Here is a 115,343-nt window from a genome sequence, read left to right on the forward strand (position 1 = left end):
AGTGGAAAGATTGGGAAAATTTAAAAAAGAATTAAAAGCGGGTATACATTTTATAATTCCATTTTTTGATAGGATGATAAAGGTAGATTTAAGGGAACACGTAATTGATGTACCACCCCAAGAGGTTATTACAAAGGATAATGTGGTTGTAACGGTAGATGCGGTTATATATTACGAAATTACCGATGCATACAAGGCAGTTTATAACGTAAGTAATTTTGAATTTGCGACTATAAAACTTGCGCAAACTAATTTAAGAAACGTTATTGGTGAGTTAGAATTGGATCAGACTTTAACTTCAAGAGAACGAATTAACACAAAACTTCGTACAGTACTTGATGAGGCAACAGATAAATGGGGAATTCGTATTACAAGAGTAGAAATAAAGAAAATAGATCCACCAAAAGATATTATGGAAGCAATGAGCAAACAAATGAAAGCTGAAAGGACTAAGAGGGCTGCAATTCTTGAAGCAGAAGGAATAAGACAGTCTGAAATTTTAAAAGCAGAAGGTCAAAAACAAGCGGCAATTTTAAAATCAGAAGGTGAGGCAGAAGCTATTAAGAAGGTAGCAGAAGCGAATAAATATAAATTAATTGCTGAAGCACAAGGGCAAGGAGAAGCTATAATGTACATTTTTAAATCTATACATGAAGGAAAACCAACAAATGATGTTATAGCAATTAGATATCTTGAAACGTTAAAAGAAGTTGCAAATGGTAATGCTACTAAAATATTCTTACCAGTAGAAGTTTCGGGAATTTTGGGAAGTATAGGTACTATTTCTGAAATGTTCAAAAATGGCGGTGAAGATAATAATGATTAATGCCTTTTTAATTTCTTTGATCTCAGGAGCCTTGGGGCTCCTGATTTCTGTTTTGACTGTGTTTTTTATAGTTATTTCGAATTCATTTTTTAAATATAACACATTTAGATTTTTTAATGAGATAATGGTTCTTGGATTTGGAATCCTTGGATGGTATTTTATACCATCTGGAATATTGTGCTTTTTGTTTTTTTTACTTATTTCTACTTTATATCAAATATATAGAATTATACGTGAAATTTACTCTATTGATGTTAGGTTTAGAATATTAGTACTTGCACTTGGAAAAGACAGATTTGAATATTCGCTTTTTTCCATTAAAAGAGTCCGTAAAAGGATTATAGGGAGCTTTTTTAAGCTTTTGGTGATTTTAATAGCTTCATATGCCATTTCTCAGTCCTTGCATGCTATGTTGGTAGGTGTTATATCTTTATTAGTTGGAGTGATTTTGATTTTTCTAAAATTGGACTGAGAAAGGGGATAATTGTGAAAAAAATTAGGGCAGAAGCTTTAGTTTTTTTAGGAATTTTAATATTACTCTTTATATTTGTAAACTCCTACATGGGAGTTTCTAATTTTTTTAAAACGTTAATGCTCACTGCACATGATTTGTTAATAAATACTGTCTTTTTTATAATGTCAATTGCTGTAATAACGGGGGCTTTTTCCGGGCTTTTGTTTGAATTTGGAGTTGCAGATTTAATTGATGTACTTTTAAAGCCTTTTATAAAACCTCTTTATAATCTTCCTGGAGTTGCTGCAATGGGTATTTTAACAACTTACTTTTCAGATAATCCTGCTATTATAGCTCTTGCTAAAGATAAAAGATTTATGAAAAATTTTGAGAAATGGCAACAGCCTCTTTTGTGTAACCTTGGCACATCGTTTGGGATGGGATTAATTGTTTCAACTTTTATGGTAGCTCAGGGTGTACGTATGGGAATTAATCTTTTTCCTGCAGTCTTAATTGGAAATATAGGTGCTTTAGTTGGGAGTGTTACAAGTGTAAGGATATTTTCTTTTTATACAAAGAGGGAATTGGGTAATTCCTCAAATGAAAAATTTGTTTCTGAAAAATACTATAGTAGCTCAAGGCATGGTAGTATTATGGAAAGATTTTTGGAAGCACTCCTTGATGGGGGGAAAAGTGGTGTAGATATAGGAATTGGAATTATACCTGGAGTACTTGTGATAAGTACTTTTGTTATGATTATAACCTTTGGTCCAAAAGATCCAAGCATAGGGTACCAGGGTCTTGCATATGAAGGAATACCCATTTTACCTTATATTGGTAAGAAGATATTTGTTATCTTGAAATGGCTTTTTGGTTTTTCAAGTCCAGAATTAATTGCCTTTCCATTAACATCTCTTGGTTCTACAGGAGCAGCGTTGGCACTTATACCTAAGTTTATTGATATGAATATTGTAACACCAAATGATATTGCCGTTTTTACCGCTATGGGAATGACTTGGAGTGGATATCTAAGTACACATATTGCTATGATGGATGAATTGGGATACAGGCACCTTACTGGAAAAGCTATTCTTTCGCATACTGTTGGGGGATTAGTTGCTGGGATAGTAGCACATTTAATGTATTTGTTCATGTAACCTCACTCCTGAATTGTAACCTTTTGTAGTGAAATGTTAAAATAATAAACGTTTTAATGTAGCATTAATTGTTTTATTATTTATTTAGATTTTAACAGGAAGGGAGTGGGGTAAGTGACTAAAGAATTGATTAATAAAAAGTTAAAAAAACTTGCAAAAAACTTTGGAACACCTGTTTTAGTAATGGATCTAGATGTGATTAAGGAAAATTACGAAAAATTAGTTAAAAATGTTAAAAACTCTAGAATTTACTATGCTGTTAAAGCCAACTCCCATGTAGAAATTCTAAAGCTTTTAAGAGATTTAGGTAGCTATTTTGATGTGGCGTCTAAACCTGAGATAGAAAAATTACTGTCTTTAGGTGTGGAACCACATAGAATGAGTTTTGGAAATACTATTAAAAAAGCATCAGATATTGTTTTTGCATATGAAAATGGAATAAGAATGTTTGCGGTAGATAGTGAAATGGAACTTGAAAAAATAGCAAGTAATGCGCCAAGTTCAGATATATACGTTAGAATAAGTACTAATGGTATGGAAGATGATGCAGATTGGCCACTTACAAGAAAGTTTGGAACAAGCGTTGATCATGCAATAAAGTTAGTAAAATATGCAAGTAAGTTAGGGTTAAATCCCATTGGAGTTAGTTTTCACGTGGGTTCCCAAAACTATAGACCTGATAATTGGCAAGTGGCTATTAGAGAAGTATCCGTAATATTTGAAGAGGCAAAAAGAATGGGAATAGATATGTATATGGTAAACACCGGTGGGGGAATGCCGGTGAAGTATTCAAAAGAAATACCGCAAATTGAAGAAATTTGTGACGTTATAAATAAATCAATTGTTGAATATATAGGGGAAGACACCTTAGTAGTTTTAGAACCGGGACGTTCTATGGTCGGGAATGCTGGAGCAATGGTAACTAGTGTGATACTTAGGAGTAAAAAAGGAGACGAAAATTGGGTTTATACGGATGCAGGAGTTTTTCATGGTTTAACTGAAACAATTCAAAATATAAAGTATGAAGTTGAAGTTATAGGAAAGGAAAGAGAGAGTAAATGTTCTTTTGTCCTTGCAGGACCTACTTGCGACAGTGTAGATGTAATGTACTATGATATAGAACTTCCTGAAAGTACTACTATGGATGATTTGTTAGTATTGTACAATACAGGGGCATATACAACAGAATACAGCACAAATTTCAATGGAATACAATCGCCGAAAATAATTTTTGAAAAGTTGTTTGTTAAAGAAGAAATGGTAGAAGAAGTGTGATATAATAATATGTGGTTGAGCCGAGGTGGCGGAATTGGCAGACGCGCATGACTCAGGATCATGTGGGTTCTCCCGTGCGGGTTCAAATCCCGCCCTCGGCACCAGTCCCGGGTTTCCGGGATTTTTTGTATTTGAAAAAATAGAAAGGTGGAAGATGTGGAAGTAGTGAATTTTTCACAATTGAAATTAACTATTGGAAAGGAAGAAGAAGTAAGAAAAAAAATAGTAAAAAGTATAAATGACGGTCAGAAGACTTTTGTTGTTACTTTGAATGCCTCTATACTTTTGCGTACATTAAAGGATAGTTATTATAGAAAAATAGTCGAAAAAGCAAATTATATTATACCAGATGGTTCTGGAATAGTATGGGCATTAAAGAGAAATAGAAATATCTTAACGGATAGAATTACCGGTATAGATACAATGTTGTATTTGTGTAGAAAAGCAAAAGAGTACAATTGGAAAGTATATTTGCTTGGTTCGAGAACAAAGGTTGTGGAAGAAGCGGCAAAAAGACTAAGAGAGGAAGGAGTAAATATCGTTGGGTATTATCATGGATATTTTTCCGAAAATGATTTTACACCGCTAGAAGAGATAGAAGCTTTAAAGCCAGAACTTTTGTTTGTAGGAATGGGTGTGCCAAAGCAGGAGGAGTGGATATATAATAATTTTTTTCTTCCTTTCAAGTTGGCCATGGGTGTTGGTGGAAGTTTTGATGTTATTTCTGGAACAAAAAAGAGAGCCCCCAGTTTTTTTCAAAAGATGAAATTGGAATGGTTTTATAGATGGTTACAATCACCTATAAAAAAACGACATATTCCTATTGAGATTATAAAATACACATTTTTAGTATTAAGAGGAAAGATAAGATGAAAGAAAATGTTATAAGAGAATACATTAAAAGAATTGTTAATGCGCCGTTTAATCTTACTGCGATAAAGGATGAAAATCTTGCCTATTACCTGCTTGCGCTAGATAGTTTAATTCCTTTAGAGAAAATTAAATTAGAAGGGAATTTTTTAGATGTTGGGACTGGTGGGGGAGTTCCAGGAGTTTTTATTGGTATTGCATTTAAACACATGAAAGGACTATTAGTTGATGCTTCTAGGAAAAAGGTTGATTATATCAGAAATACCTGTAGAATGCTTGGGATAAATAATTTGGAATTTTTACATGGAAGAATTGAAGAACAAAAAAATTTGAAAGGAACTTTTGATAACGTTTTTTCAAGAGCAGTTGCGGAGTTGAGGGTTATTTTAGAACTTACCGTACCATTTGCGAAAGTTGGCGGAAGAGTTTTTTTGTATAAAGGTAGAGAATATCTTAAAGAATTAGAGAATGCAAAGAATGCAATTGAGGTTTTAAAGGTAGAATTGACTGAAATTGTTGAATATAACATTTTGAATAAAAATAGGGTTTTACTTATTTTTGAAAAGAAGGAAAGTGTAGACAAGTTTCCAAGAAGGTATAATAAAATTTTAAAGAGTCCTTTGTAGGGAGGATTGTATATGTACGATACAATTTCGGCAATTTCATCACCTTATGGAACGGGGGCTATATCTGTTATAAGAATAGATGGCCCAAAAAGTTATGAAATTATAAAAAAACTTACGAATTTAGATGAAATAAAACATAGAATGGTTTACAGTACCTACATATATTTTGAAAATGAAATTATTGATCAAGTTAATGTTGTATTTTTCAAATCACCAAAAAGTTATACGGGAAATGATTTAGTTGAAATATATGCCCACGGTGGAGTTATTGTTACTCGTAAAATATTGGAAACTGTTTTGTCGAGTGGAGCACGCCTTGCAGAACGTGGAGAGTTCACAAAGAGGGCATTTTTGAATGGAAAAATTTCGCTTGTTCAAGCAGAAGCCATATATCAAATAATAGAAGCAAAAAGCGAGATTTCATTAAAAATGTCTTTGCAAAATTTAAAGGGAGGGCTTAATGAAGAGATAGAATACTATCGTAGGGAGATTTTGAATATTTTATCTGAAATAGAAGTAACAGTTGATTATCCAGATGACATAGAAATTGATACGAAAAACATAGTAAAAGAGATTTTTAGAATAAAAAATGAAATAGATAACAAGGTAACAAATAGCAAAAAAGCTCTAATGTTAAACGATGGAATTGTTATGACGATTATTGGAAAACCAAATTCTGGAAAGTCCACTTTATTAAATAGGTTGCTCTTAGAGGATAGGGCGATTGTTACCGATATCCCAGGAACTACACGAGATGTGATAAAAGGTGAAATCGATATTAATGGTGTGAGATTTATCATTGTAGATACAGCTGGTATTAGAGAGACAGAAGATATCGTGGAAAAAATTGGAATTGATAGAAGTCTAAGGGAAATGAAAAAAGCTGATATAGTACTTTTCGTATTAGATGCTAGTACCGGATTTACGAAAGAAGATGAGTTCATATTAAAAGAGATAGAAAATAATAATTTTATTCCTATTTGGAATAAATGTGATAGTAGTTTGAAAATTAACAAGAAATTTGAAGACGAAGTGAAAATAAGTGCTCTTACTGGAGAGGGATTAAGAAATCTTGAAAATAAAATAATGTCAAAAGTAAAAGATATAGTGAAAAGTGGTACTTCATCGCATATAACAACTCAAAGACAAGTAGAAATATTGGAAAGAGTTAATTTATATCTGGAACGTGCGGTTAAAAGTTTAGAAGAAGGTTTTGAATTGGATATTATATCTTTTGATTTAAGAAAGGCTTTAGAAGAACTTGATACATTACTAGGAAAAAGGTTTACGGATGATTTGTTGGATAATATTTTTTCAAATTTCTGTGTTGGAAAATAAAAAAACACGGGCCTTTTTTTGGCCCGCTCAAAGCTGTGGGGGGTGTATCTCAAGGGGGATAGGGGGTTTCTCTAATTAAAATAATACACGAGTTATGTTACAAAGTTAGTCAGACCAAAGTTTCTATTATGAACCATTTGTGTTAATAATTAATTAAAACTTTTGCTTTTAATAATATTTAAATGTTTTTTCCCGCTTTTGCATATATTTTGACTTAGTTTGTGTAATTTTGGTTCGTAATTAATTATGAATTTATCTACTTCCCGTATCTTTTGGTGCGATACTTTTTATCCATTTTACGTAATCTGGATAATTTCTGGTTTGTATATATACATTACCAGGGCCTTCAAAATCGACTACTAGTCCTTCTCCACCAAAGATTGTGGATTTGATTCCACCAAAAGTTCTAACAGAGTATTTTACAGTTTCATCAAATGCAACAACATGTCCAGTATCAACGGTTAGTTTTTCTACTGGTTGAAGTGTGATTTTAAATATAGCACCAAAAGAAGAAATTGCCACTTTACCAATGCCAGATAATTTTAATAAAAAGAACCCTTCACCTGAAAAAAATGTTTTAAATCCTCCAAATTTTGTATCTAAATCGATATTTTCTTCTGATGCTAAATATGAAGTTGATTGTAAAAACACTGTTCCATTTAGATCAATTACATCAATATCTCCAGGGAGTCTAGGAGCAAATAATATAGTACTTTTATTTTTCGCAGTATATTTGTTCAAAAATATATGTTCTCCTCCTAGGAAAGCCCTTTTTAAGGCTTTGAAAACTCCACCTGTTGTCGTCTTTATGTCCACATTTCCGGAAATAGAAACCATTGCACCTGATTCCCCTATAACTGTTTCTCCTGGATCTAAATGCGCGAAAAGTATAGCATAGGATCCTTTAAATTCGACCTTAAATTCCATTTTAACCCTCCTTTAATTTAAAATCAAATATTTTATGTTAATATTTATTGCGAGGTGAGAGTATGAAAAAACTATTTTTTTCGATTATAATTATATCATTTTTGGTATTTGATTTTTTTGTTATTTATTCAGAATTTAATTATTTCCCGTTATTTGAGAAAGAAATAGAGGTAAGTTTTGAAAGTTGGAAAGATTTAAAAAATTTTTTTGATGAAATAGGATATACTTCTTTGAAAAATTCTCCAAGAGTTTATTTAAAATCATTCCCAAAAGATTTAAAAGATGCACCGGTAGATGTACGAAAAGAGCTTTTTGTAAAAATAATGTTGCCGATAATAAGAAAGGTAAATAGTGAAATTCTGGCTGAAAGAGAGAAAATCATTATTTTGAAAAAAAAAGGGGACTTGGGTAAATTGAGAAAATTTATGAAAAAGTACTATGCAAAATCATATGATGAATTATTGATAAAGGTGGATAAAATTCCCGAGGATTTGGCAATTGCTCAGGCAGCTATTGAATCTGCGTGGGGAACGAGTAAATTTGCCGTTTACGCAAATAATATTTTTGGCGAATGGACATACGAACCTGGTACTGGAATAGTACCAGACGAAAGGCCAGATGGTGAAATATATGAGATAGAATATTTTAGAACTTTAGAAGATTCTGTGAGAAGTTATGCTTTAAATTTGAACAGATTACCGTATTATAAAAAATTCAGACTAATACGTGCGGGAATAGAAAAAGGCCATCCTGCAGATGGCCTAGTGTATTATTCTCAAATGAGGGAAAAATACGTAGAAATAGTAAAAACTGTGATAAAGCATCTTCCAAAATTATAAAACAAATATATTTTCACTTCTAAAGTTTTTGAGTATATTTTTTGTGTCAAATACAAACGGGACATTCTCAATAATTAGGTTATAGTCTACTCCTAAAGTATGTCCGGTAGTAACTATAGCACCGTCAAAGTTTTTTAAATTATCTTTGGTGAGTTTAATTGATTTATATTTTTTACCATTTAATTCAAATTCAGGTATAAATGGGTCGAAATAGGAAATATTTGTCTTTTTTCTTTCAAGTATTTCAATTACTTTTAGGGCAGGACTTTCTCTCATGTCGTCTATATTTCCCTTGTAAGCAACTCCAAGTACTAAAATATTACTACCGTTAAATGGTTTTTTGAATTCATTTAAAATATCTCCAAGTCTTTGTACAACGTAATATGGCATTTCATCTGCGATTTGTCCCGCTTGTTCAACCAGCATTAGGTGTAAATCATATTCTCTTGCTTTATAGGATAAATAAAATGGATCAATTGGAATACAGTGACCACCTATTCCGGGGCCGGGGTAAAATGGCATATATCCGAAAGGTTTTGTGGCAGCTGCATTTATTACTTCCCAAATATTTACATCCATTTTTTCGGCAACTTTTGTCATTTCTTGTACAAGTGCAATATTTACCAATCTAAATGTGTTTTCCAAAATTTTTGCCATTTCAGCTGTTTTGGGCGAACTTACCGGAAATACAGGAGCATCTAAGACATTTTCATACAATGCTTTTGCATGTTTTGTACATTCTTTTGTGATGCCTCCAACTACTTTTGGAGTATTTCTTGTTTTATACCTAATATTTCCTGGATCTACCCTTTCAGGGCTAAATGCTAGATAAAAATCATTTCCAATTTTTAAGCCTGTTTCTAGTAAAATAGGTAAAACTACTTCTTCCGTTGTTCCAGGATAGGTGGTGCTTTCAAGTATTATAAGCTGTTCTTTGTGAAGCCTTTTTGCGATATCTTTAGAAGTTTGAATAATGTATGAAAGATCAGGTTGCTTAAATTTATCTAAAGGAGTAGGCACACAAATACTCACAACGTCACATTTTGAAAGTTCATCAAAATTTGTTGTTGCACTGAGTATCTTTTTTGAAACTAATTCTTTTAGTTCTTCATCTTGAACATCACCTATATAATTTTGTCCTGAATTTACCATATCTACTCTTTTTTGTTGTATGTCAAAACCAATAACTTTGTAACCTGCTCTTGCTTTTTCAACTGCGAGTGGTAGTCCAACGTATCCTAAGCCCATTACACCAATTAATGCTTTTTTTTCTATTATCTTGCTATATAATTTACTCATAGTTACACCTCCGTATATTCGTTCATTGAGTGAATACACATACATTATATTATCTTATTTTGAGAATGTCAAGTGAATAGATGGTCATGATAGAAAGCGATACAATACTTGAAGAATTTTAGAACTTAGAATGGTTTTATCAATAACTTACTAAAACTACAGATTATGATTATGTGTGTAATTTTTTGAAAATTAAAAGTAAAAAGGTATGTTGTGTAATTTGATTTTTGGTATAATATAGATATGAAAAAAATTATATTGATAATAATTATTATTTCTACATTTATTTTTTCATTTTCTTTGGATGAAGTTCTAGTAGATGTTGAATCTGTAAATTATCGACTAGAGAATATTTTTTTATTTTCTGGAACTTTTTTATTAGATGGTTATGTAAATAGTTTAGATTTATCAATGTTTAACAATGTTATTATTGAGAAAATAAACAGTATGGGCGAATTGGATTTTTTGACGTTTTTGGGAATTACATCTTTTTTAGTTTGTTTTGATGATCCATATACTTCGTTTACAATGGTTGAAAGTGTTGGATTCACAAGTGTGATAACATATTCCTTAAAAATGATTATTGGTAGAGGAAGACCTAATAGTTATGAAAAACCATTTGTTTTTAATTTTTTTTCCTTCGAAGGTAAAAATCATTCATTTCCTTCGGGACATAGCGCATTTGCATGGGCACTTTTTACGCCAATTGCTGAAAGATATGGTGACTTTTTTTATTTAGTACCCTTTTTGTTTTCTTTTTCACGGTTAGTTGGAAATTATCATTGGTTAAGTGATGTTGTTTTTGGGGCTTTAATAGGATATTCGATTGGTAAATCATTTTATATAACTTCCAGGTGAGAACCTGGAAGTTTTTTTATTTTAAGGTATAATTAGTTTGTAAAGCTAAATATAAGGAGAGATTATATGGCTATTGCGAATAGAATTATATTTTTTACTTTGATTAATGGGATTTCAAGAAATATTTATCAGGTGTTGTTTAATTTGTACTTAAAAAATTTAGGATATCAAAACGACATTATAGGAACCATAATGTCTGTTAATCTTTGGGGTAGTGCCATTTTGGGTTTAATAATAGGAATTTTATCGGATAAATACGGTAGAAAAAAGATGTTATTTGTTGTTCAACCATTGGTTTCTCTTTTTGCTATATTACGTTTGAATCCTTCAAATTTAATGTTGCTTTATGTTTTTTCATTTTTATTTGGAGGTTTTAACGCTTCTATTAGACTTTTAACTGATGTATTTTTGGTTGAAAATACGCATCATAAGAACAGAGCAAAGTATTTTGGATTGAATTTTGGGGTTAATATGTTTACGGGTGTTTTAGGAAATGGAATAGGCGGATTTTTAGGTGATTTGTTAGGGTTTAGATTTACAATGATACTTGCTATGGTTTTAAGGGTTTTTTCGATTTTGCCAGTGATGAATATAATTGAAAATAAGGTGAAAGTTGAAAATGTTAAATTAAATGAGTTTCAAAAGAAAATATTTGCATTTTATATCTTTTCAACTGCGAGCGTAGGGTTTGGTGCAGGATTATTCATACATTTTGGAAATGTGATTTTTTACGATTTATTTTCTTTGACTGCTACTTTTATAGGTTTTATACTTGCATTGGCACAGCTAGGTACAAGTATTGGTTCAACTTTTTCGCATAAACTGGGTAAAAAATTTGGAGCTGCAAAGGTTTTAATGTTATCAAATATGGTTGTTCCTATTTTAATTTTATTATTAGCTTTTATAAGGGAACCAATAACGTTTACAACAATTTATATAGGCAGATTTACTATTATGAATATGGTTAATCCTATTTTCAACACACTCGTATTATCTTATCTTCCATCCAATATTTTAGCATCTAGTACTGGTATAAGGAATTTCGCAAATAACGTTAGTCGTGCATTTGCAGCAATATTGTTCTCTGTTTTAGCATTGTCAAGTAAAGGGTATATGATTATATTTTTAATAAGTTCAGTTTTTTATTTTATTAATGGTTTTTTGATGATTATTTTTTATAAAAATATGGTGGGAAAGGATAAAAGATTTTACGACTAAATTTTGGTATAATATAGTAAATGATTAATATAAAAGCTTGGTTCAAATTTTTGGTATATTTGTCTTTGTTTGTAATCTCATTTTTTAACTTTACAATTGCAATATTTATATTTTTTATATTACAAATACCAATTGTAAAAAGGTCTGTGTTGGGGAAACTACCTTTTAATTTAGATAGAAAAAGCTGGTTAAAAAAAGAAACTTATAAATATAAAGAAAATTTATGGTTAGATTTATATTATCCGAAAATTGAAACAAATAATGTGGTTTTATTTGCTCATGGCGGAGGATGGATAAGTGGCTATAGAAGACAACCTAACAACGTTTCATGGTATAGATATTTGGTATCAAAAGGTTTTATCGTTGCAACAATTGATTATAGATATGGTTATTTAAATGAAATAGACGTATTGGTTGAGGATATTTTTGATGCTTATAGATTTATAAAAAAGATGTTTCCGTTGTCAAAAGTGAGTTTAATGGGATTATCTGCAGGTGGTCATCTTGCACTGTATTTTGGATTGAAATATAAACCTAGTGTGGAAAATATTGTTAGTTATTATACCCCATGTGATCTTTTAGATATTTGGAAAAGTTCGTCTTTGTTTGCAAGATTTGCCGTGTCAACTACGTTAAAGAGATTACCAGTAAAGTCTAAAGATGTGTATATAAAGTATTCCCCTATTACATATGTTAATAAAGATGCTCCTCCTATTTTACTTGTTCATGGTTTAAAAGATTCCGTTGTTCCATATTTTTCTTCTGTGAAAATGTATAAAAAGTTGAGAGAAAAAGGTAATAATGCCAAGCTATTATTACATCCATTTGGCGATCATGGCTTTGAATTTGTACTTAAAGATGAAAAAACTAAGGATATATTGGAAGAAACGATAAAATTTTTGAGGGGAGATTTGAAATGATAAATTTTGATTTTGACTTTAAAATGCCTGAGTATACATCTGGTTATATATTAAAGTCAAAAAGATTTAGAGTTTCGTATATTAAATTTCCTTCATTTTATAAAAATAGTGAAAAGGGGACTGAAATAGTTGAGACGTATCTTTTTGAACCAAAAAAAGATATAGGTGGAAGTTTAATGATTTTACATGGGCTTGGAACTAGTAATATTCCATTTTTGTTGTGGATGGGTACACATCTTGCAAATGCAGGGCTTAGAACTATTATTCCAATTTTACCTGGAAATTTCACAAGGGTCCCACATAACTCGGTTAGTGGAAAAGGGTATTTTTCAACTGATGTGGAAAAAGCGACAAAGTTTTGGGAACATGCTGTAATTGATATATTAAGTGTTTTAAAATTTTTTAAAACTTTGAATATGTGGCATGAAAATAACTGTTTATTGGGATTTTGTCTTGGAGGAATGATAAGTGTAATTTTGAATTCAGTTACAGATGATTTTAAAAAGACAATATTAATGACTACCGGTGGAGATGTTGGAACTTTAATATGGTATTCCCCAACGCTAGCCTTTATGAGAAGGGATATAAAAAAGGGATTAGGTGGAGATATTAGGGAAAAGGAAAGGTTTTTAAATAGATTTAAAAATGATATTGAAAAATTGAGTAAGTTTAAAACTGTAAAGGAAATGCAAAACAGTGATATTCATCCGTTTTTAAAAGTTGATCCAATTGCATATGCTAAATTTGTGAAAAAAGAAAGAGTTATATTTATTGAAGCATTATTTGATAAAGCACTTCCAAAACAAAGCAGAAGAATACTTTGGGAAATGCTTGGAAAACCAAGGCGACATGTTATTTTATCCGGACATGTAACTTGGCTTCCTTTTCAATATTTTCTTGCAAGATTTATATTAAAAGAAATGGATGTAAATGAATTTAGAAGGCAAGCAAGGCTAATGGAGAAGATAAAATATGAGGAAAAATAACAAAGGAGGTACAGTAATGAAGATATTAGGACATAGAGGATATGCAGAAAAATTCACTGAAAATACGTTGGAATCTTTTGCTAAAGCTATTAAATATGGTGCTGATGGAATAGAATTAGATGTTTATTATACAAAAGATGGAGAAGTTGTTGTTACACATGATGAAGATTTAAAAAGGGTTTTTAATATAAATTTAAATGTAAAAAAATGCAACATAAAATCAATTAAAGAAAAAGCAGATGTCCCAACTTTAAATGAAGTTTTTGAAATTATACCTGAAGATAAGGTAATAAATGTAGAGATAAAGGACTTTGAAAATGCAGAGGATATAGTTAAATATGTCATAAAAGAAAACAGAAAGCAAGAGATAATTTTTAGTTCATTTGAACATGAAGTTATAAAAGAACTTTCAAGCATATATAAGTCTGAAAAGTTTGGACTTTTATTTGATGAAAGACATAAAGATTTAACATTTGATGATATAAAAAAGTTATTTACAGAAACCAATATATACAGTGCACATATTCCCATAGATCTCTATTACATAGACAAGGAAAAATTTCTTTATTTAACTAATTTTTTAAGAAGTATTGAGAAAAAAGTAGTTATTTGGACAGTTAATAAAATTGAGGAAATTGAGTTTTTACGCAAGTTGGCGGATTATGTTATAACTGATTGTGTAGAAACAATTGTGAACTATTTAAAAAAGTAAAAGCTGGCCTGTACAGGCCAGTTTGTTTATATTACATTGAGTTTTTTACCAACTTTTTCAAATTTTTCAAGTGCAAAATCTAAATCTTCTTTTGTGTGTACGGCGCTTATCATAACTCTTATTCGTGCTTTACCTTTTGGGACAGTGGGGTAACCAATTGATTGTGCAAAAATTCCCTCTTCAAAAAGCTCCTTACTAAATTGTGTGGAAAGTTTTGCATCGTACAACATGACAGGAGTTATTGGAGTTTCACTTTCTCCGGTATCAAAACCCAATTTTTTCATTTCTTCTTTAAAATATTTTGCATTATCCCACAATCTTTTGACCCTTTCATCTGATTCTTGGAGTATTTTAGTTGCTTCTAATGCTGCCGCGGTATCAGCTGGAGAAAGTGGACTGCTAAATAGGAAAGGTCTAGCTTTTTGTTTTAAATATTCAATTAATTCTTTTTTTCCGGCAACATAGCCGCCTAATACACCAAATGCTTTAGATAGTGTCCCAATTTCAATGTCAACCCTTCCATGTAATCCAAAGTGATCAACAATTCCCCTTCCATGACTGCCTAATACGCCCTCTCCATGTGCGTCATCTACCATAACCATGGCATTGTATTTTTCTGCAAGTTCAACTATTTCCGATAGTGGTGCCAAGTCACCATCCATACTGAATACACCATCCGTTATAATTAGTCTTCTTCTTGCATTTTTGGCTTCTTTTAATTTTTCTTCTAAATCTTTTATATCGCGATGTTTCCATACGAATCTTTTTGCTTTTGAAAGTCTTACACCATCAATTATACTAGCGTGATTTAATTCATCAGAAAGGATTGCATCTTCTCCGCTGGTGATTGCAGGTATTACAGCTTGGTTTGCTACAAATCCAGATTGTAAGAAAATGGTTGCATCAACTTTTTTAAATTTTGCTAATGTATCCTCAAGTTCGTTGTGGAGTGAAAATGTACCAGCTATAGTTCTTACTGCACCTGGACCTACACCCCATTTTTCTATCGCATTTATTGCCGCTTTTTTCAATCTTTCTTCATTTGCAAATCCAAGATAATTATTTGAGCAAAGATTTAAAACTTTTTTTCCGTTTATGGTTAACCAAGCACCTTGTGGAGATTCAAGAGTTTTTATGTATGTGTATAGCCCTTGCTCTTTTAAATTTTCAAGTTCTTTTGCAAAAATACTGTAATCAAACATAATTTTACACCCCCTAATCAAGATTTAAAACTACTTTTCCGCATTTTTTATTCAACATAAGTTCAAATCCTTTTTCCCATTCATCAAAAGGAATAACATGTGTAACAACTTTCGAAAGATCAACTTTTTTGCTTTTAAGTAATTCATCGGCAACTTTCCATGTATCAAACATACGTCTTCCCGTAATTCCATATACGGTAATTCCTCTCATAATTACAAGAGAATCAAGGTTGATATCTATGCTACCACCGAATATACCTAATAATGATGCTTCACCACCCATAGTGACACATTTTAAACCGTCTTCTAGTGCTTTCTTGTTACCGCTCATTTCAAGTAGAATATCTACACCATCTTCTGTTATAGTGTACACACTTTTTATTAAATCCTGTTTTGTTGGATCTATGACTATATCTGCACCATTTTCCTTTGCCATTTTAATTCTTAAAGGATCAACTTCGGAGGTAATTACCAAACTTGCACCAGCAGCTTTAGCAACTTGAATAGCCATTAATCCTATAGGACCTGCTCCTGTGATAAGTACTTTTTTCCCCGTTAAATCTGTTACCAAAGCGGTATGAATTGCATTTCCAAATGGTTCCATAACAGATGCAAAGTCTAAAGGAATTTCTTTTGAAAATTTCCACAGCACTGTTTCTGGAATAACAGCATATTCGGTAAAGACACCATTCCTATCCACACCTAATATTTCTAAATTCTTACAAACGTGCATTCTTCCAGTTTTACATTGATAACAATGTTCACATGGAATGTGCGTTTCAGCTGAAACTAAATCTCCCACTTTTACCTGTGTTACTGCTTCTCCTACTTCTACAACTTCCCCTGCCATTTCATGACCCACAATTAACGGCGGTTTGATCCTAGATTGAGACCATTCATCCCATTTGTAAATGTGGACATCTGTTCCACAAATAGAGGCACGACGTATCTTAACTAAGACGTCTCTTGGCCCTAATTTTTGAGGTTTATCAACTTCTTTCATTATAAATCCTGGACCTGCATTTTCTTTTAATATAGCTTTCATATTTATCCTCCTTCCATCTTAATCCATATTAAATTATATTACTTTACCAAAGATAAGTAAAAGAAAATAAGGGATTATTATGTGAAAATATTCTTTTTAAAATAACTTAAAGTTGTAATTACTTAGTCTTTTTTATATATCCCAAAAAGAATAGGGAAAACGTATAAAACCAATTTGTTAGCATATAAAATTATATCACGGTTTAAGTTTAATTAGATAAAGTTTGATAACATTTGATTAAAATGTTATTATTAAATTTGAAATACGAAACATGGAGGTTAATATGTCTGCAAAAGATTTATTCTATGGAAGTATTTTAAAGCAGATTATAGTAATGGGACTCCCAACGGCTATTGGTTTTTCATTTCAAATGTTTTACGATTTAGTTGATCTTTACTGGATTGGTAAAATTTCAACGAGTGCGATTGCTGGGGTTGGAATTTTTTCCACTATTTTTTGGGTTGTAGAAGCTTTAAATGAAATAATAGGTGTTAGTTCTATTTCGTTGATTTCACAAAGTTATGGTAAAAGGAATTTTGAGAGAACAAATTCAGTTATTGAACAAACTATTGCTTTTAAATTTTTAGTTGCAATTGTAGGTAGTGTTATTTTACTTTTGTTTTTAAAACCTATATTTTGTTTGTTTACTAATGAAGGAAATGTTTTGGAATTGGGACTAAAGTATGGATATCTAAGAATATTTTTTCTACCAATAATGTTTTCGTCGTTTTCAATAAACACGGCATTTAGAAGTATTGGAGATTCAAAAACTCCAATGATTATAATGATAATATCCAGTATCTTAAATATTATTTTAGATCCCATTTTAATGTTTGATAAAGTATTTATCTTTAGAGGATTTAATTTAGGCGTATCAGGCGCTGCCATTGCCACGATTATCTCACAAGTCTTTTCTTTTGTAGTTGGTTTTTATATATTGTTTAGTGGAGTTGAGGGAGTAAAACCTAGTATTAGTGAGTTGTTTAAATTAGATTTTGGGATTGACAAGAAATTAATTACTATAGGTCTTCCAAATGGTTTTGAAGTACTTATGAGAAATTTATCTGGAGTTATGATTTTATATTTTGTTTCAAAATATGGCAAAGAAGTTATATCTGCTTATACTATTGGAAATAGGATCTTTGGCTTTGTGTTTATGCCATTGTTTGGTATTTTAATGGGAAGTTCTGCAATAGTTGGACAAAGTTTAGGAGCAGAGAAGGTTGAAAGGGCAGAAAAAGTGTCAAAAATAGCGGGATGGTTAACTACAATTGTGTCGTTGATTTTTGTTTGTATAATAGTTATCTTTTCAGAGGAATTTATTAATTTATTTTCGAATGATTATGAAGTGATTAGAAATGGTGTTTTATTTTTAAGGTACAGTGTATGGGGATTGTTATTTCTTGCATATGGTTTGGGAATTAGTATTGCTTTTACAGGTTCTGGTTATAATATTCCATTTCTGTTTATGAGTTTAATTTCTAGATGGATAGTTCAGATTCCTTTGATGTATTTTGTGGTAATGGTATTTAAATTGCCGGTGATTTGGCTTTGGATTAGTTTTGTATTTGGAGATTTTATGGAATACATAGTTTCCATTTACTTTTTCAATAAGGGAAAATGGAAAGTAGTGAGAGTATAAGGAGGTGTAATTTATGATTTTAAACGACGGTAAAGTTGTGAAGTTATCACTTTTAGTTGAAATAGTCCATCCCATTGCGCGAATTCCTGTTTTAAACAATGATGGAAAGCCATATTATTTTCCCGGAGTTGGCGGTATTTCATATAACTTTGGGCTTGGTGATAATGTTTTTGAAATTTTTGGAGATCATGTTGAACCAGATGTTTCGACTAAAAATAAAGATAAAGTATTTAATGATACGTGTATGAATCTTGCGTGTATAGGGAATAAGGCTGTAGTAGTATCAGGTGAAGCAAAAGGGATGGAAGGGTACGTGATTGGAAAACATGGTGGAGTGGATAATATTTTGATATATTTTCCACAAAAAGATAAATTAGTCATTGGAGATAAGATTCAGATATGTGGATTTGGCCAAGGATTAGAGATAATAGATTATCCAGACTTGAAAGTTTTTAATATTGATCCTAATTTATTGAAAAAAATATCAATTATTGAAAAAAATGGGAAATTAATTTTTCCGGTTAAAGCTATTGTTCCTTCTTATCTTATGGGATCAGGTGTGGGGGCATCAAATCCAACTGGAACGGATTATGATATAAATACACATGATATGGACGAGATAAAGCGCCTTGGATTGGACAAACTAAAAATAGGGGATTTTGTTGCGATAAAAGATCATTATAATGGTTATGGTGTAGGTGGTTTTAGAAAGGGAGCAATTTCAATAGGTGTAGTTGTACATTCTAATTGTATAAAAACAGGCCATGGGCCTGGAATTGTAGTAGTAATGACTGCAAATGACAACAATAAACTTGATATTGAATTAAAAGATGAAGTGAACTTAAAAATGTTTTTAGAATAATCTTATTTTTTCTGTTCCATTTAAATATCCAACTACTATTTCGTTTAATTTTGGATATCTACCGATGTTTTCATCTGTTTTTACTAGTAAGTTTTTTCCTACAAGACCAATTATCGTGCCGGTTTTTGTTTCGTATTGTGCTTCTATTATTCTGTGTTTTTCTTTTGATGCATCGATATAGTCGTGAAAAATTACTTCACCATCTTTTATTATTGCAATTTTATCTGCGTATTCTTCTATCTCATATATTTCATGTGATGAAACGATAATGTATTTTCCAAGATCGGCATATTCTCTCATAATTTCCATTATTTCAACCCTTATTGTAGGATCTAAATGTTGTGTTGGCTCATCTAACAATAATATTTCTGCATTTGTGGATACGGCTAAGGCAACTAAGAATAGTGTTTTTAACCCTTGTGAGTATTTTGAAACATTTTGGGAAAGATCCAAATGGTATTTTATGGCCATTTTTTCAAATAAGTTATTATTCCACAATGGATAAATAGAACTCCATATTTTTTGATAATCATACCCAGTAAAGTTTTGAAAAACACATCTGTCTTCTGGAACATAGGATAATTTGTATTTCATTTTTTCCGTTAATTCTTCATCTTCAAAGGTTATAGTTCCATAATCTTTTCTTAGTACATGTGATATACAATTTAGGGTTGTTGTCTTGCCAACACCATTTGGACCAATTAGTGCCAAAACTTCTCCTTTCTCTAATTCAAAAGATATATTAGTCAAAACTGGTTTATTTTTGAAAGCCTTTTTTAATTGTTTAATTTTTAACATAACTTTCACCTCCAACGTAAACTCTGTAGGCTAAAAATAAAAGTAAAGCGGAAAAAAGTGCAGAATATAGTATATTTCCTTGATAAGTAGGACTAATTAAAAGATATGGATTAAAATTTATATCTAGTTGAAGACTGCCGATTTTTGTGAGTATAGAGTCTACAATTAAAAATATTATGGTAATTGCAAGATTGTCTATACCAAATGATGCGGCAATGGTTGCTAGTGAAAAGATAAATGTTGAAAATATTAGAAAATAGATCGCTTGGGAGTGTTCGATAAGTATTGTGACAGAACAAATGAGTAACATTAAAAATGTGTATAGATAAAGGAATACTTCTTTTTTTGTAAATGGAAGATAATAGAAAAGTTTGTCTTTTTTTGATTTTATTTTTGAACCTAAAACGAGGTTTGAGAGGAAAAATACTGAAAAAATATTCGTGTAAGGTATAAATAAAAGCAAAAACCAAAAGAACCAACTTCCACTCTTTTCTTTTATTATTATTTCAAATAGAGCTTCAACCTTTTTCATTTTTCCACACCTCCTCAAATATTATAAAAATAGTTTGTATATCTATGTTTAACTTTTTAAGTTTTTTGACCACTTTTTTAATTTCCTCTATGGTATCATCGTTAATTTTAATATCTTTATTTATGAAGTATCCAATTCCTTGTTCTGAGGAAATAATTCCTTCAATTTTTAACTTTTCCAACGCTTTAAGTACGGTATTTATATTAACTTGGAATATTTCTTTAAGTTCTCTAACGGGCGGCAGTTGATCTCCTGGTGTGAATTTTCCAAGAATAATTTCAGATTTTATCATGTTTATTATCTGGATATATGCGGGGATACCACTATGTTTGTCTACTTGTTTTAACATATCATCACTCCTGTTCAAAAGTGAGCCTTGGGCCTTTGATATCTAAAACCGCTTTTTTGTAATTTTTAATTTTTATGTTCCCCGATGTACAGAGTATTTTAATTTGTGCTGGATTGTTTGAAATATCAATGCTTCCTATAATGGTAGTTGCATTAATTCTTGTATAGGTATTTTTTCTGCCTAATTTTATATCTACATTCATTCCTGTTCCATCAATTCTTATTTCTTCATAGTTTATCTTTGAGTCTATATTTATACCTGTACCATTTAAATTAAAATTTTTTCCACTAATGTACCCGTCGATGTTTATACCTGTTCCATCTATCTCAAAAAATTTTGAATTTATTTTTCCATCTATATTGATACCAGTTCCATTTAGTTTTAAATTTTCACATTCTATGTCCAAAGAATTAAAACTTATGGCAGTGGCATTTATTTTTAGTTCATTTAACGTGGCTTTTCCAGATAATTTAACATTATTTGCGTTTATTTTCAGATATTTTAGGCTTTCAGTACCTATTTTAAGATAAAAAGAGTAATTATTTCCTTTATTAGTACTTATTTTGATAGTTTTTCCTTGTTCTATCTTTAATTTACTAGAATAACTTATATTATTTCCATCTGTAAATTCCAATATTAAATTTGAATTTCCCATATCTATTAATACTTCATCGGTAAAAAGTTCAGTATTGGTATCTGGATATATTATATTTTTTTGATAGTTTTGTAAACGTCTTTGTGAGAAATTTTCAATAAAATTGTTTAAAAAAAAAGGTCTAAGTTTTATGGTAAGTGTGGTTGGCAAGGAAAAAATTAAAACTAGAATAATAAATGCTATAGCTCCCCTTTTTATGATTGTTGAAAACACGAATACTCCTGCAAGAAAAATTATTATTTTAATACTCCATAGTGGGATTATAACACTTAAAATTCCCAGTAATAGCATTATCAATAGTTTAGAAAATATAGGGTATTTTTTGAGAAAATCCATAATGTCACCTCCATATTTATCTAGTGTTCTATATTAGTATAACACATATGTTCAAAAAAACAAAAAAAATATTTAAAAATTTAAAATCCCAATTTTGTTAAGTTTTTGGGGTCTATTTTTTCTAGAATGTTTTTTTTAGGTATATTGAATTTTTTTGAAAGTATTTCAATAGCTTTAAAGAAGTTATAATTTGCTTTTTTTATTGCATTTGCTACTTCTTCATAGCCAAATAAATTTATTAAAGGTGTTAAATTTGAAATGGATTTTTCCAAATTTTCTTTACATTTTTTCTCATTTGCCTCTATTTTAGAAATATATTTTGAAAGAGATATGCATGCATTTTTCAAAAGTTTTAAGGATTTTAATGTATAGTGAATAATTATTGGTGAAAATTGATTTAATTCTAGATTTCCTAATGAGGCAGCGTGGTTGATTAAACTATCATGTGAAAAGACAATTAGAGATATTTGCATAACGTATTCTGGAATAACGGGGTTTATCTTTCCAGGCATTATAGAGCTTCCAATTTGTACCTTTGGAAGTATTAACTCACCAATAGCGGTATTTGGTCCAGAACCAAGTAATCTTATATCGTTGGATATTTTATACAAGTTTACCGCAAGTGCTTTTAATAGTCCGTGTATTTCAGAGAAGACGTCCATGTTTTGGGTAGTATCTATTAAATTTTCTGCTTTTGCAATTTTAACACAGCACGTTTCTCTCAAAGTATTTACTATTTTTAATATATATTCCTTTGGAGCACCAATACCAGTGCCAATAGCTGTTCCGCCTATATTTACATTTCTAATTCTTTCTTCTACTTTGTTTAGTCTCCATCTATCCCTTGCAAGTGCGTCGGCAAAGGCGCCAAATTCTTGTCCCAACATTATTGGAGGGCCATCCATTAATTGTGTTCTTCCAACTTTTCTAATACTATAATACTCTTTTTCTTTTTGCTGTATGATGTTTTGAAGGTTTATTATCTTATCTATTAATTCTCTTAAACGTACTATTATTGCTATTTTTCCTGCGGTTACGAATGTATCATTGGTTGATTGATGCATATTTACATGTTCTAGGGGGTTTACAAATCCAAATTCTTTTCCCAAGATAATAGAAGCTTTATTTGCAATTACTTCATTAATATTCATATTAACTGAGGTGCCTGCTCCGCCTGATAATGGATCTACAATTATATGTGGTAATAATTCTTCCCACTTGTCACATGCTTTCTCAATGGCATTTCCTATTTCTTTTTCAAGGTAACCAAGTTCTGTATTTAATTTTGCAGCGGCCTTTTTTATCATAAAATAGGCCCAAAGAAATTTTTTGTCAAATTTTTCATTTGTATTTGGAAATATTTGAGTTGCTCTTTTTGATGAGATGCCGTACAGTGCATTGTCTTCGATTTCGATTTCACCCAAGTAGTCTCTTTCTTTCCTCATTTTTTCACCTCATTAATGGCTTAATAGCTCTATCAAGCACACCGTGTAAATAAGATATTATAACTCCGTAATTTGTCATGGGAATGTCCAAACGCTTGAACATACGAACCCTTCTCATCATGTTATTTCTGTTCATTACACAACCACCACAGTGAATAACCAATTTTGCGTCTTCAATTTCAGAAAGTTCTGGAAGGTCCACCCCTGCCCATACTTTAAAGTTTAATGCTGCTCCTGTGTGATTGGTTAACCACCTTGGAATTTTAACTCGTCCTATGTCTTCAGTAAGTGGCCTGTGGGTACAACCTTCCATTATGATAACGGTATCTCCGTCTGATAGATTTTCAATTGCTTTTACGCTTTCAACAAAATATTCTAAATCACCTCTATACCTTGATTCAAGTATGGAAAAAGTAGTTAGATCTACATCATCAGGCACATCTGAAACGACTTTCATTACACTTTGAGAATCTGTAACAACTAGTCTAGGTTTTATTCCTATATTTTCAATTGCATATCTTAATTCCCTTTCTTTTACCACTAATACTAACGATTCTCTGTCTAACCCCTCTCTTATTGCATGTACTTGTGGCATTATTAACCTACCTTTTGGTGCACCTAAATCGATTGGGACAACTAATATTACTAGATCTCCACCGTCTATTAAATCCGAAAGATAAGGTATTTCATCATCTTTTGGTAATAGTGAATTTATTTTTTCTCCAATGTCCTCAAAGCCACTTTTTTTTAAAGCGGAAACCTTTATAATTGGGACATTATACTTTTTGTATGCTTTTTCTATTTTTTCTGGGTCTATTTTGTCTATTTTATTTATTACTATTAAATATGGAATTTCAAGTTCTTTAAAGAGGTTTATAATCTGTTCTTCAAAATCACCAGGTTTATTATCAACTATTAAGATTCCGCAATCTGCTCTATACAAAGTTTTTTTTGCCTTTTTTATACGTTTTATTCCTAATTCTCCAATGTCATCAAGACCAGGAGTATCAATTAGTGTAACAGGTCCAACAGGTGAAAGCTCCATACTTTTGAATACGGGATCTGTAGTAGTTCCTGCCACATTACTTACTATTGATACTTCTTGGCCAATTAGTGCGTTCATAAACGAAGATTTTCCAACATTTCTCTTTCCGGTAATTGCAATATATTTTCTGAATCCTCCACTTGCTATCATGCTTACACCTCTTTTGTAAAATATTTCACTAATATTATATCAAAAAAATGTTGTTGAGTAAATTAGATTATACTAAGTTATAGTATATGTGATATAATTATAAGCGGTAGAGTTCATCAGTTTAGGAGGTTTATCATGGAACGTGAAGAGTTAATAAAAAGAATAATAGATGAAAAGGGGAAGGAAGCTGTCGATGACTTAATTAAGCTATTAGATGATGAGGATAGTCAAGTAAGAGAGATAGCTTCAGAGGCATTGTTTAAATTGCAAGAATATTCAAGAGAAAAGTTATTAGAGGAGTTTAAAAGTAGAGTTTTAGAAGCTAAAAAGAATGATATAACACTACTTTATGTAATAGATATTTTAGCTGATATTGGAGAAAAAAGTATCAAAAAGGACTTGTACAACGTTTTGTCACTTTATAGCTTTGAAGAAGCGGAATTGATAATTTATGAAGCGATAGCCAAACTAGGTTACGGTGATGAAATTTACGATATACTTAAGTATTTTTTATTAGGAGATGCGGAAAGAAAAAAATTTGGTGCACAAGCTGCAATGGCCCTTTCATATGTGGATAGACCACAAGTTGTGAAGGATTTAGTAAGTGCAATTAACAGTGGAGATTTTGACGGAGAAGATTTGGAAATAATTAAAAAGGCTTTATCAAATATTGTGATGAAAAATTCTATGTACTATGATATATTAAAAAAACTAGTTGGTGAAGATGTTGAAAAGTACATGGGGGAATAATATGGATTTTGAAGTGTTTAGGAACGTTCATATTAAATATATAGAAAAAAATATAGAAGAAGTTATAGACGAAAACAAATTAACAAATTCACAAGATTATCTTGTTGATGAATTAAAATTGTTTTGTTTAAGGTCTGGGAAGAGAATAAGGCCATTGTTATTTTTGTTAGGTGCAGAGAGTTTTGGGGCGAAAATTGATGAAAGGATTTATAAAGTTTCGGCGGTAATTGAAGTAATGCATTCTTTTTTATTAATACACGATGATATTATGGATCAATCTGATAAAAGAAGAGGACTACCTTCTATGCATAGTCTTTTGTATGAAAAGTTTAAAGATTTGAATTTTAATCCAAGAATTGGAGAAAATTTAGCGTTAGTGTTGGGAGATGTGTTGTTTTTTATAGCTTTAAGGGCTTTGAGTAAATTAGAATTGCCAAATGGTTTTTTAAAAGATTTTTCAGAATGTTACATAAATACTGGATATGGTCAAATCTTGGACGTTATTTATTCTATGAACAAAAAATATAAGGAGATTTTTGAAGAAAAGAAAATTTCTTTGGAAATTTCTAAATTAAAAACGGCTTATTATACCTTTTTTTATCCTTTTTATCTTGGAGCACTTTTTGGAAAAAGAAATGTTCCAAGGAGGGATTTGGAGGGTGTATTAATTCCTGCGGGGATAGCTTTTCAGATAAGAGATGATATATTAAGTACATTTGATGAAAATTCTGGAAAATCTAATCTTTCCGATATTTTGGAAGGAAAAGTAACGGCATTAATAGATTTTGGAAAATATGATGATAATTTTTTTGAGATGTATTTTAAACCTCGAAAAACGGACAAAGAAATAGGGTTTATAATTGATGCGATAAGAAAAAGTGGAGCTGTAGAAAGTGCTAAAATCGTGATGAACGAGTTGTTTGAGCTTTCGCTAAAGAATTTAGAAAAAATAGATATAAAGAACAAAGAGGTGCTAATGGATTTAATATTGAGATTAAGGAGAGATTAAGATGCCAAATTTTGATTCTCATATAAGGGTTGGAATGTTTTTTTACCCAATTGTTTTGGGTGTTTATCTTTTTATTTTACATCTTTTAAATATGGGATATCCAGACGAGAAAGTTATAGCTTTTGGTTTTTTCCTTTTTGTTTTGTCATCTGATATGCCAGATATTGATCACAACCATTCTTTTTTACATAAATTTATAAGGTTACTTGTTATATCCTTTGTTATTTATTTCGAGTTTACAAAGAAAATTATTATATCTTTTTTTGATTTAAATGTTGGATTGTATTTGAGATTTTTGATAGCGTTTTTGACGGGATTATTTTTTGGGATTTTGTTTGAGATTATTATTCCTAAACATAGAGGGCCATTGCATACTTTTTGGGCTGCATTAATTTATGGTGGAATAATGTTTTCAGGTGCGTATTATTTGGGATTTAAGGCTGAAAATTCAGCTTTTCTTGGTATAATATCTACGATAGGATATCTTGTTCATATAATAATGGATATTTCTTTTGTTGAAAAAAATGGAAAATTAATTAAAAGGTGATAGTATGTTTGTTATTGGAATTGGTGGTGGCACAGGTTCTGGAAAAACTACGGTTGCGCAAAAGATCCATGAAATAATAGGCAAAGAAAATAGCGTAATTTTGCCTATGGACAATTATTATAAAGATATGAGTCATATACCACTTGAGGAAAGAAAAAAGTATAACTATGACCATCCTGATATGATAGAGTCATCTTTGTTGGTGATGCATTTAAATAAGTTGTTATCTTCAAAGAGTATAAAGTTACCGGAATATGATTTTAAGATTTATTCTAGGACAGAAAAGTTTACTATTTTAGAACCAAAACCTGTTATTATAGTAGAAGGAATTTTTGCACTTTATTATGAGGATTTGAGAAAGGTTTACGATTTATCAATTTTTGTCGATGCTGAAAGTGATGTGAGGTTTATAAGGAGACTTGAAAGGGATATTAAAGAGAGAGGGCGGACTCTTGAAAGCGTTGTAGAGCAGTATTTGAATATGGTGAAACCTATGCATGATGCGTATGTGGAGCCTTCAAAAAAATATGCTGATTTGATTATACCCAAAGGTGGTTTTAATGAAAAAGCAATAGATGTTGTTGTGGAATTTATTTTTAAAAAGATGACTAATTTATGAAAAGAGGTGTCTTTATGTACCATAAAGTTTCAAGAGATCCCATTCATGCAGAAATTTTTATGTATCCTTTGGAAATCTTGGCATCTGATACTAAGGCAATGCAAAGATTAAGATATTTGTCACAATTAGTAGGTTCAGAATATGTATATCCTTGTGCAACTCATACTAGATTTGCACATTCGTTAGGAGTAATGCATATATCTGGTATGTATGCAAAGCATCTTTTTGAAGATAAAGCTAAAGTAAGAATTTTAAGATTAGCTGGATTATTACATGATATAGGTCATGGGCCATTTAGTCATCAATTCGATGAAGTGGTTTACAAGAATATGGGGTTAGATGATGGCCATGATGAATATAGAAATAAAATTTTAACAGAGTATATGCCAAATGCCATGTTAAAGGTTTACGAAAGGGCTCCTGAAAAGTTACAAAAGGCAGTTTTAGAAGATGTTGAATTTGTTTTAGGAGGTATTTCAGATCTTTTAGATGATTTTAGGAAGATAATGCAAATGGTGATAGATGTTTATGAGGGAGAAGAGTATGGAACAATAGAATTTGCAGTTATTCAAGGTCCCTTAGGAGCAGATAGAATGGACTTTGTCCTTAGAGATTCATACTTTGCAGGTACTAGAGGATTTGGGACTGGGTCTTTGGATAGACTTGTGAGAAATTCCATGATAATTGAAAAAGATGGAAAAAAACATTTGGCTTATAACATTAAGGTTATAGATGAGATTTATACTACGTTATTTGGCAGATTTATGATGTACAAAAATGTTTATTTCCATAAGACTTCACGTGCCGCAGATTTAATGATCCAAGAGCTTTTAGAGTTAAGTTATAAACCTTTGAAGTTAAAAGAACGTGTTGAAAATTTAGGAACTTTCATGGAATTAACCGATCAAAGAATTATAAATGAAATAGAAATTTACTTTAAGCAAATAGTTGAAGAGTACAATATTAGTTCATTTAAAGAGACAAAAGAAAAGATTTTAAATTATGAAATTGACCTACAACCTTTGGAATTGGATATTGTAATGGCATATGAGATAGTGGAGAGATTAAAAAATAGAGATTTTTGGAAGACTATATTGGAAACGCCATTTTCCGTTGAGGGTATAGATCCTTCTGTTGCAAGTCAAGGATTTGCAATGGATGTTTTGAAAAAAATTAAGCTAAGATTGAAAAAGGCTATTGAAGGTGCAGATGAAGAGGATAAAAATGGACTTGCAGAGATACTTTCAAATTTTGATAATATATTTAAAGTAGATACGCCTTATAAACTTTCCTTAGTGCATCCGGAAGAATTTTTAAAAAGTAATATATATATTTACGATTTTTGGAAAAAACAAGTTTTGTCCTTTGATGAGTATGTAAAAGAATATCCCGCGTATAGACTCATGAGCAGTAATTTAATACAAATAGTGAGGTTTTATGTTACAAAAGATATAAGGAGTTTATTGGAAAAGTATAATGTAATACCAAAAGTGGACATGCAACTTACTACGAGGTGGTAAGATGAAACTTCTTTTTGACGTAGGAAATACTCATACAACTATTGCACTTACGGATAATGGGAAGAAATTTAATATAAAGCGCATATCGACGTATTCATTGCAAACAGAAGATGAATTATACGTTTATCTTAAAATGTTATTTAGTGAAAACTATGATCAAATAATAGTTTCTTCAGTTGTTCCTAATATTAACCATATTTTTGAGTTTTTTTCTAAAAAATATATAGGTAAAGATGCTGTGTTTTTAAATGCAAAATTATACAAGAATATAAAGTGGGATGTTAGAGTTCCTTCTGATATTGGTGCAGATAGAGTGGCAAATGTGATTGCAGCTGAAAAGGATTACGGTAATAACGCGATAATAGTAGATTTTGGTACGGCGATAACTATTGATGTTTTGAAAAATGGAATATATGAAGGAGGAGTTATAATTCCTGGATTTGGGATGATGGTTAATGCCTTGTTTAAAGGAACTGCAAAACTTCCAAAGGTGGAGTTAAAGCCATCAGATGTTTTTATTGGAAAAGATACAGAATCTAATATAAGAATAGGTGTGATTAATACAGTACTTGAAGGGATAATAAAAGTTGTTGAGAAAATAAAAAGTGAAACAGAAATTACCTCTGTTATATTCACAGGAGGACAATCAAAGATAATAATGGATTATAAAAAAGATGTTATTTACGATTTAGAATTAGGTCTTAGGGGGATTTATTACTTTTATGAAAGCACTATTAGTTAATCCTTGGATTGAAGATTTTGCAGCATATGATTTTTGGCTTAAACCGTTAGGCCTGTTATATGTGGCATCTTATTTAGATAAATTAGGGTTTGAAGTCTATCTTGTTGATTTAATGAATAGACACGATATTGATTTAAAAAGATTCGTAAATGTTCCTAGGGATAAGTTTTATGGCACAGGAAAATTTCCATTTGTTGAAGTAAAAAAACCAGATGTGTTAAAATTTATTCCGAGAAAATACAAAAGATACGGAGCACCCAAAGAGTTTTTTTATTACAAATTAAAAGATATAGGAAAAGTTGATATAATTTTTGTTACTTCTACGTTGACTTATTGGTATCCAGGTTATTGGGATACTATTTCTTTTTTAAAGAGTTATTATGGAAATAACGTACCTATTGTATTTGGTGGCTTTTATGTTAGAAATATACCGTCTCATGCGAGAAAGACTGGAGTACATATCTTTCCGAGTAATGATTTAAATAGATTGCCAAAGTTTTTAGAACAAGTAACAGGAAAAGAAATTAAATCTAAAAATATAGATTGGTTTATGCTTCCACCCATGTATGAGCTTTACAATAATTTGGGATATTTAGTTTTTTTAACTACTTTAGGATGTCCTTATAAGTGTTCGTATTGTATTGCTCATAGGATATGGGATGGAATAAAATTTAAACCTCCGGAAGTTGTGGTTTTTGAAATTGAAAAATACGTTGAAACATTTAACGTAAAAGATATAGTATTTTTTGATGATGCAATTTTGGTAAATTCCAAAAAGCATTTTAAAGTAATTTTAAAGAAGTTGTTGGAAAAAGGGTATTCAAAGTATAGGTTTCACCTTCCAAATGGAATACATGCTAGACTGATAGACGAAGAAATAGCGGAATTGATGAAGGAATTAAATTTTAAAACTATAAAACTTGGGTATGAAACTTCTGGAGAACTCCAGTTAAAAACGGGAGGTAAGGTCGTAGATAAAGATTTGGTAAGAGCTGCGCGTATTTTTAGAAAAAAAGGTTTTACCGAAAGAGAAGTTTCAGCGTATATTATGGTAAATATCCCTGGGCAAAGTGTTGAAGATGTAAAAAATGCTATTAATTTTTGTAAAACTGAAGGTATAGGATTTTCTATTAATGAATTTACTCCAATAATAGGTACAGATGATTGGATAAATTTGGTAAATGAAGGAAAATTAACTGGATTAGAGGATCCTTTGTTGCTCAATAATACCGTTTTACCTTTTTGGTGGAAATTTGGAATGAGTGAAAATGTGGTACAATATTTAAAGATGTATGCAAGAAAGGTAAAAGAAGGTGAAAATTACGATTGATCTGATACAATATTTAGTAACTGGATTTTTTGCTGTAATTTTAGTTATTTTTCCGCGTGAGGTTATAAAAGCTTACTTGATAGTTTTATCAGGGGATAATACGCCCAAGAAATTGAAGAGAACATCATTAAATCCATTTGTTCATCTGGATCCCATTGGGACGGTTGCATTTATTTTGTTTGATTTTGGTTGGGCAAGACCTGTTCCAGTTTTTCCACTGAAAAATAAAAATGTTAGAAAAATTCTGATTTTTTCATCGATGATTGGTCCAATTTTGGGAGGGTTTTTTTTTATTCTATACGGTTTGTTGGCAAAAAGTTTTTTTGAATATAAAATAATGTATGAAGTTTTTTATAAGGCGTGCAAATGGAGTCTTACATATGCAATATTTTCACTCTTACCAGTTCCACCACTTGATGGTTCAAGGCTTCTTGGTGCCTTTTTGCCAGATGATTATTGGGATTGGTATATAAAATATGAAATATATGGTATACTATTTTTGTTGGGAATTTTACTGCTTTGGATATTACCGCTTATAATGGAACCTTTTGTTATATTGATAAATAATCTGACAAATTTTATAATACTAGGAAAAGGGGGATAACATGGAAGAAAAAATAAGAGAACTTGAACAACTTTTTGATGATTTGATTAAGAAATACGAAGAACTTAAGAAAGAAAATAAAGAACTTTGGAAGGAATTAAATGCTGCTATTGAAAGGGCTAATCAGCTTGAGCAAGAAAACAATGCATTAAAAGAGCAAATTTATGGAACATTTGAAAAATTATTGGGAAAAATAAAAAATGTTGTTGAGACATCAGCGGAGATAAATGGTGAAGAAAACGCTTGAGTTTAATGGTAAAAAATTTATTGTTGAATCTGATGTTGAAGAAGAGATATTAAATTATATCGAACAAAGATTAGTTAAATTAAACAAAAAGTATGATAATCTTTCATCGTTAGATGAAAGATTTCTTGCAATGTTGTGTGATGTGATTGAAAATGAATTTAAATGTTTGGATGAAATTTCAAAATTAAGTGAAAAGTTAAAAAATATGGAGGAACCTAACGTTGAAAATAGGTCTATTTGATTCAGGGATTGGGGGAATTTCTGTTTTAAAAAAGCTTGCATATGTAAATGGAGCACATTATATTTATATTGCGGATACCGAAAGGGCTCCATATGGATTAAGGACTCCGGAAGTCCTTGAGTCTTTTGTTTGGGAATTTGTAGAGTTTTTTCATAAGAAGAGAGTTAATGAGATTTTTGCAGCTTGTAATACTACAGATTCAATTATATTGGAAAGAAATTTGGATTTAGGGATAAAATATAATAGTATAATTAAAGCCGGTATAAATGCGATAAAAGCCGATAGGATTGGAGTTATAGGCACAAATGTTACTATAAAAAATGGTAGTTATAAACGTTATTTGGAAATGATGGGTAAAGAGGTTTATCAAAAATCTACACAATTATTTGTTTCTATAGTTGAAGAAGGGGTTTTTTACGGCAGAATGGTTGAAGCTATTGCAAATTATTATTTGCTTTCTTTAAGAAAGGAGAATATTAGAGAATTGATATTGGGTTGTACACATTTTCCTTTCTTAAAGGGAATAATTTCAAGGGTTTTACCTAAGGTTAGAATAATTGACCCAGCCGAAGAGCTGTCAAAATTAGTACCAAAAGATAATTCGAAAAAACCGTTTGTTGAGTTTTATGTAACAGGAGATCCGGTAATTTTTGAAAGAAAATTAAAAAGAATAAATTTTAGAGTTCCGTATACTGTTAATAAGTTTAGAGTTAGAAAGGTGATATCCATTGAAAAATTTAGTGATTTTAACGGGATTATCGGGAGCAGGTAAATCTACAGCACTTGGATTATTAGAAGATATGGGATTTTATTGTATAGATAATTTGCCTGTAAATTTAATTGAGCAGATAATACCCATAATATCTATTAATGTAGAAAATTTGGCCTTGGTTATAGATTCAAGAAGTGGGAATCTGGAAGATATGTATTTAGTTATTGAAAATTTAAAGAAGAAGTATTTAAAGGAAATTAAAATAATATTTTTGAATGCAAAGGATAGTGTGTTAATAAATAGATTTGCACACACTCGAAGAAATCACCCTTTGCTTAAGGTTTCTAATTCGTTGGAAAAAGCAATTGAAAATGAAAGAAATTCGTTTACAAAAATTTTGGAGATATCAGATATAGTTATTGATACTTCTAATCTAAATCCACATCAATTGAGGGAAAGATTAGTAGAAATATTGACAAGTGTAGAGAAGAAATTTTTATTGCGTATTCTAAGTTTTGGATTTAAATATGGAGTGCCATTAGATGTTGATTTTGTGTTTGATGTTCGTTTTTTTCCTAACCCATTTTATGTAGTGGGTTTAAGAAATAAAACTGGAAAAGACAAAGAGGTTAAAGAATTTTTATACAATACACAGGGTGTAAGTGATTTTATTGATATGTTGAAACAAGTTATTGATTTTGCGATTTCAAGATATGAAAATGAGGGAAGAATGGAGTTAAGTGTTGGAATTGGGTGTACTGGTGGTCAACACCGCTCTGTATTCTTTGCTGAAGAGCTTGCAAAATTTTATCTGGAAGCTTGCAAAGTTTTATTGGAGCATAGGGACGTGAAGTAATGAATTTTGTAGTAGTTGGAGGCGGAACAGGAGTTTCAACTTTGTTAAGAGGTCTGAAATACTTTAAGGGTATTGATTTAAAAGCTATTATTACCGTTACAGATGAAGGAGGAAGTTCTGGAGTTTTAAGAAGAGAATACAATATTATACCTCCGGGAGATATTAGAAACAATTTAGTTGCACTTGCAAAAGATGAGGAGATACTGGGGAAGTTATTTTCGTATAGATTTTCAAATGGTTTTTTGTTGGGACATACAGTTGGGAACATAATTTTAACCGCACTTACAAAAATGTTAGGTAGTTTTACAAAAGCAGTAGAGTATATTTCAGAGGTATTAGCTATAAATGGTAAGGTAATTCCAGTATCTGAAGATTTAGTAAGACTTGTTGCATTTTACGAAGATGGAACTGTTGCTCATGGTGAAAGTGAAATAATGAAAGTTGTAAAAAAGAAAATTATTAAAATATCTTTAGATAAAGAAACTTATATTAACAAAGAAGCAGATTGTGCAATTAAAAATGCCGATGTTATTATACTTGGCCCCGGGAGCATTTATACAAGTATTATACCTAATTTACTAGTAAATGGATTTTACGAGAGTTTAAACAAATCAAAGGCAAAAGTTGTATATGTTTCCAATTTAATGACTCAACCATCAGAGTCATATAATTTTACTCTTAGTGACCATGTGACAACAATTGAAAGATATTTAAAAAGAAAAGTTGATTATATTATTGTATCTTATTCTAATATTTGTGAAAGTGTTTTGAGACGGTATTTAGAAAATGGTTCAGTTCCAGTTGAAGTAGATATGAATGATGAAAGAATTATAATAGATGATTTAATTGAAATGAAAGATAATGATGGGAGAATAAGGCATAATCCTTTGAGACTTGCGAGTTTAATTATTGATTTGATCAGGTGATAAAATGCTTTATACTTTTTCAGAAGATGTTAAGGGGGAGCTTTGTCATTTAAAAATAAATAGCGCGGAAGAAGCAAGGTCAGAACTTTCAGGATTCTTAAAATCAAAAGGAGTTCTTATTAAAACACACGTAGATTTGTTTGTGAAATTAGAGGTTGGCTTTATCCCTGCTGCACGTAGAATAATGAATTTGATGAATCAAGTGGAAGTTGATAAAAAAAAGTTAACTTTGATAAAAAATAAATTGAAGAAAAAGAGAGTACAAATTTTTATACCTTTTTCTATAATGGAAAAGCTTGAGATAGATGTTCTGGAAATACCAAGTTATATTTTTGAAGATTTGAGTTATTTTTCTGCATTTTTAAGAGGACTTTTTATTGCAAGTGGTTCGGTTACTGATCCTGTGAAAAGTTATCATTTTGAAATAATTTCGCACAATGAAAGTTTACTAAATATTATAAAAAATTTTCTTGTAAAAAATTTGGGTGTTGAAGGAAAGATTTCAAAGTTTAATAATAATTTTAGGTATTATGTGAAAAAATCACGCGAAATTGTTGAATTGCTTAATTTTTTAGGAGCACAAAGAAATGCAGATAAGATGGAAAAGATAGTTAATTCAAGGGAAATAAAAAGTGATTTTAATCGTTCTTTGAATTTTTTAAGTGCGAATGCAAAAAGGGTAGGAGAGAGTAATGCAAAACAAATAAAAATCATAAGAAATTTAATTGAAAAGTATGGGTATGAAGTTTTATCAGAAGAATTAAAAAAATTAGCAATCTTGCGACTGGAAAATGAAGATTTAAGCTTATCGGATTTGGGAAAACTTTTTGAACCACCGTTGAGTAAAAGCATGGTTTACAATAGAGTAAGAAAGATTTTTAAAATTTATGAGAATTTGGAAGGTAAAAAAGTGGAGTGATATTTATGAAATGTCCATATTGTGGATATGAAGATACGAAAGTATTGGATTCTCGTGTGGATTCATCTGGTTTAACGGTAAGAAGAAGGAGAGAATGTATAAAGTGCAAGGGAAGGTTTACGACGTATGAAAGATATGAAGTTGGTCCTGTATTTGTCGTTAAAAGAGATGGAAAGAGGGAAAAGTTTGATAGGAATAAGATTTTGAATGGGATAATGAAAGCATGTGAAAAGACAAATGTTACGTTAGATGAAATGGAAAAATTAGTGGATGATGTGGTAAACGAAATACAAAAATCTGGAAATTTGGAGGTATCAACATTAAAAATAGGAAGATTGGTCATGGAAAAGCTGAAAAAATTAAATGGGGTAGCTTATGTAAGATTTGCATCGGTTTATAAAGATTTTAGAGAAGTTGAGCAATTTTTAGAAGTTGTGGAAGAATTGAAAAAAGAAAAATAGTATTGGAGGTGTATTAATGAAAAAAGAGGTTATTTATTTAACCAAAGAAGGATACGAAAAATTAAAAGCCGAGCTCGATCAATTAAAGCAAAAGCTTATGTTTGAAATTGCTGAAAGGATTAAAGAGGCAAGAGAGTTGGGTGATTTGTCTGAGAATTCTGAATATCAAGAGGCGAAAAACGAACAAGGTAGAATTGCCGCAAGAATTAACGAACTTGAAAATATGCTTTCAAAGGCAGAAGTTATTGAAGGGTTAGATACTAACGTAATCAACATTGGAAATTGGGTTATTATTAAAAATATTGAAACTGGTGAAGAAAAGACTATACAAATTGTAACTCCACATGAAGCAGATGTTTTCAGCAATAAGATAAGTATTGAATCTCCTGTGGGAAGAATTCTGGTTGGAAAAAAGGTAGGCGAAATAGTTAAAATTAAATCACCAAAAGGTGTTTTTAAATATCAGATTTTGGGAATAAAAGTTTAGGAGGGATTGAAGTTGTTAAAGGAATTTAGAGAACAAAGAATAAAGGAAATAAATCAATTAAGAACTGAAGGGGTCAATCCATATCCAAATAAGTTTGACAAAACACATACTAGTGAAATGATAAAAAAAGAATTTGGAGATTTAAAACCAGGAGAGGTAAAAGAAAATGCATTTGTATCTACTGCTGGAAGGATAATGTCTTTAAGAAAACATGGAAAAAGTGCGTTTTTCCATATTAAAGATTTTTATGGAAGAATACAAGCATATATTAGAAAAGACATTGTTGGAGACAAATTATATAACTTCTTTACAGAGTATATTTCAATTGGTGATATTGTAGGTGTTAAAGGAAGTGTGTTTAAAAGTAAAACAGGTGAAATTACAATTCTTGTAAAGGAAATAGAGCTTTTGAATAAACCTTTAAGGCCTATGCCTGAAAAGTGGCATGGTATTAAGGATAAAGAGTTATTGTATAGACAAAGATATGTTGATATGATTGCAAATGATGAAACGTTGAATAGATTTAGGATTAGGTTTGAAGTAATAAAATTAATTAGAGAATTTTTGAATTCAAAAGGATTTATTGAAGTTGAAACACCAATTTTGGAATATGTGACTGGTGGTGCATCAGCAAGACCTTTTGTGACACATTTGAATGTTTTTGATATTGATATGTATATGAGAATTGCAACGGAATTGTATTTAAAAAGATTTATTGTAGGTGGATTTGAAAGGATATATGAAATTGGTAAAAATTTTCGTAATGAAGGGTTATCGTATAAACATCATCCTGAGTTTACTTCAATTGAAGTTTATCAGGCTTATGCTGATTATGAAGATATGATGAATCTTACAGAGGAATTATTTGTTTTTATAGTTGAAAGGATATTTGGAACCACAAAGATAAGATATCAAGATATTGAGCTTGATTTTTCCAGACCTTGGAGAAGGGTGAAGATGAGAGATTTTATTAGAGAACATTTAAACGTAGATATATTAGAAGATTCTACAGATAAAATGATTGAAGTTTTAAAAGCACGTGAAGTAGAAGTGGAAATAAAAGACAGGGGACATATAATAGAGAAACTTTGGGATCTTGTCGAAGATAAAGTTGTTCAACCTACATTTTTATTGGAACATCCAGTTGAAATTTCACCACTTGCAAAAAAGCATAGAGAAGATCCACGTGTTACAGAAAGGTTTGAGTTAATAATCTTTGGAAGGGAAATGGCAAATGCATTTAGTGAGTTGAACGATCCAGTTGATCAATATGAAAGATTTTTAAAGCAAGTTGAGTTAAGAGAAGCAGGAGACGAAGAAGCTCAAATGATGGATAAAGATTTTGTAAGGGCACTTGAGTATGGAATGCCACCTACTGGTGGATTGGGAATAGGAATAGACAGACTTGTAATGTTGTTGACTAATTCACCTACAATTAGAGATGTTATAGCTTTCCCACTTGTTAGACCAAAATCTTTTGAAGAAGAAGAGCTAGATATAGAAGGGGGTTCGCAAGAATGAGAAAATGGTTTGAAAAGGCACACGGTGTAATTATTTGGACTATTGCTATTGCTTTTGTGGCTGGTATAGTAATTTGGTCTTTAACCTCTTATTTTTCTGCAAGGAAAAGTAAAATTGAATATTCTTTGAGTGATTCAGTAGCATTTTTAACAAAAGATGGAACAGCTTTAAATTCGGATTATTGGATTTTTCCATGGGATTTAGAAAAGTCATATAGTCAAGCATTATCTTACTACAAATTGACTGATGTTGATCCAGTTTTTGAAGAACCAATGTTAAAAACATCACTTTTGAATGACTTAATAGATACAAAAGTGGTGCTTTATTATGCGGAAATTAGCAATATTAGACCAAGTAAAAGCGAAATTAAAGATGAACTTGAAAAACAAGTAAGTAAGATAAAGGAAAATGAAAACCTTTTGAAATATGTTGAACAAAATTTTGGTGGTTTGGAAAATTACAAAAAATCTATAGAAGCTGATATTATTAAGTATTTAACTATTTCAAAAGTTAAAAATAAAATTGCCAAAATTGATGAGAAACAAATGGAAGAATACTATGAAAGTCACAAAGAGGAATTAATGAATAAGTATGATTCTGCAAATGTTGATTTTGTAAGTTTTTCAACCCAAGCTAGTGCAAATAATTTTATTACAAAAGCACTTATAGATGGTTTTGAAAAAGCTGCAACAGATCTGAATGTTTCTATTCAAAAGTATCCAAACCTTAAGAGGGGAATTTTGGACAAAAAATTTGAAGAAACGATTTTTTCTACACCAAATACTGTAGTAGGTCCAGTTCCTTTGGGGAGTAATTTTTTTGTATTTTATGTAAATGATTTAACTAATGTAGATACATTTGAAAAATTTTCGCTTTCGCAAGGTTATCAAGATGTTTTAAATCAGCTTCAGGGTGAAAAGTTTAGAAATGAGATTGAAAAGTTCAAAAAGGATAATAACGTTGGGGTTGTTATAAATAACGAAGTTTATAGGGTATGGAACGAAGTTTTAACAAAATCAGGAACTGATTTATTGAATGTGTATAAGAATTTGAATGGTATGGTATTTGATTTTAATTCAAACATGGTAAAAGAAGATGTTCCTGTTGAGATAAAAGCTGCATTTGTGACTTTGGTTGATAAGATGATAAAAGATGCGTCATTTACTAATAGTGAAATTATTGATGATGCTAAAAAAGAGTCAGATATTGTTTTGAAGAGTGTTTATAAAGATTATCCTGAATCATTTATTGCAACAAAAAAGATGAAAGAACAATATCCAGATAGAAAAGATGTATTGTTTAATTATTATACAAAGTTGTATTCTAAGATTAAACCGTATATAGAATATGGAATGCTTCAAAATGTTATGAATGATTTTATTGATTTATACGGTGGTTTGACAACTTTATCTGAAGCAACGGATATTTCATTAAATCAGAAAGCAGAAGTTCTTTATAATTTGTATGAAATAAATAAGATGCTTAAGGATGCGACAACTGCTAAGCAGTATCTTGAAAAATTAAAAGAAGCAACACCTACATATATGGATTTTGATGCGGCATTTAACGAACTTAATTTTATGAAAAACGCAACAAGCACTAATTAAGTAAAAAGAAATAAAAATCAAGTTCAAGCCCATTAATGGGCTTGAATTTTTTAGCACAACGAACTATTTATGGTATAATTTTTCAAGGGGTGATATTTTGCGGTTAGATAAATTTTTAAAGGAAACACGTATAATTAAAAGACGAACAATAGCACAGCAGCTTGCAAAAAATGGAAAGATTATTAGAAATAATATAGCATTAAAACCGGCCTCTGAGATAAGAAGTGGTGATGAACTTGAACTTTTTCTAAGGAGTAGGTTTTTAAAAATTAAAGTCTTAAGTGAGAAAGAATATGAAGTAATTGAAGAAAAAAAGATTTGGGGGGATGAAATATGAGAAATATTGTAGAAAATCACGTAGAAGAAATGCTTGAGTTTTTAAGGTATGATAAGTCTCAATGGGGAAATATATGGGAAAAATTAAAATCCAAATTTTCAATTCTAGGAGAAATTGAAAAGAGTTTAGGTACTCCAAATTTTGATAAATTAGAAAGGAGAAATTTTGATAAATTTTTGTATGATTATAGAGAACTGGTGGGGAAGGATTCAATTGCAAAAAGAATCAGGCAACACTCAAAAGAATTAGATTTAAAAAGAGAAGATTTTATAACATTTTTGGGAGTTTTTCCAAAAAGTGTGGATTGGATTGTTGTAGAAGAAAATGAAAAAAAAGTTGTATTTGAAAATTTGTATTCATTATGGGAAAAAGGAGAACTTAATAAAGTTTCCGAAGCTGTGTTTCAATCTATTGTACATTTTAGAAAAGGAGAGTTAATGGGAAATTTTTACAATAAAGAGAAAATTTTTGAAGAAATAAATGAATTTTTGGCAAAAAAAGAAAAAGATAAGAGTTTTATGAAGTGCATTTGCGAAATTTTATATGAAAAAGTTCCATATTATGATTGGGTGGGATTTTATATGATAAATGATGAGGGGGTTTTAGAGTTAGGTGATTTTGTAGGTGAACCTACAGAACATGTAAAAATAAAAATTGGAGAGGGAATATGTGGTCAGGCAGCCGATTTGAAAAAAACATTTATAGTTCAGAATGTTTTAAAAGAGACAAATTATTTGTCATGTAGTCCAAAGGTGAAAAGCGAAATTGTAGTTCCTATATTTAAAAATAAAGAGGTTATTGGTGAGATAGATATAGATAGTCATTATGTTTCACCGTTTGATGAAAGGGATAAAAAATTTTTAGAGGGAATATGTAGTATGGTTTCAGATTATCTTGATAAATAATGGAGGAGAAAATATATGAAGCAGCTTTTAAGGCTCCTAAAATATGCAAAGCCATACATGGCTTTATTTATAATAGCTATTTTGGTTGTTATTTCTCTCACCTTTGTTACTTTGTTACCTCCACAAATTGTAAGAAGTGCTGTAAACAACTACATTACAAATGATGGCTTACCTACATCAGAAAGGTTTTCTGGTATTTTTAAAATGGCAGTGTATTTTATTATTTCTACATCTTTAATATTTGTTTTTGAATATATTTCAATTTTGATTACCACTTACCTTGGCGGAAAAATAGTTTATGACATAAGACGAGATTTGTTTCGTCATGTTTTAAAACTTCCTATGTCTTTTTTTGACAAACATCCAAGTGGTCAGATTACGACACGAATAGCAAATGATACTCAAAATGTTATGGAATTTTTTACATCTGTGGTTACAAGTGTATTTAATGATTTATTTTTGCTAACAGGAGTAATTATAATGATGTTAAGTGTAAGTAAGAATTTATTTTTAAATATTTCTTTCGTTTTTCCTGTCTTGATAGTTGCAATGCTTTTATTTAGATATTTTGATTTAAAGGCGTATAGAACTGTTAGAACGAGTATATCCAAAGTTAATGCTTATTTGGCAGAACATATTGCTGGGATGCCAGTTGTCAAATTATTTAATGCTGAAGATTTTGAAAGAAAAGAATTTGATAAGGTTAATAAGGATTTGTACAATGCTAGGATAAAACAGATGTATGTTTTTGCTATTTTTAGACCTACCGTTAGTACTTTATATAGGTTGGCAATTGCTGCGATAATTTGGATGGGAGCAAAGTATATTATTTTAAGAACTTTAAATTTTGGCGATTTATACGCGTTTATTGCTTATTTAGAATTGTTTATGAAACCACTTGAAGATTTATCCGAAAAGTACGATATTATTCAAAATACGGTAGCAAGTGCTGAAAAGATATTTACGTTGATGGATGAAGAGGAAGAACATTTTGGCGCTGAGAATGGTAAAAGGGAAATTGAAAAAGGTGTAGTTGAATTTAAAAATGTTTGGTTTAGATACAATGAAGAAAGGTGGATACTAAAAGATATAAATTTAAAATTTGAACCTGGAAAATTAATAGCTGTAGTTGGAGAAACTGGTGCGGGAAAAACTTCAATAATGAACTTAGTTAATGGGATGTATAGACTGCAAAAAGGTAAAATATTAATTGATAATTTAGAACTTGAAAAGTATAATATTCATTATTTACGTAAGAATATTTCTGCGGTTCCACAGGATGTAGTATTGTTTTCGGGGAGTTTACTTGATAATGTGAGACTTTTTCATAAAGAAATATCTGAGGAAGAAGTTATTGAAGCTTTAAAAAAGGTGTATGTCTGGGATTTAATAGAAAGATTACCCAAGGGATTAAAAACAGAAATAATTGAAAGAGGAAAAGGAATTTCTGCGGGTGAAAGACAACTAATTGCACTAGCACGTTCTGTATTGTTTGATGCTAAAATATTTATACTTGATGAAGCAACAAGCAATATTGATGTGCAAACTGAAGAAAGGATACAAAAAGCTGTTAGAAAATTATCGAAAGAAAAAACAGTCGTTATGATCGCGCATAGGCTTGCGACAGTTGTAAGTGCAGATGTTATATTCGTAATACATGATGGTAAAGTAGTGGAAAAAGGAACTCATAAAGAATTGATGAAAAAGAAGGGAATGTATTATAAACTTTATGAAGTGCAATTCAAAAAATAAAAGGTGCCGTGCACCCCTGCTTCGATTCTCTGAGACCTGAGCGTATCTCCACATCAGACTCAGGTCGAGTACCCCCACGGCACACACTTGCCTGCTTAGGGCTGCTTCCTTCCGGACCTGACCCGGTTCACAGGTAGTTGTTGCGTGGGACTCGGCCTTCAACGTCTTAGTGAAAACCGTTTTCAGACCTCAGATACCTCAGCAGGGGAATTAAGCCCCGCTAGGTGGATTTCGGGTTCAGGGGACCACCAACCCCCCGCTTAGCACGGCACCACATGATATTTTAACACTATTATTTATAATTGTCAAAGATTCATCTTTAAGAATATTGATGAAAGTTGAAAAAAAATAATAATGTGGTATTCTAAATATTTGTAAAAAAAGTGATAAATGGAGGGGAAAATATTAGGAGAAATTGGAATGTAATCTTTATAGTGCTTTTGATAGCTGTTTTTGCATTCTTTTTTAATTTTAATTCAGCAAAAAAGATATATATAAAAGGTGATAAATATTATGTATCAAAATTTCTAGATTTTTTGAATAAAAATGGTTTAAAATATACTTTGGTAGACGAGGAAAATGCAGGCTTTATTATTGATTTAGATAACCTGGAAGTGGTTAATAACGATGGATTGGAATTTAACATAAGGTATAGTGATGAATTAATCAATAAAGTTTTGAAAAAGCTGTTTGAAGATGATTGTAAATATTTAATTTTGAATAACAACTTTTACCATGAAAATGCGTATTTTTACAAACACTTTACATTTGAAACAACTTGTGGTATAACTGTAATGGTGTTACCAGTGGAGTATGGGAGTTTGGAAATGTTTGTATTCCGAACTATTTTGAACATTATAAACAGAAATTATGTTTCATTTGAAAATGGGTATCTTGTTACAAGTATGAATTTATATAAAGTCAGTAGAGAAAGGAAGCTAATTGGTATATATGATCCGATTTTGGATACTATGGAAATAATAGCCGATGAAAAAAACTAGTTAAGAGAGGTGAAAACTTTTGGAACCTATATTATCCGTTAGAAACCTAAGTACATGGTTTTATATGGAAGAGGGTGTTGTTAAAGCTGTTAACGATGTTTCGTTTGATTTACATGAGGATGAGGTTGTTGGAATTGTTGGAGAAACAGGTTCGGGAAAGAGTGTTACAGTAAAATCTATTATGAGGCTTATCCATAAGCCAGGGAAAATTGTTGGTGGTGAAATTATTTATAGAGGTAGGGGGAAAGAAGAAGATATTTTAAAGTTGTCTGTAGAAGAGATGTCCAAAATTAGAGGAAAAGAGATTAGTATGGTTTTCCAAGATCCACTTACCTCGTTAAATCCTCTATATACAATAGGTGATCAATTAACAGAAACGATAATTAGGCACCAAAATGTTGACAGAAGGACTGCGTGGGAAATCGGAATTGAAATGCTTAAAAAAGTTCAAATTCCCGAAGCAGAGAAGAGAATGGTTGCATATCCATTTGAATTTAGTGGTGGTATGAGGCAACGTGCAATTATTGCTATTGCACTTTCGTGTAATCCAAAAGTTTTAATTGCAGATGAGCCAACAACTGCTTTAGATGTTACAATTCAAGCACAGATTCTTGATTTGATGAAAGATTTGCAAAAGGAATTTAAAACAGGACTGCTGTTTATAACGCATGATTTGGGAGTTATTGCTTCTATGGCTGATAGAATAATTGTTATGTATGGAAGTAGGCAAATGGAAATAGCTTCTGCAGAAGATATATTCTACAAGCCAACACATCCATATACGCATATGTTGTTGCGTGCTATTCCAAGGCTTGATATGAAACAGGATAGATTAGAAGCAATTCCGGGGCAACCTCCGAGAATGATAGATGTACCTAATGTTTGTCCATTTGCACCAAGGTGTCCAAGGCGTTTGGATAAATGTTCTAAAGAACTTCCAGAGCTTACAGAAATTGAACCAGGACACTTTGTGAGATGTTTCAATCCCGTTCTAGATAGGAAAGAATCGGAGGCGATGAGGAATGAATGAAGTAATAAAAAATGACCCCATAATAAAAGTGGAGAATTTGAAAAAATATTTCCCCATTTCAAAAGGTTTCTTGGTAAAGAAACACGTGGGAGATGTGAAAGCGGTTGATGATGTTTCGTTTGAAGTGAAAAAGAAGGAAACATTTGCGTTAGTGGGAGAATCAGGTTGTGGTAAGACAACTACCGCAAGGACAATGCTTAGATTGATTAATCCAACGGGTGGAAAAATAAAGGTGTTTGGAAAAGATATTTCAAATCTTAGCAGAAAAGAGTTGCTTCCATTTAGAAGAAAAATGCAAATAGTTTTTCAAAACCCAATAGGTTCACTAAATCCAAGAATGACAATAGGACAAATTTTGACGGAACCCTTATTATTTCACAAGATAGTATCTGATAAAAAAGAAGCCTATGATAGAGCTGTGGAAATCTTAAGAATGGTGGGATTAAAGCCATATCATATGGATAGGTATCCTCACCAGTTTAGTGGAGGACAAAAACAAAGAATAGCTATTGCAAGGGCTTTATCAGTTGATCCGGAAATTATATTTTTAGATGAGCCAACTTCTGCATTAGATGTTTCAGTTCAAGCACAGATAATTAATTTGTTTTTGAAATTCCAGGAAGAGCTTAATCTTACTTATGTTTTTATTTCTCATGATTTATCACTTGTAAGATTTATAAGCGATAAGGTTGCCGTTATGTATTTGGGGAAAATTGTTGAAATGGGTGATGTTGATGAAGTATTCGAAAATCCAATTCACCCATATACAAAGGCTTTATTATCTGCATCTCCGATACCTGATCCAAAGGTTGAGAAAAATAGAAAAAGGATAATTTTAAGTGGAAATGTCCCAAGTCCGATTGCAAGACCGAGTGGATGTTTCTTCCATCCGAGATGTCCATATAAAACGGAAAAATGTGAAAAAGAATATCCAAATATGTATAAAATTTCTGAAAATCACCAGGTATCATGTTACCTGGTAGAAAACGAGGGGGTGTGAGTTTATGAAGAAGCTCGCAGTATTTTTGGTGGTATTGGCAGTGGTGTTTTCATTTGCTGCTCAACTTCCTTATATAGGTGCTGATGCAAACGGTAAGCCAGGTGGACAGTTTGTCTTGGGAACACTGAGTGGGCCAAAGACCGTTAATGATGTTACCGCAAAAGAAACAAGTTCTACAGATGTTATTGAGATGTTTATGAGTTATGGTGGAACACTTATTGAAAGACATGGTGTAGATATGAAATTTTATCCTGCAATTGCTGAAAGTTGGGAAGGACCCAGGTTGACAGCAGATGGTGGTATGGAAGTTATTTGGCATATTAGAAAAGGGGTAAAATTTAGCGATGGTCAACCACTTACAGCTGATGATATTGTCTTTACATTAAACGAAATTTATACAAATCCTGATATTCCAAGTTCAATGCAAGATGTTTTGAAAAGTACAAATGGTTATTTGCCAAAAGCAGAAAAAATTGATGATTATACTGTAAGAATGTACTACCCTGAACCATTTAGGCTTGCATTTAGATACTTAGGTGGAATGTATATTTTCCCAAAACACATTGCAGAAGAATATGTAAAAAATGGAAACTTCCAAGAATTTTGGACAGTTGATTCAATTAACAAAGGGGAAGTTGTAGGGCTTGGTCCATATATTCCCGTGGAATATGTTCCCGATCAATACATAAAGTTTGTAAAAAATCCATATTACTGGAAAAAGGATGCTAATGGAAATCCTCTTCCGTACTTTGATGAGGTAATTTATAAGATAATTTCCAACCAAGATGCAATGAGACTTGCGTTTGAAAATGGTGAAATAGATGTTTATGGACCCAGAGGAACAGAATTTGCAGAATTAAAGGAAAAAGAAAAAGAGCTTAACATAGTAGTGACAACAGCAGGACCAGCATTTGGAACATTGTTTATTACATTTAATTGGAATACACCAGATCCAATCAAGAGAAAATGGTTTAGAAACGAGTACTTCAGAAAAGCAGTAGCATATGCAATAGATAAGGAATCTATAATTGATACTCTTTACAACGGACTTGCTATTCCACAATGGTCACCTGTATCCATGAGTTCTCCATATTACAACGAAGATGTTGTAACAAAATACGAATTTGATCTTGATCTTGCAAGGGCTATGCTTGAAATGGGTGGATTTACATGGGATGAAAATGGTCAACTTATCGACGAAAACGGAAATCCTGTGAAGTTTTTACTCACAACTAATGCAGGAAATAGAGTTAGAGAAGGAGCGGCAAATATAATTCAAGATGCATTGAAAAAATTAGGTATGGATGTTACATTTACACCAATTGATTTCAATACATTGGTACAAAAATTATTAAATACAGGTGATTGGGAGTCAATAATTATAGGATTAACAGGTAATGACGAACCGCAAGGTGGTGCAAATGTATGGAAAGTAGATGCAGGATTGCATTTCTGGAATTACTCACCAGATACTGCAGAATATGTAGATAAAAATGATTATTATTTACCAGATTGGGAACTTGAAATTGATAAGATTTTCAAAGAAAATGTGGCAATTTTGGATGAAAATATTGTAAAGGATTACTTTGCAAGATTCCAACAATTGGTATCCGAGCATTTACCATTGATTTATACTGTAAACCAATTAAGGATGTACGCATATAGAGCAAACTTGAGAAATGTTAAGATAGGACCACTTGGTGGAACAACCTGGAATATTTATGAAGAATGGAGAGAACAATAATATTTTATAGCAGCAGGCGCGTCCTGCGCCTGCTTTCTTATTAAAATTCAAAGAGAGGTGACTGAGATTGCTAAGGTATATAGCACGTAGATTAATTATATTGATTCCAGAACTTTTTATAATTTCTTTGTTGGTTTTTTTGATAATGCAAGCAGCACCTGGGGATTTTTTAGATCAATACAGGCTTGATCCATCTGTGTCTAAAGAATTTATTAAATCTCTCGAGGAACAGTATGGTCTTAATAAGCCTATTTTGACTCAATATTTTTTGTGGTTGAAAGGATTATTTAAAGGAGATTTTGGATATTCATTTTATTATAGAAGACCTGTTATGGATTTGATTGGAGAAAGGGTTTTAGCCACGTTGATATTGTCGTTATATTCTTTTGTTATTTCGTGGATTGTGGGTATTATATTGGGAATTGTTTCAGCTTTAAAGAAATACTCTTTTTGGGATAAGTTTTTGACAATAATAGCATTTACTGGAATTGCGATACCTGGTTTCTTTTTAGCGCTTTTGTTGCTTTATATGGCAGCAAAGACTGGGTGGTTCCCAGTAGCAGGTATGTACGATGTTAATCATGGGAAAATGACTGTTTGGGAAGGTTTTAAAGATATTTTCTGGCATATGCAGCTTCCAGCGTTTACCTTAACATTTGGTGGTTTCGCAGGATTAATGAGGTATATGAGGGGTAGTTTACTTGATGTTTTAAACGAAGATTATGTTGAATTTGCAAGGGCGAAAGGTATGCCTGAACGCGTAGTTATCTTTAAACACGCAGTTAGGAATGCAATAAATCCTTTGATAACGATGTTTGGTTTTAGTTTATCTGGACTCCTTGGAGGAGCCGTAATTACGGAAACGATCTTTTCGTGGCCAGGACTTGGAAGATTAGTTTATCAAGCATTGCAACAACAAGATATGTACGTTGTTATGGCAAGTACGGTAATAAGTGTTATTATGTTGATCATAGGTAATTTGGTTGGTGATATTTTATTAGCAGCAGTTGATCCAAGAATTAGGTTGGAATAGGAGGTAGTAGTTAATGGCGAAAAAAGAAGAAATAAAGAAGAAAAATAATAATGAAAATATAGATTTTGAGGAAGTGTATCTTACAAGAGGTCAATTAATGTGGCGAGCTTTTAAAAAGAACAAACTTGCGATGGTAGGATTATGGACATTAATTGTTTTATATGTTATGATGTTTGCAGCTGATTTCTTGTCACCGTATAATCCTTTTGAGCAAAGTCTGAAACATTCATATGCACCTCCAACAGATGTTTCTTCTGTGTATAAAGTGGGAGATTTTGAGAAAAAAGTGGGTTTATATGTTTTACCATATATAAGTTATGTTGATAAATTGGATTATACGAGAAAGACTAGAGAATTGATTTTTCCAAGTAGGATAACATTTGAGTATAAAGGCGAATTAATCACGTTGGTGTTAAATAATGCAAAATATTTGCCAAGGGATAACTTTGGAGGTAAAGTTATAAAGGTTAATGATCTAGAATTTACTTTAAAAAGAGAAGAGTATGCGTTTGTAAATGGCGAATGGAAAAAGGTTGCATCCTCAAGTGAAAAAACTGATTATTTTGTAAGAGGTATTAACGATGATGTGTTATTAAAAGGTGAAGCGTTTTTAGAGAACAATAGTTCAACAGCAAAGAGTGTTTTATTTGGAAAATATGGTTTTAAATTAGGTGTTTTAAATGAAAAAGAAATTGACAAGGTAGGATTAAAGTACACGATTAATTATATTAAATACGAGGATGAAAATGGAAAAAAACATATATTGTTTGGAAAAAATTTAAAAATAAAAGATTATGATTATAAATATTATCCTGTAAAGTGGTTTGTAAAAAGTTGGGGACCGAAGAGAAAAGACTATGGAAGAGTTGGTTATGTCTTTTGGATAATACCGCTGAAATATCATTTATATGGCGTAGATAATTATGATAATAATGAATTTGTAAGATTATATATAATGGGTTCTGATGAATTTGGAAGAGATGTTTGGTCAAGGTTAATTTTTGCATCGAGAATATCGCTTTCAATAGGTTTTATAGGATTAGCTATTACGTTGACATTATCCTTATTCTTTGGCGGAATCGCAGGTTATTATGGTGGGGTTGCCGATGAGTTATTGATGAGATTTACAGAGATTATAATGGCAATTCCAGGATTTTATTTATTGATTTTGCTAAGGTCATTGTTGCCAATGGATATCCCATCTTCTCAAGTTTACATTTTGCTTGTATTTATTTTGTCGTTTATTGGATGGGCGGGACGTGCAAGGATTATTAGAGGAATGGTATTATCGATAAAGAGAAATGAATTTGTTGAAGCAGCCTATGCACTTGGGTATCCCGATTCAAAGATTTTGTGGAAGCATGTTATCCCCAATACAATGACGTATATGATAGTGACTTCGACTCTTGCAATTCCAGGTTATATCTTGGGTGAAGCAGGATTGTCATTCCTTGGACTTGGAATTAGGGAACCGTCTGCATCGTGGGGATTGATGATGGCAAGAGCACAAGATATATACGTATTACAAAATGCCCCATGGCTTTTGATACCAGGTATATTTATATTTGTGACTGTTTTAGCTTTCAATTTCGTTGGTGATGGATTAAGAGATGCGTTTGATCCAAGGGCACTAGGATAAAAAGTTTTTCTTAGTTTTTTAAATAAGAAACACCCCCGAAGTGATAAAGTAAACCAACACTAGGGGGTGTTTCTTTTTGGAAAAAGAAATGGTGAAAAATGGTGAAAGCTTGATAAAAATAGTGTTTATAAATATTATCGCATTTAAAAGCAAATAATGTGGTATTAGAGGTAAAATCACCTCAATATAATAAAAGCAGGGAATTTCCCTGCTTTTTATGGCGGAGGCGGTGGGACTCGAACCCACACGGGGGTGTAACCCCCACCGGTTTTCAAGACCGGCCCCTTAGCCAATTCGGAACACGCCTCCACTGAACATTATAACATATGTTTGGAAAAATTCAAGAGTATTTTTTCGAATTTTCTGAGAATTTTTGTTACAAAAAATTCGTGGTTTGTATCTATTGGATTTACTTTTATTAAATATGCTTTTATAAAAAGGCCAAATAACATATCGGTAAATATTTGATCACCAATCATTGCAAATTTAAAATTATTTTTCTTTCCATAATTGCTTACTATATATTTTTTAAATTTAAATGGCAAAGGTTTTTTTGCAAGCCATATGGTTTCTATATCGTAATTTATGGGTCTAGGTTTTCCGTTGGATAAGATTAAGATTTTGGCATTTTTCTTTTTCAAAAATTCAAATATTTCAATAATTTTGTTGGGAATCTCTTTTTCTTTCCAAGTGTTTATTGTGTTATCAAAATCGAATATAAAAAAATTAAATCCTTTATCAAGAAGTTTGTTAAAATCTATGTCGGTAACCTTTTTTAAAATTTCCATTTTAAACCTCCATTAGAAATGTTCTGAAAGACCCAAACCTACAAAAAGCTTTTGTTTAGCGTAGTTAAAAATTATAAATAGATCATCTTTCCACTTTTTTCTTGGATCGGGTGGTGGAACAATATATTTGAATGAAATGTAAAGTGAATTTTCAAGAAAATAGCTATTAGAATTAAAAGGATATGTTAATAATAAAGATATAAGATATCTATTTTGGTTAAGTGAAGCTTTTATTCCTCCTTCAATTAAAGGAAAATCAATACTTTTTGTATTATAAATGAATAAAGTAGGTGAAATTGAAAAGTTATTAATGTTTAAAAATAAGGCATCAAGATAAATTTTGTGTACAAAATTTCCTAGAGGATTAAAAATCCAAGTTATGTTAAAAAAATCCTCAGAATATCCGAGCAACATTTGATAGGAATCACCAAAACTCCAGCCAAGTCCGAAATCTATTGAAGTTGATAAAATAAATATTGATAGAAGTATAAAAAGAAAAGTTGAAATTTTTTTCATTTATAATCCCCCTTCAAAATTTCAAATTTTTCAAATTTTACTGATATACTTTCAGTACTTTTATCAGTAGTAAAAAGTATTTCTTTTAATTTATTGTTGTTGAATTTAACTAATATTTTTGTTGGTTCAAGACCCAAACGTTTTAAAAAAGTATAACCTGCAGGTATCAAGGATAAATTATCTCCTTTTTCAAATATAGTAAAAAGTGATGAAGACAAGAAACTTGAAGTAGTCATGATAATTTCGTATACAAGGTTTATATCGAAGTCAGAAATATTGGAAATTGTATAATTTTTGTATTTATAGTATGTTGCTGAATTTAATGTGTTTGCTTCAATATTTATATCTTTTAAGAACTCAGGAGACTTTATAAGGATATCAAAATGTTCGAGATTGAGTATTGTTGCTTCAAATGATATGTTATTCTTAAAATTTGTTCCATTTTTGTCTATTACATCAAAATTTACAGAAACATCCACAAAAAAATCTCTAAATCCCGATGTGTTTTCAACAAATTCAAAAATTCCAGAAAAAGATATTGAAATCAAAAAGAAAGTTATTAAAATAGTAATTTTTTTTATATAAATCACCTCATTTCTTCGTGTGATAACATAAGGTCTTTTAGTGATTTTGAAATAATTTTTAAATCAAATTCGTCAAATTCTTCCTTCTCATCAAGTAATTTTAAACTTTCATCCGACGAAAGTGTAGAAAATTCTTCAAGTCTTTCAATAGGAATTTCATCGGTGGTATTTTCAAATTTCATACTATTTAACTGTTCAATAAGAGAATTCTCAACTATATCTTTGTCTTCATTTGAGTTTGAGACGATTTCTTCGATTTCATCTATTTCTTCGAGTATCTCATTTATCTCTTCTTCAGAGGATTTTTCTTTTTCTTCTTCTTCTTTTACAACTTGTATATAGTCTTCTAATGTCTCATTATTTATTTCATCTTTTTCTTCTTTAATGTTGTTAGATTTTTCAACTTTGTTAATTGTGTCTTTTGATTCTGTTGATTTTTCAACAAGGGTATTTTCAACTGGTTTTTCTGGTTCTTTATCTAATTCTTGTTTGGATGTATCATCGAAGAATTCAGATAAGAATGAAAGATCTTTATTAATCAAATCTTCAAAATTAATTGTAGCCTTTGTGTTTTCAGGGAAAAGTTCTTCAGTATTTTCGACAATTATACTTGGAGTCTTTATAGGTTCAGGTTTTATTTCTTCTACAGCTACAGGATAAGTTTTTTTGGCTTTCCATACCCTAATTTCCATAAACAAAAGTATTGCAAAAGATAAAGAGAAAGTTATTAAGAAAAGAATAAGTTTGAAATTACTTTTATTATTTGTAGTATTTGTGGAAACTGGTACTTCTGTTGGATGGTATTTTTTTATCCAGTTACTCCACTCAGAAGTTTCAGTAGATTCTTTTTGTATCGAGCTTAGGAATTTACCTACAACAGGGTTATCTTTATAGTTTGAAAGATATGCCTTTGCTTTATCATAGTTTCCAATCATAAATGCACTGATTCCCGCCTTAAATTTCAAAGAATTATCGTATCCTTCTATTGAAGGATCAAGAACAAGAGCTTTTTCAAAGTACTCTAGTGCTTTTTTGTAGTTATCTTGCTGATAGGCATTTAACCCTGCTTGATAATATTCAATTGCTTCTTTTTGAAAACCAAAAATGGTCAATGCAAAAAATAAAATGAAAATTGCAGAGATTTTCTTCATTTTAACTCCCCTTTTGAGAATCTATTAAAGCAAGGAAGTCATCGTTTGATTTTGTTTCTTTTAGTTTATTGAGTATTAACTTTAACCCTTCTTCTTCATTCATAGAAGAAAGCATTTTTCTTAAAAGCCATATTTTTTTTATTTGTTCCATTGAGAGCAACAATTCTTCTTTTCTAGTACCAGATAATGTAATGTTTATTGCTGGAAAAATCCGTTTGTTAGCAAGTTGTCTTGAGAGTACAAGTTCCATATTTCCCGTTCCTTTGAATTCTTCAAATATTACTTCATCCATTTTAGACCCAGTTTCTATTAAAGAAGTTGCAATTATTGTCAAACTTCCTCCTTCTTTTATATTCCTGGCAGCACCAAAGAAGTGTTTAGGTTTGTATAGTGCAGCAGGGTCAACACCTCCACTTAATAGTTTCCCACTTGGTGGAACGTTAATATTATAAACTCTTGCAAGTCTTGTTAGACTGTCAAGTAATATTACAACATCGTGACCGTATTCAACAAGTCTTTTAGCCATTTCAAGTGTTAATTCTGCTTTTTTGATTTGTTTATCAGGTGGCATGTCAAAGGGTGCAGCAATAACTTTTGCGTTTACCGATTCCTTAATATCTGTTACTTCTTCAGGCCGTTCATCAATAAGCAGAACTATTCTAATGGTATCTGGATAATTTCTAGCAATCCCATTTGCGATTTCTTTTAAAATAGTTGTTTTACCAGCTTTAGGTGGTGCTACAATCATTCCCCTTTGACCTTTCCCAATAGGTGAAAAGAGATCAATTATTCTCGTTGAAAGTGTATCTTTATCTGTTTCCAGGATGTATTGGGTATCCGGGTAAGAAGGTGTTAGGTTTTCAAAATTAACTCTTTCATTTGCAAGTTCTGGATCTTTATAATTGATTGCTTCAATTTTAATCATAGCGAAAAATCTTTCATTTTCTTTTGGAGGACGAATAACTCCAGAAATTATATCTCCTGTGTTTAAATTGAATTTTCTTATTTGTGAATTAGAAATATATATATCTTTTGAACTTGGAAGCATACTTTCCATACTCCTTAAAAATCCAAAACCATCAGGGTGTACTTCCAGTACTCCTTCTCCAAAAAAGTAACCTTCAGATTGGGCTCTTGCTTCCAAAATGGCAAATATCAAATCTTGTTTGCGCATTGAGGTATATCTTGCAATATCGTATTCTTTTGCTAACTTATATAATTCTTTAATTGTCATCTTTTCCAAATCTTTTATGTTGAAGGTTTCAACATTCAATTATATCCCTCCTATTTTGTTCTAAAGAGTCTATCTCCTGCGTCGCCAAGTCCTGGGAGTATATAACCTTTAGAATTTAGCTTTTGGTCTAAAGAAGCAGTATATATAATGACATCTGGATGTTCCTTATTTATTTTTTCAGTACCTTCTGGTGAGGCAATTAATGTGACAAGTATAATGTTTTTGGCGCCGTTTTTCTTTAATATATCTAATGCTTTTACAGAAGATACACCTGTTGCAAGCATTGGATCAAGTACAAAGACGATAGAATTTTCAGTTATTTTTGGAAATTTTGCGTAATATTCCACGGCCTCTAAGGTTTTTGGATCCCTATATATCCCAATGTGGCCTACTGAAGCATTGGGTAGTAGTTGTAGTATACCATCAGACATACCCAAGCCTGCCCTTAAAATAGGTATTATTACCACATCTTTATCATTAATAAAATATCCTTTAGTTTTTTCAAGTGGTGTTTCTATTTCTGTTTCAAATATTTCTATATGTCTAGTGGCTTCATATGCTATTAGAAGTGTGATTTCTTTTAGAAGTTCTCTAAATTCTTTTGGGCCAGTATCTTTCCTTCTCATGAGAGTTAATTTATGTTTAATTAATGGATGTTCTACTACGTTAATTTTCATTTTGATTTCCTCCTTTTATTATATTTTCAATTTGTTCTAACATATCTACTCTCATTAGACGTGTTATAAAATCATCTAAATCTCCATCTAGCACTCCTTGTAAATTATAGGATGTATAATTTATCCTATGATCAGTTACCCTATTTTGTGGAAAATTATACGTTCTAATTTTTTCACTTCTTTCTCCTGAACCGATTTGTGATTTTCTATTTGAACTTATCTTTCTTGATTGTTCTTCTAGTTTTAATTTATAAAGCCTAGCCCTTAGAATGTTCATTGCTTGTTCTTTATTTTGGAGTTGAGAACGTTCTGATTGGCAAGTTACCACGATGCCGGTAGGTATATGTGTAATTCTTACAGCGGATTCAGTTTTGTTTACATATTGTCCCCCTGCCCCCGATGCCCTATAGGTGTCAATTCTTAAGTCGGTGGGATTTATCTCTATTTCTACATTTGAGACTTCTGGAAGAACGGCAACTGTAGCAGTAGAAGTATGTATCCTTCCGCCTGATTCTGTGGAAGGGACCCTTTGAACTCTATGTACACCACTTTCGTATTTTAATAAATTTCCAACATTTTTTCCTTTTATTTTAACAATGACCTCTTTATATCCACCTAAATCTGTTTGGTTTTCATCAATTATTTCCGCTTTAAATCCCTTTTTTTCAACGTACCTTAGATACATTCTAAGTAAATCAGCCGCAAAAAGTGCAGCTTCATCTCCACCAGTTCCAGCTCTAATTTCTAAAAATACATTTTTACCTGTGTATTCATTTTTTGGAAGTACTAATGTTATTAATTCTTGCATTATTTTTTCTTGGTCTTTGTCTAATTTTGCAATCTCAAGATCATACCCTTCAGGCATTTCTTCTTTCCATAGTTCTTTTTCTTCTTCAAACTCTATATATTTTTTTGAAAGTTCGACAATTTCTTTCATTTTAGAATATTTTTCCGAATACTCTTTGATTTCTTCCGGTGAAAGTTGTGAACTTAGTTTTTCTTCAAGATTTTTGAGTGTTTTCGTGCTCCATTCATTAATTTGTTTTACTATCTCAATGTTCTCCATCCTAGCTTTTTAGACACCTCCTCAACATTACGAGCATTTTCAAAAACAGTTTCTTTTGTAATTAATCCTTTTAAGAAAGCTTGAATAAGTGCATCGTCAAATAAAATATTACCTTGTTTTTGGCTTGTTTGCATTATACCTTCGATTTGATGGAGTTTGTTTTCCCTGATAAGATTTTTGATGGCTGGTGTTGCAATCATTATTTCATCAATAGCAACTACTCCAAAGTCTTTTTTTGGAACAAGCCTTTGAAATACAGTTGCGATTAGTGTGTTTGCAAGTTGAAGCGCAATTTGTTTTTGCTGATGCGCTGGAAAAACATCTATTATTCTTTCTGGAGCTGCGGCAGCTGAATTTGTGTGTATAGTTGCAAAGACAAGATGGCCTGTTTCTGCGGCTGTGAGTGCTAGTGAAATGGTTTCTAAATCTCTCATTTCTCCAACTAGTATTACATCAGGATCTTGTCGCAGTGCGTATTTTAAACCATTTGTAAAACTTTCTGTGTCCGTTCCCACTTCCCTTTGATGTATTAATGATCTTTTTGATTCGAAAACATATTCTACAGGATCTTCTATTGTGATTATGTGATAAGCATATCTTGTGTTTATATGTTCCACCATAGCAGCTAGTGTTGTTGATTTTCCACTTCCTGTTGGTCCAGCGACAAGAACAAGTCCGTGGTCCTTTTCAGAAAAATCCTTTAGGATTTCTGGCAATCCAAGTTCGTCAATTGTCCTTATTTTTTTTGTAATGAGTCTCAATGCAAGAGTTGGATTTTTTCTTTCAAAATAAAAGTTTGCTCTAATCCTTAAATCATGCATTGAAAAAGAAAAATCTATTTCTTTTTTATTTATTTTTATTCCCAAGTCTAAAAAAATGTTATCGACTGTGTTTTTGATTTCTTCTGCGGTTGGAATGGGAAATGTTTTTAAGGAAATTAATTTTCCATCTACCCTTGTCATGATGGGCAGTCCAGAAGTTATGTGTACATCAGATGCTCTTAATTCTTTTGCTTTTAGAATTACTTCATCTAAGTTTAACCCCAGCATGTTAATCCCCCTCTATTTTGTAGTTTTTTCCAAATAAAAATGATAACTTTTTTAGAGTTTCGTCCTCGGTAGAATTTGACAGAATTACCTCAATTTCCTTAGTTATACCAAATTTTCTTTTAATATATTGTTCAAGGAAGCTTTTTTTGTCTTTAATTAGCTCAAAATGTAGTTTTTTGCTGTAAGGAAATATCAGTTTTATTTTGTCTGATCCTTCTTGGATTTTTGCAAATGAAAGCCCAATATACAACGAAAGATCACCATTTATCTTAAGGTCTTCTAGAACTTCATCAAATTTGGGTATGTCTTTTTCCATAACTTCAGTTTTTTCTGATTCGATATTTTCTTCTATTTTTTCACTTTCTTTTTTGATATTTTCTAATACTTTGTTTGTAGTTTTGTTGTTGTTTTCTTTAAAATTTATAAGATTTAAAAACCCGAGTTTTACAAGAATAATCTTTTCTTCAGAATATTTTATGTCTTTTAAGATATCGGATAAAGGTTTTAGAAGATTAATAAATTCAGTGTTGTTATTTTCTTCAATTAACAATAGTATTTTTTCAATTGTTTGAAATAAGAACGTTTCAAAATCTCTTCCGCTATAGTATACTTCGTCTATTATTTTTAAAATATTAATAATATTACCTTCTTTGATGTTTTTTAATAAATTATCTATAAGTTCTTCTGAAACTAAACCTAATGTATTTCTTACATCATTTATGTCAATATTATTTTTCGACGATTTAGCTACTTGTTCTAAAATTGTGAGTGCATCTCTGAGTCCACCGTTTGCGCGTTTTGCTATCTCTATAAGGGCATCTTTTGTGGCATTGAATTTTTCTTTTTGGCATACAAATTCCAATCTATCTACTATATCTTTTAATGGTATATTTTTGAAATCTATAACTTGACATCTCGAAATAATTGTTTGTGGTATTTTTTCAGGATTTGTCGTTGCAAGTATGAAAACAACATTTGATGGAGGTTCTTCCAGGGTCTTTAGAAGGGCGTTAAATGCCTCCCTTGTGAGCATGTGTGCCTCATCTATGATATATACTTTATATTTTCCTTGAGCAGTGTGATATCCTACTGTTTCTCTTATTTTTCTAATTTCATCTATTCCTCTATTTGAAGCCGCATCAATTTCAAGAACATCCATAAAATTTCCTTTATCTATTGAAATGCAAGAGTTACATACATTACAAGGTTCTGCATCTTTTCTATTTTCACAATTTAAAGATTTTGATAAAATTCTTGCGATAGTTGTTTTACCAGTGCCTCGTGGGCCTGCAAATATATATGCATGTGAAACATTGTTATTTTTTATGGAATTAATAAATAGTGTTTTAACGTGTTTTTGGCCAACTATTTCCGAAAATCTTTTTGGTCTGTATTTTCTGTAAAGAGTTTCCATATTTACACCTCGTTTATGAATTTTTCTATTTTTTCTAGTGCTTCTTTTCTCGAAAGCTCGGATAGATTTATCCACAGGGCATTTTTATATCGTCTCAACCATATTATTTGTCTTCTGGCAAAATGTCTAGTGTTTCTTTTAATCAAATGTATAGCGGTTTTAATATCGTATTTTTTTTCAAAGAAATTTATTAGTTCTTTGTACCCAATTGTTTGAAAGGCATTAATATCTTTGGAGTATTTTTCGGTTAACATTTTTACTTCGTCGATTAATCCATTTTTTATCATTAAATCAACTCTATAGTTTATTCTTTCATATAATTCATCTCTGTTTCTTGTTAATATTAGTATTTTGTAATCATTTGAAATTTTATCTTGTTTGTGCAAATCCGAGATTTTCTTTCCTGTTTTAAAAAAAACCTCAAGTGCTCTAATGGTACGTTTCAAATCACAAGGATGAATTTTTGCTGCATATTCAGGATCGTATTTTAGAAGCATTGTCCTCAAAATACCGGGTTCATTTTTTTCAAGTTCATTTAATTTTTTTCTTATATTTTCATCTCTTGGTGCTCCTTCAAAGAATCCCTTTACTAATGCGTCGATATATAATCCTGTGCCACCTACAAATAATGGCAGAATACCTTTTTCTTCTAATTTATTTTTGATTTCCAGAGCTTCCTGTCTAAAATAAAATGCATTATAATATTCATCTGGATAGATATGGTCTATTAAATGGTGTTTTACTTTTTGCTGTTCTTCTTTAGAAGGTTTTGCTGTTCCGATATCCATTAATTTGTAGATTTGTCTAGAATCAAGGGAAATAATGTGGGCACCTAATTTTGTGGAAATTTCGATTAACAAATCTGTTTTTCCAACAGCGGTTGGACCTGTAATTATACTATATTTCATATCTCACTCCACCAATATCTCAATTTTAACATCTTCACCTTTCATGTTATTTGTTTCTGTAAATATCACAACTTTTTTTGCTAAAAGTTTTATTTTCTTTTTATTGTCTTTTAAATCAACATTTTCTTCCAGAGTAATTTCACCTTTAGTTCTATTATAGTAGAACTTAAAAGCTTTTGCAACAATACTACCTTTACTGATGAATATTTTATCGTTTTTTCCTGTTCCACGGAAATCTTTTTCTTTAAGATTAAATTCAAGGTTTTCACATTTTATTGAAATGGTTTCCGTACTTTTAGAATCGTGGATTGTTAATGAAGCATCTTTAAGTGTTCCAACTTGTGTTTCAACATTATAATTCAAATTTGTTCCTTCGATTATTCCATTTTCAAATTCTATCTTTACGTTATTTTCTGCGACTAATGTGCTCCACTTGTTGTTTATTTTTTTTATAGCCATCTTTTGAGTTAAGAGTTTGAGATTATCTTCATCAATTCTTAATAAAATACTTCCTTTATATTTTATTAAGTTGTCAGTTGGTTCAATATAATCGGAAGAAACGTGTATAGTTTTTGTAAAAAAGATGAGTGAAACTATTAAAAAAAAGAATATTGCAATTTTTTTCATGAAAAGTACCTCCTTAAATATTCCTGTGACATTTTAAAAATCTCTGTGGAAATTTCAAATGGATTTAACGAATTAGTCTGATATATAATTTTGTGAGGAGCCTTTTCTAATCGATTATTTGTAATTTTATTTGTTCTTGATATTGTTGAAAAAATCATATAGTCAACAGCATTTTTTAAATTAGTTTGAAAGTTCGAGCTTATATAAAACAAAAAATCGGCTTCTGGTATTCCGTATACCCAACTCCCAGAAATATAATTTTCAAAAGGTTTAAATTCTATTGGGAAAGTTAATGTTTTTATCATTGCCTCCCGAATGGAGCCTTTTAATATTTCATCGTTAAAAGTATTCAAATTGAAGGCATGTATCTTCATCTTGCCTGGAATTTCCTCATCAGGAAAGTGTTTTTTTACAAAGTTTATTAATGTTTTTTGAGATTTGAATCCATCTATTCCTTTAGAAGCTTTATAAAGTGTTCTTAGTTGTTCAACAATTCCAAAAAGTGATAGACCATATAAAAAATGGAATGTTTTTTTTATTTCGGGGAATAGTTTCTTGGTCTTAAGGTATGATATGTTATATGAACCTGTTTTAAGATAAAAATACACAGGTATACAGGAAAAACCTGTACAATGTATTTCATTAAACAAGTCATATTTTTCAGATACGTTAAAGAATGCCGGAATAGATAGGTATAATACTGAATCACCACCAAAAGCGAGGGTCAAATTCTTTTCTCCTTTCATATATAAATTTTAAAGAATGTTCGTATATCTCTTTGTAGAGGTTGAATTGATACCAGAAATAAGGAATCCTATAATATATTACCACATTTGCTTTTTCTAAATCAACATACTCAAGTTCTATCTCTTTCCATGTGTCTATGTAGTACATAAGTTCCATTTGATCTTTCGGAAAATCATTCGGTTTTCTTTCAAAAGTGCTTGCAACTACAAAATCAGCCCCCATTTCTATTGCTTCACTTACTGGAGTAGGAGATAAAACACCACCATCTGTATTTTGTGTTCCAGCTATCCATAGTGGTGAAAAAACACCTGGTACGGAGGAACTAGCCATTACGGCATCTACTAAGAATCCTTCTGTAATAAGCAGAGATTTTCCTTCTAATGTATCAAACGTTATTATTCCAATTTTATATTTTAGATCACTAAATTTTTTTCTTTCAAAAAGATATCTAAAAAATTTGTAATATTGATCAATAGGTACTAATGCTCTTTGGAAGATTGACCAAATGCTTGATTTTTCAAGTTTTTCGGTATATGTTTTGAAATCTGGCAAAAACTTTTCTATACCTTCGGAAAATTTTTCGTACACAATTTGACTATTACCGTATAGACCATATAATGCTGCGATAATTGCACCAGCAGAAGCTCCCGTTATTATATCAGGTTTTACATTATATTCCTCTAAAAATTTAAGTGTCGCAATATGTGAAAACCCCTTTACACCACCTGCGGCAAGAGAGAGTCCTATATTCATTGTTTCACTCCTATTATTTTAAATACTTCTTTAATATCATTTTTATGTATTTCATTATCTCCAGGGGTTTCCAAAATCCATGGTATGTTTTGAATTATTTTGTTTTCTAGAAAGATTTTGAGTCCTTCTTTACCGATTTTTCCCTTTCCAATATTTTCATGTCTATCTTTGTTAGAGCCAAGTTCATTTTTTGAGTCGTTTAAATGTATAAACTTTAGTTTTTCAATTGAAAATAACTTATCTATTTTTTTTAAGAACTTTTCCAATTCTTCCTTGTTTGCTATGTTATATCCTGCGTCCCACGCATGGCATGTATCTATTGTTATTCCAACTCTTTCAGGATGTTTAACTTTTTCGATTATACTATTTAACTCCTCCAAAGTTGAACCAATATTTCCCCCTTTTTTAGTTACATTTTCCAATAGTATGAAAGTTTCACTTTCCTCATCCATTGCAATATTAAGAGCTTCTACTATTTTAATTATTCCACTTTCTATACCACTTTTTAAATGGCTTCCTGGGTGTATGTTTAGGTATTTTACCCCCAGAGTCTTACATATATGCATTTCAAGGATTAGAAGTTCTAGCGATTTTTTCCAAGTTTCTTCGTTTGGGCTTGCAATGTTAATGAGATAACCACTATGACATAGCATAGATTCTATTTCGATATTGTACATTTTTATGCGTTCTTTAAAGATTTTTATATCCTCTTCATTTGGTAATTTGGCTCGCCATTGGCGTGGATTATGTGGGAATATTTGAAAAGCATTTGCACCAATTTCATAAGTTTCTTTTGGAACCCTCTTAAATCCACCACCTATTGGCATATGTGCACCTATCATGATCATTTTTGTCCATCTCCTTTAATTATAACTAGTTTCTTGTTATCGATTCAGATTAGAGCAGTTGAAATGTTTATTATTTTATTACGAAAAATTAGAACAATATTTCTACCATTCTTTGTATTGATTTGTAATTGGCATACGTCTGTCTTTTCCAAAGGATCTCTCCGTTACCTTAACGCCAATTACACCTTGCCTTCTTTTATATTCGTTTTTATCTACTAATTTTGCAACGTATTTTACTGTGTTTAAGTCGTATTTTTCCGATATTTCCTCAACTGATAGTTCTTTTTCAATATATAATTTTAATATTTCGTCTAATATTTCATAAGGTGGTAATGTATCTTGATCCTTTTGATCAGGTCTTAATTCTGCACTTGGTGGTTTTATGAAGACATTGTGTGGTATTATTTCTTTTCCCTTGTATTCATTATACCATTTTGCAATTTTATATACTTCTGTTTTGTATACGTCTTTAATTGGCGAAAAACCTCCAACCATATCACCGTAGAGTGTAGAATATCCTGTTGCTATTTCACTTTTGTTTCCTGTTGCAAGCACTATGTATCCAAATTTGTTTGATAAGGCCATTAAAAGTGTTCCACGAATTCTTGCTTGTATATTTTCTTCTGTTATGTCTTCGGGATGATCTTTAAAGATGTCTTTTAACTCACTCATGAAAGAATAGTATATATCTGTTATCTTTAATGTATGATATTTAATCCCAAGATTTTCCGCTAAAGCAATGGCATCTTTTATGCTGTGTTCGCTACTATACATTGATGGCATTAAAATACCTACAACATTTTCTTTTCCAAAGGCTTCCGTTGCAATTGCCGCAACAAGTGATGAATCCATTCCACCACTAAGTCCAATTACTACTTTTTTAAATCCATTTTTCTTGATATAGTCCTTTAGACCTAATGTGATTGCCTTGAATATTTCATTTTCTTTATTGAGATTATAGGTAATTTTTGAAAGTTTTAGTTTTTTTCTTTTGGGTTGTATATTTGAGATTTTAATTATTTTGACATCTTTTTTTTCGAGTTCTATATATCTTCTTCTAGGATCTTGTAGATTTGTTCTTAAGTTTTCTTCTATAGGAATGTCAATCGTTATAATTTCTTCATCAAAAGGTTTGCATTCGTATAATATATCCCCCTTAGATGTTGTTACTATACTGCCTCCATCGAAAACTACTTCATCCTGTCCACCTATCAAGTTACAGTACACTATAGGGCAATGGTAATCATATGATTTGGTTGAAAGATACTGTTTTCGTAAAGTGCGCTTTCCATAGTAATAAGGAGAAGCAGATGCATTTAAGATTAGTTGAGCACCGTTTAATACTTGATAGTGTAATGGGCCAATAGGGCTCCAGATATCTTCGCATATGTTTAGACCAACTTTGATGCTGTTATATTCTATAATAACAGTTTCTTTACCTGGTTTAAAATACCTGTGTTCGTCAAAGACACTGTAATTTGGTAGTAATTGTTTACGATATTTTCCCAAAAATTTTCCATGATGAATTATGGATACAGAATTGTAAGCATCTTCTTCCACGTCTATGTATCCGAGTAAAATTACAACATTTTTATTTTTAGAGTATGAAATAACTTTTTCCAAATATTTAATATTTTTCTTTAAAAAAGAAGTTCTTAAGATTAAGTCTTCTGGTGGATAACCTGTAAGAAATAATTCAGGAAATATTACAAAATCTGCTTTGTTTTTTTCTGCGATATCTACTGCTTTATATATTTTTTTTAAGTTTTCATCAAAATTTCCTAAATGAGAATTTAATTGTGCAATAGTTACCCTTATGTACACTTTAATCCCTCCTGTTTTTCTTTATTTAATTATACATTATTTTGAGATAAATAGAACTATTTATGTGATATAATTTTTTTGGAGGGGATAAAATGGTAAAAATAGATGCATTAAAATTTTTTCAACCTACACCTGAATATAGAAAGTTGTTGATTTTGGAGTCAATAAATAAAGATAGTGAAATATCACAAAAGAATCTTTCAAGTTTAGTCGGTATTGTTCCATCGTTAGTTAATAAGTACTTAAATGAGTTAAGGGAAAGAGGATTAATTAAAGTGGAAAATTTGGGGAAAAAATTGAGATATTTTTTAACTGAAGAAGGGATTTCTGAGCTTTATTATTTAAAGTTAGCATTTTTCAATGACATAGTTTCACTTTCTATGAAAATTGAATCACATCTTGAAAATATATTTCTAAAGTTAAAATCTAAAAATTTTATTGGTATTTATGGGGCAGGTTTAGTAGGAAGAACTTTAGCACAACTTTTGTTGAATAGGGGCTTTAATGTGGTAGTATTTTTTGATGATAATACACAGAAAATTGGAAATAGATATTTTGGCATACCGGTTATAAGCATTAAAGATAAAGCAGAAATTGATGCTATAATTGTAGCGTCAATAAAAAATTCCAAGATTATGGTTAGTAAAGCAAAAAAGTATCAACATAGTGATATTTATGTTTTCAATACAGAGGAGTTTAAAATAAAATGGCATGGTTAAAAATTGCATCATTATTTTTCTTATTTATAATACTTTTTATGTTTTTATTTAATTACAGTAATTATAGTGTTGATTTCAGTAAGTTAGGGTATGTAGATAATTTTGTTGCAGAAATTTACTTGAAAAATAGGTTGTATGATACAGTATTTGAGGTGTTGGTGTTTTCTTTAGCAGCGTTAGGTATTTTTTTGTTTAACTATTCGGAGGAGAAAAAGAATCTTTTTTTACACGAGAACCATATTAGAATTTTTTTAAGATTTTTGAGCTATTTTGTAATTTTGCTGTCTTTTTATCTTGCATATTTTGGGCATAAAAGTCCTGGAGGAGGTTTTTCGGCAGGAGTTGCAGGTGGAACAGGTTTGCTTTTGTATGCGTTAAGTACTACGATTAATGAATTTGAATATCTATTCAGCAAGTACAAGGTAAAGATTGTTGAAAAATGGATTTTGCTTTTAATATATGTATTCTCAGTAGTTTCGTTAATGGGGGAAAACAATATTGTATTGTTAAATATCTTAATTTATTTTAAGGTTATGTTTGGTACGTGGATAATACTGTATAGTTTTATAAAACACAGAGGTATAATATAGGAGGCGATTATGTATTTTGAAAATCTTTTAAAAGGGGTTTCAAAAGATTTGGCAAAAGAAGTTGTTAGTGCGAAGATAGCATTGGAGAAAAATTTTAATGATTCAACTATTAAAAGGAATTTTATTGGAATTGTATGGAAATTGTATGAGTATCTTTGTAGGAATATAACAGAAGACTATGAAATTGAAAAAAGATTATTTTTAAGATTTGGATTACTAGAACCAAAATATTTAAGTACAAGTGATGTTCAGAAAATTAGAAAAATACCATTTGTTGAAGAAGTGGAAAATGTGTTTTATGTTGATGAATGGTTACTAGCTGTGAAAAATGGTAAAATTAATCCAAGTAGTTATCTTGAAACTATAGAACAGCCCAGGGTTTTAACGAGTAATGTTTCTTCTTTTACGAAAGCATTTGAAGAAAAAATTTCGGAAAGAAAAAAGTATGAAAAAGAAGTTCTAGAGATTGTAAAGAATATATCTTTCGAAGATAAACCATATAATAAAGCGGTTTTATCGTTGATAGATCAAGCAATTGAAAGGTTAAAAAAATTAAAACAGTTGAATAGAGAGGTTGAGATACTTTATAATCAAATAGAGGATTTAGAAAAAAAACAATTATCTGATGAAAAAATTGAGAATAAAAAAGAGTTTACAGAATACATGGTTATAAAACAAATGTTGAATAAATCTGTCGGAAGGCTTGGAAACAGGTTTTTGGTATTATCTTCTATATTTTTGACAAATGCTTTTATGTTAACGAAAGAGGTTTTGAAAAATAAGATTGAAGAAGTTGAAAAAATAGATTATAAAATTTTTCAAAGGAGTATTAAGGGGGTAAATATAAGGTTTTTGCCATACTTTATAATTGTTCCAGGGTATGGTGATTATGGATTTTGTTGGGAACCTTTTGAGGGATTGAATTTTTTAAGTGGAAGAGGAAGAGTTGTTATTCCTATGTTTCCAAAAAATTTAGATATAGCTATTTTACGTGCTTTAGGAGATTACAGATGGAAAGTTTCTAAAGAGCTTTCATTTGGACATTGGATGGAGGAAGGATTAACAGGTGAATTTTATAACTACATGTTGGACAATAAGATAAAAGAGAGACCTGATGAGTATTTCTTGAAAAATTATATACTTTGGATTTTAAAAGAATCAAAGGGTGTGCAAAAATTGGAAAAAGAAGTGAGAGAAATTTTTTGGAGATATTTGGAATTTCCAGAGGATATAAAAATAAAATTATCAAATTTGAGTTATGTTTACAAAAATCTTTATGAAAAAGACAAGAGGAGGAAGAGACGTTGAAGAAGTTTTTAATCTTTATCGTAAGTGTTTTAGTTGTAATATTTCTCTTTTGGTTTTTGAGTAATGTTTTTTCTGGGAAAATTTTACTTAAGAGATATATATTTAAAATAGGAATGTTTGAACTACGTTGGTATAGTTTTTTGATAGTTTTAGGTATTGTTATTTCTTATTATTTGGTTAAAAGAAGGCTTGGGATTTTTGGGATTGAGCCTGAACATTTTGATGAAGCAGTATTTTGGGGAATAATTTTTTCAATAATTGGCGCAAGGGTTTATTACGTAATTTTTATGTGGGATGAATTTTATTCAAAATATCCAGATGAAATTGTAAAAATTTGGCATGGAGGGCTTGCAATACATGGAGCAATAATTGGTGCTATTTTGTCAACATATATTTATACGAAGGTGAAAAAAAATTGTTCTTTTAGTTTTTTGCAGGGAACTGATCTTTTGACAAGTGTTTTGCCTTTAGGACAAGCCCTTGGACGTTGGGGAAACTTTTTTAATTATGAGGCTTATGGAGGACCTACAAACTTACCGTGGAAGATGTATGTTCCACCTTCAAATAGGATGCCGGGTTTTGAAAAATTTTCATATTTTCATCCTACATTTTTGTATGAAAGTATTATCGATTTCTTAATATTTTTGTTCCTATACAATTATGATTTAAAGAAGAATAAACACGGAGAAACTACAGCATTATATTTTATTTTGTATTCAATTAATAGGTTTTGGATTGAATCATTAAGAACGGATAGTCTGTATTTTGGGAAAATAAGGGTTGCTCAACTTGTGAGCTTATTACTGATAGTTTTTGGTATTTTTATGTTTATTTATATTAGAAAACATTCGGAGGTGGTAAAATGATTGATAGACAAAGAGTTATTGGTGATTTAATTACGCCTAACAACTCTAAAATTATATTATTAGTTATGGATGGTATTGGAGATATTCCAGGAGATAAAGGTTTAACACCATTGCAAGAAGCTAACACTCCAAATTTAGATTCTTTGGCCCAAAAAAGTGATCTAGGTCAAACCATCCCTGTTTTACCTGGTATAACCCCTGGAAGTGGGCCTGGACATCTTGGAATTTTTGGTTATGATCCTTTGAAATATCAGATTGGAAGAGGAATTTTAGAAGCACTTGGTATTGATGTAGAAGTAGGAGAAAAAGATTTGGTTGCAAGGGGAAATTTTGCAACTTTAGATGATGATATAATTGTTGATAGAAGAGCGGGAAGGCCTTCATCGGAGGAAAGCGCAAAAATAGTGGAGATTTTAAACGAGAACATCAAGCAAATAGAAGATGTAGAAGTTAGATTTTATCCTGGAAAAGAGCATAGATTTGTAGTAAAGTTAACGGGAGAAGGATTACATGATAAATTAGAGGATGCCGATCCACAAAAAGAAGGGAAACCTATAAAATATACAAAAGCATTAGATGAAGCTTCAAAAAAGTCAGAGAAAATTATTAATATGTTGATTGATAAAATAAAAGAAGTATTAAAGGATCAACCAAAAATGAATTTTGCACTTTTAAGGGGATTTTCAAAGTATCCAAATCTTCCACAATTTGGAGAAGTGTATAAATTAAAACCAGCTGCTGTTGCAGTTTATCCAATGTATAAAGGACTTGCAAAGTTAGTAGGTATGGAAATTTTGAAAGCAGGTCAAACAATTGAAGACGAATTTAACACTGTTAAAGAAACTTGGGAGAAATACGATTTCTTTTACGTTCATATTAAAAAGACGGATTCATATGGAGAAGACGGTAACTTTGATTCAAAGGTTAAAGTAATTGAAGAAGTAGATAAAAACCTTCCAATATTATTGGATTTAAATCCAGATGTATTAGTTGTAATAGGTGATCACTCTACCCCTTGTGCAATGAAAGGTCATTCATTTCACCCTGTACCATTGATGGTTTATTCCAAATTTACTAGAAAAGGATTATCGAAATTGTATAATGAATTCGAATGTGCACGTGGAACTTTGGGAACTATTTACGCCGTTGATGTTATGCCACTTGCATTAGGGTATGCTGGAAGGTTAGAAAAGTACGGTGCGTAAAGATGTTTTTAATTTTATTTTTTGTAGGATTAATAGGGGCATTACTTGCTCCTATTTTTTCTGTGCCAAAACTTTTTTTATTTATTCCATTTTTGTTTTGGAAAAATAAAAAAATATTTTTTATACTCTTTGTGTTTTTAATAATTAATTTTTATGGCGGATTAAAAGTTTTTGGAACGTTTGAATATGTTGGACGGGTTATTCAAACTAATGATAATTATTCTCTTGTTTTTGGAAAAATTTTTTTTGAAAATAAATGGATAAGTTTAAGAATGTTAGTAGGGATTAACGAAGAATTACCACTGGGGGATATTGTTTATTATTACGGGGATATGGAGGTGGATAATTTTTCATATCCCAAAGTAAAATTAGATAAAAATAGGGTGATTTCATCACCCTATTTTTCGATTTTTAGGAATATTTACATGATTTCAGAGAATTTTAGAAAAAAACTTCTAAAATTTAGCGAGATCTATTATGGATTGTTTGGTGGAAAGGTAAAAAGAGATTATATAAAAAAAAGTGGTATGTATCATTTTTTTAGCATATCCGGTATGCATATATCGATAATTTATGCATTTTTTCTTTTCCTTTTTTCAAAGTTTGAGTTGAAAGAATACCTTTCTTTGGCTTTTAGTTTTCTGTTTCTTATTGCAACAGGTATTAATTTACCAGCGCTAAGGGCATTTTTACTTATATTCTTTTCTACCATTTTTGAAGGAAAAATGTTTAATAAAATTGATATACTTTGTGTTATTGGATTATTGTTTTTGTTTATTGAGCCTGCTTTGGCATTTTCTCTTTCTTTTTATATGAGTTTTTTTAGTACATTTGGAATATTATTTGTTGAGAACAAATATTTAAAAATGGTGTCTGCTTTCTTAGGTAGTGCACCATTTTTGGCGCTGTTTACAAATATTAATCTTTTTTCAATTATAGGGACTTTCATTTTAGTGATTCCATTTCAGATATTGCTTTTTGTTTTATTAATTGCTTTTGTTTTTGAATTATTTTCTTTAAGCATAATATCAGAGTTTCTTTTAAAATTATTTCTTTCTCTTACAAATATTATTGAATCAACATTAAAGATTTTTGCAACCTTTCCTAAAGTACCCGGTGGTATCTATACTTATTTATTATTTGAACTTTTTTTCTTTGTTTTTTTACTACATTTTGGGCATATCCCATATATTTTGAAATCGAAATCTTCAAATTGAAATCCTTGTTCAAGAAGTTCTTTTTTTATTATATTAAGGTGTTTTTCTTCGATCTCGTATATTTTACCACAGACATTACAAATAAAATGATGATGCATTTTTTCTTTTTTTGCAAGTTCATATCGATAGATACCATCACCAAAATCGATTTTTCTCAAAAGTCCAAAGTTCACTAAAAGTTCAATGGTTCTATAAACTGTGGCTTTACTTACTGTGTGTTTGTTGGAAAATAAAATTCTATACACATCTTCTGCACCAAGGTGTTTTGATTCATTATCTATAAAGACTTTTAAAACCAATTCTCTTTGTGGTGTCATTCTGTATTTTTTGTTTTTTAGTTCTTTTTTTAGTGTTTCTATATACATGGTTAGCCTCCTTTTATACATTCATAAGTGGTTTGATGTCTATTTTCCAACCTGTTAATTTAGCTGCAAGTCTAGCGTTTTGGCCACCTTTTCCTATTGCAAGTGAAAGTTGATTTGGTGGTACTATAACTCTTGAAGCTTTATTTTCAAGATCAAGTATTTCGACTTCAACAACATTTGCCGGTTGTAAAGCACTTGCAATTAATTCTTTTGGATCTTCTGCCCATTTTATTATATCCAACTTCTCACCTTTTAATTCTTTGAGAATAGCAGCTATTCTGATTCCTTCTTCACCAATACATGCACCTACAGGGTCAACTTTCGGATTATTTGATTTTACTGCAACTTTAGTTCTTATTCCAGGTTCTCTGACCAATTTTACAATTTCAACAACTTTTGATTCAATTTCGGGTACTTCAAGTTCAAGTAAACCTTTGACAAATTCTTCATTTGTTCTTGTGACAAGTATTTTAGGTCCTTTTTTGTCTTTTTTTACATCTTTAACGTATACTTTAATGAGTGATGAAGGTTCAATGTTTTCACCTGGAATCCATTCCTTTTTTGGAAGCCTTGTTTCCAGTTTTCCTATTCTAATGTCTGCCCAATCTTTGGTTACTCTAATTACCTCTGCGGTTGTAATTTTGCTTGCAAGTTCTGAATACTTTTCAAATTGCTTTTCTTTTTCGATTTCTCTTATTTTTTGAATTAACACCTGTTTGGCCGTTTGTGCGGCAATTCTTCCAAATTTCTTTACATTAATTCTTTTTTTTATGATATCACCAATTTGTGCGTTTGATTTAATCTTTAATGCTTCTTCTAGAGAAATTTGGGTTGTTTCTTTTTCTACATTGTCTACTACTTCTAAGAGTTGAGAAGCTTCAATTTCACCAGTTTGTCTGTTGATGATTATTTCAACGTTTTTTTCGCCACCAAAGTTTTTTTTGTATGCACTTATCAAAGCTTTTTCAATTATTGGGATGATTTCGTCAACTTTTATTCCTTTTTCTTCCTCAAGTTGTTCTAGAGCTTGTAAAAAATCCAAATTCATATCTTTCACCTCCTAAAAATCTATTTCTAAATTTGCATTTTTAATTTCTTCAAATTTTATTTCAATTTTTTTTCCGTTTACATCTATTGCTATAATATTGTTTTTAATGTTTTTTATGTAGCCAATATATGAATTTGTTTGAGTTTTTATTTTGACTTTGTGATTTATAAATCTTTCAAAATCATTAATATTTCTAAGTGGTCTGTCTAGTCCTGGGGATGAAACAGTTAAATAATATTTACTTGGAATTATGTCTATTTTGTCTAATTCATATTCAAGAGCCCTTGAAACTTTTTCACAATCTTTAGTACTTACATAATCATACGGATTATCAATTATCACTTCTAAAAACCATCTACCAGATTTATTGTAGTATTTTACATCGAACAATTCTAATTGTAATTCTTTGCAAATTTTTTCAGATATCTTTTTTACTTGAGAGACTATATCTCTCATTTTTTCACCTCACCTATACAAATATTAAACCGGGACTTGTTATGTCCCGGTTTTTCTGGCGGAGAGGGTGGGATTTGAACCCACGGACGCCTTATGGGCGTCACACGCTCTCCAGGCGTGCGCCTTCGACCCCTCGGCCACCTCTCCAAAACAACCAATTAAGATTCTACCATAAATTTAAGATTTTGCAATACTTTATTTCAACTTCAAATATATGAATAGAAATAAACATACGTTGATTTTAGGATTTTTGGATCGAAGCAAAGACGTAATTTTGAGTAAATAAACAACTGGTGGCGAGGGACGGAATCGAACCGTCGACACGTGGATTTTCAGTCCACTGCTCTACCAACTGAGCTACCTCGCCACCATTATAACTAATATGGTGGGTGCGGCAGGACTTGAACCTACGACCTCCTGCTTGTAAGGCAGGCGCTCTCCCACTGAGCTACGCACCCATTTCCTGGCGCCCCCAACGGGATTCGAACCCGTGCCTCTGGCTTGAAAGGCCAGTGTCCTAGACCGCTAGACGATGGGGGCATTTCTTATTTGTTTTTCAAAATCGACCGTAATCAATGATATCAAAAATTATTTTCTTTGTCAACTGTTATTTTTGTAACTTTTATCTGACAGGTGAAAAAATATGGTGTTAACTAAAATTCGTGTGTTATATATATTAAAAATATGGTAAAATATATAAAGAAAGCTTTTTAGAGGTGATTTAATGAATAAAGGTGCTGATGTAATTGTTGCAATAATGGTTGCGGCTATTGTTTTATTGATGGTTTTACCGATACCTGGTTTTTTACTGGATTTTTTCCAACTTTTGAATATTTCCCTTTCATTAGTTATTTTATTTTCTACAATGTATATAAGAAAAGCTCTAGAACTTTCATCTTTTCCTACAATTCTTTTGGTTGTCACATTATTTAGGCTCGGACTCAATGTTGCGTCAACAAGGCTTATACTACTGCAAGGTCCAAAATTTTCAGGTAAAGTTATTCGGGCATTTGGAGATTTTGTTGTAGGTGGAAATTACGTTGTAGGACTTGTAGTATTTCTAATTTTAGTTATCATCCAATTTATTGTCATTACAAGAGGTTCGGAAAGAATTGCAGAAGTAGCAGCAAGGTTTACTTTAGATGCAATGCCTGGTAAACAAATGAGTGTTGATGCTGACTTAAACGCAGGATTGATAACAGAAGAAGAAGCAAGAAAGAGGAGAGAAGAGATAAGGAGAGAAGCAGATTTTTATGGTGCTATGGATGGAGCCTCTAAATTTGTTAGAGGGGATGCAATTGCAAGTATTATTATTGTTCTTGTAAACATAATTGGTGGATTAATTATAGGTATTCTTACTCATAAAATGACAATTAATGAAGCTGCACAAACATTTACACTTTTTACAGTTGGTGATGGACTTGTAACACAAATCCCAGCATTAATGGTTTCAACTGCAACTGGTATTTTAGTTTCTCGGGCTGCTTCTGAAGATAACTTAGGAAATGAACTTATTAAGGAACTTGGAAGTGAAAAGAAAGTAATAATTTTAACAGGAACAATATTAATGTTTTTGGGAATATTTACTCCTATACCACTTACTGCTGTGCTTATTGGTTTACTATTTTTAATTACTGGAATATTAATTAAAGGTAATCAAGAACCAGAACTTCAAACTACAGAGTATAGTGGTGAAATGTACACGGAAAAAAGTTTAGGGCCTGTACTTTCTACTCCGCAAGAAGTTTCGGAAATACTTCAAACTGATACAGTAGAAATAGAAATAGGATATGGGTTAATTCCACTTGCAGATACTTCTCAAGGTGGAGATTTACTTGAAAGGGTTACGATGGTAAGAAAACAGCTGGCATATGAATTAGGGCTTGTTGTTTCGCCAATACGGGTACGTGATAGTGTTTTATTAAATTCAAATGAATACGCCATATTTATTAGAGGAGCGGAAGTGGCAAAGTATGAGCTATTACCCAATAGATTACTTGCAATTAATCCGGGTACTGTGATAGAAAAAATACCTGGAATTGAAACCAAAGAACCTGCTTTTGGATTACAAGCATTTTGGATTGATGAGAGTAAAAAAGAAGAAGCAAGTAGATTGGGATATACCGTTGTTGATCCACCGACGGTTTTTGCAACTCATTTAACAGAAGTTTTAAAGCGGCATGCTCATGAACTGTTGGGAAGCAAAGAGTTTGATTTATTAATTGAAGGTTTGAGAAACAAGTTTGACAAATTAGTTGATGATCTGTTCAATTTGCTAAAACCTGCTGAGATAAAGAAAATATTGCAGAGATTATTAAAAGAAGGAATATCAATAAGGAATTTGCCGTTAATTTTCGAGACATTACTTGAGTATGGAGAATACACCAAAGATATAGTATATCTAACGGAAAAAGTACGGAAATCGTTAAGAAGACAGATAATTACACCTTTAATTGCACAAGATAACATATTACATGCTGTTGCACTTGATAATAACTTGGAGAAGAATCTAATAAACTTGGTAAAAGAAATAGACGGTGAAAGATATCTTGATCTAAATCCAGAAATTATGAGAGAACTAATTGAAAGCATTTCGAGAAATCTAGAAACTCTTATGAAAAAAGGTTATAACCCTATTCTCATAACATCTTCATCGTTAAGACCTTTAATTGCTGATTTAATTATTAAGTTCATTCCAGGGATATTTGTGATCTCGTATGAAGAAATACCAGAAAATGTAACTATGCAAATTGAAGGAGTGATAAAACTATGATTGTAAAAAAATATTTAGTTAAAGATATCAAAGAAGCTTTAGAAAAAATCAAAATAGAATTGGGAAAAGATGCTGTAATCCTTGGAACAAGGAAAATAAAAAAAGGGGGATTTTTGGGTATTGGAGCAAAAACTTATCTTGAAGTTACAGCTGCCGTTGAAGAAAATGAACTGAAGCAAAATCAAGAAAGTAAAAACCAACAAATTTATCAACTTCAAGAAATCCTCTCTAAAAATTCCCAAAAAAAAGATTCCGATGATTTAGATGAAATAAAGAAAATGATGTATGAATTAAAATCTATGGTCTCAAGGCAAAGATCCGATAATGAACCTGAATGGATTATAAACTTGAGAAAAGCGTTGAATTTTCATGATGTTAACCAGGAAATCATTGAAAAGGTAATAGAATATATTAGGATAAAATATGGAAATATAGATTTCAATGATGAAAATACAAGATTTGTATTATCGGAAATATTTCTTCCTTTTATAAAGACGGAAACTCCAGATATACTTGGCAAAGTTATGTTTGTAGGACCAACTGGTGTTGGGAAAACAACAACACTTGCAAAACTTGCGGCAAAAATGTCTATAAATGAAAACAAAAAGGTAGGAATTCTCACGTTAGATACTTATAGAATTGCCGCCACAGAACAGCTTAAAACTTATGCTACTTTAATGGACATACCTATGAGAGTTGCATACACACCTAAAGAGGCAAGAATAGAACTTGAAGCAATGTCCGATTTTGATGTTGTCTTTATAGATACTGCAGGGCGAAGTCAAAAAAACGAATTGCAAATGAATGAAATAAAAGCTATGTCTGAGATCATATCACCAGATTATAAATTTTTAGTTGTGGGGATGCAATATAGAAGTAGTGATCTTGAACTTATAGCTAAAAAATTTTCCGAAATTTCACCAACTCATATAATATTAACAAAGATGGATGAGACGTCTTCTTTAGGACATTTTCTAAACACAAGTCATTTTATAAACAAACCTATAATTTATATTACAAATGGACAACGTGTACCAGATGACATAATCGAAGCAAGTAACAAAGAACTCTCCATTTTATTGTCTAGAGAGGTGCTAAAATATGTTAAATCAAGCTAGAAATCTGTTAAATCTTGGAAATGTTATCCTTGTTGGTAGTGGAAAGGGCGGAGTAGGTAAAACACTAATAACTGTTAATTTGTCTATTATACTTAAAACTTTGGGATTTAAAGTATTAATTTTTGACTTAGATGTAGGATTTACAAATTCAGATGTTTTACTAAATGTTCATCCAAAATTTTCATTAAGTGACCTTATAATGAAAAAATGCGAAAAAAAAGATGTAATTTATCCAACAGAGTATGGTGTTGATCTTGTAAATGTTGGAAATGACCTTGAAACTATCTTCTTATTTAACGAAAATAATGTAAAAGAATTTTATATAAATTTTGCTCAAATTGCGCAGAATTATGATTTTATTTTAATTGATCTACCACCAGGTTATAACGACAATTTTGCTCCATTTTTTAATTGTGCAAATAGTACGTTAGTTATTACAACAACTCAACCAACATCATTGGTTAATTCGTATACGTTTGTAAAAATATTAATTCACAAAGGTGTTCCATCAAACAACATACATCTTGTGGGAAATCTTATTGAACAATACAGAGATTCACTTCAAAATCTGAATAGATTTTCTGCAGTACTTGAGAAGTTTACAGGAGAAAAAATAGGTTCATTAACACTAATAAAGAAACATCCAACTGTGGAAAAAAGTGTATACGATAGAAAACCATTTGTAATAGATAGTCCCAAAATACAACCCACCTTTGCTTTATACAGAATTGCTTCGATATTGACAAAAAAAGAAATCCCTCAAAAAGAAACAATATTAGAAAAATTATTAGCATTCTTTAAGGGAGTGAAACAAAGTTGACAATAATAGAATATATAAATAAAAATTTAAGTGGTATATATTTAATTGTTAAAGATAGTGAAAAACGAGAATATCAAGTAAGATTGATAGCTATCAAAAAGAATGGAATAATAGAAATAGAAAGTATTGAATTGTTTACTATAGGTAAGAGATTGTTGTTAAATATTCCAGTTAAGGAAGCACTATTAGCACTAGTAGGTGAAATAATAGATAATGAAGAAAAAAGATATTTTTTAAAAACAGATGAAAAAATAGGTGTGATTCAAAGAAGAAAAGAAAAAAGATTTCCCTTTTTCAAACGTGGGAAGTGTAATAATGAAAAACTTGTGATTGTAGATGTCTCAAAATCTGGACTTCAATTTTTTTCAGAAAATGATTTGGAATTGGAGAAAGAAGTTGAAATACTAATTGATGAATATAAAATTAAAATTACTCCCATATGGAAAATTTTCGAAGAAGAAATATACAGAATAGGAGGGAAGGTCTCAAAAGAATCTATTAATAACTGGCAAACAATAATCAAAAATAATGAAAGGGTGTAGATATGTCATACGTAACAAAGACTCCTTCTATTAAGGCTTTAAGAATAGGGCTACCTGGCATAATAGAAATTACAATGGTTAAAGAATTGGAAGGAACATATAAAACTTCAATTTCTGATATTGATTTTAGTAAAAATTTAATTTTTTTTTCTATTCCTACTTACAAGGGACGTTTTATACCGGTTCCTAAAGGAACAAGAATGAATGTAAAAGTATTTGATAGAAGTTCTATGTATTCTTTTTCTACTGTATCATTAGGTGTTCTGAAAAAAGATAATTTGTATTTTATTCCTGCACCAATTCCAGAATATGTAAACAAAACTGAAAGAAGAAGATTCAAGAGAATTCCGTTATTTTTGTATGGAACATTTAAAATGTCGCCTGAGCAAGATACAGAATCTATTCAATTTATGACAAAAGACTTTAGCGCCGGAGGAGTAAAATTAATAACAAATGTAATTTTAAAATTAAGTGATATAATATATATAAACTTAAAATTAGATGAAAATCTTAAACTTGAAAACCAAAAATCTAAAGTAGTGAGAATAGATAAAAAAACAGAAGATGGATTTCAGTATGGTGCAGAATTTATAGATGTGCCTGTTAACCTTGAAAACAAACTTGTAAGGTTTGTTTTTCAAAGAGAATTAAAAACGAAGAAATAGGAGGGAAGAAAAATGCTTGAAAAATTAAGTGAAAAACAATTGGATCTTTTAAACGAAATAGGTAATATTGGCACAGGTAATGCAGCTACTGCACTTTCTATGATGGTTGGAAGAAAGGTTGAAATTTCTGTACCTGCTACAAGAGTATTACCTATTTCCAATATTCCATTTATTTTTGAAAAGCCTGAGGAAATTGTTTGTGCTGTGAAAATGAGAATGAAAGAAGATGTTGAAGGTGAGATTTTATTAATTCTTAATTCTACAACTGTAAAAGAAATCGCAAGACTTTTAACAGGCATGGAAATAGAGGACATTACAACATTAAATGAATTTTCAATATCCATGTTAAAAGAAATAGGAAATATAATGTGCGGTTCCTATGTAACCGCATTGTCTGGTTTTACTAATTTTTTCATCAATCCTGAACCACCTGAAATAGCGGTGGATATGATTAGTGCTATACTATCAGAAGTATCCATTTCTGTTACACAAACAGAAGATTATATACTATTGATAGAAACTACTATTGAAATAGAAGGGATAGATAAAAAACTAACAGGTTATTTATTATTATTACCTAATGAAGAATCGTTAAAAAAGATACTTGAAAAATTGGGGATGTGGAATTAATGTCACAAAAGTCCAAAAAAATAATTGGTATTGGTGAATATGCAGTAGGAGATAAAAATACAATACTTGTTACTCTGGGTTTAGGTTCATGTGTTGGAGTTTGTATAAGAGACAAGTCAAAACTAGTAGGTGGTATGGTGCATGTAATGTTACCTGATAGTGGAGGAAAAGAAGTTGCAAAACCCGGAAAATATGCTGACACAGGTATAAAGATTGTAGTTGAAGAACTTAAAAAAATTGGTGGAAGAAATTTTGAAGCTAAAATTGCAGGTGGAGCTGCAATGTTTAACAATTCAGCAATGAATGTTGGTCAAAGAAATGTTGAAGCGGTAAAAAGTATGTTAAGAAAATTGGGAATTAAAATTGTTTCCGAAGATACCGGTGGAAATAGGGCAAGAAGTATAGAATACGATGTTGAATCTGGAAAACTAATGATTAGAAAGGTAAAAACAGGAGAAAGTGTGGAGGTAATAGAAATTTGATAGATAAAGATAAAATAGTTTTAGAATACCTGCCATATGTAAGGAGAATAGCTTACGATTTAAAAAAAAATTTACCCCATAACGTTGAAGTAGATGATTTAATACAAGAAGGTCTTATAGGCTTGCTTCAAGCAGTGGAAAGGTTTGATCCAAAAAAAGGGTCAAAATTAAGATCATATTTATTAACAAGGGTAAAAGGTGCTATGTACGACTATCTTAGAAAAATTGACTGGATGCCCAAAAATTTGAGACATGAAGTTAAAATTGTCGAAAATGCAATTTCAAAAACTGAGAATTCTGGAAATAAAATTGATTTTGAAGAACTTTCAAAACTTACTAATCTCCCATTGGAAAATGTGAGAAGAGCATATAACGAAATGGTAAGAAAGCAATTTTTAATGCTTGATGATTATTTGATTGAAGATATTGAAATAAAAGAAACTATTTCTTCTGATGACAATCCTGAAGAAAATGCATTAAAAGAGATTATAAAGGAGGAATTAATAAAGGCGATAAGTAAATTGAGCGAAAAAGAACAATTGGTATTAAGCTTAAGGTATGAACAAGAACTTTCACTCAAAGAAATAGGGAAAGTCCTTGATTTGACTGAATCAAGAGTTTCTCAGATACTCAGTTCAACGATTTTGAAGCTAAAGAAGATGTTGGGGGGATAAATAATGGAACCTATTGAGCTTCATCCAATTTATTTAAGAAGTAGCTTAGAAAAGTCAAATCAATTTAGTCATCTACAAAACTATTCTAACTTAGCTTCTGAAATATCTGCTCAACAACTAAATGAGAGGATAAAGAGAGAACGTTCATCCCCAAAAAGTATAGAAAAATCATCCGGAAAACAAATTAAAGATTCAATGGAAAGTAAAAGTGACAATAAAAGAAACTTTTATAATAAAAAAGGAAATAAAAAGAAAAATCAAATCGTTGTGGAAAATAGTTCGCATATATTGGATGTGAGAATTTGATAGGATATTTTTCTGTAAAAAAAATTAACGAAAAATATTTAGGGGGAATTCTTGTAGTTGATGAAAGAGGTATACCAGTTGAATTTAAATATACCGAGCCTATAACCCCCACACCTTTACAAAAAATTATTTATGGTTCTTCCTTAGAAGAATATCTGAGTGTGGAAATTATTGGAAAAAATCTTGTAGAGAAGCTTGAAAACAAACCAGAGCTTATTCTTGTTAATGATCCTTCTCTTACATTTAAGGAAAATATTGTGCTGCTTCTTGAAACAAAATCATCCTTTAATGTAGAGTTGAATAATAGATATTTCAAAGTTACACCTTTTAATGAAACAATTAAGGATAAATTATTGCAAATTTCTGAAAAAATAGATATTACCGAACCTTTTTCAAGACTTGAAAAGGCGCTGAATTACATATGCGAATCATAAAAAATATAGTAGAAACCTTAAAACAAGAATTGGGATTTATTAAAATTTATAAAGTAGAGAATAATATTAAAGTGCTGGTAAAATCGGAGAAATCTAGTTTACAAACAAATACTTTTGATGAAACATTGAAAATAAAAATAAATAACAAGGAATTTAATATAACACCAAATGTTGTATCATTTTTTGATTTAAATGAGATTACAATGGTAAAAAACATTCTTATTGAAGCTAGTGAGGTAAACATTAAAAGCTTATTTCCAAAAGCAATTGAAATTAAAGAAAATCCAGTTTTTTTAAATTTAGGTGACAAAAAGGTTAAGGACCAAAGACTTAAAATCATAATAAGAGTAAAAAAAGTAGAAAGAATAGTTCCGAAGGTACACTCAAAAATTTTACCTTCCTTATTAAGATTGGCAATTTATCCATCAAAAGTTGTGGAAAAAGATAAGATCTTAAATATACTAAAAAAATATATTCAAACTTATAAAACAAGTGAAATAAGGTTTATAGGCTTTTTTAAAAATGTTCCTTTGGGGAAAGCAGAAAAAATTTTTATTTCAGATGAAAAAATTAGTGTGCTTATAAACAGTAAAAGAAAAGATTTTTTTGCAGATATTGTAATTTTTAAAATAAATGATATGTATAAAATGGAGGTAATCAAATGATATACGATCCAGAAATATATACAAGACTAATCGAACTTAAAGGAAAGAGAAAAGTAATATTTGGAATTTTAAAATCTATTGAAAAAATTAATGAAAGTAAATATAAAATACTAATTAGAAATCTTGAAAATGAAGGTTTAAAAAAAAATTAAAAAATACAGATCTTGATTTGTTTTCACAATATACATATCAACTTATCCATGGAAAAGGAAGTCTTTTCAAGAGAATTAAACTTTTTGAAGAATTAGGAATTAAAAGTAATGAAATTGCAGAAATTCTGTTTTGGGCAAATCCTTATAAGTTCCCATTTCCAATGTTAAATGAGGAATACACAAAAGATTTTATCGAAAAAAGGGGGAAAATATTATCTAAGTTAAAACTTAAAGATTTTTTAGAATTATATGCACATGAAACAGTTAAAGAACAAACCTTTTTAAAAGATATAGTATTTGAAATAAATGAAATAACGTTTTTTGATTTAAAAAAAGTTAATTGGGTAAAAGATTTAGTACGTGAACTTGATCCAATATCCAAAGAAAAAATTAAAGAACTTTCAAAAATACATCCTTATTTACTAAGGGCTATTTTTGTTAAACCAGAGTGTCCTGTAATACTAGACGGGAATAACATTGCACATTGGACTTTTCCGGCAAATATAAATAACATTATTGATGTTTTTGATAAGCTTTCAACAACCAAAAAATTTTATTTTCCGTTTTACATAGTCTTCGATAGAAATGCCAAATATATGTTTAAAAATAATGAAATTTTAAAATTTCAAAATGTGTATTTTTATTCTCCAGCGGATGAAATGATTCTGACGCTTGCAAAAAAATTAAAAGCCAAGATTATTTCAAAAGACAAATTTAGAGATTGGGATAAGAATATAAAAAAACATATTTTAAAAATCTAATTTTTTTACAAATATATCGGGTTCTTCATTATCTTTATATACAGAGAAAAACAATAATCCATCTGCGACTGTCGGATAGAAAACGTCGTAATTTATATCTTTAGTTAAACACGTAATACTAGATGTTTTTAAGTCTTTCATCCAAATTCTGTAAGTTCCATCACGATTGGAGGTAAAAATTAACTTTTCTTTATAAATAACTGGATCATGTTCGTTGTAAAATGTATCCTCTACTTTTTCATTTTTTCCATTTACATATTTATATATTCCAAAATTAGCTCCATTAAGAGAAGTATAATAAATTTCTGTTCCACTTGCAAATGGTGTAAAAACCATATCTCCATATGTTTTTAGCTCTTTGTATTTTGCTTTTTTTAAATCATATATCATCATTAAATTTCCCTTTTCTAAGTCCTGAATATATATAATTTTATCATTACCGTACCATACAGGTGTATAAGAAGACAACTTGCCAGATGAGATTTTCTTGATTTTTTTTGAATAATTAGAAGAAAACGGCATTATATATATATTCCAGTTTCCATGTAACGAACCTTGAAAAATTATTTGTTTTAAATCATTTGAAAACTTAGGATAGTATTCGCTACTTCCCCAAATGGGGAGTATATTCATCTGTTCATTTAAAATGTCAATATACGCAATATTTCTATTTCCTCCTAGCCTATCAGTTATAAATAAAAACTTTCCATCTTTAAAATCTCCATACTCATCTACTCCTGGATGAAATGTTAAATGAAGATAATTATTAAATTCCCTTGTTCTTAGTTTGTGAAAAGAAATTTTTTCTAAAGGATAATAGATAATTTCCTTTAAAAATGTATTATAACTTTTATAACCTTTGAATGAGAAGCGACTACTTATTTTATAATTTCCGTCTTTGTAAGTAGCTATATAAATATCATTTGTTGCATCATATGTTAAATATAAATTTACAAAATAATCTGCAGAAGCATAATTATCCAAAAAAAGTACTTTGTAATCTTTATAATTATTTAAAAGATTACTTGCGTCCAATAAAATTTGATAAGTTTCTGTGCTATAATGGGTGATTACTCCAACTGTATAGGAAAAAAGATTTGTAGTTATTATCAAAATTAATAACAATAATTTTTTCATTCAATTGTCCCTCCCAGTAGTTCCTTTAATTTCTCCATTTCATTAATATTTGGATTATCTAATTTATAACAAAAAATACTGTTCATAATTTTACCAATTTCTGGACTAGATTTAATATTAAATTTGTCTTTTAAAATGTTTCCTTTGATGTTGAGTTTAGTACTAAAAACCCTTTCAAGATATTTTTTAAAATATTCCCTTGAATTATTATCATCCAAATAAGCCATAATATGTGTTGCTGTTTCAAAAATTGGCTTTCCAATAACTTTATAGATATCAGAAAATTTAATCCTTGTTTTTATCATTTCAATAACAGGTATTAACCTTCTTTCAGTTTTTTTTAGCTCGTCAACGAATTTTTTTGGAATTCCATATCTTTCCTCAACATTTTTTAAAGATTCCATATCGTAAAACTCAAGTAGTATTCTTAAAAATGCGTAAAAAATATTTCTTTTGGTGTAAATATTTTTTAATAAATCAAAAGATACAAGCATGTTTTTCAATTTTTTTTCCATAGTTGTTGTAAAATATGTTTTTGGAAAAATATGCATTAAAATTTTTAATTCAGCTAGCCTTTTTATACCTTTTACTGGATCTTTTTCTTTAATGATTTTTTCCAGTTCTTGCCTTATGCGTTGGCCTGTTACTTTTTCTAAGTAGTTTCCTTCTAACGTCTCTTTCAAAATTTCCAATGTTTCATCTTCAATTTTAAAATCAAATCTTTGTTCAAATCTTACTGCTCTTATTATCCTAGTTGGATCTTCAATAAAACTCAATTTGTGTAAAACTCTGATAATTTTATTTTCTAAATCTTTTCTAGAACCAAAAAAATCATATAATGTGCCAAACTCGCCGGAATTTAATTTTATTGCCATGGCATTTATCGTGAAATCTCTTCTGTATAAATCTTTCTTTATAGTACTTACATCTACTTTTGGTAATTCTGCAGGTTTATCATAATATTCTGTTCGTGCAGTTGCAATATCTATTCTAAACCCATCTTTAAAAAATAACGAAGCAGTCAAAAATTTTTCATGTTCTACCATCTTTACACCTAGTTGTTTACTAGCATAACGTGCAAATTCTATACCATTTCCTTCAACCACTAAATCTATATCAAAATTTTTTATTCCTAGGAATAGATCCCTTACAAAACCGCCAACAACATACACGGGTGTTTTATTATCATCTCCATATGTTCCTAGAAGTCTCAAGAGATTTAAAACTTTATTTGGAATATTTTTGATCATAATGGATTTAGCATCTTCAAAAAAGTCTATATTTACTTTTTTATTTTTTGCTTTTTCTATATCTGCATTCAATAAATCTGTTCTAGTAATTATTCCTACTAAAATATTATTTTTATTTAAAACTGGAATTCTTCCAATATCATTTTCTAACATTATCTTTTTTACCTTTAATATGGACTCATCTTCATACACAGTAATCAATTTTGTGTTCATTATTGATTTTACTGGTCTATTTGAAAGCCCATGTCTTATTGCTTTATCAACTGCCTTCCTAGTTACTATTCCAACTAATTTATTTCCTTCAATTATTGGAAATCCACCATGTCCTGTTAAATTCATTAATTCGTTAACCTTGCCAATAGTTTCATGGCTAAGTACAGTTCTCACTAGTGAAGTCATTATGTCTTTTGCTTTTCTGGAACTTTCAATTGCTTGAGAAAGCACATGTTTTAATTTATAAATAACTTCATCAATAGAAACATTTTGTAAAGTTGCAGAACCAGCTTTAAAATGTCCTCCACCACCAAAGGCTTCCATTAATTTCTTTATATTTACTTCTTCACTTTTAGTTCTACCAACAATGAATATTTTTTTCCCCATTCTGACAACGGATATTAAGGTATCATAATTTTCAAATTCCCAAAGTTTCGTAGTTATTATATTTAAACCGCCAATGAACTTTTCTATCTCAGCACTGGCTATTGCTATTTCATTATTATCTAATTTAACTATTTCAATATTTTCACCTAACATGTGCATTAAATTTTTTTGTTCTGTATTAATCTCCAAATTGGTAAATTCTTGTATATATTCCAACATTGCGCCTTTTTCTAGTAAAAATTTTGCAGCTTCTAAGTCTTCTGGTTTAGTGGTATCGTACAAGAAATTTCCCGTATCTTCATATATTGCAATGGCAAATAATGTTGCTTCATTTTCATTTATTTCTATGTTTTTTTCCTTAATTTGCAGTACAAAATAAGTAGTTATAGAACCTATCTCGAAAACATCAATATCCAATTTTTTCTCATGAATTTTAATTGCAGGGTGGTGATCATAAACTTTTATTTTTGAGGATAATTTAAGTTTTTCTTTAATTTTATTCCCAACTCTATCTAAAGTCCCTGTATCTACCACTACTAATTTTTCAATATCTTCGTCAATTGATTTTTCATTAATATACTCAAAGTCAAATAAGCGTAAAAATTCTTCCAAATTTTGTTGGAATCTTCCACTAACAACTAACTTAAAATCTGGATTTAATTTTTTAAATGCATATGCTGCGGCAAATCCATCAAAATCCGGTGATTTGTGTGGTGTAACAACTTTCAAAATATCACTTCCCGACTCTTTAGCATATTTACAGTGGAAGTAATTATCTCAATATCTTTTCCCACATTCAAAACAGCGTAAAATAGTTCATTTTTTTTATGAAATACTCTACCTTTTATTTTTTCCACAACAGGTTTCCAAGAACCGCAATTAATGTAAAATTTAGGAGAATTTGACGCAGTAAAAACCTTGAAATTATGTTTGTGAATGTGTCCCATTACTATTCCATCAACCTTTCCAATATCATTTTGAAAGTCATATCCCACCATATATTTACCTAAATCCAATTTTTCACTTAGAATTTTTTTTGCTTTTTTAGATAAATAATCTGTCTTTTTTAAAGTTCTAAAATGCATCACCATACGGATAATAAACTCTCCAAATTTTATTCCTCCAAAATCATTTAAAAACACCTTTGAAAATTTACTCCAAAATGGATAGTTTACTTTCATCCATTTTTTTGCCTCTGATGTTTTCATCATATTCAAAAATTCATCGATCCAAAATTTTAGTAAATCTATTCCCAAATCGTATTTTTTGGAGATAACGTTAAACCAATCAAATAAATCAAGCGTTGGTCTTACGTTGTCATAATCTTTTACTATTTGTTTTGGAAGATCAATTTTTGAATCAAAATTTTTCATCATGTACTTTACAATATATTCACCAAGCGGTGGAACCAACTCCCCAGTATTAGAATTTACTGAAAATCTATTTACTGGATCAAATTGATTGCCATGAATAACAAGTAGTTTCAACCTTTCATCGTAATAATAAGGTTTAATGTATAAATTGGGAATTTTTTCCAATAATCTTTCGGATAATTTTTTGTTTTTCAATAAATAGTAATCATGATTACCAACAATATAATATATCTTTCCATTTTTTCCTATCTTTCTTAATGCAGAAAAAACAAAAGGATGATTTTTTTCATATTCATCGATTATATTTTCTGGAATTGATTTTATAGCTTTTTCGTAATTAGATAAATCTATTTCTAAAGTTAATTTACTTTCAACAAATTCAAAAACATCTCCTACAATAAAAAGGGAAATGTTAGAATTATCTGAAAAATCTTTTAACAGTTTTTCAAAATAATAATCTTGCTCAAAATCGTCTTTTTCTTTACCATCACCAACGTGCAAATCACTTAAAAACAAATATTTTTCCATATATACACCTTCATAATCTAAATATTTTTTCGGGTTTTACAAGATAAATTTCCATATTTAAATTATTTACATACTCTTCCAAATACTTTTCCGGTCTTCTACCGTATCTTCCTGAAATGTGGTATAAAATTAATTTTTTTACATTGGTGTCTTTCACAAGTTCTAAAACATCTTCTAAAACAGCATGATTTTTATACTTTCTATCTTCTTTTTTGAGAAAAGTACATTCGTGAAATAGTATCTCCGTATCTTTTATATCTTCTTTTTTCAGAAGATATGTGTCTCCAGAAACTGTTAATATTTTCTTTTCAAAATTTTCCGAAATATAATCTCCACCATATTTTTTTGCAAGTTCTGCTAATTTAGATTGTTCAAATTCTTGAAATTCTCTTTTTAATTTTTTTCTTACTTCAAAGATATGATATCCGAAACTTTTTTCACTATATGTATGTGTCACTCTAAATGGTACTATATATTTTTTAGGGCTCTTTTCCCTTAAAATTATTTTTTCACCTTCTTCTAAAGGAAATATACCCAATTTAAATTTTAAGTCAGAATTCATCTTTTTAATAAATTCTAAATATTCTTTTATTCCTTTATTTCCCTTTGGATAATAAATATTTAATGTCTTTTCTCTATCTCCCATCGCATTATTTCTTGTGTTAATCAAAGACCATAATCCGGATATATGATCCACATGACCATGGGTCAAAAAAATGTGTTTTATAGCATAGATTTTATTATTTAGGAGCGTAGAAACAGACTCTCCTGAATCAAAAAGTATCCGTTCAGGAGAATAATAAATCCAAGTTGTATATAAAGCTTTGGAATAAGCGATTATATTCAATTTTTACCCTCCTGAACAACTTCAACTTTAATTTTTCCAGAAACCCCTTCTGGAAATTTTATTAAAATATCGTAAATTCCAACATTTTTTATAGGTTTGTCTAATATTATATGCTTTTTATCTATTTTTATACCCGAAAATTTTAAAATAGCATCCGCAATATCTGAACTAGTTAAAGCGCCAAATAACTTACCACTTTCTCCTGCTTTTACCAGAATTTTATAGAAATACTTTTGTAAATTTTTTAAAATTTCTTCATTTTCTTTCTTTTTCCTTGCTTTTTCTTCTTCTGCTTTTTTTCTTTCGTCTTCTAATCTTTTTAAAACTTTTGGAGTTGCTTCAAGAGCCAATCCCTTTGGTATAAGAAAATTTCTTGCATATCCATCTGAAACATTTTTAATTTCTCCCTTTTTCCCAATTTTTGGAACATCTCTTAACAAGACTACTTTCATAAAATTTCACCTCCGAAAATCTTTCATTACTATTCTGTCGTTCCCCGAATAATCTTTTATAACAGTCCAATCTTTTTTCCTGAAAAATTCTCCTTGATCATGACCTATTTCCATTACTACAATTTTATCAGAAAAATCATACAAATCTAAGAATTTTCTGTAAAAATCTAGTCCATCTTCACCTGAAAACAAAGCTTCTTTTGGTTCATAGTGTACTTCCGAAGAAAGAATTGCGTCTTTTCTTACATAAGGTGGATTAGATACAATAAGTTCAATTTCACTAAATTTTTTGTTGAAAGGCTCAAGATATTTTCCCTTTTGTATTTTTAACCTTTTTTCAAGGTTGTACCTTTTTAAGTTTATGGTTGCTACTTTTATTGCCTTATCAGATATGTCAGTTGCATAACCAATACAATTTGTGTTTAAAAGAATTGAAATAATTAACGCACCACTTCCAACACCAACTTCTGCAATCTTTTTTATTTTATTTTTTTCTATTATATCGATTGCAATCTCTGCTAAAAGTTCAGTTTCAGGTCTTGGAATTAAAACTCCTTCTTCAATATAAAATTTGTATTTGAAAAATTCCTTTTCTTTAACTATATAAGCTAAGGGATAACCTTTTAATCTCAAATTTATCCATTTTTCAAATTCAGTTCCATCAAATTCATACTCTGGATGTGCGATAAGATATTCTTTTGATTTTTTGGTAAAATATTTCAATAGAATATAGGCTTCCAATTCTGGAAGCCTTTTTTTTCTAAAGATATCAATTACGTCTAAAACCTTCATATACCAAGTTGTGACCTGACGTTTGGATCTACCCTTTCAGGTGTCCAAGGTGGGTCAAAGGTCAATTCCACTTTTACATCATTTACCCCATCTAATTCTCTTAATTTTGCTTCTGCATCTTGCAAAATCATACCGGCGAGTGGACACATTGGTGTTGTCATAGTCATCAATACAAATATATTGTTTTTGTCATCCACTTTAACTTCATATACTAATCCCAAAGAAACAACGTCTAAACCTATTTCAAAATCAATAACCTCTTTAAGCTTATTCCAAACCATTTCTTCAGTTATATTTGCCATGCTTTTCACTCCTTATCCAATTTTTCAATTAAATTTGAAAATTCATTTGCTACATGGTTAATTTCATCGAATTCAGGACCTTCAACTAAAATCCTAATAACTGGTTCTGTACCAGATGGTCTAATAATAACTCTACAATTCTTTGTTTCTTTCATAAGATCAAAAACGCTCTTGTTTTTATAAACTTCTTTATTTTTTACTTCTACGTTTATCATAACTTGTGGATAATCAGGCACCAATTTTGATAACTCAGATAAAGTACTTTGTTGCCATACAAGATGAGACAAAACCTCCAATGTTGTTATTAATCCGTCACCAGTTGTGTTTCTATCTTTATAAATTATATGCCCACTTCTTTCTCCGCCTAAAACGTAATTATTTTTTAACATTTCTTCTAAGACATATCTATCTCCAACTTTGGTTCTTACAGTATTAATTTTATTGTTTTTTAAAAATTCTTCAACTCCCATATTTGAAAGTATTGTTAACACAACTGTGTCATTTGCCAATCTTTGTTCGCTTTTCAATTTGAGTGCTGTAACGCCTAAAATTTTATCGCCGTGAAATTCATTTCCATTTTCATCTACAAATATACATCTATCTCCATCACCATCATACAAAACCGAAATTTTACCACCTGTAATATATTTTTTAACCGCTTCAGGATGTGTAGAACCACATTCTTTGTTTATGTTAAACCCATCTGGTTTATCATTAATTACTTCTACTTTTGCTCCAAAAAATTCTAAAATTTTAGGATTTAAATCATATGTGGCACCATTTGCTACATCAACTATTAATTTTATCCCTCGTAAATCTAAACCTTCGTATGTCTTTTTTATGTATTCAAAATATTCTTCATGCGCAAAACTGTAGTTTATTACTCTTCCAATATTTTTATAATTACAATATTTTATATTTTCCATTTCAAATTCTATTCTTTCTTCAATTTCATCTGGAAGCTTATAACCTTTCATTAAAACTTTTAAACCATTGTACTTTGGTGGATTATGTGAAGCGGAAATCATAACACCAGCGGCATTTTCTATTCTAGTAATAAGTGCAAGAGCAGGAGTTGGTAAAATTCCGCATTTATACGCATCTACACCAGCAGATGTAATTCCTGCAACCAAAGCTTCTTCTAACATATCACCAGATGCCCTTGTATCTTTTGCGATAAATATTTTTTTATCTACCATATTTCCCAATACATTTCCTAATTTGAATGCAAGTTCTGGAGTCAAGAATTCATTTACAACTCCTCTGATTCCATCGGTCCCAAAAAGTTTCACCATTACGCCTCCTTATTGAAAATATATACTGCATCTTCGTCGTCAATTTCTTTTATTTTTACTTTTACTATTTCCCTATCCTTCGAGCTAGGAATGTTTTTTCCTACATAATCAGGTCTTATTGGAAATTCTCTATGTCCTCTATCTACAAGAACGGATAATTGTATAAGTTTTGGTCTTCCTCTATGTGTTACTGCATCCATAGCTGCTCTTGCTGTTCTACCGGTAAATAACACATCATCTACTAGTATAACTATTTTATCTTTTACATCAAAGTTTATTTCACTTTTATCTATGTTTGTTTTTTTATCATCATCTCTAAATGGTCCTACATCTAATCCTCCTACATTTACCTCAACATTTTCTATTTTCTTTATATTTTCAGCTATTCTTTTAGCTAGATAATATCCTCTTGTAAATATACCAATTAAAACAATATCCTTTGCGCCTTTATTTTTTTCAAGTATTTCATGCGAAATTCTCATTAGGGACCTTCTAATATCGTCTTTTTCCAAAATTTTTTTCATTTAAAACCCCACCTCAAATAATAGATTGTAACCGTACAGTGTGTTTTCATAGTGCATTGGTAAATCAGAAACTGTATCTCTGTCAATTGCATAAAATGCATCAAGTAATACCATAAGTTTTTCTATTCTTAATGCAAAATAACCACTGATTTTATTGAAAAACGATTTGTTAATAATATATCCTGGATTCCAAAAAGCACCTAATTCCAATGTTTTAAAGTTAAGTACAGGACCTACATTAAACTGAAAGTACTCTTGTTTTATAAATTGAAAATTTGCAACAAGACTATATGTTTCATTCCCAATTATCAAATCTACACCAACATCTGGTTTAAAAAATTCAAATGGACTTTGGGCAAAAAGTGTCAGTTCTTCAACAAAAGCTCCCAACTTTACGTAATCTATGATTTTACTCATAAAACCTACGCCTAAGCAAAAAGAGTATCCCTCATTTGTGCTATTAGTATATTTTTTAACGAGAAAGTTTATACCCCATTGAAATTCATCGCCCACTGATTTCAAGATATAACCAACCCTATTGAGATTTTCTGGGCTTGCATTTTCGGTAAAAAGATATAATTTGCCGATCAAATTATCTTCTTTTTCACTATAAAACAATCCAAATTTAGTGATCCATATATCTGAAAAATAAGTAGAATATGTAAACCCCAAGCTTGTATAATTTTCTCTAAAATTTGCAGGGTTTTCAATATTTCTCATGGAAAATAAAAAAACACTTAGAATACTTAATAAAATTACTAAAATTTTTTTAAGCATAATATTTTAAAACCTCCCCCCTTAGATCCTCAAAGGTGTCGTTATCAATACTTTCACGAATCCTTTTACTTAAATCCATCATAAAATGCAAATTATGTATCGTTAGAAGTATTTGCCCTAAAGCTTCACCTCTATCAAAAAGATGTCTCAAATAAGCTCTAGAATAATTTCTACATGTATAGCACTTACATTCTTTGTCAATAGGTGTCTTGTCGAATTTATGTTTTGCAGCTCTTATATTTATTTTCCCTTTCCACGTCAAAGCCTGACCATGCCTTGCCACCCTTGTTGGTAGTACACTATCAAAAACATCCACACCAAGATTAACTAGATCAACTATTAATTTTGGTGCTCCTGCTCCCATAAAATACCTAGGTTTATTTTCAGGCAAAAGAGGAACTGTAAATTCAGTCATTTCTAAAGTTAAGTTATATTCTTCCCCCACGCTTAATCCGCCTATGGCAAATCCATCAAAATTCATACTGGTAATTTCTTTTGCACTTCTTTCCCTCAAATCTTTAAAAAATGCTCCTTGAACTATACCAAATATTGCTTGATCCGACAAACTTCTTATTTTTTTTAAACTTCTTTCAGCCCACTGAGTTGTAAGTTCCAGTGCATATACTGCTTCTTGATGAGTAATTCCAGGTTCAGCACAATAATCAAAGGCCATAACTATATCTGAACCAATGGTATTTTGAATTTCCATAGAGAGTTCTGGGGTAATCATATGCATACTTCCATCTAGTGGAGACTTTATTAATACTCCATCTTTTGTTATCTTTCTACCCTTTCTTAAACTAAATACTTGAAACCCTCCACTATCAGTTAAAACCGGTCTATCCCAATTCATAAAATTGTGTATTCCATCATGATGTTTTAAAACTTCTATACCTGGTTTTAAATACAAATGGAATGCGTTGGCAAGTATAATTTGTGCACCTACATTCTTTAAGTTTTCAGGTGTCATTAATTTTACATTTGCATTAGTGCCCACTGGCATAAAAGTTGGAGTTTCTACAACTCCGTGTGGTAGATATATTCTACCTCTTCTGGCGTTTTTAGTTGTTTTTAAAAGCTCAAATTTCAAACCCATTTTCCTTTATCAACTCCCTAATATTTTTGTATAATCCATCGACTTCATTTTTTAGATCTTCCAGTTCTTCTTTATATTCTTTTACAAAATCCTCATCCTTTATACTTGAAAGATTAATTAATACGTTGTACATAGCTATTCTGAAAGAAGAATAGGCAAGTTCTGCTGAAGAATATGCATCTGATATAGCATTTTTATTTCCAAATTTACTTGTGATTTGTGAATATTTTAATATATTTCTAGTTTCCCTTGCAAGCTCAAATGGAACATCAGCTGCTTTTTTTAATGCTTCTTGTAAAATTTTTCCTCTTTCTGGATTGTCTTTTGGAATTTTAATTGCTTTCATAACTTCGTTGAATGCTTCCATATCTTTTGTGGCTATATCTTGTAATTTATTTCTTGAATATTCCATGTGTTCTAAAACTTCTTCCATGCTTTCTTCATATTCAGCATATTTTTTCTTACCGATGGTTAAATTTGCAACCATTTGATTTAGTGCAGCAGAAAAAGCTGCAACAATCGCCCCCACTGCTCCTCCACCAGGTACTGGTGATTTATCAGAAACCATATCGCAAAATTCCTTTAATGTGGTTTTTTCAACGTTCATAAGAAACTCCCCCTTTTTTAATTTTTATTTGAAATTATAATGTTTTTTTACTGGAACTTTTACTCTCCAGATGCAAGATAATCCCTTTGGAAATTCAACGAGATCACCTTTTCCAATTTTGTAAACTTTGCCATCTTTTGTTTCAACTTCGACTTCCCCTTCTAAAAAATAACAAATTTCTGTTTCATCATAGTACCAATCAAATTCAGAAATCTCCTTTGTCCAAATAGGCCATTGGAAAACATTTAACTCTTCTAATTCTTTTTTGGAAGGCCTTTTTATTTTTACTTCCATCTATCTCACCTCCGAAAATATTATATCATATGTAGTCTAATTTTCTTGACGAAGATAAATAAAAATGAAAATGTTAAAAAATAAAATGGGAGACGATAAAATTTAAGTCATTACCATGTGGAGCTCTATTTTAAAGTAGATATCTTATTGATGAAATTACTATCATTACAAATACTATTAACCTTACAAATTTTGTACTACTTTTTAGTGCAGTAGTTGTTCCAAGCTTTGCACCAATCATTGTTCCAAATGCTAGAATTGTGCCCTTTAATATATCTATCTTTCCATTTAGTAAAAATATGAGAAATGAGAAAGAAGTATAACATAAGACTATAAATACTTTCAGAGCATTTGCTTTTATAATATTATTCCCTTCTATGAAGATTAGACTTGTAATTAGAAAGAAACCAACACCTGCTTGTATAAATCCACCATAAAAGCCTATTATTAGAAAGATTAAAAAACTTAAAGGATAGTTTTTTTTAACTTTTTTTCCTTCTTCCCAAACTTTTGGTTTGTATAAGATAAAAACACTCATTATAAAAAAAATAATTCCAATTATTTTTTCTAGAATGTGTTTATCTATATTTAACACGGTGAAAGTTCCAAAGATAGCACCTATTGTAGTTGGAATGGAAAGTAACAAACCCTCTTTAACTGAAAAGGCCTTGTTTTTCTTAAAATTTGTAGTTGCAATTATATTCTGCAAAAGTATGCCTATTCTGTTTGTGCCATTAGCTACTGAAATATCTAGCCCAAGAAGTGTAAGGATAGGTAGTGTTAGCATAGAGCCACCACCTGCAAGAACATTTACAAAACCTGCACCAATACCTGACAAAAAAAGTAGTATATACAGCATTATAATCCCTCCTTTGATAGATCCACGAATAAAATTCTTCAAAAAGCTGCTTTTATTCTTTTCAAATCCAAGTGATGCAGATTGAATAGAAGTAATGTGTTTTGTATAATTTTTTTGGATTCAAAATTAACAAATCAGTGCCTGAATTGTCGAAAGATCTTATTATTGTTCTTTTTTTCTTGTACTGTTGAAAGTTTGATAGTTAAAATTTAGGAAATAACTTTTTCAAGAACAAACCCTCTAAATCTGTCGTCTAAAGAACGACCAAAAATATGATTATTGATAACACTAAATTCTTTTTGGAAAATGGTATGTTATTTCATTTTCATTTTTTTTAAATCTGTATCAACTTTAAGGTAATTATACGATATTTTGTTTGTAATACAAAATATTTTTTGAATTCTTCATATTTTATTTCATGGTATAATTATTTGAGAGAAAAAAAGGAGGAATAAATATGGGATTAGTTGCAGAAGTATATGGTGTGGAATTGATGCCTATTGGTCCGATAATTTATTATACAGATAATGGGGAAGATATAAAGCTTGGTGACAAAGTAGTTGTAATGAGTGAATTTGGTTTAGATTATGGAATTGTGCGAATTGGCAAAAGACAAATGAGTATAGATGAAATAGGATACGACTTAAAACCAATATTTAGAAAGGCAACTTCTGAAGATTTGGTAAAAATAGAGGAAAACAGAAAAATTGCCGATGAAGCTATTAATGTTACTAAGAAATTGGTAAAAAAGCATGGATTAAATATGAAAATACTTGATGCAAGATTGATGCTGGATGATTCAAGATTGGTTATTTATTTTAGTTCAAAAAATAGGGTAGACTTTAGAGAACTTGTAAAGGATATTGCAAAAGAGTTTAAGACGAGAATTGAGTTGAGGCAAGTAGGTGCGAGAGATGAAATGAAATTTGTTAAAGGACTTGGATTGTGTGGAAAAAAAGCTTGTTGTACGTACTGGTTGAGGAATTTTGATAGTATTACGTTAAAACATGCCAAAAAACAACAAATGATGATTAATACTGCCAAAATAACAGGTCCTTGTGGTAGATTACTATGTTGTTTGAAATTTGAATATGATTTTTATATCGATGCATTGAAAAATATACCAGATGAAGGAAGTACTATTAAGTATGAAGGAAAAGATGCAAAAGTAATAACGGTTAATGTATTTTTATCGAGGGTGACTATATATACAAGGGATGGAGAAACTGTTGCTTTGCCTTTTGAATATTTTAGAGGTGATAAAGATGTGGAAAGTACTAATTTGGATGGGAACTCTTCTGATAATGATTGGAATAATAGCAATGATTTTAGAGAAGATTAAAATATTTCCATTACCTGGAGATATTGTTATAAAGAAAGGTAATTTTGTGATAATTATTCCTATAACTTCTATGATTTTATTTAGTTTAGTGCTGACTCTTATGTTAAATCTTATCTTTAAAAGGTGATATTGTGAAGATAGAAAATGTATCATTAGAGGATTTAAAAAGTTTAACTAAAATAATTTCCAAAAATATTGATGATTTAAATTTTATATATTTAAATGGAGATTTGGGTTCAGGAAAAACCACTTTTACGAAGTATTTATGTTACTATCTTGGAGTGGATTGGTTACAAGTGAGTAGTCCCACATTTTCTATAATTAACGTTTATGAAGGAAAAAGAACAATTTATCATGTGGATCTTTATAGAATATCTGATTTTGACGAAGTTTTTTACGTATTAGAAGAGAATTTTGAAGATAAAGAAGGAATTTTTATAATAGAATGGAGTGATTTATTTAAGGATTATTTTACTGAAGAAGGGCTTAAAATAAACTTTTATCATAGGGATGAAAAGACAAGAGATCTTGAATTTTTTACTGACTTGGAGAAACTAACTATTAGTCTAAGGAGGTGGATGAATGAAAGAAAAAAAGTTTGAGAAGTTAGAACAGAAGGTTGCAAAATTAAATGAGGAAGAAATAGAAATTCCGGGAGAGTTACCCGTCATTGCAATGAGAAGTAATGTTGTTGTATATCCAAATACTGTTGTACCATTTTATGTAGGGCGTGAAAAGTCGTTATATGCTTTAGAGGATTCAATGGAAAATTACAATCAATTGTTGTTTGTAGTTAATCAGAAAGATCCAAAGATTGAAGAACCCAAAGAGATTGATTTATTTAAAATTGGAACAGTTGTAAAAATAATGCAAATTGGTAAACTTCCAGATGGAACTTTTAAGGTTTTGGTAGAGGGAATTTCGCGGGCGGAATGGATTAAATCAATTGAAAAAAAATACTTTAAATTTAAGATAAAGCTTTTAAAATCAAAATATCGGAAGACAAAAAAATTAATTGCTTTAATGAGAGTTGTGAGAGATGAAATGCAAAAATACATACAATATTCTAGAAAGCTCCCCACAGAAGCTTTAATGTTTTTGGAGGATATGGAAGATCCCGATGTATTTGCAGATTTAGCTGCATCAATTTGCCCTGGAAGTTTAGAAGAAAAGCAAGAATTACTTGAAATATTACATCCGGCAAGACGTTTAGAGAAAATTTTGGAATTAATATCTAAAGAAACGGAATTACTTGAAATAGAACACCAATTAGATCAAAAGGTAAAGAAAAGAATTGAAAAATCGCAAAAAGAATACTTTTTAAGAGAAAAACTAAGGGTTATTAGAGAAGAGCTTGGTGGAGAAGAAGATGCTGAAATTAGGGAATTAGAAGAAAAAATAGAAAATGATGATTTGCCGGATTATGTTAAAGAAAAAGCAAGATTTGAATTGAAAAGACTTGAAAAGATGTCTCCCTATTCACCTGAAGCAAATGTTATAAGGAATTATTTAGATTGGATTTTAAATTTACCTTGGAATAAAAAGACAGAGGAATTATCTGATTTGAAGATTGCTAAAAATGTTTTGGAAAAGCATCATTTTGGTCTTGAAGAACCCAAGCAAAGAATTTTGGAATTTTTGGCTACACGTAGTGTTTCAAAGTCGATGAAAGCACCTATTATTTGTTTTGTTGGGCCACCAGGTGTGGGGAAAACTTCTTTGGGACGTTCTATTGCAGAGGCTTTGGGAAGGAAATTTTTAAGGATGTCTTTAGGAGGTTTAAGAGATGAAGCAGAAATTAGAGGCCACAGACGGACTTATGTTGGGGCATTACCTGGAAGAATTATTCAACTTATTAGAAAAGCAGGTGTTAAAAATCCGGTATTGTTATTAGATGAAATTGATAAAATGGGAATAAGTTTTCAAGGTGATCCTGCATCTGCATTGCTTGAGGTCTTGGATCCAGAGCAGAATAAAGATTTTGTTGATCTATATCTGGAATTACCTTTTGATTTGTCAGAGGTTTTATTCATTACTACAGCAAATACTTTATACAATATACCAGAACCACTAAAAGATAGAATGGAAATTATTGAAATTCCAAGTTATACTAACGTTGAAAAATTTCATATAGCAAAAGATTATATTCTCCCTAAAATATTCAATGAGTTAAATTTTGAAAGAAAAAAGATAGTATTTAGGAATGATTCAATTAAGCAAATTATTTTAGAATATACGCTTGAACCTGGAGTTAGGGAACTTGAACGAAAGTTGAGGACTATTGTTAGAAAATCTATTTTGGAAATTGTGGAAGGGAAAGAAAAAGTAATCATAACTACCAAAAAAGTAAAGGATTACCTTGGGGCTCCAAGGATAAAAGAAGAAAACAGATTAAAAAAACCAACAATTGGTGTATCAACTGGACTTGCTTGGACGGCATATGGCGGGACGACTTTGTTTATAGAAAGCATATTATTTCCGGGAAAGGGAAGATTAATATTAACAGGTAAATTGGGAGAAGTGATGAAAGAATCCGCACAAATTGCCTTTAGTTTAGTGAAAAAGCTTTGTGGAGAGGAGTTTACAGAATTTTTTGAAAAGAATGATATACATATCCATGTTCCAGAAGGTGCAGTGCCAAAAGATGGACCAAGTGCAGGCGTTACTTTGGTAACTAGTTTGTTCTCATCTGTTAAGAAAGTTCCTGTTGATAACAATATTGCAATGACGGGTGAAATAACATTGAGGGGAAGAGTTTTGCCCGTTGGAGGAATAAAGGAAAAAGTTTTAGCTGCGTATAGAAAAGGAATAAAGAAAATTATTTTACCATATCAAAATAGATATGATATTGAAAAAATACCAGGAGAAGTTAGAAAAGATATCAAATTTGTTTTCGTAAATACAATTGACGAAGTGTTAAGGGAGGCATTGATTTGTGAAGATAAAGAGTGTTGAATTGGTAAAAACTATATATAGTAAAAAAGAAAGATATCCTGAGCCGTTAAATGGTGAGTTTGTTTTTGTTGGAAGATCGAATGTGGGAAAGTCAACTTTATTGAATACATTAACAGAGAGAAACATTGCAAAGACAAGTAAAAAGCCAGGAAAAACTGCTTCTGTTAATTTTTATAAAATAAATGATTTACTTTATTTTGTAGATTTACCTGGTTATGGTTTTGCCAAAGTTTCTGAAAAAGAAAGACTTAGGTGGAAGCAAATAATAGAATTTTATTTTGAAAGTAGATTTTGGAATATAAAGATGATTTTTTTGCTTGTTGATGGAAGACATGAATTGCAAAAAAACGATGAAATGATGATTGATTGGTTAAAAGAAATGGATTTACCTTTTTCCATTGTTTTGACTAAAATAGACAAGTTAAAGATGTCTGAAAAATCTAAAATGATTAGGTATTACAGAAATTTATTTGGTGAAAACTATATTGTTATACCTTATTCAGCTGTGACTAAAGAAGGGGTATCGGAAATTTTAAAATTAGTTGAGGATCTTGGAGGTGCAAAGGTTTGATACGAGATATAATTGATGAAAAAATAAAAAGTATACTTTTGGAAGAAGGTTTTGATTATTCTTATAACATAGAAATTCCAGATGAACGATTTGGGGATTTTTCAACGAATGTAGCTTTAATTGGAGCTAAGTATTTCAGGAAACCCCCTCTTGAGATAGCAAAGATATTCGTTGCAAAATTGGAAAGTGATCCTTTATTCTTAGAAGTTAATATTGCTGGGCCGGGTTTTATAAATTTTAGAATTTCAAAGGCATTTTATATCAGTATTTTGGAAGAGATGTTAAAAAAGGGTACAAATTATTGGAGGCCAAAACCAAAACAATTGAAAGTACAGCTGGAATATGGTAGTGCAAATCCTACAGGTCCCTTTACTGTAGGGCATGGAAGGCAGCTAGTGATAGGTGATGTTCTAGGTAATGTTTTGGAGTTTTTGGGGTATGATGTTGAAAAAGAAATGTATTTAAATGATGCAGGAAGACAAATAAGACTTTTGGCGCGTTCTTTATGGGTGAGGTACAATGAGTTATTCGGAAAAGAATATGATTTACCTGAGGATGGTTATAAAGGTACGTATTTAATGGATATTGCAAGAAGTTTGAGTGAAAGGGAAGGAAATAAGTTTGTAGATAAATGGGATGAGAAAGTGGAGAAGTTTTTCATGGAGGAAGCCGTATCTAGTATATTAGATAGTATGGAGAGGACACTTAACAAAATAGGTTGTAAATTTGATAGTAAAATAAAGGAAAGTTTTGTAATAGAAAAAGGATATGTTGACAGGGTATTGGAAATTTTTAAAGTGAAAAATTTAGTATATGAAAAGGATAACGCGCTTTGGTTTAAAGTGTCAAAGTTTCTCAACGAAGACGATAAAGTTTTAATTAGGAGTGATGGTACTTATACTTATTTTTTGACGGATATTGCGTATCATTTGTATAAATTTGAGAGAGAATATAACAAAGTTTATGATATTTTTGGCAGTGACCATCATGGGCATATTCCTAGAATGAAAGCTGCTATGAGCGCTCTTGATATTTCTAATGAATTTTTAAATTTCATACTTCATCAATTTGTTACTTTAAAACGTGGAAAAGAAGTTGTAAAAATGAGTACGAGGGCAGGTAATTTTGTAACTTTGGAAGAACTTTTAGATGAAGCAGGAAAAGATGCCACAAGATATTTCTTTGTTATGAATGATGTAAATACACATTTAGTTTTCGATTTAGAACTTGCAAAGTCTAAAACTAATGAAAATCCCGTGTATTATGTACAATATGCATATGCGAGGATAAATAGCATTTTTGAGAAAGCCTATGAAAAAGGGATAAAAGGCGATTATTTGGATAATATAGAACTTTTGGAAAATCCGGAAGAAATGAGTATAATTAAATTGTTGGATGAATTTGTTAATTCCCTTAAACAAGTTGAAGAAAAATTATCACCTCACTTTTTAACAAATTATATTTATTTAGTTTCCGAAAAATTCCACAGTTATTATTCAAAATATAAAATAATTGATGAAACAAATATCCCTCTGAGTTTGGCAAGATTAGGTTTACTGAGTGTTATTAAAAATGTTTATGAGATAGTGTTCAATCTTTTGGGAGTTAAAGCACCAGAAAGAATGTAGAAGGTGAGAATTTGAATATTGATACGTTATTTTCTAGTTTTATTCATGAAATAGGGAAGGCAAAAACTGAGGAAGAAGTTTATAGAACACTTTTAAAATCATTAAAGGCAATGTTAAAGTATAACGGTGCTTTAGTTTTAAAGCAAAATGAAGTGGTCTTTTTTGATCCAGAAGTGTTTGATATTTCAAAATATTCTGATTATATGGCCTGGATTGAAGAAAGATTATTGCCTTCGTTTTTTTTGGAATCAGATGAATTTATTGGAATAATTCCCATAGTTAAACAAGGGAAAATGTTGGGAAGTATAATTGTAAGAACTAATAAAGAACCTAATAACGAATTAATGGTTTTTTTACAAATTTTTTCTTTTTTAACGGGAATTACTTTAGAAAATTTGGTATTAATTGAAAAAATAAAGAATTCTGAAAAATTTATGTTTGAGGTTTTAAATTCTATTAGCGAAGGTATTTTTGTTTTGGATGAAAAAGGTGAACTAGAGTTTTCAAACAAGCTTGGTAAAGAAATAATAGAGAAGTATGATATAAAGGATTATTTTAAATTTTTAATTTTAGATGATGCAAATATACATTCTAAGGAATTTGGTGAAAATTATTTTACCATTGTAAAAACAAAATTTGATTTTTTAGGTAGTACCAAGTATATTATCACTTTCAACAATGTTACATATGAAATGGAATTGGAAAAACTAAAACAATTAGATAAGATGAAGACGGAATTTGTTGCAAATATTTCTCACGAGCTTCGAACTCCTCTATCTGCTGTAAAGGCGTATACCGAGACCTTATTGAATATGGAGGTTGATCCTGAAAGTCAAAAAGAATTCCTTTCTATTATATACGAACAAAGTGAGAGACTAGAGGCTCTATTAAATGACTTGTTGGACTTTACATTAATAGAATCAGGTACAATGGAGTTAGAATATAGTGAGTTTAATATTTGTGAGGTTTTACAAAGTGTCTTGGAGAAGGTATCTCCATTTGCAGAAAAATTTAGGGTAAAATTAGAACATAGTTGTAGTGAAGTTACTGTATTTGCGGATAGAAAAAGAATTTTTCAGGTGGTGTACAATTTACTTGATAATGCGATAAAGTTCAACGATAAAGAGAAAGATGAAAGATTTGCAAAGGTTAACATAAAAAATGAAGACAATGAATTAATTATTGAAGTGGAGGATAACGGTATAGGAATTTCTAAAGAAGAGAAAAATAAAATTTTTGAGAAGTTTTACAAAGGGGATAGAAGTTTAACTTATGAAGTTTCTGGTACCGGGTTAGGTCTTGCAATTGTAAAAGAAATTGTAAGATTGCACAGAGGAAATATTGATGTAGAATCTGAAGTAAAGAAGGGGACAAGATTTATAGTGAGAATTCCATTGGGGAAGTGAGTAAATGTTGGTAAAATTTATAAAAGAAATAGAAGAAATTCCAACGCCAGATTTTCAAGTTCAGCAGATAATAAATATAGCATCTAATCCGGATTCGTCTATAAAAGATCTTGAAAAGGCTATTTCAATGGATGCTTCGTTATCTCTAAAAGTTTTAAAATTGGTAAATTCTGCGTATTATGGGCTTCCAAGAAAAATAACAAAGATAAGCGAAGCTGTAATGATTTTAGGATTTAAAACTGTAAGAAATTTGGCGTTGTCGATTTTTACGTATTCTTCTTTAAATAAAGGGGCTTCAAATGTTGATAAGAAGAAACTTTGGCAACATTTTATGTCAACTGCTATAATTTCAGAGGTGGTTTCAAAAATTATCGGTTATCCTGAACAGGAAGAAGCGTTTATGGCGGGGCTTTTGCATGATATTGGAAAAATTGTATTAGATATTGCATTTCCAAAATATATTACTAGTTTGGTTGAAAAATCAAAGTCTAATAAGGTGTGTTTTTACACTTTGGAAAAGAAGTTAGGTGAAGAGACTCATGGTGAACTTGGGGCGTTTTTAATTGAGCAATGGAAGCTTCCAGAACTGTTTCAAATAGTTTCTCTTTACCATGATGAACCAGAAAATAACGATCAAGAAGCTTTTGATACGATTTTATACATTGTACATCTTGCAAATTATTTTTCGAATTTGATGTACAATGGATATTCTGGTTCATATTGTGAACCTACATTATCTGCCAAAACATTTAAAGTTTTAGGTATAAAACCGTCGGATTTGATTGATATCTCAATTAAAATAAGAAACGCTTTGGCAAAAGCGAAAGCTCTTTTAGAAGGAGGAGAAGAAAATGAATCCTGAGTATAGAAATATGAAAATAGAAAATCGTATAAGAGAACTTATTTCTGAAGGGTTACGAAAAATTAAGGTTCCGGAGTTTGATGCAATAAGAAGTTACATAGTAATTTCAAGGGTTATTATTTCAAAAGATAAAAAATATGCAGATGTTTATGTAAGTTATATTGGTAGTGCGGAAGATAGAAAAAAGGCAGTTGAGCTTTTGGTAAAATATAAAGGTTTCTTTAGAAAATATATTGCAAAAAATCTAAGAATCTATACTACACCAGAGCTTAGATTCAAAGAAGATATAGGGATAGAAGAAAGTGTAAAAATAAATAAACTTTTAGATGAAATTTCATCTAAAAATAATGAAAATACTTCCGATAATTAATATAGGTAGCTTTTTTTAGGAGGGATAACCATGGATGGTGTTAAAGGGGTGAGTAATGGCAAAATAGAAATTTTTGAAAATAACCTAAAAAATCCAAATTTAGATCAAAAAAAAGCGATAGATCAACAAAATAGAAATGTTGATTTGAATGCCGTTGCGAAAGAGTTTAAAGAAAATTTGGAAAAATTAAAGAAAATTTTTAGAGGTGAAGCGGAATTTAATATTGACAAGGATACAGGGATGATAGTTGTGAAAATAAAAGATAAGGATACGGGGGAAATTATTAGACAAATTCCTCCAGAGGTTGCTTTGAGACTTGCAAAGAATCTTGAAGAATTGATTGGTGTTATATTTGATGAAAGAGCTTAAGGAGGTAATATTATGGATTATAGTTCTATTGCTCAGAATATTAACTATAGATATACCTCCAATGCTCCAATGTTTCAATTTGGTGGTTTATCTTCTGGGTTAGATACAGCTTCTATAATTGATAAAATAATGGAAGTAGAATCCCGGCCTTTAAATAGGCTTAATGAAAAATTTAAGGTTTTAGATTATCAACAGAAAGCATATAATAATGTTTCTGATAAATTGCGAGATTTTATGAATTATTTAACAGATTTTAAGTTACAATCTAATCTAATTCCAAAGAGTGCAACGGTTTCTGATGCAACGGTTTTAGCAGCTGATGCTAGCGCTACTGTTTTGGATGGTAATTATTCTATTTCTATTGATAAATTGGCTTCAAGAAGCATTTATAATGGTGGAAAAGTTGGTGTTGATATAACTTCCACAGATACGTATTCTAGTTTAAACCATAAATATGTACCACAAGATTCGACATTAGTTTTAACTGTTAATAATACAGATGTAAATATTAGTATATCTTCAACGGATACGATCAATGATATTGTAAATAAAATTTCAAATGCTTTTACAACTGCGGGTGCTTCTGCAACCGTTGCTTTTAATGATGTAGAAAATAAATTAGTGATACAATCTTCTGATATTTTTTCAATTTCACAATCAAGTGGTAACTTTTTAAATGTTTTTAAATTAGATGATGCAAATTTGATAAACAATTCGGGAACTTATACGTTGCAAAGTTCGGGAGATATTGGTACATATTCAACAAGTAAAACTTTAGCAGATTTAGGAATATCGGGAAGTGGAACTTTTACAATAAATGATGTTTCAATCTCTTATTCAGATACTGACACAATTTTTGATCTAATTTCAAGAATTAACAATAATGTTAGTGATGTTACAGCATCGTATGATGAGAATAATAACAAAATAGTTATAACAGCAAATGAAATGGGTGATGTTATTATAAATATATCTGGAGCACCTTCTGGGCTTGGGCTTGATACTGGGACATTTACATTGGGAGATATAGCCCATGCAACATTAACAACTGATTCTGGTCTAACTTATGACCTTTATTCTGATAATAATACATTTACTTACAATGGTTTAGAATTTACTGCATACAATTTAGGAAATGTAACTATAAGTGTTAATACTGATACAGATGCTATAGTGGAAAAAGTTAAAGAATTTGTCGATAAATGGAATGAAATGACTGATTATCTATACACTAAATTAACTGAAGATAAGGTTAAAGGTAAAGATGAAAGTGAAATGTCTGAAGAAGAAAAGATACAAGGTTACTTAAAAAATGATCAATATTTAAGAAGAATTTTTGACAAAATGAGAGGATTTTTATATGATTCGTACAATGGTAATTATTTATGGGAACTTGGAATAACTTCAGGAGATAGCGGTATAGGTTTTGAAAATACGATGAAAGGTCATATTGAATTAGATGAAGATAAATTAAAAGAGTATATTTCGAAAAATGGTGTAGATTCTGTTTGGAAATTTTTTGGAGGTTCTGAAACAAGTTTTGCAAGTCAAGTGAAAGATTATCTTTATGATTTAACAAAATTCAATGGAGAAATAGATCAAGTTGCAGGAGTAAGTGGAAGGTTAGGGAGAGAAAAGAGAGTCCTTGCAAAAGAAATGGCAAATTGGATTGAAATTTTGCAGAAAAAAGAACAAGATTTGTGGGCGAAATTCTCTGCAATGGAAGAAGCACTTGCAAAATTAAATTCTCAAGGTATGTATATTGCACAGGCACTTTCAAAAAGATGAAAAAGCAGATGAGATAGACTTGCTTTCGAAAATATGATAAACAAAAAAAATATGATAAACAAAAAATTAATTTATTAATTTTTGAATGACATGGCTTCAGTATACCACTGAAGCCATGTTTTTAGTCTTTGAGGATAGAATCGTTAAAATACGAACTCTTTTTATATTTGTAAAAATTCATTTCAAAGTTATGAGCCTCAAATAATTGTATTTTATCTATATCATTGAACATATCTGATACGTATGATTTGATTTTCAAAAAATATCTCCAACTATTTTCGAGTAATAATCTTGCAAGTGCTATTTTTATTTTTTCTCTGCCAGAAATATTGCTTTTATTGCTTCCAAGAACTATGTCAAGTTTTTTTATTTTGTATAAACTTTTTCAAACCTGCCAAATCTTTTCTTTGTATTGTGATATATACTTTAAAACAAGTCTTATAAAAGTTGTTTTTCCTTCTTCACTTGAACATACAATAGCCACTTTATCATCATGTGTTATTTCAAAATTAAGATGTCTAATATTTTTCTTTTTTAAATGAAACAATACTTAGTATAATTTTTTGTGCTTCCATATGTCAGGTGACTAGTATAATTATCAACATTTAAAGTTTCAAAGCCAAGTTTTTAATAAATTTTAAATGATTTATAAAGTGCTCTAATTGGACCTTAAACTAACTCTACTTAGATTAATACATAAGAAAAGAAACAATGATTTGTTTTAAATTTTAAAATAAAGTCTAATAACTTATTCTTTTAGTTTAGGAAGAGATAAAATTTTTGCTATTTATTTACCAAAAAAAAGCACCCCCTCGTTGGTTTTGTTTACCACCTAGGGGGTGTTTTTTATTGTTTCATTTTTGGATTTACCGCAAGTTGAAGACCTTTTTTATAATTTTAATAATTTACATTTTCAAGTTTTTTGTAACCTTTGAGGTTTTCGTGATCTATAAATACTTCTATTGTATGCGTTGCATTTGGAGAATCACTTTCGAATGCAATTATCCAGCTTGAAGAAATGTATTCTAAAAGACCTATATTTGTCAAATCAACATTGCCAGATGAATCGGTATAGTTTACAATTCCTCCTGTTTTTTCTATGATTTCCCTTGGATCTTCAGGATTGCTAAAATCAGTATCGGTAATATTATAATAATATGTTGGCACAAAAGCACCGTGTACTGTTACGTATCCTGTTATAGCATCGATTACTTCGCTTTTATTGTATAAAGTTTCACCTTCGGCATCTCCAGGATATGATTCTGATTTATAATGTGCAGATGCATCTGTAATGAGTATTATAATTTTTTGAGAAGAAGTTCTCCAAGATGCGTTATTAAATGCATACATGATACCTGCGTATGGATTTTCAGGGAAATCTCCTCCACCGTATGCAGATAAACTAGAAACAAAATTTTTAGCGCTACTTGCATCTGAAAGATCCAACCAGGCGGGTGATACCGTTATATTTTTAGAAGGTGCAGCATCATCAAATGGAACAATTCCTATTCTTGCATCTAAGCCACTTGCTTCTAGAGTGATAATCAAATTTTGAATGCTGTTTTTAACCCCTTCAATTGCGTTATACATGCTTCCTGTTGTGTCTAATACAATCATTATATCAATTTGTGTTCTTTTTTCAGATTCTTTAAATAAAAGAAATCCTTGAGCTTTATTGTCTTCGAAGACTTTTATTTCGCTATCAGAAAGATTTGAAATATCGGGAACACTTAATTTTAACCTTACATAATCTGGAACGGAAAGTGGTACTAAAAACGGTGTTTTGTCAGTTGTAAGGTATAACGTAAGATCAGTGTACAAACTTGTTGAAGGTTTAAGCACTCCTTCTGGATCTTTCGGAATTAATTTGGGCAACGTTGGAATGTTAACACATCCAAATATGAATATTAAGATTATAAATGATAAAAGTATAATTTTTTTCATAATTATCCCTCCTTTAGAATGTAAGACCTATACCAAGATTTAGGGTATAGATTCCGGTGCTTAAAAATTGAAGATTAAATGTAGTAATTGCTTCGAGTGATAGCGTTATTGGTGCTCCAGTTTTTAATCCCAATTTTCCATGGAATATTTCTTGCGAATAAAGTCCAATTTCTGTGTTTTGTAGATTTACAATAAGAATTGGTGCAACTCCAACGTAAATAGAAGTGCTAGAGATTTTTAGATTAAAAAGCAAGTATGGATCAAATTCAACTAATTTTATTTCTGAGAAATTGGTGTTTTCTAAATCCAAATTAGTTCCTGAGAGTGGATAGTAAATGTTTAAGGAAAAACCTATAATGCTTGAGTAAGTGCCTAATTCTGCTCCTAAAACAAATCGGTTTTTTCCACTCATTTCTTTTCCAATGCTTGCTCCTAAAAACATGGAAAAATAAATACTCGAAAACAAGAAAAGAAGTATCAATAATGTTATTCTTTTCATTTTAATCACCTCCTAAATATATCATATCACTTTACTATATAAAAATAATATAACATTAATTGGTTATATTAAGTTATTTGATGTAATAATACTATGTTAAATTAATAATTCTTTGTTTTTCGAAGTATAGTATTAATTTTTGGACATTTGTGTTAGAATAATATTAGAAAAAATTTGGAGGGGAATAATATGAAGAGTATTTTGGACTTTAAGTATGATAAATTGGTTGGAGAATTTAAAAAGATAAATTTAGAAAGATATAGGGTGGATCAAGTTTTGGATTGGATTTATAAGAAAAAAATTTTTGATTTTAACGATATGACAAATCTTTCTAAGGAACACCGAAGGATACTTTCAGAAAGATTTACAATAGATATTCCAGAACTATTAGATATGCAGGTTTCTAAAATTGATAAAACTACAAAGTTTCTGTGGAAATTAAAAGATGGTAACACAATTGAGTCTGTTGCGTTATTTCATTCAGGTAGGGTTACTTCTTGTATATCTACGCAAGTAGGATGTCCGGTAAAATGTAGTTTTTGTGCAACGGGACAAAGTGGTTTTGTGAGAAATTTAACTGTTGGTGAAATTGTAGGTCAAATTTTGGCTATTGAATTGAATAGAAAAGTTAAAGTGGGAAATGTAGTTTATATGGGAATGGGTGAACCACTATTAAATTTTGGAAATGTGCTGGATAGTATTAAAATATTAAATCACAAAAAGATGTTGAATATAGGGATTAGAAGAATTACTATTTCTACCGTTGGAATTCCAGAAAAAATCGTAGAACTTGCAAAATCAGGTTTAGACGTGAAATTGGCATTATCTTTACATGCACCCACAGATTTTAAAAGAGATCAGATAATTCCGTTAAATAAAAAATACAGTGTTGAAGAGTTAATATATGCATTAAAAAAGTATCAAGAAATCACAGGTAATAGAATTACAATTGAGTATATTTTAATAAGAGAGTTTAATGATTATCCAGATGATGCTGTTAAATTAGCAGAATTATTAAGAAGATTGAGTGTATTTGTCAATCTCATTCCGGTTAATCCAGTAAATCCTGAATTTCATAGGCCAAGCAAATGGGCAATTGAGAGGTTTAAAGAGGTATTAGAGAAAAATGGTATAGAGTGTGAAATTAGGCAAGAAAAAGGTACAGATATAGATGCTGCTTGTGGACAATTAAGAAGGAGGAATATAAAATAAGGTTTTTAAAATCTTTGATAATATTTTTATTTGGAATCTATTTTGGGGCGTTGGCATTTATAGGTATAAATTATTATTTCCAAAGAACAAATTTCTTGACGTTTTCAATTGATGAGTTGAATGGTAAAAAAATTGAAGATATAGAAAAAGATCTAAGTAGTTCTGGATTTAAGGTGGAGTTTTTTAACAAAGGACAAATTGTTGATATTATTCCAAAGTTTAGTGTGTTAAAAAAGGGAAGAACTATAAAAATAATATTGAGAGATGAAAAATTTAAATTACCTAATTTGTATGGTGTTTTTTATCTTGAAGGTATAAGCTTTTTGAAAAAACGTGGAGTTGATGTTGAAATAGTAAAAATAAAATTTCCTGGCCCAGATGGAAGGATATTGGCATCTTACCCAAGTTTTGGAAGTGAGATTTCTGAGAATTCCAAAATAAGATTATTAGTTGATTTTGGTGAAACAGGAGGTATGGAATGAGAAAAAAAGGTTTGGTATTAAAATTTATGTCAAATATGGCGTTGGTTGAAGATATAGAAACAGGGAAAGTATTTATTTGTAAGCTTAGGGGAAAATTTAAGGAACAAGGAATTAGGCCGATAGTTGGTGATTTTGTAGAATATCGCCATATAGTAGGTAATGAAGGGATTGTAGAAAACATTTTAAATAGGAAGAACGAATTAAAACGTCCGAGGGTTGCAAATATTGATCAAGTAGTGATTGTTACTTCTTTAAAAAGACCTGAAGTGCCTCTAAAAATATTGGATAGGTACTTAGTTTTGGTAGAAAATGTAAAAATACCCGCTGTCATTGTTTTAAATAAATGTGATTTGTTAAGTAGAGAGGAAATTGATGTGTTTTTAAGTATTTATAGTAAAATGTATCCTGTTTTTTTGGTGAGTGCTAAAAATAGAATGGGAATTGATAAGCTTGTAGAAGTCTTTAAAGATAAAGTGTCTACTATGGCAGGTATGTCTGGGGTAGGAAAGAGTAGTATATTAAACGCTATTAATCCTGGTTTATCGTTAAAAGTAGGTGAAATTTCAAAAAAGTTAGATAGAGGTAAACATACAACTACTGTTATTGAATTGTTGAAATTTGATTTTGGTGGATGGATTGCCGATACACCTGGATTTGCCAGTTTAGATATTAGTGAAGTTGAAAGTGAAGAACTTAAAAATTATTTCCCGGAATTTAGTAATTTTTTATGTTTGTATCCTGATTGTAATCATATACACGAACCAGAATGTGGAATCAAAAGAGCAGTTGAAGATGGATTAATTGCAAAGTCACGATATGAAAGTTATTTTGAAATGTTTCATGAGCTTTTGGAGGGAAATTAAATGTTTTTACCCACTACAAAATATGATATGGAAAAATTAGGGTGGAAATATTTAGATATAATATTAATTACGGGGGATGCCTATATTGATCATCCCTCAATAGGTGTTTCTTTGTTGGGGCGTTATCTTGTTTCAAAGGGATTTAAAGTAGGGATTATTGGGCAACCTGACGTAAAGGATGATAGAGATGTGACGAGGTTGGGAAGACCTCGTTTATTTTTTGGGATAACCGGTGGAAATGTTGATTCAATGGTTGCAAATTATACGGCATCTATGAAGAAAAGAAAAAAAGATGATTATACTCCAGAAAAACTTGGCAATAAAAGACCAGATAGGGCGGTAATAGTGTATTCAAATTTAGTTAGAAGGTTTTTTAAGGGCATGCCAATTGTAATCGGTGGTATTGAAGCAAGTTTAAGAAGATTTGCACATTATGACTGGTGGTCTGATAAACTTAGAAAATCTATATTGTTAGATGCAAAAGCGGATCTTTTGGTATACGGAATGGGCGAAAAGGCGATTTTGGAGATTGCAAAGTGTTTGCAAAAATATGGGGATACAAGTAAATGTAACGATATCAGGGGGGTAGTTTGGTGGACGTCAAAAAGGGTTGAAAAAGCAATTGAAATTTCCTCTTATGAGGAAATATTGAATGATAAATTGAAATATAATGAGGCATTTAAAAAGATTAGTTTTTTAACTGATCCAAATAGGGATATTTTAATTGTTCAAAAGCAAGACAATAGATATGTTGTGCAAAATCCACCTCAGTTTCCTTTAGATAGAAATGAATTTGATAATTTGTATTTGTTACCTTTTGAAAGGGAAGTTCATCCTTTTTATTTAAAGAATGGGAAGGTCAAAGCTATTGAAACAGTTAGATTTTCCATTACTACTGTTAGAGGTTGTTATGGTATGTGTGCATTTTGCGCACTAACCCAGCATCAAACAACGCATGTTATTTCTAGAAGTAAAGAGTCAATTTTGGAAGAGGTGAAGATTTTAAGAAAAATGAAAAATTTTAGGGGAACAATTTTTGATGTTGGTGGTCCTACAGCAAATATGTATGGAGCTCAGTGTAATATTCGTGCTTTAAAAGGACAGTGTAATAGATTTTGTCTTTTTAAGGAACCTTGTAAAAACTCATTAGTTGATCATAGTAAATTGTTGGATTTGTTATATACTATAAAAGAGGTAGATGGAGTGAAAAATGTTTTTATTTCATCTGGAATAAGACATGATTTGGTTTTGGAAGATAAAAAATACGGTGAAATTTTTATTAGAGAGCTTCCAAAATTCACCCCCGGGCAATTGAAGCTGGCACCGGAACACTCTCATGAAAATGTTTTAAAGATTATGAGAAAACCGAATATTAATAAGTTTTTGGAATTTAAAAGGAAATATGAAAGTAACTCCAAGAAAAAATATGTAGTTGCTTATTTTATTGTTGGTCATCCTGGAGAATCTTTTAAAGAAAATAGTCATTTGAAAAGATTTATTAGAGAAAAATTGGGATATAGACCTCAGCAAATTCAAATCTTTACACCTACACCTGGTACCTTAAGCACGGCTATATATTTTACTGGTGTTGATCCGTATACAAATGAAAAAATATTTGTTGAAAGGAAATTGAGTAAACGTAATCAGATGAAGAAAAATATTATTCACATGTGATATAATCTTTTATGGAGGTGGGTTATAGAATGGAAGATCCTTTAAGTTATTTTTGGTCATTTATATTTTTGATATTTTTGTTGTATTTGTCGTCTGTTTTTTCCGCTTCAGAAACAGCTTTAACATCTGTAAGTAGATTGAAATTAAGGGAGTCTTTGAGAAAAGGTGATATGAAAGAGGAAGAAAATGAATTACATCTTTTTAATAAGTTACTTACCGTTATTTTGATTATGAATAATTTGGTAAATATTTTGGCTTCATCCGTTGCAACTTTGTTGGTTGTTGGTCTATTTGAAAATATACTTCCGAGTAGTGTTTCTGCGCTTTTAAGTACTTTAGTCTTAACCTTTTTTATACTTATCTTTGGTGAAATTACTCCTAAGATATACGCACGACAAAACAATGAGAAAATTTTTAATAAGATGATTAAAGTGCTTTTATTCCTTTCAAAAGTTTTTTCTCCTATAATTAAAATGTTAGTGGGAATTTCAAATTTTGTTATAAAGTTAATTGGTGGAAAATTGGTAGAAGAAGCGCCATTTATTACAACTGAAGATATTTTAATGTATGTGGAAGTTGGAATGGAAGAAGGAACTTTACGCCATGAGGAAAGTTTTATGTTAAAAAGGACTTTGGAAATGGAAGAGTCAATGGTTAAAGAAATTATGATTCCCCGAGTGGATATCATAGCAATTGAGGAATCTGAGACATTGGATAAAGTAATGGAGATTATAAAGGAAGAAGAATATTCAAGAATTCCTGTTTATAAAGAAACTATAGATAATATTGTGGGAATTTGTTATGCAAAGGATGTTCTTGTTTTTATTAGTGAGAGAGGAACGGATGTTTCAACCAAAGTAAAAGTAAAAGAACTTATGAGGGAACCTTTGTTTGTTCCAGAAACAATGAAAGTTTCTGAACTTTTGAAAATTTTTAAGGAACAAAAAATACATATGGCAATAGTGGTAGATGAGTATGGAGGAACAGCAGGTCTTGTAACGATGGAAGATATATTGGAAGAAATTTTTGGTGAAATAATGGATGAATATGATCAAAATGAAAATATTGGTATAAAAAGGCTTGAAAATGGGGCATATATAGTTGATGCGACAGTGCCAATAAATGATTTGGAAAGGGAATTGGGTGTTGACTTTCCTGAAACGGATTACGAAACACTGGCCGGTTATATATTAGAGCATCTTCAAAGAATTCCAAAGGTTGGTGAAGAAATTCTTATCGATGGTTTTTCGTTTAAGATTATTGCAGCATCTAAGAACCGAATTGAAAAAGTTTTAGTAAAGGTGGTGGAAAAAAATGAGTAATAAGTTAATTGCATTGGCAAAAGATGCAATGAAAAGAGCTTATGCACCTTATTCCAGTTTTAAGGTAGGAGCGGCACTGTTGACAAAAACTGGTAAAGTCTTTACGGGTTCAAATGTGGAAAACGCTTCTTATGGATTAACGTGTTGCGCTGAGCGTATAGCCATTTTTAAAGCTGTAAGTGAAGGTGAAAAAGAATTTGATACATTAGTTGTAGTTGGAGATACAGAAGATCCAATATCACCATGTGGTGCTTGTAGACAGGTTATGGCTGAATTTGGAGACTTCAAAGTTATTTTAGTTGGAAAAAATGGTGCAGTAAAGGAAACAACTGTGGGGGAATTGTTGCCCGATTATTTTAAAAAGGAGCATTTGAACAAATGAACAGGGCACAGATTGTCTCCGTGCATTTACATGATTATTTGTATTTTAGAGATATTGATATATTTTTTGATTCAGGACTGAATGTTATAACTGGGGAGACTGGTGTTGGAAAAAGTTTAATATTAGATGTATTTGGGATTTTGTTGGGGATTGCTAATGGAAGAGTGGATAGTTATAACGCAGAGATGGTAATGGATATTCCTGTAGATTATCCTGAATATGACGTTTTTTCCGGAGAGAATGTTTTTTCTATAACAAAGAAAGGGAATAGAACTGTTTTTAAAATTAATGGGAAAGTTTTTCCAAAAAAGATTGTAAGTAAATTACTCTCGGAATTTATAACTTTGCACAGACAAAATTCACATATAAAGATTTTAGAACCAAATTTTATTTTAAATTTTCTAGATGAAACTTCAAATAATTTTGAAGATTTGAAGAAATATAGAGAGTATTTTGAAAGATATAAAAAAATTCGAAAATTATTAACCGAAGAATCGTTAAGTGATTTAAGGGAAAACTTGGCGGAATTAGAAGAAAAAATAATTGAAATTGAAAAGATTAGTCCCTCAATAGAAGAAGAAGAGAAGTTGAAGAGAGAATATGATATTGCTTTGAAAGCACAAGAAACTATTGAAAAGTATAATTATATATTAAATTCAAGTGAGGAAATTACGGAAAAGCTCTGGGAAATAAAAAAGATGTTGAATGAAAAACATGAAGAATCTTTGAATACCGCGTTAGATATAATAGAAACTTTAAAGTTGGATTTGCAGAAAGAAATTGATGAAATAGAAAGCTACGATATAAAGGAACTGGAAGAAAGAATATGGGATTATAACCTTTTAAAGAGAAAGTATGGACCTACAATAGAAGATGTAATAGATAATTATGAGAACTTTATAAAAGATTCTAAAAAATTAAAAGAAAGAATTAAAATTTTAGAAAATTCAAATAATGAACTTGAGCAAGTTTTAAATAAAATGAGGAAATATGCAAGTTTGTTGTCGGAAAGTAGAAAAAATGCTGCAAAGAAAGTTTTGGAAAGGTTTTATAG

124 protein-coding genes, 6 tRNA genes and 1 other RNA gene (2 of these 131 cut by a window edge) are annotated in these 115,343 nt (G+C 30.5%); 80 read left to right on the forward strand and 51 right to left on the reverse strand.

Annotated elements, in window-relative coordinates:
- The 8 genes from XJ44_RS07415 to mnmE all read left to right on the forward strand — a co-directional run.
- Nucleotides 1-826: the 3' portion of an SPFH domain-containing protein gene (locus tag XJ44_RS07415; protein ID WP_077198576.1), read on the forward strand. It extends 89 nt beyond the left edge of the window; only the last 826 of its 915 coding nucleotides appear in the window; its start codon lies off the left edge, out of view; its stop codon occupies nucleotides 824-826.
- 124 nt (nucleotides 827-950) lie between these two features.
- Nucleotides 951-1,298 carry a hypothetical protein gene (locus XJ44_RS07420; protein WP_233119539.1) on the forward strand — a complete coding sequence of 116 codons (348 nt, stop codon included), beginning with the start codon at nucleotides 951-953 and terminating at the stop codon, nucleotides 1,296-1,298.
- Between the two features lie 14 nt (nucleotides 1,299-1,312).
- A complete protein-coding gene (locus tag XJ44_RS07425; RefSeq protein WP_075666350.1) occupies nucleotides 1,313-2,437 on the forward strand; it encodes a CD0519/CD1768 family membrane protein in 1,125 nt (374 codons plus the stop codon).
- A gap of 114 nt (nucleotides 2,438-2,551) precedes the next feature.
- On the forward strand, nucleotides 2,552-3,712 hold the full coding sequence (locus XJ44_RS07430) for a type III PLP-dependent enzyme (protein ID WP_077287834.1): 1,161 nt from the start codon (nucleotides 2,552-2,554) through the stop codon (nucleotides 3,710-3,712).
- 19 nt (nucleotides 3,713-3,731) lie between these two features.
- Nucleotides 3,732-3,816, forward strand: a tRNA-Leu gene (locus XJ44_RS07435).
- A gap of 43 nt (nucleotides 3,817-3,859) precedes the next feature.
- Nucleotides 3,860-4,585, forward strand: a complete 726-nt coding sequence (locus XJ44_RS07440; protein ID WP_332881323.1) for a WecB/TagA/CpsF family glycosyltransferase — start codon at nucleotides 3,860-3,862, stop codon at nucleotides 4,583-4,585.
- Nucleotides 4,582-5,208, forward strand: a complete 627-nt coding sequence (rsmG, locus tag XJ44_RS07445; RefSeq protein ID WP_077198579.1) for a 16S rRNA (guanine(527)-N(7))-methyltransferase RsmG — start codon at nucleotides 4,582-4,584, stop codon at nucleotides 5,206-5,208. Before XJ44_RS07440 ends, rsmG begins: the two co-directional genes overlap by 4 nt.
- A gap of 12 nt (nucleotides 5,209-5,220) precedes the next feature.
- A complete protein-coding gene (gene mnmE / locus XJ44_RS07450; RefSeq protein ID WP_077198580.1) occupies nucleotides 5,221-6,546 on the forward strand; it encodes a tRNA uridine-5-carboxymethylaminomethyl(34) synthesis GTPase MnmE in 1,326 nt (441 codons plus the stop codon).
- 252 nt (nucleotides 6,547-6,798) lie between these two features.
- Here mnmE and XJ44_RS07455 read toward each other — a convergent pair whose 3' ends face one another.
- Nucleotides 6,799-7,473 (reverse strand): TIGR00266 family protein, encoded by a 675-nt coding sequence (locus XJ44_RS07455; protein ID WP_077198581.1) that lies wholly within the window; start codon nucleotides 7,471-7,473, stop codon nucleotides 6,799-6,801.
- Nucleotides 7,474-7,535: 62 nt separating this feature from the next.
- Between XJ44_RS07455 and XJ44_RS07460 the strand changes: the two genes are divergently transcribed.
- Entirely contained in the window at nucleotides 7,536-8,312 is a 777-nt protein-coding gene (locus XJ44_RS07460; protein WP_077198582.1) for a glucosaminidase domain-containing protein, read from the forward strand.
- On the opposite strand, the gene XJ44_RS07465 is transcribed toward XJ44_RS07460, so the two are convergent.
- Nucleotides 8,307-9,611 (reverse strand): nucleotide sugar dehydrogenase, encoded by a 1,305-nt coding sequence (locus tag XJ44_RS07465; protein ID WP_075666356.1) that lies wholly within the window; start codon nucleotides 9,609-9,611, stop codon nucleotides 8,307-8,309. The two genes, XJ44_RS07460 and XJ44_RS07465, sit on opposite strands and share 6 nt — an antisense overlap.
- A 243-nt stretch (nucleotides 9,612-9,854) precedes the next feature.
- Here XJ44_RS07465 and XJ44_RS07470 point away from each other — a divergent pair, with 243 nt between their 5' ends.
- The 5 genes from XJ44_RS07470 (at nucleotide 9,855) to XJ44_RS07490 (ending at nucleotide 14,305) form a co-directional block, all read left to right on the forward strand.
- Nucleotides 9,855-10,469, forward strand: a complete 615-nt coding sequence (locus XJ44_RS07470) for a phosphatase PAP2 family protein (RefSeq protein WP_077198583.1) — start codon at nucleotides 9,855-9,857, stop codon at nucleotides 10,467-10,469.
- A gap of 66 nt (nucleotides 10,470-10,535) precedes the next feature.
- The gene (locus tag XJ44_RS07475; RefSeq protein ID WP_077198584.1) at nucleotides 10,536-11,687 is read left to right on the forward strand and encodes an MFS transporter; all 1,152 of its coding nucleotides are present in this window, start codon (nucleotides 10,536-10,538) and stop codon (nucleotides 11,685-11,687) included.
- 20 nt (nucleotides 11,688-11,707) lie between these two features.
- Entirely contained in the window at nucleotides 11,708-12,607 is a 900-nt protein-coding gene (locus tag XJ44_RS07480; RefSeq protein WP_077198585.1) for an alpha/beta hydrolase family protein, read from the forward strand.
- Nucleotides 12,604-13,593 carry an alpha/beta fold hydrolase gene (locus tag XJ44_RS07485; protein WP_075666360.1) on the forward strand — a complete coding sequence of 330 codons (990 nt, stop codon included), beginning with the start codon at nucleotides 12,604-12,606 and terminating at the stop codon, nucleotides 13,591-13,593. The genes XJ44_RS07480 and XJ44_RS07485 overlap by 4 nt, the downstream gene beginning before the upstream one ends.
- 16 nt (nucleotides 13,594-13,609) lie before the next feature.
- Nucleotides 13,610-14,305, forward strand: coding sequence for a glycerophosphodiester phosphodiesterase family protein (locus XJ44_RS07490; protein ID WP_077198696.1), 696 nt, complete (start codon nucleotides 13,610-13,612; stop codon nucleotides 14,303-14,305).
- A gap of 26 nt (nucleotides 14,306-14,331) precedes the next feature.
- On the opposite strand, the gene XJ44_RS07495 is transcribed toward XJ44_RS07490, so the two are convergent.
- Both XJ44_RS07495 and tdh read right to left on the reverse strand, forming a co-directional pair.
- Nucleotides 14,332-15,507: a glycine C-acetyltransferase gene (locus XJ44_RS07495; RefSeq protein WP_077198586.1), complete on the reverse strand. Its 1,176-nt coding sequence runs from the start codon at nucleotides 15,505-15,507 to the stop codon at nucleotides 14,332-14,334.
- 13 nt (nucleotides 15,508-15,520) lie between these two features.
- Nucleotides 15,521-16,552, reverse strand: coding sequence for an L-threonine 3-dehydrogenase (gene tdh, locus XJ44_RS07500; protein ID WP_077198587.1), 1,032 nt, complete (start codon nucleotides 16,550-16,552; stop codon nucleotides 15,521-15,523).
- Nucleotides 16,553-16,835: 283 nt separating this feature from the next.
- Here tdh and XJ44_RS07505 point away from each other — a divergent pair, with 283 nt between their 5' ends.
- Together XJ44_RS07505 and XJ44_RS07510 are read left to right on the forward strand one after the other, a co-directional pair.
- Nucleotides 16,836-18,194 (forward strand): MATE family efflux transporter, encoded by a 1,359-nt coding sequence (locus XJ44_RS07505; RefSeq protein ID WP_233119540.1) that lies wholly within the window; start codon nucleotides 16,836-16,838, stop codon nucleotides 18,192-18,194.
- Between the two features lie 13 nt (nucleotides 18,195-18,207).
- Complete coding sequence (locus XJ44_RS07510; protein ID WP_077198588.1) at nucleotides 18,208-19,056, forward strand: DUF4438 domain-containing protein; 849 nt, start codon at nucleotides 18,208-18,210, stop codon at nucleotides 19,054-19,056.
- On the opposite strand, the gene XJ44_RS07515 is transcribed toward XJ44_RS07510, so the two are convergent.
- From XJ44_RS07515 to hydF, 6 genes are all read right to left on the reverse strand, one after another.
- A complete protein-coding gene (locus tag XJ44_RS07515; protein WP_077198589.1) occupies nucleotides 19,048-19,854 on the reverse strand; it encodes an ABC transporter ATP-binding protein in 807 nt (268 codons plus the stop codon). The two genes, XJ44_RS07510 and XJ44_RS07515, sit on opposite strands and share 9 nt — an antisense overlap.
- Complete coding sequence (locus tag XJ44_RS07520; protein WP_075666365.1) at nucleotides 19,841-20,386, reverse strand: hypothetical protein; 546 nt, start codon at nucleotides 20,384-20,386, stop codon at nucleotides 19,841-19,843. The genes XJ44_RS07515 and XJ44_RS07520 overlap by 14 nt, the downstream gene beginning before the upstream one ends.
- Nucleotides 20,373-20,735, reverse strand: a complete 363-nt coding sequence (locus XJ44_RS07525; protein ID WP_077198590.1) for a GntR family transcriptional regulator — start codon at nucleotides 20,733-20,735, stop codon at nucleotides 20,373-20,375. Before XJ44_RS07525 ends, XJ44_RS07520 begins: the two co-directional genes overlap by 14 nt.
- A 4-nt stretch (nucleotides 20,736-20,739) precedes the next feature.
- Nucleotides 20,740-21,726, reverse strand: a complete 987-nt coding sequence (locus XJ44_RS07530) for a DUF4097 family beta strand repeat-containing protein (RefSeq protein WP_077198591.1) — start codon at nucleotides 21,724-21,726, stop codon at nucleotides 20,740-20,742.
- An 80-nt stretch (nucleotides 21,727-21,806) separates the two neighbouring features.
- The gene (locus XJ44_RS07535; protein WP_075666368.1) at nucleotides 21,807-23,171 is read right to left on the reverse strand and encodes an aspartate ammonia-lyase; all 1,365 of its coding nucleotides are present in this window, start codon (nucleotides 23,169-23,171) and stop codon (nucleotides 21,807-21,809) included.
- A gap of 4 nt (nucleotides 23,172-23,175) precedes the next feature.
- The gene (hydF, locus tag XJ44_RS07540; protein ID WP_077198592.1) at nucleotides 23,176-24,366 is read right to left on the reverse strand and encodes a [FeFe] hydrogenase H-cluster maturation GTPase HydF; all 1,191 of its coding nucleotides are present in this window, start codon (nucleotides 24,364-24,366) and stop codon (nucleotides 23,176-23,178) included.
- A gap of 135 nt (nucleotides 24,367-24,501) precedes the next feature.
- Here hydF and XJ44_RS07545 point away from each other — a divergent pair, with 135 nt between their 5' ends.
- The 21 genes from XJ44_RS07545 to XJ44_RS07645 all read left to right on the forward strand — a co-directional run bounded on the left by XJ44_RS07545 (nucleotide 24,502) and on the right by XJ44_RS07645 (nucleotide 42,458).
- Nucleotides 24,502-25,116, forward strand: a complete 615-nt coding sequence (locus tag XJ44_RS07545) for a hypothetical protein (protein WP_077198593.1) — start codon at nucleotides 24,502-24,504, stop codon at nucleotides 25,114-25,116.
- 1 nt (nucleotide 25,117) lies between these two features.
- Nucleotides 25,118-26,125 carry a polyprenyl synthetase family protein gene (locus XJ44_RS07550; protein WP_077198594.1) on the forward strand — a complete coding sequence of 336 codons (1,008 nt, stop codon included), beginning with the start codon at nucleotides 25,118-25,120 and terminating at the stop codon, nucleotides 26,123-26,125.
- A 1-nt stretch (nucleotide 26,126) separates the two neighbouring features.
- The gene (locus XJ44_RS07555; protein WP_077198595.1) at nucleotides 26,127-26,672 is read left to right on the forward strand and encodes a metal-dependent hydrolase; all 546 of its coding nucleotides are present in this window, start codon (nucleotides 26,127-26,129) and stop codon (nucleotides 26,670-26,672) included.
- A gap of 4 nt (nucleotides 26,673-26,676) precedes the next feature.
- Entirely contained in the window at nucleotides 26,677-27,291 is a 615-nt protein-coding gene (gene udk / locus XJ44_RS07560; RefSeq protein ID WP_077198596.1) for a uridine kinase, read from the forward strand.
- 14 nt (nucleotides 27,292-27,305) lie between these two features.
- Nucleotides 27,306-28,811 carry an HD domain-containing protein gene (locus tag XJ44_RS07565; RefSeq protein WP_077198597.1) on the forward strand — a complete coding sequence of 502 codons (1,506 nt, stop codon included), beginning with the start codon at nucleotides 27,306-27,308 and terminating at the stop codon, nucleotides 28,809-28,811.
- 1 nt (nucleotide 28,812) lies between these two features.
- Nucleotides 28,813-29,553, forward strand: coding sequence for a type III pantothenate kinase (locus XJ44_RS07570; protein WP_077198598.1), 741 nt, complete (start codon nucleotides 28,813-28,815; stop codon nucleotides 29,551-29,553).
- Nucleotides 29,534-30,883 carry a B12-binding domain-containing radical SAM protein gene (locus tag XJ44_RS07575; RefSeq protein WP_077198599.1) on the forward strand — a complete coding sequence of 450 codons (1,350 nt, stop codon included), beginning with the start codon at nucleotides 29,534-29,536 and terminating at the stop codon, nucleotides 30,881-30,883. The genes XJ44_RS07570 and XJ44_RS07575 overlap by 20 nt, the downstream gene beginning before the upstream one ends.
- Nucleotides 30,867-31,487 (forward strand): site-2 protease family protein, encoded by a 621-nt coding sequence (locus tag XJ44_RS07580; protein ID WP_077198600.1) that lies wholly within the window; start codon nucleotides 30,867-30,869, stop codon nucleotides 31,485-31,487. Before XJ44_RS07575 ends, XJ44_RS07580 begins: the two co-directional genes overlap by 17 nt.
- A gap of 1 nt (nucleotide 31,488) precedes the next feature.
- Nucleotides 31,489-31,734 (forward strand): hypothetical protein, encoded by a 246-nt coding sequence (locus XJ44_RS07585; RefSeq protein ID WP_077198601.1) that lies wholly within the window; start codon nucleotides 31,489-31,491, stop codon nucleotides 31,732-31,734.
- Nucleotides 31,715-31,975, forward strand: coding sequence for a cell division protein ZapA (locus XJ44_RS07590; protein WP_077198602.1), 261 nt, complete (start codon nucleotides 31,715-31,717; stop codon nucleotides 31,973-31,975). The genes XJ44_RS07585 and XJ44_RS07590 overlap by 20 nt, the downstream gene beginning before the upstream one ends.
- Entirely contained in the window at nucleotides 31,956-32,747 is a 792-nt protein-coding gene (murI, locus tag XJ44_RS07595; protein ID WP_077198603.1) for a glutamate racemase, read from the forward strand. The genes XJ44_RS07590 and murI overlap by 20 nt, the downstream gene beginning before the upstream one ends.
- Nucleotides 32,704-33,543, forward strand: a complete 840-nt coding sequence (gene rapZ / locus XJ44_RS07600; protein WP_077198604.1) for an RNase adapter RapZ — start codon at nucleotides 32,704-32,706, stop codon at nucleotides 33,541-33,543. Before murI ends, rapZ begins: the two co-directional genes overlap by 44 nt.
- Nucleotides 33,543-34,469 carry a gluconeogenesis factor YvcK family protein gene (locus tag XJ44_RS07605; RefSeq protein WP_077198605.1) on the forward strand — a complete coding sequence of 309 codons (927 nt, stop codon included), beginning with the start codon at nucleotides 33,543-33,545 and terminating at the stop codon, nucleotides 34,467-34,469. The genes rapZ and XJ44_RS07605 overlap by 1 nt, the downstream gene beginning before the upstream one ends.
- Nucleotides 34,470-34,473: 4 nt before the next feature.
- Entirely contained in the window at nucleotides 34,474-35,388 is a 915-nt protein-coding gene (gene whiA / locus XJ44_RS07610) for a DNA-binding protein WhiA (RefSeq protein ID WP_075666383.1), read from the forward strand.
- A gap of 5 nt (nucleotides 35,389-35,393) precedes the next feature.
- The gene (gene nrdR, locus XJ44_RS07615; protein WP_075666384.1) at nucleotides 35,394-35,849 is read left to right on the forward strand and encodes a transcriptional regulator NrdR; all 456 of its coding nucleotides are present in this window, start codon (nucleotides 35,394-35,396) and stop codon (nucleotides 35,847-35,849) included.
- A gap of 16 nt (nucleotides 35,850-35,865) precedes the next feature.
- The gene (gene greA / locus XJ44_RS07620; protein WP_075666385.1) at nucleotides 35,866-36,336 is read left to right on the forward strand and encodes a transcription elongation factor GreA; all 471 of its coding nucleotides are present in this window, start codon (nucleotides 35,866-35,868) and stop codon (nucleotides 36,334-36,336) included.
- Nucleotides 36,337-36,348: 12 nt separating this feature from the next.
- Nucleotides 36,349-37,857 (forward strand): lysine--tRNA ligase, encoded by a 1,509-nt coding sequence (gene lysS / locus XJ44_RS07625; protein ID WP_077198606.1) that lies wholly within the window; start codon nucleotides 36,349-36,351, stop codon nucleotides 37,855-37,857.
- On the forward strand, nucleotides 37,854-39,464 hold the full coding sequence (locus XJ44_RS07630; RefSeq protein WP_077198607.1) for a peptidyl-prolyl cis-trans isomerase: 1,611 nt from the start codon (nucleotides 37,854-37,856) through the stop codon (nucleotides 39,462-39,464). The genes lysS and XJ44_RS07630 overlap by 4 nt, the downstream gene beginning before the upstream one ends.
- A gap of 97 nt (nucleotides 39,465-39,561) precedes the next feature.
- On the forward strand, nucleotides 39,562-39,801 hold the full coding sequence (locus XJ44_RS07635; protein ID WP_077198608.1) for a S4 domain-containing protein: 240 nt from the start codon (nucleotides 39,562-39,564) through the stop codon (nucleotides 39,799-39,801).
- Complete coding sequence (locus XJ44_RS07640; RefSeq protein ID WP_077198609.1) at nucleotides 39,798-40,706, forward strand: GAF domain-containing protein; 909 nt, start codon at nucleotides 39,798-39,800, stop codon at nucleotides 40,704-40,706. Before XJ44_RS07635 ends, XJ44_RS07640 begins: the two co-directional genes overlap by 4 nt.
- A gap of 15 nt (nucleotides 40,707-40,721) precedes the next feature.
- The gene (locus XJ44_RS07645) at nucleotides 40,722-42,458 is read left to right on the forward strand and encodes an ABC transporter ATP-binding protein (protein ID WP_075666390.1); all 1,737 of its coding nucleotides are present in this window, start codon (nucleotides 40,722-40,724) and stop codon (nucleotides 42,456-42,458) included.
- Nucleotides 42,459-42,464: 6 nt separating this feature from the next.
- Here XJ44_RS07645 and ffs read toward each other — a convergent pair.
- Nucleotides 42,465-42,727: signal recognition particle sRNA large type (gene ffs, locus XJ44_RS07650), an RNA gene on the reverse strand.
- Between the two features lie 114 nt (nucleotides 42,728-42,841).
- Here ffs and XJ44_RS07655 point away from each other — a divergent pair.
- The 6 genes from XJ44_RS07655 (at nucleotide 42,842) to XJ44_RS07680 (ending at nucleotide 49,905) form a co-directional block, all read left to right on the forward strand.
- Nucleotides 42,842-43,459, forward strand: coding sequence for a hypothetical protein (locus XJ44_RS07655; RefSeq protein ID WP_233119541.1), 618 nt, complete (start codon nucleotides 42,842-42,844; stop codon nucleotides 43,457-43,459).
- A 19-nt stretch (nucleotides 43,460-43,478) separates the two neighbouring features.
- Nucleotides 43,479-44,489, forward strand: coding sequence for an ABC transporter ATP-binding protein (locus XJ44_RS07660; protein WP_077198610.1), 1,011 nt, complete (start codon nucleotides 43,479-43,481; stop codon nucleotides 44,487-44,489).
- On the forward strand, nucleotides 44,482-45,489 hold the full coding sequence (locus tag XJ44_RS07665) for an ABC transporter ATP-binding protein (protein ID WP_077198611.1): 1,008 nt from the start codon (nucleotides 44,482-44,484) through the stop codon (nucleotides 45,487-45,489). The genes XJ44_RS07660 and XJ44_RS07665 overlap by 8 nt, the downstream gene beginning before the upstream one ends.
- Before the next feature lie 4 nt (nucleotides 45,490-45,493).
- Nucleotides 45,494-47,233, forward strand: a complete 1,740-nt coding sequence (locus tag XJ44_RS07670; protein WP_077198612.1) for an ABC transporter substrate-binding protein — start codon at nucleotides 45,494-45,496, stop codon at nucleotides 47,231-47,233.
- Nucleotides 47,234-47,300: 67 nt separating this feature from the next.
- Nucleotides 47,301-48,266: an ABC transporter permease gene (locus tag XJ44_RS07675; protein WP_075666394.1), complete on the forward strand. Its 966-nt coding sequence runs from the start codon at nucleotides 47,301-47,303 to the stop codon at nucleotides 48,264-48,266.
- Between the two features lie 13 nt (nucleotides 48,267-48,279).
- Nucleotides 48,280-49,905 (forward strand): ABC transporter permease, encoded by a 1,626-nt coding sequence (locus XJ44_RS07680; RefSeq protein ID WP_075666395.1) that lies wholly within the window; start codon nucleotides 48,280-48,282, stop codon nucleotides 49,903-49,905.
- A gap of 218 nt (nucleotides 49,906-50,123) precedes the next feature.
- Here XJ44_RS07680 and XJ44_RS07685 read toward each other — a convergent pair.
- From XJ44_RS07685 to XJ44_RS07760, 16 genes are all read right to left on the reverse strand, one after another.
- Nucleotides 50,124-50,214 (reverse strand) — tRNA-Ser (locus XJ44_RS07685).
- Between the two features lie 8 nt (nucleotides 50,215-50,222).
- The gene (locus XJ44_RS07690) at nucleotides 50,223-50,693 is read right to left on the reverse strand and encodes a haloacid dehalogenase (protein WP_077198613.1); all 471 of its coding nucleotides are present in this window, start codon (nucleotides 50,691-50,693) and stop codon (nucleotides 50,223-50,225) included.
- A 12-nt stretch (nucleotides 50,694-50,705) separates the two neighbouring features.
- On the reverse strand, nucleotides 50,706-51,209 hold the full coding sequence (locus XJ44_RS07695; RefSeq protein WP_077198614.1) for a hypothetical protein: 504 nt from the start codon (nucleotides 51,207-51,209) through the stop codon (nucleotides 50,706-50,708).
- Nucleotides 51,206-51,799 (reverse strand): hypothetical protein, encoded by a 594-nt coding sequence (locus tag XJ44_RS07700; RefSeq protein ID WP_232218180.1) that lies wholly within the window; start codon nucleotides 51,797-51,799, stop codon nucleotides 51,206-51,208. The genes XJ44_RS07695 and XJ44_RS07700 overlap by 4 nt, the downstream gene beginning before the upstream one ends.
- A complete protein-coding gene (locus XJ44_RS07705) occupies nucleotides 51,796-52,944 on the reverse strand; it encodes a tetratricopeptide repeat protein (RefSeq protein WP_077198615.1) in 1,149 nt (382 codons plus the stop codon). The genes XJ44_RS07700 and XJ44_RS07705 overlap by 4 nt, the downstream gene beginning before the upstream one ends.
- Nucleotide 52,945: 1 nt before the next feature.
- Nucleotides 52,946-54,217, reverse strand: coding sequence for a transcription termination factor Rho (gene rho / locus XJ44_RS07710; RefSeq protein ID WP_075666399.1), 1,272 nt, complete (start codon nucleotides 54,215-54,217; stop codon nucleotides 52,946-52,948).
- Between the two features lie 11 nt (nucleotides 54,218-54,228).
- A complete protein-coding gene (upp, locus tag XJ44_RS07715; protein WP_075666400.1) occupies nucleotides 54,229-54,855 on the reverse strand; it encodes a uracil phosphoribosyltransferase in 627 nt (208 codons plus the stop codon).
- Entirely contained in the window at nucleotides 54,845-55,921 is a 1,077-nt protein-coding gene (gene prfA, locus XJ44_RS07720; protein ID WP_077198616.1) for a peptide chain release factor 1, read from the reverse strand. The genes upp and prfA overlap by 11 nt, the downstream gene beginning before the upstream one ends.
- On the reverse strand, nucleotides 55,903-56,970 hold the full coding sequence (locus tag XJ44_RS07725; RefSeq protein ID WP_075666402.1) for a type IV pilus twitching motility protein PilT: 1,068 nt from the start codon (nucleotides 56,968-56,970) through the stop codon (nucleotides 55,903-55,905). Before XJ44_RS07725 ends, prfA begins: the two co-directional genes overlap by 19 nt.
- Nucleotide 56,971: 1 nt before the next feature.
- Nucleotides 56,972-58,384 carry a DNA polymerase III subunit gamma/tau gene (dnaX, locus tag XJ44_RS07730; protein WP_077198617.1) on the reverse strand — a complete coding sequence of 471 codons (1,413 nt, stop codon included), beginning with the start codon at nucleotides 58,382-58,384 and terminating at the stop codon, nucleotides 56,972-56,974.
- 2 nt (nucleotides 58,385-58,386) lie between these two features.
- Nucleotides 58,387-59,292, reverse strand: coding sequence for a tRNA (adenosine(37)-N6)-dimethylallyltransferase MiaA (gene miaA / locus XJ44_RS07735; RefSeq protein WP_077198618.1), 906 nt, complete (start codon nucleotides 59,290-59,292; stop codon nucleotides 58,387-58,389).
- Between the two features lie 3 nt (nucleotides 59,293-59,295).
- Nucleotides 59,296-59,919 carry a hypothetical protein gene (locus tag XJ44_RS07740; protein ID WP_077198619.1) on the reverse strand — a complete coding sequence of 208 codons (624 nt, stop codon included), beginning with the start codon at nucleotides 59,917-59,919 and terminating at the stop codon, nucleotides 59,296-59,298.
- A complete protein-coding gene (locus tag XJ44_RS07745; protein WP_077198620.1) occupies nucleotides 59,916-60,647 on the reverse strand; it encodes a hypothetical protein in 732 nt (243 codons plus the stop codon). The genes XJ44_RS07740 and XJ44_RS07745 overlap by 4 nt, the downstream gene beginning before the upstream one ends.
- Nucleotides 60,625-61,419, reverse strand: coding sequence for a patatin-like phospholipase family protein (locus XJ44_RS07750; RefSeq protein WP_077198621.1), 795 nt, complete (start codon nucleotides 61,417-61,419; stop codon nucleotides 60,625-60,627). The genes XJ44_RS07745 and XJ44_RS07750 overlap by 23 nt, the downstream gene beginning before the upstream one ends.
- Entirely contained in the window at nucleotides 61,416-62,267 is an 852-nt protein-coding gene (locus XJ44_RS07755) for a deoxyribonuclease IV (RefSeq protein ID WP_077198622.1), read from the reverse strand. The genes XJ44_RS07750 and XJ44_RS07755 overlap by 4 nt, the downstream gene beginning before the upstream one ends.
- A gap of 102 nt (nucleotides 62,268-62,369) precedes the next feature.
- Nucleotides 62,370-64,091 carry an NAD+ synthase gene (locus tag XJ44_RS07760; RefSeq protein ID WP_077198623.1) on the reverse strand — a complete coding sequence of 574 codons (1,722 nt, stop codon included), beginning with the start codon at nucleotides 64,089-64,091 and terminating at the stop codon, nucleotides 62,370-62,372.
- A gap of 92 nt (nucleotides 64,092-64,183) precedes the next feature.
- Here XJ44_RS07760 and XJ44_RS07765 point away from each other — a divergent pair, with 92 nt between their 5' ends.
- From XJ44_RS07765 to XJ44_RS07790, 6 genes are read left to right on the forward strand one after another with little or no spacing between them, the layout of a single operon-like run.
- The gene (locus XJ44_RS07765) at nucleotides 64,184-64,810 is read left to right on the forward strand and encodes a winged helix-turn-helix transcriptional regulator (RefSeq protein ID WP_077198624.1); all 627 of its coding nucleotides are present in this window, start codon (nucleotides 64,184-64,186) and stop codon (nucleotides 64,808-64,810) included.
- A complete protein-coding gene (locus XJ44_RS07770) occupies nucleotides 64,798-65,400 on the forward strand; it encodes a Na(+)/H(+) antiporter subunit B (RefSeq protein WP_075666411.1) in 603 nt (200 codons plus the stop codon). Before XJ44_RS07765 ends, XJ44_RS07770 begins: the two co-directional genes overlap by 13 nt.
- A 9-nt stretch (nucleotides 65,401-65,409) precedes the next feature.
- Nucleotides 65,410-66,708 carry a hypothetical protein gene (locus XJ44_RS07775; protein ID WP_077198625.1) on the forward strand — a complete coding sequence of 433 codons (1,299 nt, stop codon included), beginning with the start codon at nucleotides 65,410-65,412 and terminating at the stop codon, nucleotides 66,706-66,708.
- Nucleotides 66,705-67,574 carry a prolipoprotein diacylglyceryl transferase gene (lgt, locus tag XJ44_RS07780; RefSeq protein ID WP_077198626.1) on the forward strand — a complete coding sequence of 290 codons (870 nt, stop codon included), beginning with the start codon at nucleotides 66,705-66,707 and terminating at the stop codon, nucleotides 67,572-67,574. Before XJ44_RS07775 ends, lgt begins: the two co-directional genes overlap by 4 nt.
- Nucleotides 67,571-68,779: a 2,3-bisphosphoglycerate-independent phosphoglycerate mutase gene (locus tag XJ44_RS07785; RefSeq protein WP_077198627.1), complete on the forward strand. Its 1,209-nt coding sequence runs from the start codon at nucleotides 67,571-67,573 to the stop codon at nucleotides 68,777-68,779. The genes lgt and XJ44_RS07785 overlap by 4 nt, the downstream gene beginning before the upstream one ends.
- Before the next feature lie 2 nt (nucleotides 68,780-68,781).
- Nucleotides 68,782-69,996: a ComEC/Rec2 family competence protein gene (locus XJ44_RS07790; RefSeq protein WP_077198628.1), complete on the forward strand. Its 1,215-nt coding sequence runs from the start codon at nucleotides 68,782-68,784 to the stop codon at nucleotides 69,994-69,996.
- On the opposite strand, the gene XJ44_RS07795 is transcribed toward XJ44_RS07790, so the two are convergent.
- The 7 genes from XJ44_RS07795 to XJ44_RS07825 form a co-directional block, all read right to left on the reverse strand.
- A complete protein-coding gene (locus XJ44_RS07795; RefSeq protein WP_075666416.1) occupies nucleotides 69,909-70,361 on the reverse strand; it encodes a Fur family transcriptional regulator in 453 nt (150 codons plus the stop codon). The genes XJ44_RS07790 and XJ44_RS07795 overlap by 88 nt on opposite strands.
- 13 nt (nucleotides 70,362-70,374) lie before the next feature.
- Nucleotides 70,375-71,409, reverse strand: coding sequence for a transcription termination factor NusA (nusA, locus tag XJ44_RS07800; RefSeq protein ID WP_077198629.1), 1,035 nt, complete (start codon nucleotides 71,407-71,409; stop codon nucleotides 70,375-70,377).
- Between the two features lie 12 nt (nucleotides 71,410-71,421).
- A complete protein-coding gene (locus XJ44_RS07805) occupies nucleotides 71,422-71,865 on the reverse strand; it encodes a ribosome maturation factor RimP (protein WP_077198630.1) in 444 nt (147 codons plus the stop codon).
- Between the two features lie 56 nt (nucleotides 71,866-71,921).
- Nucleotides 71,922-72,012 (reverse strand) — tRNA-Ser (locus XJ44_RS07810).
- A gap of 144 nt (nucleotides 72,013-72,156) precedes the next feature.
- Nucleotides 72,157-72,232: transfer RNA gene (locus tag XJ44_RS07815), tRNA-Phe, on the reverse strand.
- A gap of 16 nt (nucleotides 72,233-72,248) precedes the next feature.
- A tRNA-Val gene (locus XJ44_RS07820) sits at nucleotides 72,249-72,323 on the reverse strand.
- Nucleotides 72,324-72,329: 6 nt separating this feature from the next.
- Nucleotides 72,330-72,405, reverse strand: a tRNA-Glu gene (locus XJ44_RS07825).
- 184 nt (nucleotides 72,406-72,589) lie between these two features.
- On the opposite strand from XJ44_RS07825, the gene flhA reads away from it, so the two are divergent.
- Genes flhA through XJ44_RS07885 form a run of 13 tightly spaced genes read left to right on the forward strand, consistent with a single transcriptional unit; the run spans nucleotide 72,590 to nucleotide 81,887 of the window.
- Nucleotides 72,590-74,638, forward strand: a complete 2,049-nt coding sequence (flhA, locus tag XJ44_RS07830) for a flagellar biosynthesis protein FlhA (protein WP_077198631.1) — start codon at nucleotides 72,590-72,592, stop codon at nucleotides 74,636-74,638.
- On the forward strand, nucleotides 74,635-75,756 hold the full coding sequence (gene flhF / locus XJ44_RS07835; protein ID WP_077198632.1) for a flagellar biosynthesis protein FlhF: 1,122 nt from the start codon (nucleotides 74,635-74,637) through the stop codon (nucleotides 75,754-75,756). The genes flhA and flhF overlap by 4 nt, the downstream gene beginning before the upstream one ends.
- On the forward strand, nucleotides 75,740-76,576 hold the full coding sequence (locus tag XJ44_RS07840; protein WP_077198633.1) for a P-loop NTPase: 837 nt from the start codon (nucleotides 75,740-75,742) through the stop codon (nucleotides 76,574-76,576). The genes flhF and XJ44_RS07840 overlap by 17 nt, the downstream gene beginning before the upstream one ends.
- Nucleotides 76,573-77,118 (forward strand): PilZ domain-containing protein, encoded by a 546-nt coding sequence (locus tag XJ44_RS07845; RefSeq protein ID WP_075666422.1) that lies wholly within the window; start codon nucleotides 76,573-76,575, stop codon nucleotides 77,116-77,118. The genes XJ44_RS07840 and XJ44_RS07845 overlap by 4 nt, the downstream gene beginning before the upstream one ends.
- A 2-nt stretch (nucleotides 77,119-77,120) precedes the next feature.
- Entirely contained in the window at nucleotides 77,121-77,783 is a 663-nt protein-coding gene (locus tag XJ44_RS07850; RefSeq protein WP_077198634.1) for a flagellar brake protein, read from the forward strand.
- 12 nt (nucleotides 77,784-77,795) lie between these two features.
- A complete protein-coding gene (gene cheC, locus XJ44_RS07855) occupies nucleotides 77,796-78,413 on the forward strand; it encodes a CheY-P phosphatase CheC (protein ID WP_075666424.1) in 618 nt (205 codons plus the stop codon).
- Entirely contained in the window at nucleotides 78,413-78,895 is a 483-nt protein-coding gene (gene cheD, locus XJ44_RS07860; RefSeq protein ID WP_075666425.1) for a chemoreceptor glutamine deamidase/glutamate methylesterase CheD, read from the forward strand. Before cheC ends, cheD begins: the two co-directional genes overlap by 1 nt.
- Nucleotides 78,892-79,569, forward strand: coding sequence for a sigma-70 family RNA polymerase sigma factor (locus XJ44_RS07865; RefSeq protein WP_077198635.1), 678 nt, complete (start codon nucleotides 78,892-78,894; stop codon nucleotides 79,567-79,569). The genes cheD and XJ44_RS07865 overlap by 4 nt, the downstream gene beginning before the upstream one ends.
- A 3-nt stretch (nucleotides 79,570-79,572) precedes the next feature.
- A complete protein-coding gene (locus XJ44_RS07870; protein ID WP_075666427.1) occupies nucleotides 79,573-79,875 on the forward strand; it encodes a hypothetical protein in 303 nt (100 codons plus the stop codon).
- Entirely contained in the window at nucleotides 79,872-80,309 is a 438-nt protein-coding gene (locus tag XJ44_RS07875) for a hypothetical protein (RefSeq protein ID WP_075666428.1), read from the forward strand. Before XJ44_RS07870 ends, XJ44_RS07875 begins: the two co-directional genes overlap by 4 nt.
- Nucleotides 80,297-80,974 (forward strand): hypothetical protein, encoded by a 678-nt coding sequence (locus XJ44_RS07880; protein WP_077198636.1) that lies wholly within the window; start codon nucleotides 80,297-80,299, stop codon nucleotides 80,972-80,974. Before XJ44_RS07875 ends, XJ44_RS07880 begins: the two co-directional genes overlap by 13 nt.
- The gene (locus XJ44_RS09385; protein WP_232218181.1) at nucleotides 80,971-81,126 is read left to right on the forward strand and encodes a hypothetical protein; all 156 of its coding nucleotides are present in this window, start codon (nucleotides 80,971-80,973) and stop codon (nucleotides 81,124-81,126) included. Before XJ44_RS07880 ends, XJ44_RS09385 begins: the two co-directional genes overlap by 4 nt.
- 17 nt (nucleotides 81,127-81,143) lie before the next feature.
- Nucleotides 81,144-81,887, forward strand: a complete 744-nt coding sequence (locus XJ44_RS07885) for a hypothetical protein (protein ID WP_233119542.1) — start codon at nucleotides 81,144-81,146, stop codon at nucleotides 81,885-81,887.
- On the opposite strand, the gene XJ44_RS07890 is transcribed toward XJ44_RS07885, so the two are convergent.
- The 14 genes from XJ44_RS07890 to XJ44_RS07955 all read right to left on the reverse strand — a co-directional run bounded on the left by XJ44_RS07890 (nucleotide 81,876) and on the right by XJ44_RS07955 (nucleotide 94,620).
- Nucleotides 81,876-83,024, reverse strand: coding sequence for a TolB-like translocation protein (locus XJ44_RS07890; RefSeq protein ID WP_077198637.1), 1,149 nt, complete (start codon nucleotides 83,022-83,024; stop codon nucleotides 81,876-81,878). The genes XJ44_RS07885 and XJ44_RS07890 overlap by 12 nt on opposite strands.
- On the reverse strand, nucleotides 83,021-85,603 hold the full coding sequence (locus XJ44_RS07895) for a CBS domain-containing protein (protein ID WP_077198638.1): 2,583 nt from the start codon (nucleotides 85,601-85,603) through the stop codon (nucleotides 83,021-83,023). Before XJ44_RS07895 ends, XJ44_RS07890 begins: the two co-directional genes overlap by 4 nt.
- Complete coding sequence (locus XJ44_RS07900) at nucleotides 85,600-86,775, reverse strand: metallophosphoesterase (RefSeq protein WP_084758786.1); 1,176 nt, start codon at nucleotides 86,773-86,775, stop codon at nucleotides 85,600-85,602. Before XJ44_RS07900 ends, XJ44_RS07895 begins: the two co-directional genes overlap by 4 nt.
- 10 nt (nucleotides 86,776-86,785) lie before the next feature.
- Nucleotides 86,786-87,622: an MBL fold metallo-hydrolase gene (locus tag XJ44_RS07905; protein ID WP_077198639.1), complete on the reverse strand. Its 837-nt coding sequence runs from the start codon at nucleotides 87,620-87,622 to the stop codon at nucleotides 86,786-86,788.
- Nucleotides 87,619-88,074 (reverse strand): 50S ribosomal protein L9, encoded by a 456-nt coding sequence (rplI, locus tag XJ44_RS07910; protein ID WP_075666433.1) that lies wholly within the window; start codon nucleotides 88,072-88,074, stop codon nucleotides 87,619-87,621. Before rplI ends, XJ44_RS07905 begins: the two co-directional genes overlap by 4 nt.
- Before the next feature lie 6 nt (nucleotides 88,075-88,080).
- Nucleotides 88,081-88,866 carry a peptide chain release factor N(5)-glutamine methyltransferase gene (gene prmC / locus XJ44_RS07915; protein ID WP_075666434.1) on the reverse strand — a complete coding sequence of 262 codons (786 nt, stop codon included), beginning with the start codon at nucleotides 88,864-88,866 and terminating at the stop codon, nucleotides 88,081-88,083.
- Nucleotides 88,863-89,168, reverse strand: coding sequence for a metal-sulfur cluster assembly factor (locus XJ44_RS07920; RefSeq protein ID WP_075666435.1), 306 nt, complete (start codon nucleotides 89,166-89,168; stop codon nucleotides 88,863-88,865). Before XJ44_RS07920 ends, prmC begins: the two co-directional genes overlap by 4 nt.
- A gap of 5 nt (nucleotides 89,169-89,173) precedes the next feature.
- Nucleotides 89,174-90,460 carry a phosphoglucosamine mutase gene (glmM, locus tag XJ44_RS07925; RefSeq protein ID WP_084758787.1) on the reverse strand — a complete coding sequence of 429 codons (1,287 nt, stop codon included), beginning with the start codon at nucleotides 90,458-90,460 and terminating at the stop codon, nucleotides 89,174-89,176.
- Nucleotides 90,461-90,462: 2 nt separating this feature from the next.
- Nucleotides 90,463-90,987, reverse strand: a complete 525-nt coding sequence (gene pyrR, locus XJ44_RS07930; RefSeq protein ID WP_077198641.1) for a bifunctional pyr operon transcriptional regulator/uracil phosphoribosyltransferase PyrR — start codon at nucleotides 90,985-90,987, stop codon at nucleotides 90,463-90,465.
- Nucleotides 90,988-91,764 carry a hypothetical protein gene (locus XJ44_RS07935; protein WP_077198642.1) on the reverse strand — a complete coding sequence of 259 codons (777 nt, stop codon included), beginning with the start codon at nucleotides 91,762-91,764 and terminating at the stop codon, nucleotides 90,988-90,990.
- Nucleotides 91,757-92,860 (reverse strand): tRNA guanosine(34) transglycosylase Tgt, encoded by a 1,104-nt coding sequence (gene tgt / locus XJ44_RS07940; RefSeq protein WP_077198643.1) that lies wholly within the window; start codon nucleotides 92,858-92,860, stop codon nucleotides 91,757-91,759. Before tgt ends, XJ44_RS07935 begins: the two co-directional genes overlap by 8 nt.
- Nucleotides 92,844-93,467 carry a cyclodeaminase/cyclohydrolase family protein gene (locus XJ44_RS07945; RefSeq protein WP_075666440.1) on the reverse strand — a complete coding sequence of 208 codons (624 nt, stop codon included), beginning with the start codon at nucleotides 93,465-93,467 and terminating at the stop codon, nucleotides 92,844-92,846. Before XJ44_RS07945 ends, tgt begins: the two co-directional genes overlap by 17 nt.
- A gap of 24 nt (nucleotides 93,468-93,491) precedes the next feature.
- Complete coding sequence (locus tag XJ44_RS07950; protein ID WP_075666441.1) at nucleotides 93,492-93,761, reverse strand: cupin domain-containing protein; 270 nt, start codon at nucleotides 93,759-93,761, stop codon at nucleotides 93,492-93,494.
- Between the two features lie 130 nt (nucleotides 93,762-93,891).
- Nucleotides 93,892-94,620: a sulfite exporter TauE/SafE family protein gene (locus XJ44_RS07955; RefSeq protein WP_143609011.1), complete on the reverse strand. Its 729-nt coding sequence runs from the start codon at nucleotides 94,618-94,620 to the stop codon at nucleotides 93,892-93,894.
- Between the two features lie 457 nt (nucleotides 94,621-95,077).
- Between XJ44_RS07955 and XJ44_RS07960 the strand changes: the two genes are divergently transcribed.
- Genes XJ44_RS07960 through fliD form a run of 11 tightly spaced genes read left to right on the forward strand, consistent with a single transcriptional unit; the run spans nucleotide 95,078 to nucleotide 105,911 of the window.
- Entirely contained in the window at nucleotides 95,078-95,962 is an 885-nt protein-coding gene (locus tag XJ44_RS07960; protein ID WP_075666442.1) for a PSP1 domain-containing protein, read from the forward strand.
- Complete coding sequence (locus XJ44_RS09510; protein WP_369819179.1) at nucleotides 95,943-96,089, forward strand: DUF2905 domain-containing protein; 147 nt, start codon at nucleotides 95,943-95,945, stop codon at nucleotides 96,087-96,089. The genes XJ44_RS07960 and XJ44_RS09510 overlap by 20 nt, the downstream gene beginning before the upstream one ends.
- A 4-nt stretch (nucleotides 96,090-96,093) precedes the next feature.
- Nucleotides 96,094-96,564 carry a tRNA (adenosine(37)-N6)-threonylcarbamoyltransferase complex ATPase subunit type 1 TsaE gene (gene tsaE / locus XJ44_RS07970; protein WP_075666444.1) on the forward strand — a complete coding sequence of 157 codons (471 nt, stop codon included), beginning with the start codon at nucleotides 96,094-96,096 and terminating at the stop codon, nucleotides 96,562-96,564.
- Entirely contained in the window at nucleotides 96,545-98,917 is a 2,373-nt protein-coding gene (lon, locus tag XJ44_RS07975; RefSeq protein ID WP_075666445.1) for an endopeptidase La, read from the forward strand. The genes tsaE and lon overlap by 20 nt, the downstream gene beginning before the upstream one ends.
- Complete coding sequence (gene yihA, locus XJ44_RS07980) at nucleotides 98,898-99,488, forward strand: ribosome biogenesis GTP-binding protein YihA/YsxC (RefSeq protein WP_075666446.1); 591 nt, start codon at nucleotides 98,898-98,900, stop codon at nucleotides 99,486-99,488. The genes lon and yihA overlap by 20 nt, the downstream gene beginning before the upstream one ends.
- The gene (gene argS / locus XJ44_RS07985; protein WP_077198644.1) at nucleotides 99,485-101,116 is read left to right on the forward strand and encodes an arginine--tRNA ligase; all 1,632 of its coding nucleotides are present in this window, start codon (nucleotides 99,485-99,487) and stop codon (nucleotides 101,114-101,116) included. The genes yihA and argS overlap by 4 nt, the downstream gene beginning before the upstream one ends.
- Before the next feature lie 11 nt (nucleotides 101,117-101,127).
- Nucleotides 101,128-102,522 carry a sensor histidine kinase gene (locus tag XJ44_RS07990; protein ID WP_077198645.1) on the forward strand — a complete coding sequence of 465 codons (1,395 nt, stop codon included), beginning with the start codon at nucleotides 101,128-101,130 and terminating at the stop codon, nucleotides 102,520-102,522.
- 4 nt (nucleotides 102,523-102,526) lie between these two features.
- On the forward strand, nucleotides 102,527-103,384 hold the full coding sequence (locus XJ44_RS07995) for an HDOD domain-containing protein (protein ID WP_077198646.1): 858 nt from the start codon (nucleotides 102,527-102,529) through the stop codon (nucleotides 103,382-103,384).
- A complete protein-coding gene (rbfA, locus tag XJ44_RS08000; RefSeq protein ID WP_077198647.1) occupies nucleotides 103,374-103,754 on the forward strand; it encodes a 30S ribosome-binding factor RbfA in 381 nt (126 codons plus the stop codon). Before XJ44_RS07995 ends, rbfA begins: the two co-directional genes overlap by 11 nt.
- A 30-nt stretch (nucleotides 103,755-103,784) precedes the next feature.
- The gene (locus XJ44_RS08005; RefSeq protein ID WP_077198648.1) at nucleotides 103,785-104,123 is read left to right on the forward strand and encodes a flagellar protein FlaG; all 339 of its coding nucleotides are present in this window, start codon (nucleotides 103,785-103,787) and stop codon (nucleotides 104,121-104,123) included.
- 12 nt (nucleotides 104,124-104,135) lie between these two features.
- Nucleotides 104,136-105,911 carry a flagellar filament capping protein FliD gene (gene fliD / locus XJ44_RS08010; RefSeq protein ID WP_077198649.1) on the forward strand — a complete coding sequence of 592 codons (1,776 nt, stop codon included), beginning with the start codon at nucleotides 104,136-104,138 and terminating at the stop codon, nucleotides 105,909-105,911.
- Nucleotides 105,912-106,032: 121 nt separating this feature from the next.
- Here the strand turns inward: fliD and XJ44_RS09255 are convergent, their stop codons facing one another.
- From XJ44_RS09255 to XJ44_RS08020, 3 genes are all read right to left on the reverse strand, one after another.
- Nucleotides 106,033-106,170 carry a hypothetical protein gene (locus XJ44_RS09255; protein WP_158071833.1) on the reverse strand — a complete coding sequence of 46 codons (138 nt, stop codon included), beginning with the start codon at nucleotides 106,168-106,170 and terminating at the stop codon, nucleotides 106,033-106,035.
- Between the two features lie 638 nt (nucleotides 106,171-106,808).
- Nucleotides 106,809-107,855: a vWA domain-containing protein gene (locus XJ44_RS08015; protein WP_077198650.1), complete on the reverse strand. Its 1,047-nt coding sequence runs from the start codon at nucleotides 107,853-107,855 to the stop codon at nucleotides 106,809-106,811.
- 13 nt (nucleotides 107,856-107,868) lie between these two features.
- Nucleotides 107,869-108,354 (reverse strand): hypothetical protein, encoded by a 486-nt coding sequence (locus tag XJ44_RS08020; RefSeq protein WP_075666454.1) that lies wholly within the window; start codon nucleotides 108,352-108,354, stop codon nucleotides 107,869-107,871.
- A gap of 189 nt (nucleotides 108,355-108,543) precedes the next feature.
- Here XJ44_RS08020 and rlmN point away from each other — a divergent pair, with 189 nt between their 5' ends.
- The 7 genes in view from rlmN to XJ44_RS08055 are tightly spaced (at most 29 nt apart) and all read left to right on the forward strand, a layout consistent with a single transcriptional unit that may run on beyond the window.
- A complete protein-coding gene (rlmN, locus tag XJ44_RS08025; RefSeq protein WP_077198651.1) occupies nucleotides 108,544-109,566 on the forward strand; it encodes a 23S rRNA (adenine(2503)-C(2))-methyltransferase RlmN in 1,023 nt (340 codons plus the stop codon).
- Nucleotides 109,533-110,048: a PASTA domain-containing protein gene (locus XJ44_RS08030; protein WP_077198652.1), complete on the forward strand. Its 516-nt coding sequence runs from the start codon at nucleotides 109,533-109,535 to the stop codon at nucleotides 110,046-110,048. Before rlmN ends, XJ44_RS08030 begins: the two co-directional genes overlap by 34 nt.
- Entirely contained in the window at nucleotides 110,045-110,911 is an 867-nt protein-coding gene (gene rsgA / locus XJ44_RS08035; RefSeq protein ID WP_077198653.1) for a ribosome small subunit-dependent GTPase A, read from the forward strand. Before XJ44_RS08030 ends, rsgA begins: the two co-directional genes overlap by 4 nt.
- Nucleotides 110,912-112,585: a YgiQ family radical SAM protein gene (locus XJ44_RS08040; protein WP_077198654.1), complete on the forward strand. Its 1,674-nt coding sequence runs from the start codon at nucleotides 110,912-110,914 to the stop codon at nucleotides 112,583-112,585.
- Between the two features lie 29 nt (nucleotides 112,586-112,614).
- A complete protein-coding gene (locus tag XJ44_RS08045) occupies nucleotides 112,615-113,907 on the forward strand; it encodes a hemolysin family protein (protein WP_077198655.1) in 1,293 nt (430 codons plus the stop codon).
- A complete protein-coding gene (gene cdd, locus XJ44_RS08050) occupies nucleotides 113,900-114,289 on the forward strand; it encodes a cytidine deaminase (protein WP_075666460.1) in 390 nt (129 codons plus the stop codon). Before XJ44_RS08045 ends, cdd begins: the two co-directional genes overlap by 8 nt.
- Nucleotides 114,290-114,309: 20 nt before the next feature.
- Nucleotides 114,310-115,343 carry the 5' portion of a DNA repair protein RecN gene (locus XJ44_RS08055; protein ID WP_233119543.1) on the forward strand. The gene runs 466 nt beyond the window's last position, so 1,034 of the gene's 1,500 nt are visible here — the first part of the coding sequence; its start codon is at nucleotides 114,310-114,312; the stop codon falls past the right edge of the window.

Origin of the sequence: Thermosipho affectus, from assembly GCF_001990485.1 — a bacterium.
Classification (GTDB): Bacteria; Thermotogota; Thermotogae; order Thermotogales; family Fervidobacteriaceae; genus Thermosipho; species Thermosipho affectus.

Coding starts and splice junctions, on each gene's coding strand:
- XJ44_RS07420 (WP_233119539.1), top strand. CDS start 951: ATGGTTCTTGGATTTGGAATCCTTGGATGGTATTTTATACCATCTGGA.
- XJ44_RS07995 (WP_077198646.1), top strand. CDS start 102,527: ATGTTGGTAAAATTTATAAAAGAAATAGAAGAAATTCCAACGCCAGAT.
- upp (WP_075666400.1), bottom strand. CDS start 54,855: ATGAAAATTAACGTAGTAGAACATCCATTAATTAAACATAAATTAACT.
- rlmN (WP_077198651.1), top strand. CDS start 108,544: ATGAAGAGTATTTTGGACTTTAAGTATGATAAATTGGTTGGAGAATTT.
- XJ44_RS07785 (WP_077198627.1), top strand. CDS start 67,571: ATGATTGATAGACAAAGAGTTATTGGTGATTTAATTACGCCTAACAAC.
- XJ44_RS07850 (WP_077198634.1), top strand. CDS start 77,121: ATGTCATACGTAACAAAGACTCCTTCTATTAAGGCTTTAAGAATAGGG.
- XJ44_RS07585 (WP_077198601.1), top strand. CDS start 31,489: ATGGAAGAAAAAATAAGAGAACTTGAACAACTTTTTGATGATTTGATT.
- XJ44_RS07935 (WP_077198642.1), bottom strand. CDS start 91,764: ATGCTTAAAAAAATTTTAGTAATTTTATTAAGTATTCTAAGTGTTTTT.
- fliD (WP_077198649.1), top strand. CDS start 104,136: ATGGATTATAGTTCTATTGCTCAGAATATTAACTATAGATATACCTCC.
- XJ44_RS07575 (WP_077198599.1), top strand. CDS start 29,534: ATGAAAGCACTATTAGTTAATCCTTGGATTGAAGATTTTGCAGCATAT.
- XJ44_RS07535 (WP_075666368.1), bottom strand. CDS start 23,171: ATGAGGAAAGAAAGAGACTACTTGGGTGAAATCGAAATCGAAGACAAT.
- XJ44_RS07565 (WP_077198597.1), top strand. CDS start 27,306: ATGTACCATAAAGTTTCAAGAGATCCCATTCATGCAGAAATTTTTATG.
- XJ44_RS07725 (WP_075666402.1), bottom strand. CDS start 56,970: ATGCTGGGGTTAAACTTAGATGAAGTAATTCTAAAAGCAAAAGAATTA.
- XJ44_RS07770 (WP_075666411.1), top strand. CDS start 64,798: ATGGCATGGTTAAAAATTGCATCATTATTTTTCTTATTTATAATACTT.
- greA (WP_075666385.1), top strand. CDS start 35,866: ATGAAAAAAGAGGTTATTTATTTAACCAAAGAAGGATACGAAAAATTA.
- XJ44_RS07590 (WP_077198602.1), top strand. CDS start 31,715: ATGGTGAAGAAAACGCTTGAGTTTAATGGTAAAAAATTTATTGTTGAA.
- rbfA (WP_077198647.1), top strand. CDS start 103,374: ATGAATCCTGAGTATAGAAATATGAAAATAGAAAATCGTATAAGAGAA.
- XJ44_RS07900 (WP_084758786.1), bottom strand. CDS start 86,775: ATGGAAAAATATTTGTTTTTAAGTGATTTGCACGTTGGTGATGGTAAA.
- XJ44_RS07690 (WP_077198613.1), bottom strand. CDS start 50,693: ATGGAAATTTTAAAAAAGGTTACCGACATAGATTTTAACAAACTTCTT.
- udk (WP_077198596.1), top strand. CDS start 26,677: ATGTTTGTTATTGGAATTGGTGGTGGCACAGGTTCTGGAAAAACTACG.
- XJ44_RS07510 (WP_077198588.1), top strand. CDS start 18,208: ATGATTTTAAACGACGGTAAAGTTGTGAAGTTATCACTTTTAGTTGAA.
- XJ44_RS07945 (WP_075666440.1), bottom strand. CDS start 93,467: ATGAACGTTGAAAAAACCACATTAAAGGAATTTTGCGATATGGTTTCT.
- XJ44_RS07955 (WP_143609011.1), bottom strand. CDS start 94,620: ATGCTGTATATACTACTTTTTTTGTCAGGTATTGGTGCAGGTTTTGTA.
- tgt (WP_077198643.1), bottom strand. CDS start 92,860: ATGGGTTTGAAATTTGAGCTTTTAAAAACAACTAAAAACGCCAGAAGA.
- XJ44_RS08045 (WP_077198655.1), top strand. CDS start 112,615: ATGGAAGATCCTTTAAGTTATTTTTGGTCATTTATATTTTTGATATTT.
- XJ44_RS07750 (WP_077198621.1), bottom strand. CDS start 61,419: ATGAATATAGGACTCTCTCTTGCCGCAGGTGGTGTAAAGGGGTTTTCA.
- XJ44_RS07880 (WP_077198636.1), top strand. CDS start 80,297: ATGCGAATCATAAAAAATATAGTAGAAACCTTAAAACAAGAATTGGGA.
- flhF (WP_077198632.1), top strand. CDS start 74,635: ATGATTGTAAAAAAATATTTAGTTAAAGATATCAAAGAAGCTTTAGAA.
- XJ44_RS07755 (WP_077198622.1), bottom strand. CDS start 62,267: ATGATCATGATAGGTGCACATATGCCAATAGGTGGTGGATTTAAGAGG.
- flhA (WP_077198631.1), top strand. CDS start 72,590: ATGAATAAAGGTGCTGATGTAATTGTTGCAATAATGGTTGCGGCTATT.
- XJ44_RS07505 (WP_233119540.1), top strand. CDS start 16,836: ATGTCTGCAAAAGATTTATTCTATGGAAGTATTTTAAAGCAGATTATA.
- XJ44_RS07775 (WP_077198625.1), top strand. CDS start 65,410: ATGTATTTTGAAAATCTTTTAAAAGGGGTTTCAAAAGATTTGGCAAAA.
- XJ44_RS07470 (WP_077198583.1), top strand. CDS start 9,855: ATGAAAAAAATTATATTGATAATAATTATTATTTCTACATTTATTTTT.
- XJ44_RS08005 (WP_077198648.1), top strand. CDS start 103,785: ATGGATGGTGTTAAAGGGGTGAGTAATGGCAAAATAGAAATTTTTGAA.
- XJ44_RS07840 (WP_077198633.1), top strand. CDS start 75,740: ATGTTAAATCAAGCTAGAAATCTGTTAAATCTTGGAAATGTTATCCTT.
- XJ44_RS07495 (WP_077198586.1), bottom strand. CDS start 15,507: ATGTTTGATTACAGTATTTTTGCAAAAGAACTTGAAAATTTAAAAGAG.
- XJ44_RS08015 (WP_077198650.1), bottom strand. CDS start 107,855: ATGAAAAAAATTATACTTTTATCATTTATAATCTTAATATTCATATTT.
- XJ44_RS07645 (WP_075666390.1), top strand. CDS start 40,722: ATGAAGCAGCTTTTAAGGCTCCTAAAATATGCAAAGCCATACATGGCT.
- XJ44_RS07765 (WP_077198624.1), top strand. CDS start 64,184: ATGGTAAAAATAGATGCATTAAAATTTTTTCAACCTACACCTGAATAT.
- XJ44_RS08020 (WP_075666454.1), bottom strand. CDS start 108,354: ATGAAAAGAATAACATTATTGATACTTCTTTTCTTGTTTTCGAGTATT.
- whiA (WP_075666383.1), top strand. CDS start 34,474: ATGCTTTATACTTTTTCAGAAGATGTTAAGGGGGAGCTTTGTCATTTA.
- XJ44_RS07545 (WP_077198593.1), top strand. CDS start 24,502: ATGGAACGTGAAGAGTTAATAAAAAGAATAATAGATGAAAAGGGGAAG.
- dnaX (WP_077198617.1), bottom strand. CDS start 58,384: ATGGAAACTCTTTACAGAAAATACAGACCAAAAAGATTTTCGGAAATA.
- XJ44_RS07460 (WP_077198582.1), top strand. CDS start 7,536: ATGAAAAAACTATTTTTTTCGATTATAATTATATCATTTTTGGTATTT.
- XJ44_RS07960 (WP_075666442.1), top strand. CDS start 95,078: ATGGGATTAGTTGCAGAAGTATATGGTGTGGAATTGATGCCTATTGGT.
- XJ44_RS07920 (WP_075666435.1), bottom strand. CDS start 89,168: ATGGCAAATATAACTGAAGAAATGGTTTGGAATAAGCTTAAAGAGGTT.
- XJ44_RS07950 (WP_075666441.1), bottom strand. CDS start 93,761: ATGGAAGTAAAAATAAAAAGGCCTTCCAAAAAAGAATTAGAAGAGTTA.
- XJ44_RS07530 (WP_077198591.1), bottom strand. CDS start 21,726: ATGGATTTTCTCAAAAAATACCCTATATTTTCTAAACTATTGATAATG.
- XJ44_RS07605 (WP_077198605.1), top strand. CDS start 33,543: ATGAATTTTGTAGTAGTTGGAGGCGGAACAGGAGTTTCAACTTTGTTA.
- XJ44_RS08040 (WP_077198654.1), top strand. CDS start 110,912: ATGTTTTTACCCACTACAAAATATGATATGGAAAAATTAGGGTGGAAA.
- XJ44_RS07740 (WP_077198619.1), bottom strand. CDS start 59,919: ATGAAAAAAATTGCAATATTCTTTTTTTTAATAGTTTCACTCATCTTT.
- prmC (WP_075666434.1), bottom strand. CDS start 88,866: ATGAAGGTTTTAGACGTAATTGATATCTTTAGAAAAAAAAGGCTTCCA.
- XJ44_RS07790 (WP_077198628.1), top strand. CDS start 68,782: ATGTTTTTAATTTTATTTTTTGTAGGATTAATAGGGGCATTACTTGCT.
- XJ44_RS07795 (WP_075666416.1), bottom strand. CDS start 70,361: ATGTATATAGAAACACTAAAAAAAGAACTAAAAAACAAAAAATACAGA.
- tdh (WP_077198587.1), bottom strand. CDS start 16,552: ATGAAAGCTATATTAAAAGAAAATGCAGGTCCAGGATTTATAATGAAA.
- XJ44_RS09510 (WP_369819179.1), top strand. CDS start 95,943: ATGATTTTAGAGAAGATTAAAATATTTCCATTACCTGGAGATATTGTT.
- nusA (WP_077198629.1), bottom strand. CDS start 71,409: ATGAATTTGGATTTTTTACAAGCTCTAGAACAACTTGAGGAAGAAAAA.
- XJ44_RS07670 (WP_077198612.1), top strand. CDS start 45,494: ATGAAGAAGCTCGCAGTATTTTTGGTGGTATTGGCAGTGGTGTTTTCA.
- XJ44_RS07525 (WP_077198590.1), bottom strand. CDS start 20,735: ATGTTAAAACAAGTAGACAAACATAGTGGTATCCCCGCATATATCCAG.
- lon (WP_075666445.1), top strand. CDS start 96,545: ATGAAAGAAAAAAAGTTTGAGAAGTTAGAACAGAAGGTTGCAAAATTA.
- rsgA (WP_077198653.1), top strand. CDS start 110,045: ATGAGAAAAAAAGGTTTGGTATTAAAATTTATGTCAAATATGGCGTTG.
- rsmG (WP_077198579.1), top strand. CDS start 4,582: ATGAAAGAAAATGTTATAAGAGAATACATTAAAAGAATTGTTAATGCG.
- XJ44_RS07520 (WP_075666365.1), bottom strand. CDS start 20,386: ATGAAAAAGGTTGAAGCTCTATTTGAAATAATAATAAAAGAAAAGAGT.
- miaA (WP_077198618.1), bottom strand. CDS start 59,292: ATGAAATATAGTATAATTACAGGTCCAACCGCTGTTGGAAAAACAGAT.
- XJ44_RS07480 (WP_077198585.1), top strand. CDS start 11,708: ATGATTAATATAAAAGCTTGGTTCAAATTTTTGGTATATTTGTCTTTG.
- XJ44_RS07475 (WP_077198584.1), top strand. CDS start 10,536: ATGGCTATTGCGAATAGAATTATATTTTTTACTTTGATTAATGGGATT.
- XJ44_RS07555 (WP_077198595.1), top strand. CDS start 26,127: ATGCCAAATTTTGATTCTCATATAAGGGTTGGAATGTTTTTTTACCCA.
- nrdR (WP_075666384.1), top strand. CDS start 35,394: ATGAAATGTCCATATTGTGGATATGAAGATACGAAAGTATTGGATTCT.
- XJ44_RS07515 (WP_077198589.1), bottom strand. CDS start 19,854: ATGTTAAAAATTAAACAATTAAAAAAGGCTTTCAAAAATAAACCAGTT.
- XJ44_RS07665 (WP_077198611.1), top strand. CDS start 44,482: ATGAATGAAGTAATAAAAAATGACCCCATAATAAAAGTGGAGAATTTG.
- XJ44_RS07870 (WP_075666427.1), top strand. CDS start 79,573: ATGGAACCTATTGAGCTTCATCCAATTTATTTAAGAAGTAGCTTAGAA.
- XJ44_RS07640 (WP_077198609.1), top strand. CDS start 39,798: ATGAGAAATATTGTAGAAAATCACGTAGAAGAAATGCTTGAGTTTTTA.
- cdd (WP_075666460.1), top strand. CDS start 113,900: ATGAGTAATAAGTTAATTGCATTGGCAAAAGATGCAATGAAAAGAGCT.
- prfA (WP_077198616.1), bottom strand. CDS start 55,921: ATGGAGAACATTGAGATAGTAAAACAAATTAATGAATGGAGCACGAAA.
- XJ44_RS07490 (WP_077198696.1), top strand. CDS start 13,610: ATGAAGATATTAGGACATAGAGGATATGCAGAAAAATTCACTGAAAAT.
- XJ44_RS07680 (WP_075666395.1), top strand. CDS start 48,280: ATGGCGAAAAAAGAAGAAATAAAGAAGAAAAATAATAATGAAAATATA.
- XJ44_RS09385 (WP_232218181.1), top strand. CDS start 80,971: ATGATATACGATCCAGAAATATATACAAGACTAATCGAACTTAAAGGA.
- XJ44_RS07890 (WP_077198637.1), bottom strand. CDS start 83,024: ATGAAAAAATTATTGTTATTAATTTTGATAATAACTACAAATCTTTTT.
- XJ44_RS07455 (WP_077198581.1), bottom strand. CDS start 7,473: ATGGAATTTAAGGTCGAATTTAAAGGATCCTATGCTATACTTTTCGCG.
- XJ44_RS07485 (WP_075666360.1), top strand. CDS start 12,604: ATGATAAATTTTGATTTTGACTTTAAAATGCCTGAGTATACATCTGGT.
- XJ44_RS07705 (WP_077198615.1), bottom strand. CDS start 52,944: ATGAAGAAAATCTCTGCAATTTTCATTTTATTTTTTGCATTGACCATT.
- XJ44_RS07570 (WP_077198598.1), top strand. CDS start 28,813: ATGAAACTTCTTTTTGACGTAGGAAATACTCATACAACTATTGCACTT.
- XJ44_RS07630 (WP_077198607.1), top strand. CDS start 37,854: ATGAGAAAATGGTTTGAAAAGGCACACGGTGTAATTATTTGGACTATT.
- pyrR (WP_077198641.1), bottom strand. CDS start 90,987: ATGAAAAAAATTTTGGAAAAAGACGATATTAGAAGGTCCCTAATGAGA.
- XJ44_RS07550 (WP_077198594.1), top strand. CDS start 25,118: ATGGATTTTGAAGTGTTTAGGAACGTTCATATTAAATATATAGAAAAA.
- hydF (WP_077198592.1), bottom strand. CDS start 24,366: ATGATAGCAAGTGGAGGATTCAGAAAATATATTGCAATTACCGGAAAG.
- mnmE (WP_077198580.1), top strand. CDS start 5,221: ATGTACGATACAATTTCGGCAATTTCATCACCTTATGGAACGGGGGCT.
- XJ44_RS07465 (WP_075666356.1), bottom strand. CDS start 9,611: ATGAGTAAATTATATAGCAAGATAATAGAAAAAAAAGCATTAATTGGT.
- cheD (WP_075666425.1), top strand. CDS start 78,413: ATGTCACAAAAGTCCAAAAAAATAATTGGTATTGGTGAATATGCAGTA.
- cheC (WP_075666424.1), top strand. CDS start 77,796: ATGCTTGAAAAATTAAGTGAAAAACAATTGGATCTTTTAAACGAAATA.
- XJ44_RS07805 (WP_077198630.1), bottom strand. CDS start 71,865: ATGAGAGATATAGTCTCTCAAGTAAAAAAGATATCTGAAAAAATTTGC.
- rplI (WP_075666433.1), bottom strand. CDS start 88,074: ATGAAAGTAGTCTTGTTAAGAGATGTTCCAAAAATTGGGAAAAAGGGA.
- XJ44_RS07695 (WP_077198614.1), bottom strand. CDS start 51,209: ATGAAAAAAATTTCAACTTTTCTTTTTATACTTCTATCAATATTTATT.